The organism is Lysinibacillus sp. OL1, assembly GCF_004332175.1.
Lineage (GTDB): Bacteria > Bacillota > Bacilli > Bacillales_A > Planococcaceae > Lysinibacillus > Lysinibacillus capsici.
The window spans coordinates 1-115,343 of record NZ_SJDS01000013.1; the positions used below are offsets into that span (position 1 = coordinate 1).

General features: G+C 37.4%; 124 protein-coding genes and 1 other annotated feature (1 of these 125 running past the window's edge). Of the genes, 27 read left to right on the top strand and 97 right to left on the bottom strand.

Annotated elements, in window-relative coordinates:
* Nucleotides 1-363 precede the first annotated feature (363 nt).
* The gene (locus EW028_RS19555) at nt 364-819 is read left to right on the top strand and encodes a hypothetical protein (RefSeq protein WP_131522014.1); all 456 of its coding nucleotides are present in this window, start codon (nt 364-366) and stop codon (nt 817-819) included.
* A gap of 38 nt (nt 820-857) precedes the next feature.
* Here the strand turns inward: EW028_RS19555 and EW028_RS19560 are convergent, their stop codons facing one another.
* Nucleotides 858-1,277 carry a hypothetical protein gene (locus EW028_RS19560; RefSeq protein WP_227744983.1) on the bottom strand — a complete coding sequence of 140 codons (420 nt, stop codon included), beginning with the start codon at nt 1,275-1,277 and terminating at the stop codon, nt 858-860.
* Between the two features lie 135 nt (nt 1,278-1,412).
* On the opposite strand from EW028_RS19560, the gene EW028_RS19565 reads away from it, so the two are divergent.
* Nucleotides 1,413-1,649: a hypothetical protein gene (locus EW028_RS19565; protein ID WP_131522015.1), complete on the top strand. Its 237-nt coding sequence runs from the start codon at nt 1,413-1,415 to the stop codon at nt 1,647-1,649.
* 34 nt (nt 1,650-1,683) lie between these two features.
* Here EW028_RS19565 and EW028_RS25365 read toward each other — a convergent pair whose 3' ends face one another.
* The 27 genes from EW028_RS25365 to EW028_RS19690 form a co-directional block, all read right to left on the bottom strand.
* Nucleotides 1,684-2,070, bottom strand: a complete 387-nt coding sequence (locus EW028_RS25365) for a hypothetical protein (protein ID WP_193767410.1) — start codon at nt 2,068-2,070, stop codon at nt 1,684-1,686.
* A gap of 46 nt (nt 2,071-2,116) precedes the next feature.
* A complete protein-coding gene (locus EW028_RS19575) occupies nt 2,117-2,746 on the bottom strand; it encodes a class I SAM-dependent methyltransferase (protein ID WP_131522016.1) in 630 nt (209 codons plus the stop codon).
* 30 nt (nt 2,747-2,776) lie between these two features.
* A complete protein-coding gene (locus EW028_RS19580; protein ID WP_131522017.1) occupies nt 2,777-2,974 on the bottom strand; it encodes a hypothetical protein in 198 nt (65 codons plus the stop codon).
* A 252-nt stretch (nt 2,975-3,226) separates the two neighbouring features.
* Nucleotides 3,227-3,643 (bottom strand): DUF1064 domain-containing protein, encoded by a 417-nt coding sequence (locus tag EW028_RS19585; protein ID WP_131522018.1) that lies wholly within the window; start codon nt 3,641-3,643, stop codon nt 3,227-3,229.
* Between the two features lie 75 nt (nt 3,644-3,718).
* Nucleotides 3,719-3,958, bottom strand: a complete 240-nt coding sequence (locus EW028_RS19590) for a hypothetical protein (RefSeq protein ID WP_131522019.1) — start codon at nt 3,956-3,958, stop codon at nt 3,719-3,721.
* A gap of 9 nt (nt 3,959-3,967) precedes the next feature.
* Complete coding sequence (locus EW028_RS19595; RefSeq protein ID WP_131522020.1) at nt 3,968-4,474, bottom strand: dUTP diphosphatase; 507 nt, start codon at nt 4,472-4,474, stop codon at nt 3,968-3,970.
* Complete coding sequence (locus tag EW028_RS19600; protein ID WP_131522021.1) at nt 4,471-4,650, bottom strand: hypothetical protein; 180 nt, start codon at nt 4,648-4,650, stop codon at nt 4,471-4,473. The genes EW028_RS19595 and EW028_RS19600 overlap by 4 nt, the downstream gene beginning before the upstream one ends.
* Before the next feature lie 18 nt (nt 4,651-4,668).
* Entirely contained in the window at nt 4,669-5,175 is a 507-nt protein-coding gene (gene ssb / locus EW028_RS19605; RefSeq protein ID WP_131522022.1) for a single-stranded DNA-binding protein, read from the bottom strand.
* Nucleotides 5,168-5,467 (bottom strand): hypothetical protein, encoded by a 300-nt coding sequence (locus EW028_RS19610; protein WP_131522023.1) that lies wholly within the window; start codon nt 5,465-5,467, stop codon nt 5,168-5,170. The genes ssb and EW028_RS19610 overlap by 8 nt, the downstream gene beginning before the upstream one ends.
* Entirely contained in the window at nt 5,464-5,715 is a 252-nt protein-coding gene (locus EW028_RS19615) for a YopX family protein (RefSeq protein ID WP_131522024.1), read from the bottom strand. The genes EW028_RS19610 and EW028_RS19615 overlap by 4 nt, the downstream gene beginning before the upstream one ends.
* 117 nt (nt 5,716-5,832) lie before the next feature.
* Complete coding sequence (locus tag EW028_RS19620; protein ID WP_131522025.1) at nt 5,833-6,069, bottom strand: hypothetical protein; 237 nt, start codon at nt 6,067-6,069, stop codon at nt 5,833-5,835.
* The gene (locus tag EW028_RS19625; RefSeq protein WP_131522026.1) at nt 6,066-6,254 is read right to left on the bottom strand and encodes a hypothetical protein; all 189 of its coding nucleotides are present in this window, start codon (nt 6,252-6,254) and stop codon (nt 6,066-6,068) included. Before EW028_RS19625 ends, EW028_RS19620 begins: the two co-directional genes overlap by 4 nt.
* On the bottom strand, nt 6,247-6,708 hold the full coding sequence (locus tag EW028_RS19630; protein WP_131522027.1) for a hypothetical protein: 462 nt from the start codon (nt 6,706-6,708) through the stop codon (nt 6,247-6,249). The genes EW028_RS19625 and EW028_RS19630 overlap by 8 nt, the downstream gene beginning before the upstream one ends.
* Nucleotides 6,701-6,994 carry a hypothetical protein gene (locus EW028_RS19635; RefSeq protein WP_131522028.1) on the bottom strand — a complete coding sequence of 98 codons (294 nt, stop codon included), beginning with the start codon at nt 6,992-6,994 and terminating at the stop codon, nt 6,701-6,703. Before EW028_RS19635 ends, EW028_RS19630 begins: the two co-directional genes overlap by 8 nt.
* Before the next feature lie 36 nt (nt 6,995-7,030).
* A complete protein-coding gene (locus EW028_RS19640; RefSeq protein WP_131522119.1) occupies nt 7,031-7,840 on the bottom strand; it encodes an ATP-binding protein in 810 nt (269 codons plus the stop codon).
* Entirely contained in the window at nt 7,800-8,777 is a 978-nt protein-coding gene (locus EW028_RS19645) for a DnaD domain protein (RefSeq protein WP_131522029.1), read from the bottom strand. Before EW028_RS19645 ends, EW028_RS19640 begins: the two co-directional genes overlap by 41 nt.
* Nucleotides 8,778-8,792: 15 nt before the next feature.
* The gene (locus EW028_RS19650) at nt 8,793-9,188 is read right to left on the bottom strand and encodes a hypothetical protein (protein WP_131522030.1); all 396 of its coding nucleotides are present in this window, start codon (nt 9,186-9,188) and stop codon (nt 8,793-8,795) included.
* A gap of 141 nt (nt 9,189-9,329) precedes the next feature.
* Nucleotides 9,330-9,506, bottom strand: coding sequence for a hypothetical protein (locus EW028_RS25370; RefSeq protein ID WP_193767411.1), 177 nt, complete (start codon nt 9,504-9,506; stop codon nt 9,330-9,332).
* A gap of 51 nt (nt 9,507-9,557) precedes the next feature.
* Nucleotides 9,558-9,731 carry a hypothetical protein gene (locus tag EW028_RS25375; protein WP_193767412.1) on the bottom strand — a complete coding sequence of 58 codons (174 nt, stop codon included), beginning with the start codon at nt 9,729-9,731 and terminating at the stop codon, nt 9,558-9,560.
* Between the two features lie 13 nt (nt 9,732-9,744).
* On the bottom strand, nt 9,745-10,548 hold the full coding sequence (locus EW028_RS19655; protein WP_227744984.1) for a PD-(D/E)XK nuclease-like domain-containing protein: 804 nt from the start codon (nt 10,546-10,548) through the stop codon (nt 9,745-9,747).
* Nucleotides 10,499-11,401, bottom strand: a complete 903-nt coding sequence (locus tag EW028_RS19660) for a hypothetical protein (protein ID WP_131522031.1) — start codon at nt 11,399-11,401, stop codon at nt 10,499-10,501. Before EW028_RS19660 ends, EW028_RS19655 begins: the two co-directional genes overlap by 50 nt.
* A 70-nt stretch (nt 11,402-11,471) precedes the next feature.
* Nucleotides 11,472-11,756, bottom strand: coding sequence for a hypothetical protein (locus tag EW028_RS19665; protein WP_131522032.1), 285 nt, complete (start codon nt 11,754-11,756; stop codon nt 11,472-11,474).
* Nucleotides 11,753-11,962: a hypothetical protein gene (locus EW028_RS19670; RefSeq protein WP_131522033.1), complete on the bottom strand. Its 210-nt coding sequence runs from the start codon at nt 11,960-11,962 to the stop codon at nt 11,753-11,755. The genes EW028_RS19665 and EW028_RS19670 overlap by 4 nt, the downstream gene beginning before the upstream one ends.
* A gap of 281 nt (nt 11,963-12,243) precedes the next feature.
* Entirely contained in the window at nt 12,244-12,498 is a 255-nt protein-coding gene (locus tag EW028_RS19675) for a hypothetical protein (RefSeq protein WP_131522034.1), read from the bottom strand.
* The gene (locus EW028_RS19680; protein ID WP_193767413.1) at nt 12,486-12,779 is read right to left on the bottom strand and encodes a helix-turn-helix domain-containing protein; all 294 of its coding nucleotides are present in this window, start codon (nt 12,777-12,779) and stop codon (nt 12,486-12,488) included. Before EW028_RS19680 ends, EW028_RS19675 begins: the two co-directional genes overlap by 13 nt.
* A 158-nt stretch (nt 12,780-12,937) precedes the next feature.
* Nucleotides 12,938-13,207, bottom strand: coding sequence for a group-specific protein (locus EW028_RS19685; RefSeq protein ID WP_131522036.1), 270 nt, complete (start codon nt 13,205-13,207; stop codon nt 12,938-12,940).
* Between the two features lie 42 nt (nt 13,208-13,249).
* On the bottom strand, nt 13,250-13,957 hold the full coding sequence (locus tag EW028_RS19690) for a Rha family transcriptional regulator (protein WP_131522037.1): 708 nt from the start codon (nt 13,955-13,957) through the stop codon (nt 13,250-13,252).
* 68 nt (nt 13,958-14,025) lie between these two features.
* Between EW028_RS19690 and EW028_RS19695 the strand changes: the two genes are divergently transcribed.
* Nucleotides 14,026-14,601: a hypothetical protein gene (locus tag EW028_RS19695; RefSeq protein ID WP_131522038.1), complete on the top strand. Its 576-nt coding sequence runs from the start codon at nt 14,026-14,028 to the stop codon at nt 14,599-14,601.
* 68 nt (nt 14,602-14,669) lie between these two features.
* Here EW028_RS19695 and EW028_RS19700 read toward each other — a convergent pair whose 3' ends face one another.
* Complete coding sequence (locus EW028_RS19700; protein WP_131522039.1) at nt 14,670-14,894, bottom strand: helix-turn-helix transcriptional regulator; 225 nt, start codon at nt 14,892-14,894, stop codon at nt 14,670-14,672.
* 158 nt (nt 14,895-15,052) lie between these two features.
* Between EW028_RS19700 and EW028_RS19705 the strand changes: the two genes are divergently transcribed.
* From EW028_RS19705 to EW028_RS19715, 3 genes are all read left to right on the top strand, one after another.
* Nucleotides 15,053-15,454, top strand: a complete 402-nt coding sequence (locus tag EW028_RS19705) for a helix-turn-helix domain-containing protein (RefSeq protein ID WP_131522040.1) — start codon at nt 15,053-15,055, stop codon at nt 15,452-15,454.
* A gap of 106 nt (nt 15,455-15,560) precedes the next feature.
* Nucleotides 15,561-16,058: an ImmA/IrrE family metallo-endopeptidase gene (locus EW028_RS19710; protein ID WP_131522041.1), complete on the top strand. Its 498-nt coding sequence runs from the start codon at nt 15,561-15,563 to the stop codon at nt 16,056-16,058.
* A gap of 11 nt (nt 16,059-16,069) precedes the next feature.
* Nucleotides 16,070-17,176 (top strand): site-specific integrase, encoded by a 1,107-nt coding sequence (locus EW028_RS19715; RefSeq protein ID WP_131522042.1) that lies wholly within the window; start codon nt 16,070-16,072, stop codon nt 17,174-17,176.
* 75 nt (nt 17,177-17,251) lie between these two features.
* On the opposite strand, the gene EW028_RS19720 is transcribed toward EW028_RS19715, so the two are convergent.
* From EW028_RS19720 to EW028_RS19750, 7 genes are all read right to left on the bottom strand, one after another.
* On the bottom strand, nt 17,252-18,607 hold the full coding sequence (locus EW028_RS19720; protein WP_036075771.1) for a TrkH family potassium uptake protein: 1,356 nt from the start codon (nt 18,605-18,607) through the stop codon (nt 17,252-17,254).
* A 111-nt stretch (nt 18,608-18,718) separates the two neighbouring features.
* A complete protein-coding gene (locus tag EW028_RS19725) occupies nt 18,719-19,474 on the bottom strand; it encodes a TerC family protein (protein ID WP_048391999.1) in 756 nt (251 codons plus the stop codon).
* A gap of 324 nt (nt 19,475-19,798) precedes the next feature.
* Nucleotides 19,799-20,884 (bottom strand): SDR family oxidoreductase, encoded by a 1,086-nt coding sequence (locus EW028_RS19730; RefSeq protein WP_131522043.1) that lies wholly within the window; start codon nt 20,882-20,884, stop codon nt 19,799-19,801.
* Nucleotides 20,885-20,903: 19 nt separating this feature from the next.
* Nucleotides 20,904-23,957: an efflux RND transporter permease subunit gene (locus EW028_RS19735; RefSeq protein ID WP_131522044.1), complete on the bottom strand. Its 3,054-nt coding sequence runs from the start codon at nt 23,955-23,957 to the stop codon at nt 20,904-20,906.
* A gap of 195 nt (nt 23,958-24,152) precedes the next feature.
* Nucleotides 24,153-25,730, bottom strand: a complete 1,578-nt coding sequence (locus tag EW028_RS19740; RefSeq protein ID WP_048392002.1) for a peptide chain release factor 3 — start codon at nt 25,728-25,730, stop codon at nt 24,153-24,155.
* A 135-nt stretch (nt 25,731-25,865) separates the two neighbouring features.
* The gene (locus EW028_RS19745; RefSeq protein ID WP_131522045.1) at nt 25,866-27,332 is read right to left on the bottom strand and encodes a UDP-N-acetylmuramoyl-L-alanyl-D-glutamate--2,6-diaminopimelate ligase; all 1,467 of its coding nucleotides are present in this window, start codon (nt 27,330-27,332) and stop codon (nt 25,866-25,868) included.
* 318 nt (nt 27,333-27,650) lie between these two features.
* Nucleotides 27,651-29,039: an aldehyde dehydrogenase gene (locus EW028_RS19750; RefSeq protein WP_131522046.1), complete on the bottom strand. Its 1,389-nt coding sequence runs from the start codon at nt 29,037-29,039 to the stop codon at nt 27,651-27,653.
* Between the two features lie 209 nt (nt 29,040-29,248).
* Between EW028_RS19750 and EW028_RS25380 the strand changes: the two genes are divergently transcribed.
* The gene (locus EW028_RS25380) at nt 29,249-29,404 is read left to right on the top strand and encodes a hypothetical protein (RefSeq protein ID WP_193767414.1); all 156 of its coding nucleotides are present in this window, start codon (nt 29,249-29,251) and stop codon (nt 29,402-29,404) included.
* A gap of 46 nt (nt 29,405-29,450) precedes the next feature.
* Here EW028_RS25380 and ssuE read toward each other — a convergent pair whose 3' ends face one another.
* The 8 genes from ssuE to EW028_RS19790 form a co-directional block, all read right to left on the bottom strand.
* Nucleotides 29,451-29,984, bottom strand: coding sequence for an NADPH-dependent FMN reductase (gene ssuE / locus EW028_RS19755; protein ID WP_131522047.1), 534 nt, complete (start codon nt 29,982-29,984; stop codon nt 29,451-29,453).
* A gap of 163 nt (nt 29,985-30,147) precedes the next feature.
* Nucleotides 30,148-31,485 carry a dihydrolipoyl dehydrogenase gene (lpdA, locus tag EW028_RS19760; protein WP_131522048.1) on the bottom strand — a complete coding sequence of 446 codons (1,338 nt, stop codon included), beginning with the start codon at nt 31,483-31,485 and terminating at the stop codon, nt 30,148-30,150.
* Between the two features lie 198 nt (nt 31,486-31,683).
* A complete protein-coding gene (locus tag EW028_RS19765; protein WP_193767415.1) occupies nt 31,684-33,765 on the bottom strand; it encodes a catalase in 2,082 nt (693 codons plus the stop codon).
* Between the two features lie 125 nt (nt 33,766-33,890).
* Nucleotides 33,891-34,466, bottom strand: coding sequence for an RloB family protein (locus EW028_RS19770; RefSeq protein ID WP_131522050.1), 576 nt, complete (start codon nt 34,464-34,466; stop codon nt 33,891-33,893).
* Nucleotides 34,463-35,740, bottom strand: coding sequence for an AAA family ATPase (locus EW028_RS19775; RefSeq protein ID WP_131522051.1), 1,278 nt, complete (start codon nt 35,738-35,740; stop codon nt 34,463-34,465). The genes EW028_RS19770 and EW028_RS19775 overlap by 4 nt, the downstream gene beginning before the upstream one ends.
* A 105-nt stretch (nt 35,741-35,845) precedes the next feature.
* Nucleotides 35,846-36,787 (bottom strand): NAD-dependent epimerase/dehydratase family protein, encoded by a 942-nt coding sequence (locus EW028_RS19780; protein WP_131522052.1) that lies wholly within the window; start codon nt 36,785-36,787, stop codon nt 35,846-35,848.
* Between the two features lie 187 nt (nt 36,788-36,974).
* Nucleotides 36,975-37,502, bottom strand: coding sequence for a YceI family protein (locus tag EW028_RS19785; protein WP_131522053.1), 528 nt, complete (start codon nt 37,500-37,502; stop codon nt 36,975-36,977).
* Nucleotides 37,503-37,817: 315 nt separating this feature from the next.
* Nucleotides 37,818-38,390, bottom strand: coding sequence for a manganese efflux pump (locus tag EW028_RS19790; protein WP_131522054.1), 573 nt, complete (start codon nt 38,388-38,390; stop codon nt 37,818-37,820).
* A 220-nt stretch (nt 38,391-38,610) separates the two neighbouring features.
* On the opposite strand from EW028_RS19790, the gene EW028_RS19795 reads away from it, so the two are divergent.
* A complete protein-coding gene (locus EW028_RS19795; protein WP_131522055.1) occupies nt 38,611-39,486 on the top strand; it encodes a glycine betaine ABC transporter substrate-binding protein in 876 nt (291 codons plus the stop codon).
* A 542-nt stretch (nt 39,487-40,028) separates the two neighbouring features.
* On the opposite strand, the gene EW028_RS19800 is transcribed toward EW028_RS19795, so the two are convergent.
* Complete coding sequence (locus EW028_RS19800) at nt 40,029-40,649, bottom strand: thermonuclease family protein (RefSeq protein WP_131522056.1); 621 nt, start codon at nt 40,647-40,649, stop codon at nt 40,029-40,031.
* A gap of 133 nt (nt 40,650-40,782) precedes the next feature.
* Nucleotides 40,783-42,522 carry an ABC transporter ATP-binding protein gene (locus tag EW028_RS19805; RefSeq protein ID WP_131522057.1) on the bottom strand — a complete coding sequence of 580 codons (1,740 nt, stop codon included), beginning with the start codon at nt 42,520-42,522 and terminating at the stop codon, nt 40,783-40,785.
* Nucleotides 42,523-42,643: 121 nt separating this feature from the next.
* On the opposite strand from EW028_RS19805, the gene EW028_RS19810 reads away from it, so the two are divergent.
* The 3 genes from EW028_RS19810 to EW028_RS19820 are packed head-to-tail and all read left to right on the top strand — an operon-like array spanning nt 42,644 to nt 47,408.
* Entirely contained in the window at nt 42,644-44,074 is a 1,431-nt protein-coding gene (locus tag EW028_RS19810) for an ABC transporter permease (RefSeq protein ID WP_131522058.1), read from the top strand.
* A 13-nt stretch (nt 44,075-44,087) separates the two neighbouring features.
* Nucleotides 44,088-45,584 carry an ABC transporter permease gene (locus tag EW028_RS19815; protein ID WP_131522059.1) on the top strand — a complete coding sequence of 499 codons (1,497 nt, stop codon included), beginning with the start codon at nt 44,088-44,090 and terminating at the stop codon, nt 45,582-45,584.
* 12 nt (nt 45,585-45,596) lie between these two features.
* Nucleotides 45,597-47,408: an ABC transporter substrate-binding protein gene (locus EW028_RS19820; RefSeq protein ID WP_131522060.1), complete on the top strand. Its 1,812-nt coding sequence runs from the start codon at nt 45,597-45,599 to the stop codon at nt 47,406-47,408.
* A gap of 61 nt (nt 47,409-47,469) precedes the next feature.
* Here the strand turns inward: EW028_RS19820 and EW028_RS19825 are convergent, their stop codons facing one another.
* Nucleotides 47,470-48,051: a phosphatidylglycerophosphatase A family protein gene (locus EW028_RS19825; RefSeq protein ID WP_131522061.1), complete on the bottom strand. Its 582-nt coding sequence runs from the start codon at nt 48,049-48,051 to the stop codon at nt 47,470-47,472.
* A gap of 113 nt (nt 48,052-48,164) precedes the next feature.
* On the opposite strand from EW028_RS19825, the gene EW028_RS19830 reads away from it, so the two are divergent.
* The 3 genes from EW028_RS19830 to EW028_RS19840 all read left to right on the top strand — a co-directional run bounded on the left by EW028_RS19830 (nt 48,165) and on the right by EW028_RS19840 (nt 49,915).
* A complete protein-coding gene (locus tag EW028_RS19830; protein ID WP_131522062.1) occupies nt 48,165-48,884 on the top strand; it encodes an alpha/beta hydrolase in 720 nt (239 codons plus the stop codon).
* An 83-nt stretch (nt 48,885-48,967) separates the two neighbouring features.
* A complete protein-coding gene (locus tag EW028_RS19835) occupies nt 48,968-49,483 on the top strand; it encodes a YjcG family protein (protein ID WP_131522063.1) in 516 nt (171 codons plus the stop codon).
* 3 nt (nt 49,484-49,486) lie between these two features.
* Entirely contained in the window at nt 49,487-49,915 is a 429-nt protein-coding gene (locus EW028_RS19840) for a GNAT family N-acetyltransferase (RefSeq protein WP_054549889.1), read from the top strand.
* Between the two features lie 120 nt (nt 49,916-50,035).
* Here EW028_RS19840 and EW028_RS19845 read toward each other — a convergent pair whose 3' ends face one another.
* The 6 genes from EW028_RS19845 to EW028_RS19870 all read right to left on the bottom strand — a co-directional run bounded on the left by EW028_RS19845 (nt 50,036) and on the right by EW028_RS19870 (nt 52,879).
* Complete coding sequence (locus tag EW028_RS19845) at nt 50,036-50,284, bottom strand: stage VI sporulation protein F (protein ID WP_004230969.1); 249 nt, start codon at nt 50,282-50,284, stop codon at nt 50,036-50,038.
* Nucleotides 50,285-50,414: 130 nt separating this feature from the next.
* Nucleotides 50,415-50,588 carry a YjcZ family sporulation protein gene (locus tag EW028_RS19850; protein ID WP_004230967.1) on the bottom strand — a complete coding sequence of 58 codons (174 nt, stop codon included), beginning with the start codon at nt 50,586-50,588 and terminating at the stop codon, nt 50,415-50,417.
* Nucleotides 50,589-50,653: 65 nt separating this feature from the next.
* Complete coding sequence (gene spoVAE / locus EW028_RS19855) at nt 50,654-51,013, bottom strand: stage V sporulation protein AE (RefSeq protein ID WP_369700615.1); 360 nt, start codon at nt 51,011-51,013, stop codon at nt 50,654-50,656.
* A 16-nt stretch (nt 51,014-51,029) separates the two neighbouring features.
* Nucleotides 51,030-52,025: a stage V sporulation protein AD gene (locus tag EW028_RS19860; protein WP_131522064.1), complete on the bottom strand. Its 996-nt coding sequence runs from the start codon at nt 52,023-52,025 to the stop codon at nt 51,030-51,032.
* Entirely contained in the window at nt 52,019-52,474 is a 456-nt protein-coding gene (spoVAC, locus tag EW028_RS19865) for a stage V sporulation protein AC (RefSeq protein ID WP_004230957.1), read from the bottom strand. Before spoVAC ends, EW028_RS19860 begins: the two co-directional genes overlap by 7 nt.
* The gene (locus tag EW028_RS19870) at nt 52,475-52,879 is read right to left on the bottom strand and encodes a YhcN/YlaJ family sporulation lipoprotein (protein WP_227744986.1); all 405 of its coding nucleotides are present in this window, start codon (nt 52,877-52,879) and stop codon (nt 52,475-52,477) included.
* Between the two features lie 133 nt (nt 52,880-53,012).
* On the opposite strand from EW028_RS19870, the gene EW028_RS19875 reads away from it, so the two are divergent.
* On the top strand, nt 53,013-53,537 hold the full coding sequence (locus tag EW028_RS19875; RefSeq protein WP_004230953.1) for a CotY/CotZ family spore coat protein: 525 nt from the start codon (nt 53,013-53,015) through the stop codon (nt 53,535-53,537).
* 63 nt (nt 53,538-53,600) lie between these two features.
* On the opposite strand, the gene EW028_RS19880 is transcribed toward EW028_RS19875, so the two are convergent.
* From EW028_RS19880 to EW028_RS19905, 6 genes are all read right to left on the bottom strand, one after another.
* Nucleotides 53,601-54,002 (bottom strand): hypothetical protein, encoded by a 402-nt coding sequence (locus EW028_RS19880; protein WP_227744987.1) that lies wholly within the window; start codon nt 54,000-54,002, stop codon nt 53,601-53,603.
* A gap of 53 nt (nt 54,003-54,055) precedes the next feature.
* Nucleotides 54,056-55,432: a magnesium transporter gene (gene mgtE / locus EW028_RS19885; protein WP_048392024.1), complete on the bottom strand. Its 1,377-nt coding sequence runs from the start codon at nt 55,430-55,432 to the stop codon at nt 54,056-54,058.
* Nucleotides 55,433-55,855: 423 nt separating this feature from the next.
* Nucleotides 55,856-56,791: an RluA family pseudouridine synthase gene (locus EW028_RS19890; protein WP_131522066.1), complete on the bottom strand. Its 936-nt coding sequence runs from the start codon at nt 56,789-56,791 to the stop codon at nt 55,856-55,858.
* Complete coding sequence (locus EW028_RS19895) at nt 56,766-57,560, bottom strand: NAD kinase (protein WP_004227435.1); 795 nt, start codon at nt 57,558-57,560, stop codon at nt 56,766-56,768. Before EW028_RS19895 ends, EW028_RS19890 begins: the two co-directional genes overlap by 26 nt.
* A complete protein-coding gene (yjbM, locus tag EW028_RS19900; protein ID WP_004227437.1) occupies nt 57,557-58,228 on the bottom strand; it encodes a GTP diphosphokinase in 672 nt (223 codons plus the stop codon). The genes EW028_RS19895 and yjbM overlap by 4 nt, the downstream gene beginning before the upstream one ends.
* 56 nt (nt 58,229-58,284) lie before the next feature.
* A complete protein-coding gene (locus EW028_RS19905) occupies nt 58,285-58,668 on the bottom strand; it encodes a UPF0738 family protein (protein ID WP_004227440.1) in 384 nt (127 codons plus the stop codon).
* Between the two features lie 126 nt (nt 58,669-58,794).
* On the opposite strand from EW028_RS19905, the gene EW028_RS19910 reads away from it, so the two are divergent.
* The 4 genes from EW028_RS19910 (at nt 58,795) to EW028_RS19925 (ending at nt 61,599) form a co-directional block, all read left to right on the top strand.
* On the top strand, nt 58,795-59,382 hold the full coding sequence (locus tag EW028_RS19910) for a CYTH domain-containing protein (protein ID WP_131522067.1): 588 nt from the start codon (nt 58,795-58,797) through the stop codon (nt 59,380-59,382).
* 28 nt (nt 59,383-59,410) lie between these two features.
* Nucleotides 59,411-60,169 carry a lytic transglycosylase domain-containing protein gene (locus EW028_RS19915; protein WP_131522068.1) on the top strand — a complete coding sequence of 253 codons (759 nt, stop codon included), beginning with the start codon at nt 59,411-59,413 and terminating at the stop codon, nt 60,167-60,169.
* A gap of 220 nt (nt 60,170-60,389) precedes the next feature.
* Nucleotides 60,390-60,797: a globin domain-containing protein gene (locus tag EW028_RS19920; protein WP_131522069.1), complete on the top strand. Its 408-nt coding sequence runs from the start codon at nt 60,390-60,392 to the stop codon at nt 60,795-60,797.
* On the top strand, nt 60,790-61,599 hold the full coding sequence (locus tag EW028_RS19925) for a DsbA family protein (protein WP_004227450.1): 810 nt from the start codon (nt 60,790-60,792) through the stop codon (nt 61,597-61,599). Before EW028_RS19920 ends, EW028_RS19925 begins: the two co-directional genes overlap by 8 nt.
* Nucleotides 61,600-61,990: 391 nt before the next feature.
* On the opposite strand, the gene pepF is transcribed toward EW028_RS19925, so the two are convergent.
* The 4 genes from pepF to spxA all read right to left on the bottom strand — a co-directional run bounded on the left by pepF (nt 61,991) and on the right by spxA (nt 66,668).
* Nucleotides 61,991-63,808 carry an oligoendopeptidase F gene (gene pepF, locus EW028_RS19930; protein WP_131522070.1) on the bottom strand — a complete coding sequence of 606 codons (1,818 nt, stop codon included), beginning with the start codon at nt 63,806-63,808 and terminating at the stop codon, nt 61,991-61,993.
* Between the two features lie 51 nt (nt 63,809-63,859).
* Nucleotides 63,860-64,978 (bottom strand): competence protein CoiA, encoded by a 1,119-nt coding sequence (locus EW028_RS19935; RefSeq protein ID WP_131522071.1) that lies wholly within the window; start codon nt 64,976-64,978, stop codon nt 63,860-63,862.
* 193 nt (nt 64,979-65,171) lie between these two features.
* Nucleotides 65,172-65,840, bottom strand: coding sequence for an adaptor protein MecA (mecA, locus tag EW028_RS19940; RefSeq protein WP_004227456.1), 669 nt, complete (start codon nt 65,838-65,840; stop codon nt 65,172-65,174).
* 432 nt (nt 65,841-66,272) lie between these two features.
* Entirely contained in the window at nt 66,273-66,668 is a 396-nt protein-coding gene (gene spxA, locus EW028_RS19945; RefSeq protein WP_025116803.1) for a transcriptional regulator SpxA, read from the bottom strand.
* A 491-nt stretch (nt 66,669-67,159) separates the two neighbouring features.
* Nucleotides 67,160-67,381 (top strand) — a binding site (T-box leader).
* A gap of 116 nt (nt 67,382-67,497) precedes the next feature.
* Between spxA and trpS the strand changes: the two genes are divergently transcribed.
* Nucleotides 67,498-68,487, top strand: a complete 990-nt coding sequence (gene trpS, locus EW028_RS19950) for a tryptophan--tRNA ligase (protein WP_131522072.1) — start codon at nt 67,498-67,500, stop codon at nt 68,485-68,487.
* Between the two features lie 2 nt (nt 68,488-68,489).
* Here the strand turns inward: trpS and EW028_RS19955 are convergent, their stop codons facing one another.
* The 3 genes from EW028_RS19955 to EW028_RS19965 form a co-directional block, all read right to left on the bottom strand.
* Nucleotides 68,490-68,711 (bottom strand): YuzI family membrane protein, encoded by a 222-nt coding sequence (locus EW028_RS19955; protein ID WP_016994330.1) that lies wholly within the window; start codon nt 68,709-68,711, stop codon nt 68,490-68,492.
* 106 nt (nt 68,712-68,817) lie between these two features.
* Nucleotides 68,818-70,059: a beta-ketoacyl-ACP synthase II gene (gene fabF / locus EW028_RS19960; RefSeq protein WP_048392031.1), complete on the bottom strand. Its 1,242-nt coding sequence runs from the start codon at nt 70,057-70,059 to the stop codon at nt 68,818-68,820.
* Between the two features lie 30 nt (nt 70,060-70,089).
* Nucleotides 70,090-71,028: a beta-ketoacyl-ACP synthase III gene (locus EW028_RS19965; RefSeq protein WP_048392032.1), complete on the bottom strand. Its 939-nt coding sequence runs from the start codon at nt 71,026-71,028 to the stop codon at nt 70,090-70,092.
* Between the two features lie 465 nt (nt 71,029-71,493).
* On the opposite strand from EW028_RS19965, the gene EW028_RS19970 reads away from it, so the two are divergent.
* Nucleotides 71,494-71,688 carry a YjzD family protein gene (locus EW028_RS19970; protein WP_004227469.1) on the top strand — a complete coding sequence of 65 codons (195 nt, stop codon included), beginning with the start codon at nt 71,494-71,496 and terminating at the stop codon, nt 71,686-71,688.
* Nucleotides 71,689-71,737: 49 nt separating this feature from the next.
* Here the strand turns inward: EW028_RS19970 and EW028_RS19975 are convergent, their stop codons facing one another.
* Nucleotides 71,738-73,864 carry an ATP-dependent Clp protease ATP-binding subunit gene (locus EW028_RS19975; protein ID WP_131522073.1) on the bottom strand — a complete coding sequence of 709 codons (2,127 nt, stop codon included), beginning with the start codon at nt 73,862-73,864 and terminating at the stop codon, nt 71,738-71,740.
* A 266-nt stretch (nt 73,865-74,130) separates the two neighbouring features.
* Between EW028_RS19975 and EW028_RS19980 the strand changes: the two genes are divergently transcribed.
* Entirely contained in the window at nt 74,131-74,817 is a 687-nt protein-coding gene (locus EW028_RS19980) for a Crp/Fnr family transcriptional regulator (protein WP_048392033.1), read from the top strand.
* 60 nt (nt 74,818-74,877) lie between these two features.
* Here EW028_RS19980 and EW028_RS19985 read toward each other — a convergent pair whose 3' ends face one another.
* Both EW028_RS19985 and EW028_RS19990 read right to left on the bottom strand, forming a co-directional pair.
* Nucleotides 74,878-75,186, bottom strand: coding sequence for a metal-sulfur cluster assembly factor (locus EW028_RS19985; protein ID WP_004227477.1), 309 nt, complete (start codon nt 75,184-75,186; stop codon nt 74,878-74,880).
* A gap of 53 nt (nt 75,187-75,239) precedes the next feature.
* A complete protein-coding gene (locus EW028_RS19990) occupies nt 75,240-76,004 on the bottom strand; it encodes a prolyl oligopeptidase family serine peptidase (protein WP_131522074.1) in 765 nt (254 codons plus the stop codon).
* Between the two features lie 121 nt (nt 76,005-76,125).
* Between EW028_RS19990 and EW028_RS19995 the strand changes: the two genes are divergently transcribed.
* The gene (locus EW028_RS19995) at nt 76,126-76,935 is read left to right on the top strand and encodes a Cof-type HAD-IIB family hydrolase (RefSeq protein WP_131522075.1); all 810 of its coding nucleotides are present in this window, start codon (nt 76,126-76,128) and stop codon (nt 76,933-76,935) included.
* A gap of 139 nt (nt 76,936-77,074) precedes the next feature.
* Entirely contained in the window at nt 77,075-77,932 is an 858-nt protein-coding gene (locus EW028_RS20000) for a DegV family protein (RefSeq protein WP_036076685.1), read from the top strand.
* A gap of 50 nt (nt 77,933-77,982) precedes the next feature.
* On the opposite strand, the gene EW028_RS20005 is transcribed toward EW028_RS20000, so the two are convergent.
* From EW028_RS20005 to EW028_RS20040, 8 genes are all read right to left on the bottom strand, one after another.
* Nucleotides 77,983-79,449 carry an alpha-amylase family glycosyl hydrolase gene (locus EW028_RS20005; RefSeq protein ID WP_131522076.1) on the bottom strand — a complete coding sequence of 489 codons (1,467 nt, stop codon included), beginning with the start codon at nt 79,447-79,449 and terminating at the stop codon, nt 77,983-77,985.
* Nucleotides 79,450-79,632: 183 nt separating this feature from the next.
* On the bottom strand, nt 79,633-80,001 hold the full coding sequence (locus tag EW028_RS20010; protein ID WP_004227486.1) for a YisL family protein: 369 nt from the start codon (nt 79,999-80,001) through the stop codon (nt 79,633-79,635).
* A 201-nt stretch (nt 80,002-80,202) separates the two neighbouring features.
* A complete protein-coding gene (locus EW028_RS20015; RefSeq protein ID WP_048392038.1) occupies nt 80,203-81,105 on the bottom strand; it encodes a fumarylacetoacetate hydrolase family protein in 903 nt (300 codons plus the stop codon).
* Nucleotides 81,106-81,229: 124 nt separating this feature from the next.
* The gene (locus EW028_RS20020; protein WP_131522077.1) at nt 81,230-82,396 is read right to left on the bottom strand and encodes a DUF418 domain-containing protein; all 1,167 of its coding nucleotides are present in this window, start codon (nt 82,394-82,396) and stop codon (nt 81,230-81,232) included.
* Between the two features lie 82 nt (nt 82,397-82,478).
* The gene (addA, locus tag EW028_RS20025) at nt 82,479-86,195 is read right to left on the bottom strand and encodes a helicase-exonuclease AddAB subunit AddA (RefSeq protein ID WP_131522078.1); all 3,717 of its coding nucleotides are present in this window, start codon (nt 86,193-86,195) and stop codon (nt 82,479-82,481) included.
* 1 nt (nt 86,196) lies between these two features.
* Nucleotides 86,197-89,706: a helicase-exonuclease AddAB subunit AddB gene (gene addB, locus EW028_RS20030; RefSeq protein ID WP_131522079.1), complete on the bottom strand. Its 3,510-nt coding sequence runs from the start codon at nt 89,704-89,706 to the stop codon at nt 86,197-86,199.
* Between the two features lie 326 nt (nt 89,707-90,032).
* Nucleotides 90,033-90,671: a TVP38/TMEM64 family protein gene (locus tag EW028_RS20035; RefSeq protein WP_131522080.1), complete on the bottom strand. Its 639-nt coding sequence runs from the start codon at nt 90,669-90,671 to the stop codon at nt 90,033-90,035.
* A gap of 11 nt (nt 90,672-90,682) precedes the next feature.
* The gene (locus EW028_RS20040) at nt 90,683-91,234 is read right to left on the bottom strand and encodes a helix-turn-helix domain-containing protein (RefSeq protein ID WP_048392043.1); all 552 of its coding nucleotides are present in this window, start codon (nt 91,232-91,234) and stop codon (nt 90,683-90,685) included.
* A 124-nt stretch (nt 91,235-91,358) separates the two neighbouring features.
* Here EW028_RS20040 and EW028_RS20045 point away from each other — a divergent pair, with 124 nt between their 5' ends.
* On the top strand, nt 91,359-92,093 hold the full coding sequence (locus EW028_RS20045) for an AzlC family ABC transporter permease (protein ID WP_131522081.1): 735 nt from the start codon (nt 91,359-91,361) through the stop codon (nt 92,091-92,093).
* Complete coding sequence (locus EW028_RS20050) at nt 92,090-92,416, top strand: AzlD domain-containing protein (RefSeq protein WP_048392045.1); 327 nt, start codon at nt 92,090-92,092, stop codon at nt 92,414-92,416. The genes EW028_RS20045 and EW028_RS20050 overlap by 4 nt, the downstream gene beginning before the upstream one ends.
* A 34-nt stretch (nt 92,417-92,450) precedes the next feature.
* On the opposite strand, the gene EW028_RS20055 is transcribed toward EW028_RS20050, so the two are convergent.
* The 12 genes from EW028_RS20055 to EW028_RS20115 all read right to left on the bottom strand — a co-directional run bounded on the left by EW028_RS20055 (nt 92,451) and on the right by EW028_RS20115 (nt 107,438).
* Nucleotides 92,451-92,672 carry a DUF2198 family protein gene (locus EW028_RS20055; RefSeq protein ID WP_004227503.1) on the bottom strand — a complete coding sequence of 74 codons (222 nt, stop codon included), beginning with the start codon at nt 92,670-92,672 and terminating at the stop codon, nt 92,451-92,453.
* Nucleotides 92,672-93,853 (bottom strand): PDZ domain-containing protein, encoded by a 1,182-nt coding sequence (locus EW028_RS20060; RefSeq protein WP_131522082.1) that lies wholly within the window; start codon nt 93,851-93,853, stop codon nt 92,672-92,674. Before EW028_RS20060 ends, EW028_RS20055 begins: the two co-directional genes overlap by 1 nt.
* Before the next feature lie 122 nt (nt 93,854-93,975).
* On the bottom strand, nt 93,976-95,418 hold the full coding sequence (locus EW028_RS20065) for a S41 family peptidase (RefSeq protein ID WP_131522083.1): 1,443 nt from the start codon (nt 95,416-95,418) through the stop codon (nt 93,976-93,978).
* A gap of 198 nt (nt 95,419-95,616) precedes the next feature.
* Nucleotides 95,617-96,204 carry a redoxin domain-containing protein gene (locus EW028_RS20070; protein ID WP_131522084.1) on the bottom strand — a complete coding sequence of 196 codons (588 nt, stop codon included), beginning with the start codon at nt 96,202-96,204 and terminating at the stop codon, nt 95,617-95,619.
* A complete protein-coding gene (locus EW028_RS20075; protein ID WP_131522085.1) occupies nt 96,201-96,833 on the bottom strand; it encodes a hypothetical protein in 633 nt (210 codons plus the stop codon). The genes EW028_RS20070 and EW028_RS20075 overlap by 4 nt, the downstream gene beginning before the upstream one ends.
* Nucleotides 96,834-97,250: 417 nt before the next feature.
* Nucleotides 97,251-98,558 carry a murein hydrolase activator EnvC family protein gene (locus EW028_RS20085; protein WP_131522086.1) on the bottom strand — a complete coding sequence of 436 codons (1,308 nt, stop codon included), beginning with the start codon at nt 98,556-98,558 and terminating at the stop codon, nt 97,251-97,253.
* Nucleotides 98,559-98,611: 53 nt separating this feature from the next.
* Entirely contained in the window at nt 98,612-99,496 is an 885-nt protein-coding gene (gene ftsX / locus EW028_RS20090) for a permease-like cell division protein FtsX (RefSeq protein ID WP_004227513.1), read from the bottom strand.
* Nucleotides 99,486-100,172: a cell division ATP-binding protein FtsE gene (ftsE, locus tag EW028_RS20095; protein WP_016991524.1), complete on the bottom strand. Its 687-nt coding sequence runs from the start codon at nt 100,170-100,172 to the stop codon at nt 99,486-99,488. Before ftsE ends, ftsX begins: the two co-directional genes overlap by 11 nt.
* 241 nt (nt 100,173-100,413) lie before the next feature.
* Nucleotides 100,414-101,601 (bottom strand): DUF4097 family beta strand repeat-containing protein, encoded by a 1,188-nt coding sequence (locus tag EW028_RS20100; RefSeq protein ID WP_131522087.1) that lies wholly within the window; start codon nt 101,599-101,601, stop codon nt 100,414-100,416.
* A 283-nt stretch (nt 101,602-101,884) separates the two neighbouring features.
* Nucleotides 101,885-104,752: an excinuclease ABC subunit UvrA gene (gene uvrA / locus EW028_RS20105; RefSeq protein ID WP_131522088.1), complete on the bottom strand. Its 2,868-nt coding sequence runs from the start codon at nt 104,750-104,752 to the stop codon at nt 101,885-101,887.
* A 7-nt stretch (nt 104,753-104,759) separates the two neighbouring features.
* Nucleotides 104,760-106,739 (bottom strand): excinuclease ABC subunit UvrB, encoded by a 1,980-nt coding sequence (uvrB, locus tag EW028_RS20110; RefSeq protein ID WP_131522089.1) that lies wholly within the window; start codon nt 106,737-106,739, stop codon nt 104,760-104,762.
* Nucleotides 106,740-107,189: 450 nt separating this feature from the next.
* Nucleotides 107,190-107,438, bottom strand: coding sequence for an IDEAL domain-containing protein (locus tag EW028_RS20115; RefSeq protein ID WP_131522090.1), 249 nt, complete (start codon nt 107,436-107,438; stop codon nt 107,190-107,192).
* Nucleotides 107,439-107,665: 227 nt separating this feature from the next.
* On the opposite strand from EW028_RS20115, the gene EW028_RS20120 reads away from it, so the two are divergent.
* Nucleotides 107,666-108,175: a competence protein ComK gene (locus EW028_RS20120; protein ID WP_131522091.1), complete on the top strand. Its 510-nt coding sequence runs from the start codon at nt 107,666-107,668 to the stop codon at nt 108,173-108,175.
* A gap of 43 nt (nt 108,176-108,218) precedes the next feature.
* Here the strand turns inward: EW028_RS20120 and prfB are convergent.
* From prfB to fliD, 8 genes are all read right to left on the bottom strand, one after another.
* A protein-coding gene (prfB, locus tag EW028_RS20125; RefSeq protein ID WP_237497242.1) for a peptide chain release factor 2 occupies nt 108,219-109,323 on the bottom strand; the annotation gives its coding sequence in 2 pieces (ribosomal slippage) (nt 108,219-109,247 and nt 109,249-109,323; 1,104 coding nt in all).
* 122 nt (nt 109,324-109,445) lie between these two features.
* Complete coding sequence (locus EW028_RS20130) at nt 109,446-109,988, bottom strand: competence protein ComK (protein ID WP_131522092.1); 543 nt, start codon at nt 109,986-109,988, stop codon at nt 109,446-109,448.
* A gap of 325 nt (nt 109,989-110,313) precedes the next feature.
* Nucleotides 110,314-112,824 (bottom strand): preprotein translocase subunit SecA, encoded by a 2,511-nt coding sequence (gene secA / locus EW028_RS20135; protein ID WP_066036288.1) that lies wholly within the window; start codon nt 112,822-112,824, stop codon nt 110,314-110,316.
* 144 nt (nt 112,825-112,968) lie between these two features.
* The gene (hpf, locus tag EW028_RS20140; RefSeq protein WP_131522093.1) at nt 112,969-113,520 is read right to left on the bottom strand and encodes a ribosome hibernation-promoting factor, HPF/YfiA family; all 552 of its coding nucleotides are present in this window, start codon (nt 113,518-113,520) and stop codon (nt 112,969-112,971) included.
* Between the two features lie 90 nt (nt 113,521-113,610).
* Entirely contained in the window at nt 113,611-113,994 is a 384-nt protein-coding gene (locus tag EW028_RS20145; protein ID WP_048392058.1) for a PilZ domain-containing protein, read from the bottom strand.
* Nucleotides 113,995-114,174: 180 nt separating this feature from the next.
* A complete protein-coding gene (gene fliS, locus EW028_RS20150) occupies nt 114,175-114,585 on the bottom strand; it encodes a flagellar export chaperone FliS (RefSeq protein ID WP_131522094.1) in 411 nt (136 codons plus the stop codon).
* 276 nt (nt 114,586-114,861) lie between these two features.
* Nucleotides 114,862-115,227, bottom strand: coding sequence for a flagellar protein FliT (gene fliT, locus EW028_RS20155; protein ID WP_131522095.1), 366 nt, complete (start codon nt 115,225-115,227; stop codon nt 114,862-114,864).
* Nucleotides 115,228-115,262: 35 nt separating this feature from the next.
* On the bottom strand, nt 115,263-115,343 hold the 3' portion of the coding sequence (gene fliD, locus EW028_RS20160; RefSeq protein WP_193767417.1) for a flagellar filament capping protein FliD. Its footprint extends 1,473 nt past the window's final position; 81 of the gene's 1,554 nt are visible here — the last part of the coding sequence; the start codon falls outside the window, past its right edge; it ends in the stop codon at nt 115,263-115,265.

Genomic DNA, 115,343 nt, shown 5'->3' on the forward strand with positions numbered 1-115,343 from the left:
TCCTTCAGTTTTTATTAGCCTTTTATATTAATTAAGATACCTAATCTCTTAAAAAATATGGGCCGGCCATGTATGTCTTGCTCCGAACAAATTTATGGAGCGCGGGTCGGTCGTCGGTCTGTCTTTCCCTAATATTTAGGTTTTTATAAATACCAAGTGAAGAAAGATTTACCTGTCCGACCTCCCCTCCATTTTACACTCTATATTGCTTAAAATGATACGTTTGGAACATTTGTAACACTTGGCACATTTGTAACATCTGGAACATTACACTTTATGCACAAATCACTATAACCCCTATCAAAAATTAGAAATATCTGCTAAATTTAATATTATAAAGGATAAAACAGGAGAGATCTAAGTATGAAAAAATCTAATCACATTTTTATATTGATCGGGGTAGTATTATTAGCGTTATTTTTTGTTAACGATAAAAATTTAAACTTACAATCTTCAGGGCAAGTGATTCAACAAGATGACCCGTTCTCTGAATTTAGAAGCGATGGTACACAAACAGACTTAGAAACAATAATAAAAAAAGAAACAGACCAATTCATGTATGAAAACTATGGTAGTGTTTTCAAAACAACGTGGTACGATTCGATTTCTGCCTCATCAACAATGATTAATAAACATGGCAAGTACTTTGTAGTCCAATCTAAAAGTAGTGAACATAACGCTCAAGCAAAACAATATGCACAAGGGTTATTAAGTTATTTTAATATGAAAACACTTGATAAATCATATAAAGTTGATAGTGTCTTATTAATTGATCAAGATTATAATATTTTATTTAAATCAGAAATCGTTAAGTGGTGACCAGACTTAATTTATAAAAAAGTGAAGCAACCCGAAGGTCACTTCATCATCATATCAATAACACGTTCTCGCACTCGCTGTACGCTTGTATGGCTCATATTAAGTTTTGCACCTATCCAACGGAAAGGCATGCCTTCTAGTAACCAATAAAGCACTTCTTGCTCTATGTCGCCAGCTACCTTGCTTGTTAAATTTTGAACCATAAGTAGTTCGTCTTTAATCTTGTTAATTCGTACTTCGCGCGCTGCTCTAATTTGTACATGTGCATGTACTGGATCACTTGTGCTTCCAGCGGCTTTCGGCATTGTTGCCTCAATACCATATTGTGCTGTAGATGCAGCAGCAGTTAATGAATCAAGCTCGTCCTTCATTCTCATGTACTTACACATGTTGTCATGGTACTTCTTAATTGCCTTGTCTAGCTGGTAGCGATTTAGTTGTGTTTTCTCTTTTAACATTGGGTTGCCCTCCCGTGTTATAATAATGTTGTAAGCACCGTCAAAGGGCATAAACCAATTCGAGCTGTAGCGTGTGCAAACGCTGTGGCTTTTTCTATGTTATAATTTACACAAAATACATAATGAGGTAATTCTATGGACATATTTGCAGATATATCAAGTAGTGCAAGTCTGTGGTTTTTTATACCGCCGATGATCTTGCTGCCAGTTGTAATGATAGGATGTGCAATGATTTATAAAATCCTATTGGGTAATATTTTGCCAAAGAAGATTTACAACTTTTTGCTTGGTCCAATTGCCCTCCTTGGATTCTTTATTTGGGCTATCCCAATGAACATGGGATTTTATGAGTTTTTTAGAGCGATATTATAATCGCTCTATTTTCATTTAATCCTCAAAATGTTCATTAACCTACACAAATTAAAACGTGTTCTAAATATCTTTCATAATCGTTGTCATCTTCTTCATCTATATCATTCATTCCGAACACTTTTCCACAATATGGACATTCCGCACTGTCCCTTAACCCAAACTCTTGAACTGACATATCATTCACCTCAAATTGTGCAGCTAGAAATTGTAAACATCCGTCTTTAAAATAACGCTTTAGTTCTCGTTTGCTAACAACGATTTCTCTACTGTCACTTTTTAAAATAACATGTGTACTATTCTTCGTTAGTTTGAAGGTAAACACTTCGTTCTCTACTCCTTTAAAGCCTATCGAATACGTTTTGCAGTACTGTAATTTACTAGGTAACCAAGCGATTTTATGATGAATGATAAATGGTTTCATAAACATATCTCCTTCACTACTTTTTTTCAACTAATCTTCAAAATGTTTAATAAGCTAAACTGAAAATATCCATCTGTTTAACTGGTGATAATGCAGCATTTAAAATGTATTCACCAACCTCTGGCAACACACAGTTTCTCAAAATTTGTCGCTTGTTAGGTAACTTGTAATGTGATAAATCGAATCCTAAAAACCCTTCTAAATCAGGTATCTGTGCAGACCTTAATTTTAAACGGTCAAAATCGCGATGATTTACATCAAAGTTAGACCAAAACTTATGTCTATCTAAATCAAAGGACGGTTGTATCAAAGGTTCGTAATATGGATTAACATTTTCTACAACCCAAAAACCATCATAATTGTGTTGCAGAAAGATAATTTCTTGATACAGTTTCATATCAGGATAAACTGGTGAAACACCTCTAAAACGCACACCTATATTTTGTCTAAAACTACTATGCGTTTGATAAGGAGGACTAGTCCAAATAAAATCATAGTTCTTATAATTTTCTAATAAAAATTGGTGTGCATCAGTTACTATAACCTCATCGTTCGGATAAAGATCTGCATACACTGCAGCAATTTGATCATCAAATTCTATAGCAGTCACTTGATGTTCATCTGACCACAATTTGCGATTTCCACCTATTCCAGAATACAAATTCAATATTTTCATACAGACCTCCTACTGAACAATATCTTTCGATTAAAAATTATCCATCAATTCATCGAATTTCCCTTGTTTATAACCTGCTTGATATGCTTCTGCTCTCTCCTTCTCTAAGCGTTCAATTTCCTCTCCAGCACCCTGAAGAACTTCAAGAATGTCTACAATATCTCTATCATCCATTCTTGAAACCATTTCGCCTCTAAGTCTTTTTTCTAAATCTTCAATAGCTTTCATTTTTCTTCATCCTTTCTGAACAATATCTTTCAAATCTCCACTTAGCCCACCTACGTAAATTACTAATCTGCTCCAGCTCTTTCCTTATGCTTCGTAGTTCCCTATAAACCTTGCATCCTCTACATTTCTTAGTAGGATCATAGGCTCTCTTTTTCGGACACTCTTTGCACTTTAGAAAAGCTATATGGTCCTGCTGATTGATTAACCTCGCTCTACGCTGTTTAACTTCCTTGCGTACTGTATTCATTTTCCTCACCCTACTTTTGCTTGCTTACGTGCTTTCCTAGCCTTTTTAAGTTCATCATGAGTTATCCAACCACCATCAATCTTTGAATACGTTAGAAGCTTTAATTCGTGGGGAAAACGGTAGTCGAATAGCTTCTTCCTTAATTCAAATTGTTGTGTAACCATTCCCTTAATATCGACTACTTCCGAATGCCCATTTGCATAATGAACCGTAAAATCTGCGGTATAACCAATCTCACGATATTTCTTGCCGTTCTTTTCGAACTTTTCCAGCAATACAAACCTTGGCTGTAATTCAAAGGAGGTCACAATACCTTGTGCTTGTAGGTGCTTCAAGTGATCATAATATTTAGCTTCCATTGCTGAATCGAATGTAATTCCGTCATGTACAACTTTCTTGTTGCCGTATTTTGCTTTGCTCATGTTTGCCCTCCTGTCAGCATTCTTAGAAGTCTGCTGATAAATCAACTTAATGTCGTTCTACCAGCAGCGTGTATATTAACTTTCTACAAATTGACTGCAAGCTTTCCAATTCACTCTTTGGTCAGTAGCAGCACCATTTGTGTTTTGTCGTAGACCACATTTGTAATAGGTGCCTGCATATCTCCTAGCAAACAGATGTTTACAATGCTTGCAACGTTTATTTTCTGGCCCATAACCGTATACATTCACCATTGGATTTGGATCCAGTTTACTTTCATCGATTGGAACACCTAAATCCAGTTCGATTTGTTCCATAAACTCACCTCAATAACCAGCGTTTTGACGCTCATGGTTGACTTTATTCTTAGCGTAGTAAGCTTCCTCAATTTGCTCCCATGTGAAGCCTAGCATTTCAGTTAAAATGGCGAAGGTAGTTAGGACATCACGATAACCTTCCTCGATTTCTTCATACTCCCATAACCGAATAAAGTAGGAAGTTAATGAAAGGATTTGAGTTGTAATATCGGAGTACACAAGCCCATTTCGATTACAGTCTCCGTCCGGATAAATAATTAAAGGACCACGATGCTGCAATTGGTTACCAACCACCAAAATAAAACTTAGTACATCTGCAATTTCCTCTAATAACCCCTCTTTTGGTTGTTTATTCACTTTCCAGTCCTTAAAACCTTGCCACTCATTAGACATTTCACCGATTTCAACTATTGTTGCTAGAATCATATTTTTAAGGTTCACCGTTTGTTGCCCTTGTTTTTTCTGTATGCGCTCGTCCAACTTTGCTTGTGTTTCAAAAAGTTTTGTTAAATTCATTTCTTTACCCCTTTTCCGAATTTCATTAGGACTTGATATGGCCTTGCCTCATATTCAAAGAATTTAATTTCACTGATTGGATACCAATGGTTCCTTGCTTCTGCTTTGATTTGTTTTTTGAGCTTTTCTCGCGTCTTAGCACCAATGATTTTCTTCGTAGGTCGTTTTGTTATCATCAGTAATCACTCCTTACTTTAGAAAGGTAAATCGTCAGAATCGACCTCAATCGGCCCCTTACTATTAGCAAACGGATCTTCATCGACCCTTGAATAATTTGGCTGATTATTACCGCCATATTGCCCCTGTGAACTGCCTTGATATTGTCCACTTGAATTTGTACTAGATTCGTAGTTTGATGCGCCCTGCGAGCTCCCTGTGCTGTTTCGCGGCTCTAAGAATTGGATGCTGTCTGCTACAACGTCTGTAGTGTAGACACGCTTGCCATCCTGCCCCTCATAGCTGCCTGTTTGGATTCGCCCTTCCAAACCTATTAGACCGCCTTTTTTAATGTAGTTTGCTAGATTCTCGGCCTGTTTACGCCAAGCGACACAACTAATGAAGTCTGCTTCTTGTTCACCGTTCTGCCCTTTAAATGTACGGTTTACAGCAACTGTGAAGCGACATGATGCAATGCCATTTGGTGTGTATCGTAATTCAGGATCTTTAGTAAGTCGACCAACTATAACGACTCGGTTAATCACTCAAATCACCCCAGCTTACTTGAAGTACATCTTTTTTGATACTTGGAAATAGAGTACTAGTTGAAATCTGTATTACTTCTACTTTCACACCTTCTAGCAATTCATTTACAGCACTTATGAAAAGTGAAGAAGTTAAAATATGTTTGTGTTCATTATTAATCCCTATCAAACATTCTGTTCTACCATTGCGAGCTTCTTCTGCTAGTTTTGGCTCGATGTTACAAGCAAATCTAAGAGCGTAATCTTCAATAGTGTTACGTGATTCTTTCAGCAATTTATCTTTTAATGTCATGCTGTTTCCTCCAGCAATTCAGGGTTTTCGTAAATGTTACCTATTATTTCAGTTTCTTCTGAATCACAGCCGATTAGTAATTCTTCTTCTGGTTTAAAACGCACATTAAAGCTTCCGTCACGGAATATAACCACTCCATCTTCCGACTCACCATCATAATTTTCTCTAACAATATCCCCCTCAAAAATTTCCTTGCCGTTCTTATCTTTTAAACCTGTGTATTCGCGAAGAGTAACACCGTTATTGATAAAACCCTCACGCCCATTAAAATCTTTAAAATAAGTACCACCAACCTCGAAATTGTGATACCACTTGCACCATTTTGTTTAATTCAGGAATCCATGCCTGGTACTTAAACTCTCTACTCATGCCGAAACCTCCCTCTTATCCCACTTCTCAGTGATTCGATAACCTTCTTTTCTTAGTTTTTTAAAATCTGGATGCATCAGCGGAACCATGGTCCATATCTTTATTCCATCTTCGAACTTGAACATAGTCACATACACGTTGTACTGGTTGTACTCCACAGGTTTTTGAGTCTTGACCTTTGGAGCCTTACGAGCACCAGGAACATCGATTGGTATGCCGTTACGTCGTCTCATGCAGCCATCGCCCCTTCCATTTTCATAATGAGATAATCCGTAGCCTCATCAGCATCTTTAAGCCCTACCAAGGCTCTTAATTGATCCAAACGCTTATAAGCCATAATTTCGTTCTGTTTGCCTCCAAAGCGTTGGTACTGTCCTAAATACAAAATGATTTGGCCGATTAGGAACTGTTCATTCATGTACTTCAACCTCCAAGACTTTTTGTAAGTCATAAATAAATGATTCAAATTTACGCTTGTTGAATTTAAATAATCGAATTACTGGATTGTTTGTTTTTGGCTGACAGAATGGTCCATCTAAGTCGATGTAATATTTACCGATACTTAAAGAACCTTCATTGTCAAACTCTTTGTCGTAGTAACTGTCATAATCAGCTCCCATGCTGTCAGCCTCTTTTGGTGTGAAGTTTTTCCAAGCTTCGTTAGCTATTTGCTCCATGTAAGCTAAAAATTCTTTAAAATCATCTTGAGAAAAATGGTATTTACGTTTCAACTCACTTGTTTGAATTACAGGTGTTTGATCACTCCAGCGAGGTGATACATAACCTTCGATATTTAAATCTGTTTCTCTTTCGAAAAACACTGCTGATTTTCTATGACGTACGATTAAGCCGTTGAAATTACGTTCATCCATGAGTTTCACCACCTAGTGCTTGATGAGCTATTTTGTAAGCGGGCGTTTCCCAACCTTCCATGATAGGTGCTTCAACTTCCATGACTTTTTCTAGTGCTTCACGAAGCTTTTCAGTTTCTTTCGCAGCATCAATATTCTGTTTAGCAAGTTTACCGTTGTAATCAATCCGTTCGAATAAATCTCTAGTTAATATTTCGTTAGATTCACGAAGTTTCACATTTTCTTCTTCAGCTCGTTTCAACTCAATGAACCGTTCCATTTCAAGTTGCATATAAACTTCTGCCATCCCTTCACCCTCCATCAAGGGGCTGTTGCCCCTCACTTATTTCAATCGCCAATCAATACCTTCTGTTTCTAAAACCTCACCGTTTTTATCAAGCAATCTACTAGCTCCTGCATATCCAATTCGTTCAGCAATGGTAGCTCTATCCTCATTGCTGTTAAAAATGATTGGTAATTTACGTTTATAACGTTCATCAATAATGTGGTAATACAAACCTTCGCGAGCTTCTGTCCACTTTGCTTTTCCAACATCATCCCAAACGAGAACATCTGCTGATAGAACGTTGTTCAATAGCCCGTAATACGTTTCACTATTATCGTCCATTCGTTTAGCAGCCATCATTTCATCCATGAATGAAACATCTGATACAACCAGCACATTAAAGCCCTTTTTAATCAATTGTTTGGATAAAGCTATTTGCAAATGCGTCTTACCTATACCGAAATTGTTATGTCTGTTTTTTAATTCAAGGCGCTCAGTAGGTGGTAAAGAACGAATTCTTTGCTCACCTATAGTTGCTATAAAACCAACGTTTTGAGCCCCTTCCTTCTTTAGTGCATCACGATCTATAGGGAAAGATTCTAAGTAACCTTTAATAATCGAGAACATTCGCTGTTGCATATCTGTTTCTCGAACATAATTATCAAATTTGGCATGTACAAATTCCTCTGGTATCAAAGCATTCTTAAATCTACGTTTCCAACTATTAACCTCTCGGCAATCACAAGGCTTATGAATCTCGTATTTTTGGTTCCCTTTTTCTTCGTAATGAGAGAAAACGAACTCTGTTCCATTACATTTAGGGCACTTATCCTCCCCAGGCTTGTTTGTCTCGTTCGAGTTGCTCATAGAAGGCATCGATGCCTGTTCCTGCATGAACTTTAGAATTTGTTGAAATCTGTCTGTTTGCAAAGTGTCCTTTAGTGATTCCATCAGGTTTAGCCTCCTTTGCTACCCAATCTTTATAAGAGTTAATACCTTTTTCAAGTGCCCAGTTTCGTAAAATACCCTCTACATATTCGATGCTTGATTTTCCAAGGTCGGCAGTAAGCTTAATTGCCTCAATAATCAATAAGTGATCTGGATAAAATTCAAGCAGCTTGTCCATTTTTTTATGGTCTGTAAAGTTGCTCATACGGATTAATGAATCAAAGGTAGTTTTTATTTCAAGAAAAGGATTATTAGTTGAAGAAGGAGAAGAGACCGACGACTGACTGTCTTCTCTCTTTTCTTTTTCTTTTTTATTTTCTTTTTTATTTTCTTTTTCTTTTTCTTTTTGTCCACGTATCGTTGACGTATCGTAAGAACCCGCATCATTACTGGATTCTTCATTTTTTGACGAATCGTTATACGTATCGTGTGACGTATCGTAGTACGACTCGTAGACGATACGTACAGAATCATTCGAGATTCCTTCGCCTACCCATCGAATTAATGAAGTATCTTTCACTTCTTTTAACTCTGATTTCACACAATCAAGAATCGGTTTGCCCCCACGATTCAGGTTGTATTTCCCCCAATTTTTAATGGCTATCTCACGAGTTTCTTCGTTGTATTTAATAATCTTGTGATGGTCCCTAAAGCGTTGTAGCAAGGCACCAGCACTTTCCATTGAGTAGCCCATATCAAAAGCTATTTGTTTTTTAGTAATTTGATAGATACCAATCTGAGTCGTACTTTCATTTGTCAGCAAATACAGGAAGAAGTACTTGTCCTCTGCTGTCATTTCCTCAACCACACGAGGATCGTTCCAAAAAGTTGTGTAGACGTATCTGTATTTAGCCATTTGCCCTCGCCCCTCCTACTTGCTTTTACGATGTATTAATTGCTTCATTCGTTTAACTCTTCTACGTTCTTTTTGTAGAGCTTGATTGAAGTGATTCTCCGCATGATTCCACATGCTTTTGATGGTCTTATGATTTAAAGACCAGTTATTAGTAACCTTTTGATAGAAACCTTTTGTTTTGAACTCAGTGGATAATCCAAACGTTTTGATTGACCAACAACCATTTGTGCAATGCTTAGTTTCATAGCCTGTTTCACGCCACTCGGAATAATCGACCACTTCTGAACCGCACACTGTACACATTTCTTCTTGATAGCCCCAAGAATACTGATCATAAGCATCTGATTTCCCGAGCTCTCTACAAAGTGCGGAGAATATCGCGCGTTTTCGTTCTCTGTATATCCCTGCCATAGTTATCCCTCCTAGTACGTTTTGACTGGCTCCCAGCCATTTACTTCACATGCTAGATTGAATTTGTCTACTGGCATGTCGATGTTCATTGGTTCGTAAGTTTTTAACCATTCAGTCACGTCATAACTGACCACAGCTTTGTCACCAAACTTTTTTATCATCCATCGTGATATCACCATCTGGATCACTGAAATCTGCTACATCAATATCTGCAGCTAGATAACGCCCTTCTTTTTCTTTGTGCTTTAAAACAATGACAGGAACAGTAGAAATAATTTCATCCTCTCCACCAAAGATGTTTTGTTGAAATACTTGCATGGTTCGCCCTCCATATTTTCAATATTCAAATTTTTAATCACAGATTCTGACCTATAAAAGCCCTTGCTCCCTCTCACAAACTGCGAAATTACCAATCACCTTCATCACCCTATAGTTTGGGTATCTACGCATGTAATCAAGAACCAAGCGCCTGATTTCATCGTTATCCTTTGCCTGCTCAAATATCCAAGCAGGCAGTAACACCTTCGTTGGTACATTGTTCATTCAGCAGCACCACCTAATCTAGTAGATACTCAATTTCAAATGTGCCACTAAGTTTCTTGGTTGCTCTGCAATATTCACACTTGTCACATCGATGTGCATTTTTACGTCCTAGCTTTGCATCTATGATGCTTGGCAACATCGATTGAACATATTCTTTCTCGAAGTCAAACCGCCCTAAATCGAAGTGTAAAACGGCTTTATCAGGTGGTGATTCTTTTGTAACTGCCACAATGTACGGATCATAGTAACGTCCTGTATTTTGAAAGATAATTTCTCGATAAACCCACATCTGCAGCACATAATCAAAGGCTTGTACAAATGAAACCCAAGTATTATATTTCTCGCTCCAGTACCGTTTTCGAAGCTCCTGTGTGCTTTTTAAATCGCTGAAAAATCCACGATCATGATTGATGTTATCGACTTTAATTTTCCACTCTACTCCGAATAGTTCACCTGTATAGATGACTTCTTTTTCGCCTTGTAAAGCGAACATGCAAAACTCGTCATTTTTGATGGTCTCAATCATGTCATCTGCTTTTTCATAATCCTTGTATTTCCCACCGCGGCTGCCGTAAATGCTGTCGTGGTTCAGTTCTAGAAATTCAGTAAATGCCACATCACTTTCAAAGGCTGAATGAAGATAAGAACCAACCATTAGTGCTGTAGAGGGAGGACGAGAAAACTCGCCCCTTACCTCTGCAAACGTCCTAGCTTCACATTCCATAGCACTTTTAAACTGTGAAACTGACATGTAATGTTGATTAGCTTCATTCGAGTGGTAGTTCTGGCTGTTCAATTGGAATGTCGTTTGGTGCATCTGATTTCACCTCTATTTTTGGCTGTTCATGTGATTTTTCAAACTCGGTTGCTAGTCCGCTAGATTTTTGTTTTCCGACATCTTTATCAAACCAATCTTCAACCTTTGACATTTTGTCGCATAATGAATTGTAGATTTTACCTAAATCAATATAATCTCTCTCAGTAAAAGCATTAATGCTATATCCAAATCGTTCTTCAATCATTTCTTGTGTAACTTTGAAATATTCTTTTAACAAATTTAACGCTTTTGCTAGACGATCTTTTAATGGTTCCGAGTTGTTTCCTTCTAGTGTTTGATTACATTCTTTAATAGCCATTTCTACAACGTCACCAGGAATGACTCCCATAATACATGCACGTAATCTACGAGCCCCATCACTAGCTACACGTTCATATATGTCCCTTGGATCAGTTAGTGTCTTTAAACCATTGCGGGTTCCAATGGCATGTTTCACTGTAAATACTTTTTCCTGACGTACATTCGTTTCTAAATCCCAACAATACGCCATTGCTACAGATTCACCGTTTTTTTGCTCCAATTCTTTGATTCCGAATGAAAGATTACCCCAATTTTGAGCCAAAACTTCTGCTAATCTTATAGATGGTCCTGACACCATTGTTTTACCTTTTGGATAGTTATACATTGCAGTCTCAGCTAATGATTTTCGTTTACAAGCATCTAAAATACGACGCTCTGCTTCTATATAATTTCTCGGAAACTGTTTTGCTAGGAAAATAGCTCCTTTCACTTCTTCCATTTCGCGAGAAGCACTAGCATGAGCTAGTGTTCCTCCTGCTTGCGGTTGTTGGTAGGAAGATGGATTATTGAACTGTTCTGCTAAGTTACTCATTGAAATTCCTCCTGTAGTGCGCTATAATGGCGCTAAATATTTATTTGTTTAAGCCACTCTGCCAAGTGGTTTATTTTTTTGTATGAGCAAAACCATAATGCTCCTCCACATAAACAATAACCTCAGAATCACTCATATCGTAAGTCGATTCATCCCTATATCCGGCGGCTAAATAATCACTGATATTGTCGATGTGAACGAATGCATCACCTATCTCAAAATACACATCACCACAAGCTATGAAACTACCAAAATCATCGTGCATTTCAAAGGTTACAACAGGCTCATAAGGTGGCGATGGATACTCAATACGACCAAGCACCATTGGGTTTTCTACTTCTAGCAAAGTACTCACGCTATCGCCTCCTTTTGTTTCTGTAACACTTCTGCATAAGATGCTGTAACAAAACTTGTGTAACGTACATTGTCCTCTACAGCTACTAAAGTAAGAATGATTCCTGTGAACTCACTGATAATGTCATACTCAGCAAATCGTTCCTCAAATACTTCAGTGTCCAGCCTTATTTCACGCATTCTTGGCTTGAACTGAGCAATACTCATGATCTATCACCTTCTTTCTGATGGCATCCCATCAAGCAACCAACAATTTTGGCAAAGCAAATCGTAGGGAGACGGCAAATTGCTGGCTGCTTGACGGAAGCGAGATAACTCTCGCAAACGTCGAAACTTGTGATATAATAGATTTGTATATGTTGTCTGCTGTTTAATCTTCGCTCGATTAAGCAGCTTTTTTGTATTCATTTAGCCTCAATAACACCCTCTTATCACAGAAGAAATGTACATAAATTAATCTCTGCTTTAATGTCATGTGTCGCCACGCTCTAGGCTTGATGCGCAAGTTTCTTCACCACCTTAGCTAATACTCCCTCTCTATTTAAATCTTCAACGATTATCCAAAACCGTTTTCGTTCATGTAGTTGCTCTAGTTGTTTCAACGAATTATGTAGGTCTCGTTCTAGTTGTTTTGCTATGTTGATACGACCTGCTTTTACGTGTAGTTTGATTACATCTGTTAGATCATCTATGCAAGCTAGTTCTCTGTTGATCTGTTGATTCAGTTTTTCTAAAGCATCCAACTTATGAACCCTCCTACAATTGTTGGAACGGTTTGTGATATATGTGTAAGAGCATTTGCTATTTCCATTCCGAACATCATCGCTGTTCCAGCAAACTCTGATTCGGTAATTTTCAACCATTTAGCAAAAGTGAAAATATCTATTGTCTTTCTGCCACTTTCTAATTTGCTGATAGCTGATTGTGTACTATTCAATTGATCCGCCATTTCTTCCTGAGTAATATTTGCATCGATGCGGAATTTCTTTAACATCTTTCCGACTTTCGCGAAATCTGCAACCATTTTATTTGCCCCTTTATTCCAATTTAGAATATATTCCATGATGGAATACTAATTTCTGCCAAGTTAACTTAATATAGTGATAAGAGGTTGTTTGCCCCAACCTCTTATGATTTCTACTAGATTGGTAGTTTGATTGAGGCCATTTGCCCTGGCCTCTCCTATGATCTTGGCTGTTGTTTCAGCCATTTAAGTAAAAATTCACTCGCTTCTTTTGCTGGTATCAACCATTTAGTACCGACTTTATGTCGTGGAAAGTCTGGCAAAAAGAAGAATGTTTCTAATACAAAGCTTCGTGACATGCACGTTTTTTCGCATAGTGTTTTTAAATCCCAAAAAACAAATTCAGATTCAACTTTTTCTAATTTCGCTTTGATTTCATTACGGGCTATATCAAGCACCTGTTTTTCGTCTATTTGGACTTGGATCATGAACGATACCTCCTACGACCTACCACTTTGTTTAGAAGTCTTTTATACCAAGTGGAATTTTTCTTGTTTATTACATGCTTCTATTTCAATTTCTAGGGTTGTGCTTGGTCGCCATTTTGAAATGAAATAAAGTGCATCATCATACTTGGCTTTCGGTAACTCACCGTAGCGAGGCAACTGAAAATAGGTATTAAATTCTTTCCAGATAGAACGGAACACTTTACTACTTAAATCTTTGTATGCTTTGGTTTCATGACCACCTAAAGCTTGCATGGCTTTTGCTTTCGCTGATGATTGGATAGCCTTTTGTTGTATGCCATCAATTCGCATTGAATCTTTAAGATAGTTCACGTCAGTTTCAAGATTTTTCAAGCTACGGTGCGTTTGGAGCGCTGTTTGTAATGCAAGTTCAACCGGATCTTGCAATTGTTGTTCTTGGTTCTTGATATGTTCACGCATTCGCTTAAACTCTTGAATGAATTTAATTTTCGTCTGAACAGCTTCCTTTGTGTTGTAACTGAAAACCACAAGCGTGAAAGCTTCTTCCGATAGATTGAATTTAGGATATTGTTTTCCACGAGATTCGTATTCTGATGGCTCAAAATTGAGCTGCGAAAATTCAGTTCCTGCATACTCGAGTTGAGTATTGATATCTCTTAATACATTTTTGTGTTCTTTGCCGAACATCTCGGCGATTGTTAAACTGTCTGTAACAACATGATTATTTTGAATAAAAACTAATTGATTCATAATTTAACCTCCTGTTTTTTCAAGACCTTCCAATCTGTTAAACTATTGGTAGATTGGAGTTGATACTAATGGAATATTTTTTAACGATCACAAATTTGGAGAATGATGGTGATTTACTAACTAAATTCAAAAAACTTTTTCTCGAATACGAATACTACAGTCTTTTCCTTCAAATGATTGATAAAACTAGAAATCACGAAACTTGTCTTTTAATCTGTGATAACTTTGAAAATATATTGCACACGAACCGTGATGAATTCTCTTCAAAAGAATTTGATTCAATTGATCAAAAAATTATTAAGCTCAGACTTCATTGTCTTGACAAAACAGATCGTTGGAATAAGTACGTTGAATATTTCGATTATATTTTTAAGACAAAAACGTACTTTTCTGAATACTCAATCGACAGTGATATTGAACGCTTTGGTAGGTTTTACATTAAAACAATACGTAAATATCATCATGTTCATTTTTTGTATAACGATTCCTATCGCTATGATGTTATCCAAAGAAAAATTGCTAAATCTCTAAAATCGGACAAACTTGGTAATCTACGCCACCATCCACAATCTGATTTATCTGATGAAGAAATTGAACGCCGATATAACGAAGTAATTAAATGGGCTAACATGTTAAATAAATAAAAATTCTATTTGATTTAAACTGAATACTAACGAACATATAACACAAGAATTTTTAGACGTTTTGTCTTCTAAGAAGCATTAACTTTAGACATTTCGTCCAATTTTACTTTAAAAAAAATGTCATCAACACTACAATTAAATATTGCAGCTATTTTTCCTGCAAGAATAAAATTTGGATTTCTAATACCACTTTCTATTTTGTAATAGTGTGAAGTAGAGATCCCTAACATTTGAGATATTTTTTTCACACTTAATTTTTCCTTCTTTCGAAGTTCTTTTAAATTAGTTCTCATTTTTTCACCTCATTTCATTTGGACTATTTGTCTCTTGAGTTAACTATAATGGACAAAACGTCCAAAGTCAACTATTAATTACACATTTTGTCCAAAATAGATTATTCATTGGACAATAAGTGTAAAATTCAATATATCAAATTAAAAGGAGAGCTCTTATGTTTCATGAAAGATTAAAAAAATTGAGAGAGAGCGAAAATATTTCTCGTGAACATCTAGCTAATTCATTAGATATTACATATTCTGCATTATCTAAGTATGAGACTGGTAAAAGAGAGCCCGGACTAGAATTACTACAAAAAATTGCAAATTACTTTGATGTAACAACTGATTATTTATTAGGAGTTACTGATAATCCTAGACCAGTAGATTATAAATTAGCTGGAATATCTGACGATGATTACAACAACCTAAGTGCATATCAAAAAGAAGTTATTGATTTCTTTTTATCGAGAGAAGATTTGTTCTTTAAAAATCAACCAGAAAACTTATTAGATGCATTAGAACAATTCGAGGTTTTCTACGAGGTATTGAAAAGACAACAAGAAAACAAAAAGTGATTTACATTCTTATGTAGACTTTCCAAACATTTAAAAATTCGCCTTTCCAGTGGTGAATTTTTTTGTTAATATCAAAAGAACATATGTTTGTAAAATGAGGGATGTTATGAATTTCGTTTATTCACATTTAGAAGATTACATTTATAACCTTTATACAAGTATTGGTATTACTAACCCAAAACAATTAGACCCTAGGATTATTGCTCCGTTACTTGGGATTACTTTAATTTATTTACCCTATGATTCTACTAATACAGGTAGTGTAATTTTTTTAGACTCACGATTATCTAAAGAAGAACAATGGCAGGAGTTTGGTCATGAGTCATGTCATGCAAATCTCCATTCAGGTAATCAAGCGAAATCTAATCATCTTTTTAGAGAGTATCAAGAATGGAAAGCAAATAGTTTTGCGTTTCACTTTTGTGTGCCAACTTTTATGTTAAAACAAGTTAAACTGCCTAAAAATAAGGAGCTTGCTATTATAAAAATCTGTTTACTTTTTAATGTAGAGTATGATTTTGCAGAAAAAAGATTAGATCATTATCTTAATAACCATTTCCCAGAAAATTATGAACCTATCACTAATTTTTTAGACTACCGTTAAGGAGTGATATTATGGCTTACTTCCGAAAGCGAGGCAATCATTGGGAGTACCGAATTAAATATAATGATGCTGGTAAACAAAAAGAAATATCAAAAGGCGGCTTTAGAACTAAAACTGAAGCCCGCGCTGCTGCTGTTTTAATAGAAGAAAAATTAGTAAAGGGCGGTGTAGAACAATTAAGGAAAGGCGAAATACTTTTTGAGGATTGGTTGGAAATACACAATAAAATGCATAACCAACATCGAAGAGAATCCAGTAACATTTCAGCAATGAATGGACAAAGAAAGTTACTCAATAAGTTCAAAGGATACAAATTAAATAAAATTAAAAGAGCTGAATATCAGTTGTTTATTAATGATTTATTATTCCACTTTAATTATGCAAAAAATACTGTTGATCGAATTCATGGTGAAATGATGTCTATAATGAACAGTGCAGTAGAACATGATGAATTAGAGAAGAATTTATTGAGAGGTATTCAGATTTCCAAAGATGAAGAAGAAGAAAAAATGGTATTTCTGAACAAAAATGAAGTAAAACAATTATTAGCGGTACTTGAGAATGAAGATATATTTAAGCGCGTTATGGTTATTACCTTACTTCGTACTGGTTTACGTAGTGGAGAATTACTAGGTTTACTTTGGTCAGATATCGACTTTGAGAATAAAACACTTACAGTTGATCGTCAACGCACTAGAACTGGTTTGGGGCCTCCTAAATCAAAATCAAGCTACAGAACAATTGGTATTGACGATATATTGATTAACGAGTTACTTGCATATAAAGCATGGCAAGAAGAAAATGAATTGTCAAAAACAAATTATCAAAAATCAGATTTTGTATTTGTTGATGATAACGGTAAAAAGTTTTATCAAACAAAACCACAAGATATGATGAAAAATTTACTTAGATATGCAAAGTTACCTCCCAGAAAGTCTACACACTTATTAAGACATACTCATGCAGTTATGATGTTGGAATCTGGCGTAGATATAAAAACTGTTAGTACAAGACTAGGTCACAAAAATATAGATATAACTGCAAACACTTATTTGCATGTAACTCCTGAACACGAAAGAAATGCCCTCAAAAAATTCGAAGATTATCTTGAAAATTGAATACAAAGGGGCAAAAAGGGGGCAAATAAATAATCCCCCCTCTACAAACCCTTATAAATCAACGTTTTCTATGTGTTACCCTATTATTACTCGTTCCTTCGGATAGTGGAAGCCTGATTTCTTTCCTCTTCCGCCACCCCCAAGAGTATAAAGGAATGATATTAATCCAACTCGACCAATAAACATTAAAATAATGATAATGATTTTACCAACCACTGATAAATCAGATGTTATGCCTAATGACATACCACATGTACCGAACGCTGAAGTAATTTCAAAAATAATTTGAATAAGAGATGCTTGTGGCTCTGTTATAAGCAAGATAAGGGTTGCAACTAATACCATGAAAAAGGCTAATAAAATTACAACAAATGATCGGAAGACATCAATCAAATGAATTTCTCGTCCAAATACTTGAATATCCTCTCTACCTCTAGCAAAGGTAATTAAGAATAAAATGGCCAAGGCAAAAGTTGTGGTACGAATACCTCCACCAACTGAGCTTGGGGAAGAGCCAATGAACATCAGGAAGCTCATGAATATATCTGTAGCTTCACTAAAAGTCGTGACATCGTAAGTAGTCAGTCCAGCTGATCTCGTTGATACGGAATGGAACATTGCTGAAAATAATGCCTCATGCCAAGACATTTCCTTAAAAGAATGGAATGATTCAAGTAGTAAAATGACAAGCGCACCAACTATGAATAAAATAGCGTATGTTGAAGTAGTGATTTTAGTAAATAAACTAAAACGGAAATTCTCGCGTCGATTAAGCAAAAAAGTTTTCAATTCAATTAACACCGGAAATCCAATAGCACCTAATACAATGAGTACCATGGTAACCATCTGTACAAAATAATCATCATGGAATGGGAGTAAGCTCATTCCCGTTATATCGAATCCACCATTTGTCGTAGCAGAAATAGAGGCAAAAATTCCATGTAAAAAGGCTTCTTCTAAAGTATCAAAATAATTGGTAAAATGTAGCGTTAAAATAATGGTACCCGTTAATTCAATGCCAAATAAAATTTTTAAAATTTCTCGGATTAATTTAACAACACCCGAGACACTGTACTGGTTATGATCAATCATGATTAACTGGCGCTCACGCATGCCTATTTTTTTCCCAACAAGCAACCACACAAAGGTACCAAGTGACATAATACCAATGGCTCCTAACTGTAAAATAACAAGAATCATTACAAGCCCAAAGGTAGTATAGGTTTCCGAAATATTAATCGTTGTTAACCCAGTAACACTTACTGCACTCACTGCCGTAAACAAGCTATCTAAAAAAGAGACTTTTACACCTTCTTGATGAACGCCTGGAAGCCGTAGTAACAGGAAGGAAATCGCTATCGCTATAAAATAATAAGAAACAAGTACCTGAAATGGTGTTACTAGTTTATTTGATGATTTTTTCCAAGGCACTTTAACAACTCCCCCCACATATGATGCCCAACTAGATAAATTATAGTATAGAAAAAATACATAAAAAAAGAAAGAGGAATAGTGGTCACTATTCCTCCAACGTTCATCTACTTATTTTTTCTTTCTTACACCGACTAAATAGCCGACAAAAGCAATACCTATTAGGACAATCCAGAATGTTAACTCCCATGCCGTGGAATGTGGAAATTCTTTAGGCAATATTCCCACCTTCTCATGTGCTAATGTTAAGACAACTAGCTTCACACCTACCCAGCCAACAATTAGAAATGCCGCTGTTTCAAGTGAGGGGTAATCATTTAATATTTTTACAAACCATTGGGCCGCAAACCGCATCATAATGACACCAATAAATCCGCCAAGGAGCATCACAATGAACTGACCGCCATTGATGCCACCAATATCAAATTCACCTAAGTGTGGCAAAGTGACGGCAATTGCAACGGCTGCTAGCATCGAATCAATAGCAAATGCTATATCGGCCGCCTCTACCTTTAGTACTGTTAACCAGAAACCAGAACCCTTTTTTCCACCATTTTCGGTTGCTGCTTCTTCTTCATCTTTATGTTTTCGTAAATCATATATATTTTTCGCAGACATAAATAATAGATAAGCTGCACCGACCGCTTGTATTTGCCAATAATTTACTAAAACTGTAATAACAAATAATGCGGAGAATCGGAATATCAATGCTCCAAATAGTCCATAAAATAATGCCTTTTTTTGCTGCTCTTGTGGTAAATGCTTCACCATAACAGCCATTACTACCGCGTTATCAGCTGCTAGTAATCCCTCTAATACAACAAGGACAATTAACACCCAGCCATATTGTAATAAAATCGCTTCCATTCTAGTGCCTCCTCTAAGCTCTCTATACCCTCAATGACCCTGTCATTCAAGTATAAAAGAAAAAAACCCCTGCCCTAATTCAGGCAAAGGTCTCGCTAAGTAAATTCGTACCCTTTCTATTTATGGTACTTCAATCTACACGTCATACGTATAGAGCCATTCACTATCACACCCGATGGTTGTACCATGTCTTGACGAATGTGAAACCAGGGAAAGTAATTACCTGTTAGCTACTCCCCTTTGACAAATTGTCGAAGGTATCTTCTTTCAAATATTATAGCACTATCATTTACAACTGACAAAAATATCTATATGTTTTTTTCGTTACTTAATCTGAATTTGATAGCTCTTCTCTTCCTTATGTGCTAAATAAAACTCAATCATTTTTGGCATCGTCTGTAAAAAATCAGGGCATGTAATACCACCTTTTTGTAAGATATGATGTGCTTCAGTCGTATCAAATGAGGCATTCCATGTTAAATAATCTAATGTTTCTTGTTCGACACCTAATTTTTTTCGAATAAATGGAATCTGCAATGAAAGCTTAGCCAATGTAAATGGTAAACGTCCTTTTGGATAAGAATTTGTAACTAGTTTCACCATTGTACGGTATACCTCCTGTACAGGGTGAGGATTAGGATCAGTTAAATGAAGTGTCTTCCCTTCTGCACTCTGTTCACTAACCAGAAAAGTAGAAGCATTTATAATATAATCAACTGGCACTACATTAATTGTCGATGAAGTTTGACCAATGTACGGAATAAAAGGTAAACCCTTTAAACGTTCAACTAAGTTTAAGAAGAAATAAGGACCATCAAATTTAATGGTTTCACCAGTTTGGGAATGGCCACGAACAATTCCAGGTCTAATTATTGTCAATGGTATTTCCGATTTTAAATCTTCTACTCGGTGCTCAGCCTCATATTTTGTTTCCTCATAGTGGTTTTTAAATGCTCTTGGTCGAATTAATTCATTTTCACGCAGTACGCCCTCACGTGTACCAGCCACATAGGCAGTGCTGAAATACATATAGCGCTGTAAATTTGGTAAGGTGCGAACAAAATCATTTACCATTGTTGTACCATGAACATTTACCTTCCAGGCAATATCACGTGGTACAGCTAAATCATAGATTGCAGCTAAATGCCAAAACACTTCAATTTGCGGTACAATTTCTTTAAGGATTTGATTTTCTAATCCAAGGTTTGGTAGTGTAATATCGCCTTCCACAATGCGAATCGAACAGTCAGGAAAATCCTCTAATATTTTATTTTTTTCTTTATATGCCTTTATGGTTTCACCTGCCAATACGATTGCAATGACTTGTTGTGCTTGTTTCTTTTGAAGTAATGCTCGTATTAGTTGACTTGAAATGAAACCAGGAAAACCTGTAAAAAAATGAACCTTCATCTCCCATTCCCCCTTGAACCTAGTGCAACTTTCTTGTTTCTTTATCCATTAAACTGTAAATGATCGGTACAATATACAGCGTCAGTAAAGTAGAGGTCACAAGCCCTCCGATAACAGCAATCCCCATTGGCTGATTCATCTCGGTCCCTTCTCCAATGCCCAGTGCGAGTGGTAAAAGCCCTAAAATAGTTGTTAAGGCTGTCATTAAAATTGGACGAAGCCGATCTTGGGTAGCAAGTAAAATTGCCTCATAAGCTGGCATGCCCATTGCCTTTTGCTGATTAATATAATCTACCAGCACAATACCGTTATTTACGACTATTCCTACTAGTACTAGGATACCGATAACTGAGGTTACACCAATTAAAGTATTTGTTAGGAACATAGCTATCGCCACACCAATGATCATTAATGGAACAGTAAACATGATAACAAACGGATATTTAAATGACTCAAATTGAGCTGCCATCACAATATATACAAGCACGATGGCTAGCATCACAGCTAGTAACATATCATCAATTGCACTATCATAGAGCTCTCTGTCCCCACTGAACACAACTTGAGTAGTAGATGGTAAATTAACTTGTTCTAATGCTTTATCTACTTTTGCAGAGATTCCTCCCAACGATTCCTTTGTTTCATAATCTACAAAAAAGGCCAATGCTGCTGCTTGATCAGAACGACGAATGGATACCGGCCCCTCTTGTATAGAAACAGTAGCCACTTCCTCTAATTTTACAAATAATCCTGCTGGCGAACGCAGCTGCATGGCTTTTAAAGCATCTATACTCGTATTAAATGACTGCCCAAAACCTGTATAAACGGGTAATACTGCGCCGTCATCAGTAATCAATTGGGACGTTAATTGACCTTTTGTCATTTGATTTACAGTTTGAGCGATTTGTGCTGGAGCAAAACCATAGTCTTTTGCTTTTTCACGATTAACCTCAATTTGAATCTCTTGAACAGTATTATCTAAATCCGTAGAGACATTTGTCACTTGCTGAATCGCTAGTAGTTCCTGCTGCACTTTCTTAACAGTTTGCTGTAGCCTCTGTTCATCGGAATCTGTTAAACGGAATGTTAAGGTGTGTGGTGACGATCCTGTAGCTGTCGATACATTAAATGTAATTTCAGCTTGCTCTTCAAGCTCTCCCTGTATATCTTGTTCTAGCTCTTCTACAAATTTAAAAATGGAACGTTGCCTTTCTGCTAATGGGACAAGCTTTACATATATCTCAGCTTGGTTGGCGCTAGTTTGTCCACGTGCTTGGGATTGTTGTGTACCGCCAATTAAACTAACATACACATCTACATCCTTTTCCTGCTTTAAACGTTCCTCAATTTGCTTAACAATCTTTTCTGTTTCTGATACAGCGACACCTTTTTCAAGATTGACACTTATAGAGGTGAACCCCTCATCTGTAGGCGGTAAAAATTCAGTACCTATTCTAGTCAGTCCAAACAAAGAAAGACTAAAGCAAACCACTGTAAAAAACAGTATAAGCATTCGATGCTTTAGTACCCATACAATTGACGCCTTGTAATGCCTATAAAAACGTGATTTACTGCGTTGTACATAAAAATTATTGTTTTTCATTTTTAAAAGTCGACTTGCTAGCATCGGAACGACTGTAAGCGCAACTACTAAAGATGCAATTAAGCTGAATGAGATTGTTAAGGCAAACTCTGTAAATATTTGACCAATCAATCCTTCGATGAACATAACAGGAATGAATACTGCTATTGTGGTTAAAGTGGAAGCTGTAATGGCAAGGGCTACTTCCTTTGTTCCTTCCTTTGCTGCAGTTATCGGGTCTTTTTCTAGTCCTAGATGTCTTTCTATATTCTCAATAACGACTATGGCATTATCCACAAGCATACCAATTCCAAGTGCCAGAGCACCTAATGTCATAATATTGAGGGAAAAATCCGCAAAAAACATCAAAACAAATGTGACAATAACGGAGTAAGGAATCGCAATACCAATAATGATCGGACTCTTTACACTACGTAAAAAAACAAATAGGATGAACATCGCAAATAATCCACCTAAAAGTAAGGAAGAGCCAATATTACTAATCGCTAAATCCACATAATTACCTTGATCAATTAAAATATCTGCTGTGATACCTTTATACTGATCTTTCTTTAGTAATGTCTCTAAGGCCTTCTGGAAATCCTTAGAAACCTCTGCCGTATTTGCACCAGATTCCTGTAATACAGACATAAGAACAGCTGGATGCTCATTTGCTCGTGTTGTGGTAATAGATTGTTGTTCTGTCCTCTCAACGGTTGCAAGATCACCAATGGTTAATGATTTGCCCGTTAAAGGGTCCACCGAAACAATTAAATTGGCAATGCTTTCCGGAGAAGATAATGTGCTAACTATACGTGTTGTTAGCATTTTGCCATCATCTGTTGAAACAGGCTCACCAGGAAGAGACACATTATTCGCTTGAACTATTTGCATCACGTCTGTCTGAGTCAAGCCTTTTTCAACTAGCTTTGCTTCATCCAATTCTATTTGGATTTCATCAATCAATTTGCCAGAAACATTCACACTGGCAACACCCTCTGTCCGTAGCAGTTCCTTCTCTAAGTGCTCTGCTAATACACGTACATCTACTTGATTATTTTCCGCACGTAAAGACAGCTGAATAATAGGAAATTGAGACGGATCAAATTTTAGGAAACTAGGCTTGCCAGCATCATTAGGCAATGGGGTCATATCAATTCGCTGTAAAATATCAAGTTGGACAACATCCATATTTGTGGACCAGTTGAACTCAAGCACAATTAAATTGGAGCCTTCCTGGGAGGTTGACTGGATTTTTTTGATACCAGGTAAGGTGGCAAGTGTAGCCTCTAATGGCTTCGTTATCTTTTCATTTACCTCCGTCGGGCTTGCCCCAGGATAAGAGGTGACAACCACTCCAATAGGTGGATTTAACTCTGGAATTAACGTAATCGGTATTTTTAATAAAGATACACCGCCTAGTATGATGACAAAAAGCATAGTAACAATCGTAAAGACAGGTCTTTTAATAGAAAAATGACTAATATTCATATAAACAAACTCCTTTTCTACCTCTTCCTTTCTATGATAGCCGAAAAGGAGATTATTTTATAAATAAGCTCCCGTTATTGAGATACTATCTCTAAGGAAACTTATATTTCCTAATAATGTATATATTCTACAAACAGTGTCATTTTTCCTTGCAAAAAAACACGAATCGCAAAATTGTCGATTCGTGTTTTATAATTATAAAAGGCTATAAAGTTTAATGTTTTCGTTTTTATCTGCAAACCAACGCATAGCGAACTCATTTTCAAATAGGAAAACAAGATTGTCAAAACGGTCTTTTACAAGCATTGATCGACCTGATGACATTGATTCTTTGACATCCTCTTCATTTTCAATCCAGCGTGCGATTTTCGAACCAATTGGCTCCATTTTTACTTCCACATTGTATTCATTTTTCATACGATGTTCAAATACTTCAAATTGTAATTGACCAACTGCTCCAAGTATAACTTCCTCTGTATGCAGCGTTTTATAGTATTGAATAGCACCCTCTTGCACTAATTGTAAAATCCCTTTATGGAATTGCTTTGATTTCATAACGTTCTTCGCCGTGACACGGACGAATAATTCTGGTGTAAACTGTGGTAATTTTTCAAATTGGAATGTTTTCTTGCCACCTACAACAGTGTCTCCAATTTGGTATGTTCCTGTATCGTACAAACCAATAATATCACCAGCAACTGCTTCATCTACTGTCTCACGATCGTCTGCAAGGAACTGTGTAGATTGTGTGACTTTAAATGACTTTCCTGTACGAGATAACGTCATATTCATTCCACGTTCAAATTTACCAGAAACAATACGTACAAAGGCAATACGATCACGGTGTGCTGGATTCATATTGGCCTGAATCTTGAAAATAAAACCTGAAAACTCATCATGCTCCACAGGATCAATAAACTGCTCATCTTCAGTAATTCTTGGCTGTGGCGTCGGTGCGAATTGTAAATAGGTTTCCAGGAAAGTTTGAACACCAAAGTTCGTTAATGCTGAACCAAAGAATACAGGTGTTAATTCCCCACGACGAATTTTTTCCTCAGAATATGCATTTCCCGCTTCATCTAAAAGTAAAATATCGTCCATTGCCTGTGAATAATAAGAAGTCACCTTCATTGGATGCTCTACAGCAAGCTCCCCATTGTCGTCTATTGGTAAGAAACGCTCCGCTTCATCTGTACGGAATTGTTCAATGCGTTTATTGTAACGATCATAAATACCAAGGAATTCTTTACCCATCCCGATTGGCCAGTTCATAGGATATGCATTGATACCTAATACCTCTTCAAGCTCTTCGATCAATTCAAGCGGCTCTTTCCCTTGACGGTCTAACTTATTAATAAATGTAAAAATAGGTATACCACGCATTTTACAAACCTTAAATAGCTTTAAAGTCTGTGCCTCGATCCCTTTCGCAGCATCCACTACCATGACGGCACTATCTACAGCCATCAATGTACGATATGTGTCTTCCGAGAAATCTTGGTGACCAGGGGTATCCAAAATATTCACACGAGAGCCGTTATAATCGAATTGCATGACAGATGAAGTAACCGAAATCCCACGTTGTTTTTCGATCTCCATCCAGTCTGATGTTGCAAATTTACCTGTTTTTTTCCCTTTTACTGTACCTGCATCTCGAATGGCACCACCAAAAAGTAAAAGCTTTTCTGTAATCGTCGTTTTCCCAGCATCAGGGTGACTGATAATGGCAAAAGTACGACGCGATAGTATATCTTGTTCTAAATTTGAATTCATCTCGTCATTCTCCTTTTTTCATACTTAATAATAATAAAAGAAGACTTGCCTTTCGTACAACCTTTTTACATGAAATCTCAAAAAAGAAAACCCTTTAGTTACAACTAAAAGGGTTTCCTAAGAATTTAGCTTTCATCATACGAATTTTAATCGGCCTGCTTCTATCGCAATTTCTGCATCACTATGTGGAAATTTGGTATTTTCGATAATTTGATAATCCTCATGGCCTTTACCAGCAAAAATAATCATGTCACCCGGTTCAGCAATTTCAATCGCATGGCGCACTGCCTCTGCACGATCTCCAATACAAGCATAATTATCATGAAGCATACCTTTAGCAAGATCGCCTGTAATACTATCGTAGTCTTCATAGCGTGGATCATCTGTCGTTAAAATGACATATTCCGCAGCAGACGCTTTTTCAGCCATGGCAGGACGCTTCGATTTATCACGATTGCCACCTGTTCCAACTAAGAAAATCAACTTGCCCTTTTTATAAGGTTGCGCTGCTTCAATTGCCTTTTCAATTGCATCTGGAGTATGGGCATAATCAATAAAAATTTGCACAGGTAGATCTGAACATACTTTCTCCATACGACCCTTGACTGGCGGTAGTTGCTCAATTTGTTCAATAATGGACTCCATTGAATAGCCCCTACCATAAAACGCAATCATGGCTGCCAATACATTATAAATATTAAATTCCCCAAGCAGATTCATTTTTACACGATAAATTCCTTCAGGCATTTCCACATCAAATGATGTCATATAGTCGTGATATTCACAGTTAATGGCGCGGAAATCAGCATTTTCATTTTTTAAACCATATGTCCACACTGGAAATGGTGTCATTGCAGCATATCGCTCTGCCCAAGCATCGTCAGCATTCAATACAACAAATTTATTTTTTTCTAAATCTTGTCCAAGTTGGGAAAATAATAAACCTTTTGCATGCCCATATTCCTCCATCGTACCATGGAAATCAAGATGATCGTGCGTTAGATTCGTAAAAATAGCGATATCATAATCAACACCTGCTAAACGTCCAAGTGCTAACCCGTGTGATGAAACTTCCATTGTCATTAATCGACAGCCTTCCATTTTTGCACGGAAAATCATTTGTTGTGTCGATAACGCATCACTCGTTGTATTAGCTGATTCATATAAAATTCCATTTAAATTAAAGCCAATTGTGCCGGTTAAAGCTGATTTCTCGCCCATACCATGCATGATATTTTGAATAATTCCTGTTACGGATGTTTTACCATTCGTTCCTGTTACACCAATCATTGTTATGTCCTTAGAAGGATAATCAAAGAACTTCGCAGCTAGTAAACCTACTGCACGATCTGTATCTTTCACAATGACTTGTGCAATCGTCTCTCCTAGCGGTAATTCTCGCTCCGTCACAACAATTGTTGCGCCACCATCTACAGCCTTTTGTGCATAATCATGCCCATCTACTGTATAACCTTTGATACAAACAAACATGCTATTTGGTTGCACACTTCTTGAATCTACTACGATATCGCTAACCTGATCAGGCAGCACGCCAATTATTTTTTTCAAAGGTAATGCGCTTAACAATTCCTCTGCATACATTTCATAGTCCTCCAATCAATCTCTACACTCATGTCATCATTTTTAATAATCGACAAAAAACGACAATATGAAATCCCCCACGTTCTATTGAACTTATTTTACTACTTATTTCATAATAAATAAAATGCCTCTCTTGTATTTTTTCAACGAAAACGCTTTCATTTTGAAGAAAAAATCATGTTTTCTTTAAATTTTTAATTATAATCACCAATCGGCATTTTTCGACATAACGAGAAAGGGTTATTTAGAGAACAATTGTCTATGCATCTTAAGCTTATAGTTACAATGGAGGTATCTTCTGATACCTCCATTGCTAAGCTATTTCATAATTGAGCGCACAATTTTCACTTTCTGTTTATATGGCGGGAATAGCACATTTGTCTCCAGCTTGGAAGATTTTTTCAAGATAGATTTCGGATGAGTAAAGTTTTCAAAGCTTGCTTTGCCATGGTATGCTTTCACACCTGATGGACCTACACCACCAAATGGTAAATGTAAATTCCCAACATGTGTGATAGTGTCGTTAATACATCCCCCACCAAATGGTAATTCTTCTAAAAAGTATTGCATGGCTTTTTCATGTTCTGAGAAGAAATATGCCGCTAAAGGCTTCGGTAATTGCCGGATTTGATGAATAGCAAGTGGCAAATCATTATACATCATAACAGGTAAGATAGGACCAAATAGTTCTTCCTGCATGGATGGACTTGTCCATTTTACATATTCAACGATTGTAGGTTCAATATATAAATCATCCCGATCTATTCGTCCACCATATGTAATGGCATCACGTTCTTCCACAATTATTTGCTGTAAACGATCAAATTGTTTTAAATTGACGATACGTCCATAATCAGGGCTTTTTAAAGGATTTTTGCCATAAAATGAACGGATTGTTTCTTTTAATATTTTCATAAAACGATCATAAACATCTTTGTGTACAAGCAGATAATCAGGGGCCACACATGTCTGTCCAGTATTAGTAAATTTACCCCATACAATCCGCTTTGCCGCTACCTCTAGATTTGCTGTTTGATCGACAATTGCTGGACTTTTGCCACCAAGCTCTAAAGCAACTGGTGTCAAACGTTCTGCAGCAGCTTTTGCTACTACTTTACCAACGGCTACACTACCTGTAAAAAAGATATAATCGAAAGAAGCATGAATAAGAGCCGTAACCTCTTCCTTTTCACCTTCCACAACACTTACATATGAAGACGGGAATGTTTCCTCAATGATTTTTTTCACAATGGCTGCTGTGTGTACAGAGGTTTCTGATGGTTTGACGATTGCTGTGTTTCCTCCAACTATAGCACCAATTAGTGGCTCCATTACAAGTTGGAATGGATAATTAAATGGCCCGATAATTAATGTTACGCCATAGGGCTCACGAACAATAAAGCTCTTGCCCATTTGATATTGTATCGGTGTTTTGACTGCTTCTGGTTCCATCCATTCTTCTACATGTTTTACCATATATGAAATACTATCTAATACAATGCCAATTTCTGTTGCATACGCTTCAAATTCACTTTTACGAAGGTCTACGTAAAGCGCATTCAATATTTCCTTCTCATATTTTAAAATTGATGTTTTTAATTTCTTTAATTGCTCTTTTCTAAATTTCACACTTTTTGTAGCACGGGAAAAATAAAATTGACGTTGCTCTGTAATCATATTTTCCACATCTTGTGACGTAAAATTCATCAATAAAGCACCCCTTTTTTAAAATGGCATACATAGTTTTTTCATTTTGAAACAAACTATCTTTGTCTATACGATACAACATCGAGAGGCAAAAATCCTCTTTCTACATCGAGGGGGTGAAATAGCAATATGTGAAATGAAATGTTTTAGTTTTTTCATCTCGGGAAATATACAACTACATATTAAAACCGAAACGGGGGCGTAGATGAATGACAACAACAACAGGAACATGGTGGGAGTCCATTTTTTCTGGACCATTATCGCATGGAATTTGTGAAGAAAAAATATTGCTATTGCAAGATGAGGCTTTCTTATATCTCTCTACAATACCTGTGGAGAATGAAGAAATTCCAGAAGGAAATTAAAAAATAACGCATTATAGGATGCCCCTATAATGCGTTTTCATTTATTCTAATTAACAATGCATACTTGTTGCAACTGATCTAATTGTGCTTTAAGTCTACTGATGGCCTCTTCTTCAATCGCAAAGCCGCCCTCTTCCAAACGTATAATTTGTTTATCTACAATGTAAACAGAATTAGTAATGGATGTGGCTCCTAATATAGCTAACACTGGCTTTAATGCATATTCCAATGCTAACAAATGACTGATCGAACCGCCTACAGCAATGGGGAGTATAGCCTTTTCGAGCAAGGCTTTTTGCGGCAGTAGATCCAAGTAAGTCTTCAAAATCCCTGTATAGGATGCTTTATAAATTGGTGTAAGGATAACTATAAAATCTGCTTCCTTAACATGCTCATTTTCAGACTGTATTTGCTTACTAGAAAAATTCGCTGTTACTAAATCTGTAGCTGGGAGCTCATGTATATAATTTGAGTGAACCTCTACTCCTTGTGCAATGAAATGATTCTCCACCTTTTCATGAATGGCGGTAACTCTAGAATTTTTCGAATTACTTCCATTAATAATGACTGCTTTTGTCATCTTGCCCACTCCTTTTATCAATATTATAAAAAAGGCCCCTACTCTACAAATTGATGAAACATCAATTTGTAAAATAGAAGCCTCTAGATGTCTAGTTAACTTAAAATTCCTAGTATTCTTATAAAATTAATTTATCATGAATTTCTAGAATGTCAACAGCTTTTTATTGGTGTATTGCTTTCCCAAACACAGCTTTAGCTACATCTCCAATATGCTCTGATACAGTAGGATGTGGAAAAATCATATGCGCAAGTGATCGAGCTGTACCACCAGCATTTTTTGTTGCTAATAGGGCATTAAGCATTTCTGTTGCACCATCAGCTACTACGCAAGCCCCTAAAATTTCCCCATTATCCTTCGATGAAATTAGCTTCACAAAGCCTTCCGTATTCCCCTCCATTAATGCCTTTGGGTTTGTTTGTAGTGGCATTTTGGTTACAATGTACGGTGCCTTGACTTGCTCTTCTAGTAAACCAAATGTAGCAATTTCAGGGTTTGTATAAACACAACGTGGAATGCTTGTTTGATCAATTGGTATTGGTTGATTTCCTACAATATAATCGACAACGTAAATTCCTTCAGCACTGGCAGAATGTGCAAGTTGATAACCACCCACTAAGTCACCTATCGCATAAATATTCGGCAGGCTTGTTTCAAAATGCTCATTAACAGCGATTAATCGACCATCAAAAGCTAATCCTAGTTGCTCAGCAATTTCTATATTGGGACGACGTCCAGTAGCAAATAAAAGGTTTTCATATGTATAAGATCCTTTAGATGTATGAATGATATTACCTTCAAATTTTTCAAATTGAAAATCTGTCACAAGTTCAATACCAAGTTTCTTCATCTTTTCTCGAATCAGCGGTCTTGCATCCGCCTCTTCCGTTTGTAAAATATCCTCGCTATGATTAAGCACTGTTACCTTTGTACCAAGTGGTGCTAAACTAAACGCCATTTCAATGGCAATTACGCCCCCGCCAATGATTGTTAGCTGGGCTGGAAGCTTGTCTATCTCAAAAAATGTGTCCGTCGTATAGTAGGTGGATGTCTCTAACCCTTCGAATCGTGGAACAAAGGGTTTACTACCTGTCGCTAAAATTATATCTGATGCCATTATCGTCTCATTCCCGATAGTTATCGTTAAGTCCTTTACGATTGAAGCTTCACCACGATATAAAGTTATATGATTATCGATAATGTATTGCTCAATGTTTGTTAGTAGTTCATGAATAATTGTATCTTTCCGTTGCATTAGTCGAGGAAAATTAATTTTCACTTTAGGCACTTCTATTCCCCAGCTATTCCCTCTTTTTATTTCCTGCACAAGTTTACTATGCTCCAATAAAATCTTTGATGGGATGCAGCCAACATTATAGCAGGCTCCTCCCAATTTATCTCGTTCGATGAGTGCTACTTTTTTGCCATTCTTGGCGGCATGTATGGCAGCCACATAGCCACCTGGTCCCGCCCCAATAATAGCAATATCAAAATTTTCCATAATTTTCACCTCATGTACCACCATATCATTTGCAAATTTTGAATGCAATGACAGACATAGTAAAAGCCTTTCATTACAACGAAAGGCCTTTTGACTTATTTGTTAACGTTTATGAGCATTCGTTTCTCTTTCGCAGGTATGAGGCTTACTCTCCGTGGGTATTCGCTTCTCTTTCGTGAGTATTCGACGCTCATTGATTTAATAAATATTTCGCTGCCAAAATCGTTGTTGAGCAATGGCAGCTACAAACTTTTTCGGAAAATCTTTATTACCTGTAGCCAAAATGATTCCCGGCCCTACATTAGCATTCGACATATTAAAGAAGGTTGTGCCAGATGCAGCAAATCCTATAGGCTTAAAGTGACGATATGCTTCATTTATATAATTGACGATATAAGTATTGAATTTCGCCTGATTACTTGCCTTTACTCCAACAACATATAACGAGTCAAATAATACAGCATCGGTTGTAATAAATGTGTCAGTAGCCGTTAATTGCACACCATTATTCCCTATTACCACACCTAGTCGATCAGAGATTATGCTATAGCGCACACCTTGTCTTGTTAAATATTTCAATACTTCCCCGACTTCATTTGCATCAAAGCCATCACCAATTAAAACGCCTACTTTCAGCGTATAAGGCAATTTAACGGTATTGGCTTGGCTCAGTGCAGGTGAAGAGGCCGTTACCTTAGACTGCTCACCATTAGGTCGATTAACACCAACGTTGTCTGCTACTGTGGTAGCCATTACTTTATCCACATGAACAAACATATCCACTACTTGCTGTCGAACAGATTTACTTTTCACTTTTCCTACTTCGAAGCTAAAGGCATCGATAATGTGTTGTTTTTCAGGTGGAGACATGCTGTTCCAAAATAGCCTTGCTTGTGAAAAGTGATCGTCAAAGGATTTACTCCGCGCTCTCGTAATTCTTCCCTCAACCTTTTCCTCGTAATGAACATATCCGCCTTCTCTTGCAGTAGAGGTGGCTGGTGTATTATTTGCTAATGAATTTTTATGATAGCTTACCCTGCCTAAATTAATGGTCTGTCGACTAAAGCCATTACGTTGATTGTTATGCACGGGGCAAATCGGGCGATTAATAGGAATTTCAGCAAAATTCGGTCCACCTAATCGAATCAATTGTGTATCTAAATAGGAGAACAATCGACCTTGTAGTAGAGGATCATTGGTAAAATCTATGCCAGGCACAACATTACCTGGATGAAAGGCAACTTGCTCTGTTTCAGCAAAGACATTATCCACATTGCGATTTAAGGTCATCTTTCCAATTTTCTTCACAGGTACTAGTTCCTCCGGCCAAAGCTTAGTCGCATCTAAAATATCAAAATCAAATTTAAATTCATCCTCAGGCTCTAGTATCTGTATGCCTAACTCAAACTCTGGATAATCTCCAATTTCGATGGCTTCCCATAAATCTCTTCGTTGAAAATCTGGATCCTTCCCTGCAATTATTTGGGCTTCATCCCAAACAAGAGAATGCACTCCTAGCACAGGCTTCCAATGAAATTTCACAAATCTTGATCTTCCCTTATCATTGACGAAACGGAATGTATGCACACCGAAACCTTCCATCATACGAAAGCTTCGAGGAATGGCACGGTCAGACATTACCCACATTACCATATGTGCAATTTCCTGATTACTGGCTACAAAATCCCAAAAAGTATCGTGTGCGGAGGCTGCTTGTGGCATTTCATTATGAGGCTCAGGCTTTACGGCATGAATTAAATCGGGAAACTTAATGGCATCCTGAATAAAAAATACAGGGATGTTATTACCAACTAAATCATAATTCCCCTCATCCGTATAAAATTTTGTGGCAAACCCACGTACATCACGAGCTGTGTCCATTGAACCTAAGCTCCCTACCACTGTCGAAAATCTGACAAAAACAGGTGTCTTCTTTTTCGGATCCTGCAAAAATTTTGCCTTCGTATATTCCGACATGGATTCATATAATTCAAACTCGCCATGTGCTGCAAAACCTCTGGCATGTACAACACGCTCTGGAATACGCTCATGATCAAAATGGGTAATTTTTTCTCTAAGATGAAAATCCTCCATAATTGTCGGACCACGAACACCTGCCTTTAACGAATCCTCATCATTGGACACCCTTAGTCCCTGATTCGTTGTCATTTTCGTACCCTCATTCTCGACACGAAACTGCTCTAATTGATGATCCTTTGGGTTTCCTTCTACATTTTTGGATTGATTCGACTTTGAGTTATCCACGCAATCCCCTTTCATACATGTACTAATTTCGCTCCATATACACTATATGTTTTGGAAAAAGAAACATGCCTTCCTTTCGACGAAGCATTATGGAAAGATAAAAACAGGCTTCTATTTGTTAATAGAAAACCTGCTCAATCTTAAAATATGTATCGTATCATTTCATGTATGTTACAGTATGGGTTGTCACGGCTCTCTGTCTCTCGGAGTGCCATCATATCTGTGCAATTTTTAATTGCTACCTCATGTCGTAATGCAATAGGGGCTATGATGGATTCATCAGCCTTATGCCGGAAATAACGACTCACACCAAGGTGCTGTTCCATTTTGTCATTGAGGACAGCACGGGGATATTTTTCTGTACTATCAACTTCCTCAAAATGCAAGAGTAACCACAATTCAAATGCTTCATTTGTATACGCAATATGAATACTTTTTTCCTCACAAAATTGATTTACTTCCTCTAGTTGCTTTTCAGTTAGATCATCCTTATCAAATACAATCCAAACTTCATCAAAGTATTGGTAGCTGGAATCTCGATAAGCATGTTGGGCAAGCTTGATCGCTGAACGTTTAACGTTTTTTATTTTGACGCTAACCATCTTAGAGCGCTTTAAAATACGCATTTGTTCAAAATAGATGCGTTCTGTTTCACCTTCACAATAAATTAAAATAGTTTTACGCAGTGTTCGGCTCCCTTGTTGACGTACTCTCACTGCTCAGATACCTCCGCTTCTTCTAAGTATTGTTCAGATAAATACTCATTAATGACAGGCGTTGCACCAAATTCCCCTTTCATATAGCGTTTCGCATAAGAAAGATCTCCACGTTTCTTTTGTAAATCTGCAAAATCAAATAAGGAATATAGTTCCGATTCATTTTTAAAGCTTTTATTAACAAACCAAATTTGATCGGCGCGTAGTGGCTGATCAAGTAATTCTATTTCATGACTTGTCACGACAAATTGATTACTGCTATTGCGTTTGCTATTCATAATGGCCATTAAAAACTCACAAATCGATACATGGAAGGCTGTGTCGAATTCGTCTATAAAAATGGTTTTTCCTTTATTATAAGCATCCACCATCACACAGGCTAAATGTAGCATTCGCACGGTGCCCTTAGAATCCATTGTCCAATTAATTGTTTTTGTCCCTATTGGTGCACCTGCTTCATCAAATGATAAATAATGTAGATCAATATCTACTTCTTGAATCACCTCAGGCGAATCAAATTCATAGCCAATTGTATTTTTCTCTCTGCGTTCCACACGTCTAGCCGTGACATCTTGAATGGAGAGGTCTGCAATTTTTAGCAGTTTGATCACTTCCTTTTTAAAGGGCTCCTCTTCAAGTTTACGAATAAGGGGATGACTTGATAACCGATTTGCTTCATCTAGGAAAAGAATTTTATGTAAAAACCAATCGAATATCTTTAAAGCGTCTGGATCATTAAAAACATGTAATACGGATAGAAAGGCTGTATTATTACGTGTATATTTTGTCAATTCCTGTGAAGCTGTTTGAAATGTCTCATAAGAATATTCTGTACCATCCCATTGTCTGACAAATAGCTCTTCCTTCAGTGACTTGTTCGTTTTCACAAGACGTTCATAGAGAACTTGAGAAGCATTATACTGTATTTCATAATCATAGAAAGCTCCGTCCAAAAAAAGCGATATCATAAACTCTGTTGGTTTGTCTTGCTGACTTCCTAACTTAAACGGTTGATAGGGTAGACGTAACTGCTTTACATTATTTAAGTTTTCAAAATTAAAAAGCAAGGAACGTAATACTTTAATAGCCGTAAACAGATTAGATTTTCCGCTTCCATTTGGACCAAAAATAAATGCGCTTTTTACAAGACGAAGTGTATCAAACTGAATTGTATGGGTATCCTTCCATTTTCGTAGGCGACTTCCAGCTACCATTGAAAACAACGTATCATCTTTATAACTTAAACAATTCTTTACTCTAAAATCTACAAGCATATGTAAGCCTCCGTCCACAACCATTTCTTTAATGAATTATTATACTATAGACATAGAAAAAGACATATTACGCAATGTAATATGTCTTATTACTTTATTGTCCCTTTATCCACTTTTTTGTTGAATTTCTGCTAATGATTCATTTTGTAGCGCATGCAATGTACGTTCAATGCCTTCTGCAAAAGAAATTTTAGGCTTCCAACCAATTGCATTGGCTAACTTATTATTATTTAAAAACGAATGCTCAATATCCCCTTCTCGTGCTGGAGCATATTGAATTTCAAGTGGATGGTTTAAGTGTTGGAGCAGTAAGATGACCTGGTGAATAGACCAAGCCTCATTAGTGGATACATTATACGTGCCTTGTAAACGTGCAGATACACCTGCGTATATAGCATCAGCAATATCGTCTACATAAATAAAATCTCGCGTTTGTTCACCATCACCATAAATTGTAAATGGTTTACCTGCCATACTACTTTTTAACATACTTGGAATCACAGCTGCTTCACCTTGCATTTGCTGTCTTGGCCCGAAAACATTGGCAAATCTATAAATAAGAACGGGCAAACGATAATCTTTTTGCCATTTCTCACAGTAGGTTTCGCCAATGCTCTTGTTTAATCCGTACATAGATATTGGTTCACAGACATCTGATTCCTCTAATGGAGGATAGTGACTATCCCCGTAAACAGCTGCTGAGGAGGCAAAGACAAAGTGCTGTACCTTATACTTCGATGATAAAAAAAGCATTTGGCTAAGTCCAACTATATTTGTCAAAATATCCTTTACTGGCTCCTGGATAGATTGCTGCACGCTCGTTTGCGCTGCACAATGGACGACCACATCAAAGTTTATTTCCTTAAAGAGATGCTCGCAAACCTCATCCTCAACATTTAAAAGATAGGATTTATGCTCAAAGTCAACATTCCGTAGATGCCCTGTACTTAAATTATCAATAATATAAACCGTTGCACCTTCTTCAAAAAAACGCCTACCTACTGCACTGCCAATAAAACCATAGCCGCCTGTCACTAATACATTCATCCTATCGCCCCCAAAAACAATATGATGATTTATATGCAGTAATTACTAAAAATATGCAAGAAACTTATTTACTGGTAATTTTTCTCAAATTCTTTTTGCTAGATTGCTTCATTCCATAAGGATCTATTTTGAGCTACATAAAAAGCATGTTTGAAGGTTACTTCAAACATGCCCTAGCTATCTATTTTTAAGCTGGATTAATTTCTAATTCAACCGTTACTTTAATATCTTTCCCAACAAGGACTCCACCAGTTTCTAATGCCGCATTCCAAGTTAGACCAAAGTCTTCACGATTAATTGTTGTTTCAGCTTCAAAGCCGTATACTTCTTGACCCCATGGATTTGTGCCTTTCCCATTAAATTCTGTATCAAATGTTACTGATTTTGTAACGTCTTTAATTGTTAAATCACCAGTTACTGCATATTCATCGCCTGCTTTTTTAGCAATGTTTGTAGATTTAAACGTAATCGTTGGATATTTTTCGGCATCAAAGAAATCTGCTGCTTTTAAATGATTATCGCGATCTTCACTACGTGTATTTATGCTCGCTGGATCAATTGTAAAACTAATAGTAGCAGTTGTTAAATCTGCAAGATCTGCTGCTTCGATATCTGCTGAGTAATTGTCAAATACACCCTTAACTTTTGATACCATCATGTGTTTTACTTGAAAGTTAATTGCTGAGTGTCCTAAATCAATGTTCCATTTTGCCATTATAAATTCCTCCAATTGGTTGATTTTATCTCGATTTCGAGATATATTTTAAAATATGAAGCAACTACATCTTTTATGTTACCCAAAATTGGATAGGATAAACATTTGTAGTTACTTATTTGTTTACATCTTAGCTTATGAAAAGTTTTTAATTACTTTCTGTAACCTACTATATATTAATAATTTAGTTACGTCAAGTAATTAAAAATAAATTTTTAAAACATAAAAAAAGATGTCCGAGTCATCGGTACATCCCTCTCTATGTAATAAAAAGAATATCACCAATATTTGGTAATATTTAAGCGTAGCAATAAATTATTTTGCAAAAACCTCAAAAATACCAATCATGATAAGTAGCCACCCTGATATTGCTGTAGAATGCTTGCCAATAAACGTTTTTGCTAGTAAAGAGCCACATCTACTTCCCACTCCAACTGTGATAAAGGAAAATACGCCGATGGAAATGACTGTCCAAAGGGCTGAGATGCCATTTGCGCCTATTGCAATACCTCCTGCTAAACAGTTCGCTGACAAGACAAAGCCAAGTGCCATTGCTTCTCTTGTTGAGATCACTAGATTTTTATCTTCATCAAATAATTCGGGATTTCCTGCTATCCGCTGATTAGAAAAATTATTGGACATCAAAGTCCATAGACCAATCACACACAGTAGTAAACTCCCTAGTAAATTGGCAGTATGCGGTGAAATATACTCAACAACTGTGCTACCAGCTGTTACTGCGACATATGTGACAATCATCGACATAATAGCAATCACAGCATTTGATAAAATTGGAATTTTAACTTGTTTAACTCCATAGGCTAGACCAATCCCCAAGTTATCTAAATTCGCAGCAATTCCTATTAAGATAATTGTAATCCAATGCATACTATGCCTCCTCAAATTTCCGACTCCATTTTCACCTATCGTATGTCAATAATAAAAAAATTAATGGGCACAACGAAGTTTAGTTGATTATGTTCCATCTTTTTAACACGGTATGACTAAACCATCAATTTGACAAAAGTGACAACTTGTTTATAGAATTAAGTTGTTACTTGTTAATATTTATACGTTTATGTAAGAAATAATAGAAAGGAGATGTACTATGAAACTCATCAAGTTATTGAAAATAGGCATAGCATTTATATGCCTTATTGTGTTAACTGCATGTGGTTCGGAAAATGAGGACACAAAGAATACGGATAAAGGTGAAATCAATTTAGCATATGTTGAATGGGATACTGAGGTTGCATCTACACATGTAGTAGGACAAGTACTAGAAGATTTAGGATATAAGGTAACACTGACACCTTTAGACAATGGGATTATGTGGGAAGCACTTGCAAACGGAGAGGTCGATGGTATGGTATCTGCTTGGTTGCCACAAACACATGCCCCACAAGTAGAAAAATACAACAATAAGATAGAGAACTTAGGAGAAAACCTAACTGGTGCTAAGATTGGTTTGGTTGTACCAAGTTATATGGATGTCGATTCTATTGAAGATTTAACAACCCAAGCTAATCAAACCATTACAGGCATTGAACCAGGAGCTAATATGATGGCTACGACAGAAAATGCCTATAAGGAATATAAGAATCTGGAAGGTTGGAATGTATTGACCTCGTCTGCTGGTGCAATGACCGCAGCCCTCAGTCAAGCTATCTCTAATAATGAAGAAATCATCATCACGGGCTGGTCACCACACTGGATCTTTAATGCCTATGATTTAAAATACTTAGATGACCCCAAAGGTTTGTATGGAACAGAAGAATATATTGGCACTTTTACGCGGAATGGTTTCAAAGAGGATGCCCCTGAAGCCTATAGTGTCCTTGACCGTTTCAACTGGAGTGCTGAAGATATAGAAAGTGTAATGTTTGATATAATGGAAGGCATGAGTGCCACAGATGCTGCGAAAAAATGGATTGCTAACAATCAAGATAAAGTAGCCGAATGGACGAAAGATGTACAAGCATAAAAAGAGAACCCATTTACTACTCATTAGTAAATAGATTCAGATTGTAGACGGCTCATTCTATAATAGAATGAGCCGTCTACATTTTTTAACGTTCCCAAAAATGAGGGGGGTTTCAGGAGCGTAATCATGAACTAGCAAACTTCTGGAGAAAAGTAGCTAAAGTTCATCCTCTCTACACTGTATTGTAGAACAAGGAATATTCTTTATATGATAATGATAATCATTATCATATTGATTGTCAACATTCATAAAAATGATTTTTTCATTTATCAGTAGCTATCTTCCGTTTTTTGGAAAATAAAACATTCCTGGTTGGCTGCTTGCTTTCCTTTGTGAGATCGCCTTCTCCGCAACCGTGTACTGAACCTCTACAGTAGATTTTTACGACCAATATCATGCATTACATACAGAGAGACGACCTTGACCTCTCACCATGCCAAAAGCTTTTGAATAGGAAATTTAAAATAGGAAGCTGCTACCTATAAGATACTGGCAGCAGCTTCCTAGCTAAAATTAAAAGCATATAGTAAAGAATTTATAAATTATTGAACTATTTCAGGGTGAAAACCATCTTTTTGGAAGTAATCCTTATGTGACCAAATATTTAATTTTGCATTCTGAGCTTTTTGTTGAATAGCTCCAAATGCATCTTCAAATGTATTGTTTGGCTTATGAATATAACGTACAACTGCAAGCCCTTCGTTTAATAAAGATTCCTGTAATAAGACATCATCTACAAACACGTAGGCTAGAAGGCGATCATAATTGTCTGTTTCTGGTCCAACATCATAGACAGCTTCAATTTTATTAGCCCTTTCCAATAAATTGATCGTATACTCTTTTGCTTCTTCCGCATATGGCTGAGCGCCACCTTTGTTGTAATTCATTTCAGGAGTATCCACCATTAATAGACGAATTTTTCGTTTCTCACCATTAATTGTCGCCTGAATCGTATCCCCATCATATGCTTTAATATAGTCTATCTCAAAGCGTTTATTACCTGTTTTTTCTTCCACTTGTTCAATGGTAATAGTACCTTGCTGATCTGTAACTGATTTAGTATCTTGATCTTCCGCAGGTGATCTGCCAAATATCATGTACAATGCTACAGCCAAAATAATCGTACCACTTGTTATTAATGTTTTTATGTCTTGCATTTTCATGTAGTAGGCCCCTCACAACTAATCATCATTTCTTATACTTACGATTCGTATAAGTTGTGCACCTCATCATCAAGAAGATGACAAGTTACACGATGTTTCTATTGTAAAATATCAAGCTACTACATTCAAGCTATCATCTATTCACAGCTACCCAATGATTAGGAGTAACCTCTACTAGTTGACTATTTTCTACCTCATAACGTATTTTCACATCTTCTGCATGTTCAGCTTCATTATATTTCTGCTTCTCTATTGCAGGATCTGGAATAGGAATAGAACGTAATAATGCACGTGTATATGGATGTTGTGGGTTAGCGTATAGCTCTTCACTTTCTGCCAGTTCTACAATCTTTCCACCATACATGACGGCTACACGATCGCTGATATGCTTTACCATGGATAAATCATGGGCAATAAATAAATACGTCAATCCAAGCTTTTGTTGTAATTCTTTTAATAAATCAACAATCTGCCTTTGAATGGAAACATCCAGTGCCGATAAGGGTTCATCACAAACAATAAAGTTTGGCTCAACCGCCAATGCTCTCGCAATACCAATTCGTTGACGCTGACCTCCTGAAAATTCATGAGGATAACGCATGGCATGCTCTTTTTTCAAACCAACAAGTTCAAGCAATTCCTCTACCCGTTGTCGCCTCTCCTCATGTGTCTTCACCAGACCATGAATATCTAGAGCCTCGCCAATAATGTCTAAGATTTTTTTGCGAGGATTTAACGATGAATAGGGGTCTTGGAAAATAATTTGCATATGGCGACGCATTGCCTTTAGCTGTTTTTTCGATAGCCTTGTTACAGGTATCCCTTGATAGAGAACCTCTCCATTTGTAGGTTGATGAAGTTGAAGAATCGTCCTACCTGTAGTCGATTTACCTGAACCAGATTCACCAACCAAGCCCAATGTTTCACCAGGATATATATAGAACGATAAATCATTCACTGCTTTCAACGTTTGACCACGACCTAATGGAAATTCTTTGGATAGATGGGTCACTTCTATTAACGGCTTATGTCGATCGATACCTGGTTGAATAGTAGCAATCTCTTTTGGCTGCTTTTTCTCATGCAGTTTTGGTAAGGCATTCAATAATTTCTGGGTATACGGATGTTGGGCATTTGCAAAAATTTCTTCTGTTGTGCCCTGTTCAACTATTTCTCCTTCTTTCATCACTATGATGCGATCACACATACCTGCAACAACGCCTAAATCGTGTGTAATTAAAATAATAGACGTTCCCATTTTCTTTTGCATATCGCGCATCAATTTTAGGATTTGAGCTTGAATAGTAACGTCCAGTGCTGTTGTTGGCTCATCTGCAATAAGCAGTGAGGGATTACAAGCAAGCGCCATAGCAATCATTACGCGTTGACGCATACCACCTGAAAATTCATGAGGGTATTGTCGATACCGTTCTTCTGCATCTCTAATACCAACCAGTTTTAATAATTCTATTGTTTGTTGATAGGCTTCGGTTTTTGACATTGACTGATGCTTGATTAAACTTTCAGCCACTTGATCACCTATTCGAATAGTAGGGTTTGTGGATGTCATCGGATCTTGGAAAATCATACTAATATCTTGTCCACGTATCCCTTCCATTTGTTTTTCATTAAATTCAGTGAGTTCTTGCCCCTTAAACACAATTGAGCCAGATTTCAAAAATGAAGGTGGCGATGGTAATAAACGCATAATGGAGCGAGCCGTTACACTTTTCCCGCTTCCAGACTCTCCCACAATTCCTAGTGTTTCACCTTTATTTAAATGGAAGCTAACGTCCTTAACTGCTTCAAATTCTGTCTCCCCTGTGATAAAGGATACGCGAAGATTATTGATTTCTAAAAGCTTTTCACTCATTCGACCCATCCTTTTTAAAATTTGTGATTGACTTACTTTCAAGTATAATCCATACTTTACAATACTGATAGGAATTATACAATATAATGCTGAATATTTTATTTACGTTTGGAGGAAATGCATGGTTACTTCAAAAAATCATTTAAAACCCGAGAAATTTATTTTCTTTTCTACGGTTTATCAAAAACTAATGCATCAAAAGCCTTATCATCTACTTCTTTTTCTTTTTAGTATTTTAGTTCACCCTTTTACATACTTTATCTATCGGAAAAGGAAACTTTCAAACACTTATGATCAGGCTTTTGCATTGCGTAGTCAGTACTATATAGAGCATGGATTGGTTGCCCAGTGGCAAAAGGAATTTGAGCAACAAGAAATAGCAAAAGCTACATTTTTTAAAGAGGCTGTATTGGAATCACAAATTCAGCTCACAGCCAAGCACTTAGCTCAAAGGAAGCTTCAGCAGCAAGTGGATCAGGATTTACAAAAAGAGGACATACAACAACTATCCTATGCCCAATTTTTTAATCAGCAACTAACTAACAAACGTTTTGTGGCTCTTACCTTTCTACCAGCTGTTTTATTTTATGTAGTACTTATCTTATTTGCGAATCCATTTCTGCAATTTATCATTGAACGTATTTTACAAAGCTTCATTGTGATTGTTGGTGTGGCTACATTAGTGTTTACCATTTTATATTTATCACCTTTTGATCCAGCAAGAAACATACTCGGAGTTGAAGCAACACCTGTGCAAATAGAAAACTTTAATCGCATTCATGGTTTGGATCAACCTTATTTATCACAGCTATGGAACGCATTATCCGGTCTATTTACATTTGATTTAGGTACATCCTTTGCAGGTAAAGAAGATATCACACATAGCATTGCTACAAAATTTCCTGTCACTCTTGAAATTGCCGTATTGTCGTTGCTAATGGCTATTGCTATTGCCATTCCAGTCGGGATTATTTCAGCTGTTCGTCCAAACTCATATTTGGATTACACATTTATGTTCATTGCTTTAATTGGCTTATCCATCCCAAGCTTTTGGCAAGGTTTAATTTTTATTTTGACATTTGCTCTAAAGCTACAATGGTTTCCAGCTACCTATAATCCTCATAATTGGCTATCGCTCATCATGCCAATTGTCGTCTTAGGAACATCCATTACGGCATCTATTGCTAGGATGACAAGGTCAAGTATGCTTGAGGTGATTCATGAGGATTACATTATTACAGCAAAAGCTAAGGGCTTAAATGAATTCAAAGTGATTTCAAAACATGCCATTCGTAATGCTATGATTCCGATTATTACGGTGATTGGACTTCTTTTTGGAGGTATGTTGGGAGGCGCATCTGTAACAGAAAAGGTATTCAACATTAGTGGGATTGGTAGCTATATCGTCGATAAACAATTTATCCCTGATATTCCGGCCATTCTTGGCGGCGTTGTTTATATCGCCATCACCATTTCGATTGTCAATTTATTCATTGATATCATGTATGCCTTTTTTGATCCACGCATTCGCTCGAAAATGAAGAAGTCTTAAAGGAGGATCACCTGTGAAAAACATCTTACATGTCAAACTACTCTTGAAGATTACACAGGAATATGTCAATTCTCATTTTACTTTTGTCTTTTCCTTACTGTTTTCTTTACTATTTCTAGCCTATAGCTATAATTTTTCCAGCAATAGCTGGCGACCAGTGGTTCTGCTTCTTTTTGTTATTTATGCCATTATTACGGCATATGTTGCCTTCGTCAATTTACGAATTAAAAGGGATTTAGCAACGCATGGTGCCATTCAAAATAATACTCGAATGTTTGGCTATCCCCTTTTAATAACGATACTGTCAGGCAATATTTTTTCGACATCCTTTGCATTTATGCTTGTGTCAAAAAGAAAGACTGCAGAATATACTTTTGCTGCCTATGCCTTTATAACACAGCTATTTATCTTAGGTATTGCAGCATTGAATTTATTTAAGCCATATGTAACAGATACGTTTTTACTAGCAATGAGCGTTTTCCTAGTACTCTCGCTTCTTTATATCGTGATGGCCATTTTATGTACAAAGTATGTTACAGCAACTGAGGCACCTAAATGGATGCTTATTCCAGGTATTGTCCTCCTATTGGCGACTTTCACTGGTAATCTATTTGCGACTTTACTAGGATATAGCCTCATCCAAAAGGCTCGAAAAGCAAATCCATCTTCTATTGAGAAATGGCAAAAAATATGGGAGAAGATTTTACGCAATACAATGGCTGTTTTCGGCTTATTCTTCATTATTTTCATGTTCTCGTTATCCGTTACAAGTTCTTGGACTTTCGACTATGATTTCGCTACTGAAAATAATTATGGAGCATTGCTACAAATACCGACATTAGAATATCCACTAGGCACAGATAATTATGGTCGAGATTTATTTTCTCGTATTGTGTTTGGGGCACAAATATCATTAATCGTCGGATTTTTCTCCACGATTATCCCCGCAGTTATTGGGGGCGCATTAGGAGCATTTTCAGGCTATTATGGTAAATCCACTGATAATATCATCATGCGAAGTCTCGATATTTTATATGCCATTCCTGGGATATTGTTAGCCATTGCTATTATTGCTGCATTTGGTGCTAATACGGTAAATCTAATTATTGCACTTAGTGTTGGAGCCATTCCAACCTATGCCCGTACAATGCGGGCAAATGTTATGCAGCTTGCTAATTATGAGTTTGTAGAATCGGCTAGAGCTTTAGGTGCATCTGATGCAGCTATTATTTTCAAGCACATTGTCCCCAATTCTTTAGCACCAATGATTGTGAAAGCAACATTAACGATTGGCGGAGCTGTTATTTCAACAAGTAGCTTGAGTTTTTTAGGGCTTGGTATTGAGCCACATATTCCCGAATGGGGCAATATTTTAAAAGTTGGTAGTACGTACCTGGAAACACATTCATATGTCGCTATTTTCCCAGGTCTTTGTATTATGCTTCTTGTCCTCTCCTTTAATTTCTTAGGAGATGGTTTACGAGATGCTTTAGATCCAAAAACAAATTAATCGGAGGTAACTATGAAGAAATTACTTGTATTTTTATTCGTTGCAGTACTAGCTTTGGCTGGCTGTGTACAAACAAAAACTGACGTAGAAGGCGGTAAAGATTCAAAAGATAGTGACAAGAGCAATGACAAAATTGCCATTGAAGTATTAGGAATGGCAGCTTCTGAAGAAGACATGAACATTGTACGTGACCAATTAGTAAAAAATGGTTTTGATGTAAAGCTAAATATTCAACCAGATTACGGTTCTTTCTCTGCTCAAAAAGAAGCAGGTAACTATGACCTTGCTCTTTCAAGCTGGACGACAGTTACAGGGAACCCTGATTATGCTGTTCGTGGTTTATTTAAAACTGGCGGTGACTACAGTGTGGTGGCAGATTCAAAACTAGATGCGCTGATTGATGAAGCGAGCACATTGACTGGTGAAGAAGCAGCAGCTAAATATAAAGATTTAGAACAATTATTAGTATTCGATCAAGCTTATATTGCACCTTTATATATTTCCAATAAGTACCAAGGTATCTACTCTGAACTTGTAAACCCTAAAACAGTACTTTTACCAAAATCTCGTGCACAGGTCTGGGAAAAAATAGAATTTAATGATACATCTAAAAATGCAACAGAACCTTTAATTTTACACCAAACAATCAATTCTCTTACTTCACTAGACCCGATCAAAGGGAATGATGGTTCAATCAACACATTAAACACAAATATGTATGTTCGTCTTGTTAACTTAACAGACACTGATGAAGTTGTGTCAGATGGTTCATTATCTTATAACCATGTAATGGCTGAAGGTAATCAAGAATATTACTTCCTTTTACGCGATGATATTAATTTTGCAGCAGTGAAAGATGGTGCAGCTGTTGATACAGGTGAATTAGTGTCAGCTGAAGATGTAGTCTTCTCATTAAACCGTGCGAAAGACGCTAATTCAGTACCAGATCATCGTACTTACAGCATTCATGAAAACATTGAAACAGTCGAAATCGTTTCTGATTTAACTGAATTACAAAATAAAAAAGTAGCAGGCTCTGAGCAATCCGTTTTAGAAGCATTATCACAAAATCTACCTGCTTCTGTAGCGCAATTAGCAAAAGATAAAGGTGCTGTTAATAATGCAGCAGGTGCATACCAAGTTATTAAAATTACAACACCTACACCTTTCCCACAAGTATTAAACTATTTAGCCCACCAATCTGGTGGTATCGTATCTGAAAAACAAGTAACAAGTATTAATACGTATGATGTGGCTAACTACAACCCTGACAAGGACATTGTCTATGGTGATCAAGCTACTGTAACGGAAGGTTCAGCTACATTCAATAACCAATTATATGCAAGTGGTCCTTACATTTTAGTGAATAAAAATGATTATGAAGCACAGTTTGTGAAAAATCCTGCTTATCGAGCTGGCAGCGAATATGAGCCAAAAATTGCTAAAATCAATGTCCGTTTTATCTCTGATGTCGATAGCGCCCTATCTGCATTACGTAATGGTGAAATTCATGTTCTACAAACAGTACCAGAAACAAAACTGGATATTGTTAAATCAGATGCTAAACTAACATTAAACACGGCAGATAGTAATGCTGTGTCGTACCTACAAATGAATACATCTGGCCGTGCGGTGTCTGATTCAGCAGATTTACGTAAAGCAATTCTATACTCTATTAACCAAGATGAATTCATTAGCTATTATCAAGGCAATAAAAAACCAGCTGTATCCACAGTTTCTCCATTAATTGATACAGGTTTAAAACTTGAAGCAGACAGCGAAAAAGTAAAAGAATTTGTAAAAGCATATAATGATCATAAGTAATACAAAAAAGAGCCTTCTCAAAAAATTTGAGAAGGCTCTTTTTTAATGGAAGAAACTCATTTTATATTTCATTATGTGATTTTGGCTTTGGCCCTAGCTCTTCAGGTTCGATATCAGCAAATGTTTCGCCTTCCTCTTCTAAATCACGCATACGATGTGCAATACGTGAAGCCGCTGAAGCTGCTATACTAGCAACCAAATCATCTAAGAACGTGTTGACATGATGTCCAGGTTCTGTATCTAGTTTTTTGATAATCCCTATTTTTTGCTTGTCTAAGTGACCAAAAGTGGTAACGGCAATGCTGCCATATGTAAATACAGATCCTAGTGCAATTGTTTCGTCTACACCAAATAAACCTTCATCTGATTCGATAATTTGTTGTAGTGGTGAAGATAATAACTTCTTCTCTGCTAATTCATCTAATTCAATTCCTACTAATAAAGCATGTTGCACTTCTCGCTTACGTAATACACGTTCAACAGAATGAACACAATGCTCTAGTGTTAAACCTTCATTATAGGTTTTTTGCATTTCGTAAACAATTTCAGCGATATCCTCTATCGCTACACCTCTACGAATTAACGCGGCTTGAGCTGCCTTTGCTACTTCGTCAGAGTGCACACGAATACTTTTATTATGCATAATTAACCCTCATTTCGATTTTTATTGCTAGTATAATGCTAGCCCAACCTATTATACCTTTACTTACGTAATATGGTACAATTTTGTTACAAACACAAGAAGGAGTGTCATCATTGGATAAGGGAACAGTACAGGATTTAACATTTTACAGTGAGTCATTACAGGAAGAATTACAGCTCTATATTTATGTTCCTGCAAATTATTCTCCACTATATAAATACAATATTTTAATCGCATCAGACGGTAAAGATTATTTCCAGCTTGGTGGTATTACCAAGCTAGCTGATGAACTGATTGATGACTATGAAATCGAAAATTTAATTATTGCATTTGTTCCTTACAAAGACATAAAAGATCGACGTCATAAATATATCCCGAGCGGTGAGCAACATGAAGCCTATCTTCGCTTTTTAGCACATGAGCTAGTGCCGTATTTAGATCAGGAGTATGCCACTTACCAAATGGGTATGAGTCGTGGAGTGATTGGTGACTCTATGGCTGCTACTGCTTCCTTAATGGCTGCTTTAAAATATCCAAGTATCTTTGGCAAAGTCATACTACAATCCCCTTATGTAGATGAGGATGTATTAAAGGCTGTGGAAAATTTTAAAGATCCAGGATCTATTTCTATCTACCATATCGTCGGTAAAGGCGAAGATCAGGTTGTGACAATGGATAAAACCATCAAAGATTTTTTAACACCTAATCGTCAATTGCATGATCTCATGATAAATAAAGGGTTTACTACATTTTATGACGAGTTTGATGGCAATCATACATGGAAATATTGGAAACCAGACCTTCGTCGTGCATTAATTGAAAATTTCAATTAATATTAGGCGATTCAAATTACGAAAACTGAAATTTCTGTTATACTTAATGAGAAAAATTGTTTATTTTCGGGAGGTAATGGACTATGAAGTACGGTATTGTGGCATTTCCATCAAAAAAATTGCAAGATTTAGCGAATACTTATCGCAAACGATACGATCCTCATTATGCAAAGATTACACCGCATATGACATTAAAAGACAGCTTCGATGCGTCTGAAGAAGAGATTCAAACCATCGTCAAGCAATTAGATGAATTTGCTGCTAAATATGCACCTTTAAACATTCATGCATCTCGCATTAGTTCGTTTTTCCCTACAACAAATGCGATTTACTTCCGCATTGAACCAACAGAACAATTAGCAGCATTTCAACATGAACTTCAAGAAAAAATCCCTTATGGGGAAATGAAGCATGTATTTGTTCCACACATTACAATCGCTCAAAAAATGTCAGATTCAGAGCATGATGATATTTTTGGTCAATTACGCATGACAGGCGTTGATGAAAAAGATACAATTGATCGCATTCATCTTTTATATCAATTAGAAGATGGTTCATGGACAACTTACGAAACATTCCGTTTGTCTGGAGCTGAGTGATTGTTGTATAACGTTAAAATTGTTGAAACAAAGCAAGAACACGATGATGCCTTTGCTATTCGCAAAAAAGTATTTGTTGAAGAGCAAGGTGTTCCGCTTCATCTAGAATGTGATGCTGAGGATGCAACTGCAACACATTTCATTATGTATGATAACGATGAGCCTGTAGGTGCAGCACGTTTACGCAGTATTGACAACAATACAGCTAAAATTGAGCGTGTTTGTATTTTACAATCTCAACGCGGCAAAAAATTAGGCGCGTTAATCATGAAGGAAATGGAGAAGCATGCCATTTCCATCAATAAAAAAACCTTAAAACTTCATGCACAAAGCTATGCAATTCCCTTTTACGAAAAGCTAGGCTTTACAGTTACCTCACCTGAGTTTATGGATGCAGGTATTCCCCACCGTGCTATGGAGAAAAATATTTAATGAAAGGGTGTTACGATATTTATAATGTCGTAACACCCCTTTTTTATGAGACGAATTCGCTTGCCACCATTCATCTACTCTATCGTAACAAGCTGCATTGCCAAGTAGATATGCCATGCGCTACTTCATCATTCTAGTGATTTTATCGAAATCTAGTGATGCTCCATCTTGAATAATAGATTGTACTAATTTATCTTCTAACTCTTGCGTAATCGATCTGTTAGATATTTTAGCAACACGTCGTACAATTTTTCTTACTTGTTTTTCACTGGTAAAATCCGCATGTTGAATGGCATTGGCTAATGCGAAGATTTCATCCATCGATACACCTGTTTTTTGCTCAATCGAATTAAAAAACGAGCGATGCATGTTTTCCCTCCTATCATTAAAACTCAAAATGACCTTGCGTCTTGCACGAAACATTTCGCAAATGGTGGAGGCCTTAACTTTATTTAGAATTTCCTAAATAAAAGCTAAAGCCTTTATTATGTTCATCAAATTAGATGTAAGTAGCGCCAACAATAATTAATAGAATGAATAGTACAACAATTAGAACAAATGTAGAACCATAACCATAGTTGTTGTTGCCTCCAGAGTATCCTCCGCAGTAGCTATTGTTCCACCCACCAACGTTATTTCCGTACGGTTGTGAGCCCCAGCCTTGGTATCCCATAAAAGCACCCCTCCCTTCTACAACCTATAATATGTTTCGGTCGTAAAAATGGGAGGGGTATTCGTCTAGTCAATATTCCCTTTTGGTCTAAATATTAAGGCACCAATAAAGCCGAACACAATAGCAGCACTGATTCCTGAGCTTGTTACTTCGAACATGCCTGTTAATACGCCAACAAGTCCATGTTTTTCCGCCTCTGCCAAAGCACCATGTGTTAATGAATTCCCGAAGGATGTAATGGGCACTGTCGCCCCTGCTCCAGCAAAATTAATTAATGGCTCGTATAAGCCCATACCATCCAAAATCGCACCTACAACCACTAACGTACTTAGTGTATGGCCCGGTGTTAAATTACCAACATCCATTAATAATTGGCCTATGACACAAATAATGCCTCCAACAATAAATGCAAATACAAAAGTCATAACCATGTTTTTTGCCTCATTTCATCGTAATTTCTATCGCATGTGCTGTACATGGAATCGTCTCGCCTTGCTGATAGGATAGCGGAGATAATAACGCCCCCGTTGCTACTAGTAAAACTCGCTTATAGCTTCCTGCACGCATTTGTTGAATAACATAACTAAAAAAAACAGCTGCCGAACAGCCTGCTCCACTTGCACCAGATTGGAATGCTTCATCCTGTCCATAAAATTCAGCACCTGCATCACGTAATAATGAGAGCTCTTCATTTTTTACGCCATTTTCCACAAGCATACCTTTCAATAGCTTTAAGCCAAGCTGTCCCAAATCGCCTGTTAAAATTAAATCGTAATGATAAATTTTTTGATTTCTCTGTTGTAAATGAGATTGAATCGTCTGGAAAGCAGCAGGTGCCATTGCAGCACCCATATGGAAAGGATCATCCATACCATAGTCAACAGACTTGCCAATTGTTGCCGCTTCTATAGAAGGATATTCCTCGCGATGCTTCCCAATTAACGCATAACCAGCAGCAGTTACAGTCCACTGGGCTGTTTGCGGTTTTTGAGCGCCATAATTGATGGGGTAACGAAATTGGCGTTCAATTGCATTATGTTGACTAGAGGCACCTGCTAATGAAAAATTAGCAGCACCTAACTCAGTTAACAGACATGCAATAATGACTGAAGATACGGAAGTGGCACATGCAGAGAATAGTCCAATAAAAGGGATTTCTAAATCCCTAGCGGCAAAATTAGTTGGTGTCATTTGATTGACTAAATCTCCGCCCATTAAATAATTGATATCACCTTTTTGCACGCCCATTTTTTTCATAGCGTATTCACAAGCTTCTTCAATCATTTTGCGATGACCCTGTTCATTTGTTTTCATTTGCCAACGTTCATCATCATAAACGGAGTCAAAATACTGACTAAAAACACTCCGATTTTCTAAAGGACCCGCTACCACTCCACCAGCTAAAAGAGAGGGTTTCGATTGAAATACAATTACCATGAAACCACTCCTATCGTTACGAGGATATATTTAATGAGCGCTACAAAAAATGCTGACACTACGCCAAATAAAACAACTGATCCTGCTAATTTAAATAAATTTCCGCCAACTCCCAAGACTAGCCCTTCAGAACGATGCTCGATAGCTGCCGAAATAACAGCATTCCCAAAGCCTGTTACTGGAACTGCCGATCCAGCCCCAGCAAATTGACCAATTCTTTTATAAAGGCCAAGACCTGTTAATATCATGGCGAAAAATACCATCGTTGCAACAGTTGGATTTCCTGCTGTTGCCTCTGTAAAATTGAAGAAAATAATATAAAAAAGAGACACAGCTTGACCAATTGCACAAATAAAACCGCCAACGAAAAAGGCTTTTGCTACATTCTTTAAATAAGGGGGCTTTGGTGTAACATTTTGCTCTAACTGTTGATATTGCTCTTTTTCCATTTATGTCTCCTCCTTTGCAAGCTCTTTTAGTTCTGTAATTTTATCGCTTAATTTATTATCTTCCATCTGATCCTTTTTTATTTTATTGGCTTCATAAAAAATTTTGTAATCAGCGGAGACAAACACATCTTTGTTTGGATATTTCTCTTCAAATTTCTTTTGCAATTTTTTCTCTAACTTAGTTTTTTTCCACTTTTCCCATGGTTTAATTTGTACTGCAATAAGCATACTATCGTCATATTGGATAACCGTTGAGCGATCAACATAGTCTTCTTCTTTTATAAGGGTTTCGACTTCACTTTCATTTTGTGGAGACCCATAGACGATAAATTTTTCCTTTTCAGCACAACCATTTAACAGCGATAAAACAACTAAGAGAGGTAACGTCATTCCTAGTAGCCTCAAGTTTTACCCTCCTTTTCTTTACAGTTTCTCCACACATAAAAAAACTATTCATTCAAAGAAATACACAAAAGCCCGAGTCCAGTTTTCAAAAGTACATATTGTAGAAGTAGTAACAAGGAAAGGGGGTGACAATATGGGTTGTGGTAAGCCAACAAATCCTATTGGACCAATCCATTCAGCAGGCTGCGTTTGTGACGTAGTTCGCGCTATTTTAGATATTCAAAATCAAGCGGTGCGAGATGAGTGTTCTCCATGTACAGCAAACTGTTTCTTAGAGCCACTAGGCGGGATTGTTAGTCCTGCTCGCTCACAAGCAGATACACGTGTTTTCATGTTAATTACAAAAGATGGTACTCCTTTCAAAGCATTCTTTAACTCTCCAACAGCAGATCCTTGTATTTGTACATCCGTATTCTTCCGCGTAGAAGATATGTTTGATGAATGCTGTGCTACTTTACGTGTTTTAGAGCCTTTATGTACATTTGACTCTAGTGAAAGTACAGTAGACTTACTAAGCAAAGATGGTTGTTGTATCAACATGAAGAAAATCTGTAAAGTAGATGACTGGAGCTCAACAGATAGCTGTATTACTGTGGATTTATCTTGCTTCTGCGCTGTACAATGTATCGCTGATGTTGACTTAGGGATTTGTGACTAATTCTTTCACCTTTGACACACACACATAAAAAAAGTGTACAGCATCCTCTGCTGTACACTTTTTTTATAAAGTTGGCAATTTTCTTCCGCGCCAAAGTATTTGCTGTATATCTTCAAAATGAATGATTTCCTGTATTTTTAATTCTAATGATGTGAGCATTAAAGAATCATTCTGTACATCTGAAGCTGTCCCAGTTAATTTTCTACCATCCTTTAAACAAACTAATAATGGCTGATAGGCTCTCTGACGAAATGGTTTTTCTAAAAACTGGAGCTGTTTCAGTAAATAAGGATCTATTTGTACTTCATCCACTGCCTCATTTTTTTCTTCAGCTATTTGCTCATCGAACATAGTGTCCTTTACATAGACAGATGTACTTTCATCCAAATCAAGTTCATGTAACACCTTAGAAATATTTAAAAAATATGATGGTGATTTTATAAACAAGCGTGGTTCTTGATCCACTTTACTCACTTCCCTTTTTTCCATACAATATGCGAAAGTAAGCAAATTGGTTCTTAGCCTATTTGGCTTAAGAAAACTGTCGCTAAGCCCAAGTAAATTAAAATACTTGTAATATCATTTAATGTAGTAATAAAGGGTCCTGATGCAACAGCAGGGTCAATTTTTAGTCGATGCATTAACAATGGAATAAATGAACCAGCTAATGTTGCCACTAAAATAGAACCACAAAGCGCTGCCCCTACTAACATACCTAGGACAAGTTCATGTTTCCAAAAATAAACGATCCCAATAACAATTAATCCACAAACAATGCCTGACATTAAGCCAGTACCTGCTTCACGTAATAGTAACTTCAATTTACTATGTTCTTCTACATCACCTGTTGCAATCCCTCTAATGGCCACGGCCAATGCCTGTGTTCCACTATTACCTGAAGTTCCTGAGATTAATGGAATAAAGACAGCTAGTAAGGCAACCTTATCTAAAGTATCCTCAAATTGCCCCATTAGGTTAGCTGTTAACATACCTAGAAACAGTAGAACTACTAGCCAAGGCAAACGTTTTTTAGCCGCTTGGAATGGTGTTACATCAAATTTATCCATATCCGAAATACCGGCTAATTTAGAGTAATCCTCAGAAGCCTCTTCATCAATAACATCAATAATATCATCAACTGTGATAATACCAAGTAATTCTCCTTTATCATCAATAACAGGTGTCGCTAAGAAATTATAATCCTTCATAATTTGCGCGACTTCTTCTTGGTCATCGCCTACATGTACCATCACGACACGTTCATTCATAATGGAACGAATAAGTGTATCCTCATCAGCAATGATTAAATCTCGTAACGATATCACACCCGTCAGACGATGTTCTTCATCCACTACAAAAATATAATAAACAGTTTCAGCATCTGGTGCCTCTTTACGCAAAATGGCCATAGCTGAACGAACTGTTGAATTTTCTGGTATAGCGACATATTCAGTGGTCATGATAGAGCCAGCAGTATATTCATCGTAGCTTAGTAGCTCATTAATATCTTCTGCCGCTTCTTCATCCATCATTTCTAAATAGCTTTCGCGCTGTGCTGTATCCAGTTCATTTAAGACATCTGCCGCATCATCCGCGTACATATGAGATAGCATTTCTGCACCGTATGATGGATCCATTTCAGCAAGATATGCTTTATACTCATCATCTTCAATATCGATTGCCTCAAAAATATCAGCCATTTCTGTTGGAGACAAGAACGAATAGATGATTTTCCTTATATCAGGTTCCACCTTTTCATAAAACGTTGCCTGATCATATGGATGAAGTTCTAAAAACTCATCACGGAATGCGTCAATATTATGTGCTTCTAGCATTTCTCGTAGATGTGCCTCATCAAATTGCACATCATCCTTTTCATTTCTTTCCTCTATCATGCTTGTCCCCTCCTTCCGAGCTTTCAATCATTTTACGGGCAATACCTGCCGTAAATCTACCTTCTATATAATAGAGTGTAATGTACCTTTTCTGCAAACTCTTTTTTAAGTTATATTTATGAGCAATTGGGCAGATTTTTATAAAATTCAATATTACGCCTAAAATCATGACGATTCTATTTTACTATACCTTACCTTTGTCACGTTGTTATGAAAAAGGTGTAAATAATCTACTTCTCTAGCAAACCCCAGGATAATTTTCGTTGACACGCAGATAAACGATACGTCCTATTTTCCCCAATGTGTCGACCATACGACCTGTGATGTTAAGAATTTCCCTCGTGAAGAAATACGCAGTTTAACCTAAATCAAAAAATGATAAGGAGATGCTCGATTGCGCGAACACCTCCTTTTATCAAAAATTTATGCTGAAGATTCCTTCAGTAATCTTTGCATGTCTTCATTTAGCATACTTGTAAAGTGTAATGGCACACTTGTTAAAGGATGTTCCATACTTAAAGATACACAATGTAATGCTTGTCGATCAATTTGAAGACGACTACCACCATAAAGGTCATCCCCCACAAGTGGATGTCCAAGATGCGACATGTGCACGCGAATTTGATGTGTACGCCCTGTATGCAGTTGAAGTCGTACATATGTCATTGGTTCAGCACCCAGTGAAAAACGCTTCAGAACCTTTACATCCGTATGTGCATATTGCCCATCTTCTCGTACTTCTCTTTCAATAATACTAGCTTCTTTACGACCAATCGGAGCTATAATCGATTGAAAGTTTTGTTCGATATGTCCATGTACAATGGCTTCATATTGTCTTGAAATCTCTCTCTTACGCTGAGCAAGCCCTGTTAAATGATGAATATGAGCATGCTTAGCTATGCATAGTAAACCTGATGTATCTCGGTCTAGCCTTGTAACAATATGAGCCGTAGAGGCCAATCCTTGTTGCTGAAAATAGCCACAAACTAAATTTGCAATGCTGTTGGTTGGATGCTCTCGTGAGGGTATCGTACTTTGATGAGCTGGTTTGTTGATCACTATGATGGCATCATCCTCGTATACAATGGACAAATCTCCATGCTCGATAGCAAGCCCTTCACTTTTTTCTTCAGGAGGAAACGTTACTCTCACACAATCTCCAACTTGCAGGATATGTCTTACATTACGTTCGACATCATTTACAGTCAACATGCCACCATCAAACTTAATAGCTGTTAGAGCTCGCTTAGAAATACGCCACTCTTGAAGAGCCTCTCGTAATAATTGGCCATTTTTCTTCGCCTCAAATTGTAATGTAAATCTTGTATCCACGTTATTCATTTGCAACAAATGATTCATGCACTCGCTCCCAAAATGGGAATGGTCGGAAACGGGCAAAACGTACTCTTTCATTTGCTACATTAAACGCAATGGCTTTGACATCACCTTGCGTAATTTGCAAGTGATCAACAGTCATATTAAAATTTTGTTCATTTACAGGACGCAATACACAATGATGGTGTGCTGGTAAGATTAATGGCGATCCTACTGTCCTGAAAACGCGGTTATTAATTGAGGCAATTTCAGTGACTTGGAGTGCCGCTAGTGTAGGATGTATGATGGCTCCACCTAGAGCTTTATTATAAGCCGTACTACCCGAGGGAGTGGATACACAAAGACCATCACCACGGAAACGCTCAAATTGATTGCCATTTAACTCTACATCCATCACAAGTGTAACATCTGGCGATTTGACGGTTGCTTCGTTTAAAGCCAGATACGTATTTGATTCGGCATTATGATGCTCTACCCTTACTTCCAGCAGTGGATATTCCACAACATTAAAATCCTTCTTAGCAATGGACAAAACTAATTTTTCTAATTCAGATGGTTTCCAATCCGCATAAAATCCTAAATGCCCTGTATGGATACCAACGAAGGCTACCTGATCTAATAAATGGGAGTATCGATGAAAGGCATGCAATAGTGTGCCATCTCCTCCAATCGAAACAACAATTTCTGGCGTCTCTTCATCATAGGTCAAGCCAAAATCCTGTAAATAGGTTTTAGCAAGTTCCATCAGCTCGTTGGATTGTGCATCTCTACGTGATTGAATCGAAAATTTCATTGTGCGTCACGCTCCTTCTCCGTTAGTAAATTAGGATTCGATGCTTCTTTATATTCGCTAAAGTAGGCCTGTGCCTCTTGAATTTCACTACGAATGGATGACATTTCTTCATCCAACCGAAATGCTGCCTCGGCAGCACTTTGCAAGCGATTCTTAATTTCTTCTGGGAACATGCCCTTATATTTATAATTTAAAGAATGCTCTATTGAAGCCCAGAAATTCATGGCTAGTGTACGAATTTGTATTTCCGCTAATACTACTTTTTTTCCTTGAATTGTTTCAACAGGATACTCCACTATCATATGGTAGGAGCGATAACCACTAGGCTTATTATGTGTAATATAATCGCGTTCTTCCACTACACGCATATCTTTTCGCTGACGAATTAGCTCAGTTACCGTTGAAATATCATCAACAAATTGACACATAATCCGAAGGCCAGCAATATCACCAAGTTCATCACCAAGTTGTTTAGAAGGCTCAAAAGCTAGTCCTTTTTCTAACGTTTTGTCATATATACTTGCTAAAGGCTTGACACGTCCTGTGACAAATTCAATTGGCGAATTGGCATTAACAATACCAAATTGCGAACGCATGCCCTTTAATTTTACTTTTAATTCGTCTACTGCTTGTTTATAAGGACTTAAAAAAATTTCCCATTGTCCCATTGTAAAAACCTCCCGACAATCGGTATCGAACACCACCGTCTGTTCGTTTTGTCTTTCTATTCAGCGAGAATAGCCTTGAAGTGTTGTTCCACTGCTTGGACAAATTCTGCCCCATAATTGTAATTTCCTTCAATATTATACACGAGCATTTCTAATTCCTCGTAGAAATTTGTCAGTTCGATCACTTCTTCACCTATTCGTAGCAATGGATTTTTCCCTTTTTGTAAAATATGTACAAGATTCTCCCAACTACTCGGTGGAAAACGCAAGTAATGATAGTCTTCACCTGCATCAAGTAAATAAATGAATGCAAAATCATCTGAATCTGCAATGAGTTGTCCAGCAGGTTTTAACTGTAAATTTACTTCATTGTCGTTTAAACTAAAATGAAGTTGATCTTGTTCAAAATTCGATGTATCTATTGTATAAATTTTACGCACATGCGGTTCCCCTTTTCGTTGTACTCTTCCTCTTATTTTAGCACACAGGGTAAATAGTTGCAGTGTGTAAATATTAATTCGAGCGAAACAACGGATGAAAAATAAAAAATAAATAGGTGACTATAAATGACACAAGAAATTGAAATTGAATTTAAAAATCTATTAACAAAACAACAATACGAGCAATTATTACAAGAGTTCCACATTAGTCAAAATGCTATTCATCGTCAAACAAATCATTATTTTGACACACCTAATCAAGCAATTCGCAACCTACAAAGTGGTCTTCGTATTAGACAAATTGGTGATTATTTCGAATGCACGCTCAAAGAAAAAAACGCCGAGCATGCTCACCTTGAAACGACGGATGAAATAACAGCAAGAGAGGCGCAACAAATGTTAGATGGCAATGGATTTTATGCTCAAGAGGTAACTAAAAGATTAGCTCTTTATAACATTCCTTTAGAACAATTGCATGTATTTGGTTCTCTCACTACAGATCGTGTCGAAATCCCCTACAAAGAGGGACTTCTCGTTTTTGATCATTCTTTCTATTTGCAGTGCGACGATTATGAGGTAGAATATGAAGCAAAAGATGCAATAAAAGGAAATATAATTTTCGACGAATTTTTACAACAATATGGTATTGATAAGCAACCAACTGATAAAAAAATTGCCCGTTTTATGAAGGCACTAAAAGCACAAAATTTATAAAAGTAGAAAAAGGAAGGTGTCTGACTCCTTGGATATTCAATCATTCAAATCTTTATTAGAAATTCGGGCATTGCAAACACTTGGATCTAGCGAAAGTTCACCCACAGACAATGAGTCTATTTTTTCTGACATGATTAACGAATTATTAGGAGAAACTTCGACAGCAAGTAATGCTAAATTATCAAGCTTGCTTGCTACAGGAACAGCAAATAATTCAAATTTCGTCAACAAATTGGCTACTTTGGAGCAAAATCCAGTAGAATCATTACTTTACAAAGGCTCTAATGCTGTGTTTATACCTGAATCAGTCAAACAAGCTTTAGCAAACACATATGCTAATAACAAACTTGATTCCTATGTTTCAGACGATGTAATAGGCTCTACAGCATATGCCAATTCACTAGCAGGATCAAATGAGTATACTGCCATTATTGAAAAAGCAGCAGCTACTTATCAGATACCCGCGAAGCTTATTGCGGCGGTTATTAAACAAGAATCTAATTTTAATCCAACTGTAGTAAGCCATGCGGGGGCGCAAGGTTTAATGCAACTCATGCCCAAAACAGCACAATATTTGGGTGTGACTGACGCTTTTGATCCAGAGCAGAATATTATGGCTGGTGCAAAATATTTGCGGCAAATGCTAGATAAGTTTAATAATGACCCTTCACTAGCATTAGCAGCTTATAATGCTGGCGCATCTCGTGTTACGAAATATGGAGGAATCCCTCCTTTCAAAGAAACACAGAATTATGTCAAAAAAGTGATGAATTACTTTACAGTGTAATCGCATCTTTCCCGTTATCTATGTCATTTCCAACAAATTTCACCCATAGTGGTGAAATTTGTGCTTTTGTAGCGAACAGCAATTCGAAAGAGCTCTTTGTTTGTGTTAACGAAAAGACGTTGATAGAATGAAGGTAGTCACAAGAATTTCACAATTTGATGAGGATGAAGTATACAAAATGGTACTTTACGATATAAAGAATTAAAGGAGCATATAACTTATGAGTCGAAAATACACTGTTCCTTATGAGGAGCTGGGAGCTGAGAAACTGTCAGAAATCATTCATGCGTTCTATAAAAGAGTTGCTCAGCATCCTGATCTTATTCCAATCTTTCCAAAGGATTTAACAGAAACAGCCCGTAAACAAATTCAATTTCAAACACAGTATTTAGGGGGACCAAATCTTTTTACTGAGGAGCATGGTCATCCGATGATGCGTGCACGTCACATGAATTTTCCTATTACACCTGACCGCGCTCAAGCTTGGCTAGAGTGTATGTCAGAAGCAATGGATGAGGTAGGTTTGGAAGGGAAGTTCCGTGAAACTTATTATCAACGTTTAGTATTAACAGCTCATCACATGGTTAATACGCCAAATGACGATGAGGGGGAATTGTTACGTGAATAATATTCAAATGTTGCAAGAGCCAACGCCAACGATTTCTACTGCAAACAAGCCAATTGAATTGTATATTTTCGTAGATCCACTCTGCCCTGAAGCTTTCAGTATGCAAGCAACTCTTCGTAAATTACAGCTTGAATACAACCATTACTTCACATGGCGCTTTGTTTTAAGTACAGAACTTACTTCTTTAAATTGCTTAAGTAAACGTGTCAAAGGCTGTATTTCAGGAATCGAACTTGATATTAATCACCCTGTTTTACCTTCTATCGCTATTAAAGCAGCTGAATTGCAGGGGAAACGTGCAGGTGCACGTTATTTATCGAAACTACAAGAATACGTATTATTAAGTCATCAAGATGTAAACTCCTATGCAACGCTTTTAAAAATAGCTGAGGATGTTCAACTCGATATGAATGAGTTTACTGTTGACTTTGGTTCAAAAGAGGCAGCACGTGCTTTCCAATGCGATTTATATATTAAACGCGAAATGGAAGTAGATGAAGTACCAAGTATCGTATTTTTCAATGAATGTATTGAAGATGAGGGACTAAAAGTTAGTGGTAGCTATTCCTATGAAGTTTATGAACATATTTTACAAGAAATGCTGAACGAACAGCTTGTCCGTCAGCCTTTACCATCAATAGAGGACTTATTTTCTAAATTCCATACTCTTTCTACAAATGAAATAGCTTTTATCTATTCATTAACAGAGCAAGCAGCAGAGCGTGAATTAAAGAAACGCATGCTGCAACAAAAGATCGAACGAATCCAGACTACTCACGCTACGTTATGGCGTCTTAAATAATAAAATAAACAAAAGGGACTCCAATCATCATGATGGAGTCCCTTTTTCAAGCTAACGCAAAATACAAAGAAGCGCCTCTATCCTCGACCGATAGAGACGCTTCTTTTTCACAAAGGGGATGGGAGAAATGTTCACGTTCAAACAAAGGGGTGTATGTTTGTTTTGTGATTTATTTCACAAGAATTACTCTATCATGGAATAATATATTTAGCAATGAAACCAATACTAGATTCACAAATTTGTCAAATAGAAAGCGATTACAAACAGTATTTTTCCAAGATGCACACTTTTAAACTATTTAGAAATCAAAAAAAAACATTATTCTTTCCTTTTAATTTATGCTGTTAATAAAAATAATTGGGCTATAGGAACATTCCTATAGCCCAATTAATTAGTTATTTAACAATAATTTTTCTAATTCATTTAAACGTTCTTCAAATACTTTACATGCATCTTCAATTGGCTTAGCTACGTTCATATCAACGCCTGCTGCCTTTAATACCTCAATAGGGAAATCAGAGCATCCCGCTTTTAAGAAGTTATTAATATAACGTTCTACAGCTGGTGCACCCTCCTCTAAAATTTGTTTACTCAACGCTGTAGCGGCTGATTTACCAGTCGCATACTGATAAACATAGTAATTATAGTAGAAGTGTGGAATACGAGCCCATTCTAAGCCTATTTCCTCATCTACCACCATATCATCACCGAAGTACTTTTTGTTTAATTCATAGTAAACTTCTGTTAAACGATCTGCTGTCAAGGATTCACCGTTCTTATCCATCTGATGAATAAGGTGTTCGAACTCTGCAAACATTGTTTGTCTGAATACCGTACTTCTGAAGCCATCTAGCCAATGGTTTAATAAGTATATTTTTTGTTGTGGATCATCAATTGTTTTCAGTAAATAGTCATTTAATAACTCTTCATTGCAAGTAGAAGCGACCTCTGCCACAAAAATAGAGTAGTCTCCATAAACAAAAGGCTGGTTGTTACGTGAATAATAACTATGAACACTATGGCCAAATTCATGTGCTAATGTAAATAGATTGTTCACATTATCCTGCCAGTTCATTAAAATATACGGATTCGTACCATAGGCGCCTGAAGAATAGGCTCCACTACGCTTCCCTTTATTCTCTAAAACATCGACCCAGCGGTTATCCAGTCCATTTTGAACGATGCTTTGATATTCCTCCCCTAATGGAGCTAAAGCCTTTACTAAAATATCTTTCGCTTCATCATAAGAGACCTTCATTTCCACCTCTTTAACTAGTGGCGCAAATAAATCCCACATATGCAATTCGTCTACACCCAATAATTTCTTACGCAACGAAATATAACGTTGCATAGCTGGTAAATGCTTATGAATTGTTTCCACCAGCTGATCATAGACATTTTCAGGAATGAAGTTATTAGACATGGCAGCGTGGCGTGCAGATTCATAATGACGAATTCGAGCACTTACATTATGCTTCTTTACATTACCAGTTAGCGTAGCCGAGAACGTATTTTTAAACTTGCCGTATGTTTCGTACATAGCCTTAAATGCGCCTTCACGTACAGAGCGATCCTTGCTCTCTAAAAACTTAATATAATTACCATGCGTAAGTTGTACTTCTTCTCCCTCTTCATTTTTCACATGAGGGAATACCATATCGGCATTGTTTAACATGCTGAATGTATTCGAAGCTGTACCTGTCACCTCAGACATTTGCGCTAGCAATGCCTCCTGTTCGGCTGGTAATACATGTGGACGTGCCATTGTAATTTCTTTTAAAGATTGCTTATATAGTTGTAGGTCTTGATTTTCTGTTAAGTAGCGTTCAATCGTTTCTTCACTTAATGACAGAATTTCTGGCGTTAAATAGGAAAGGCCAGCTGAGATATTCGTTGCCAATGTTTGAATACGGCTGTTCATATCTTGATAAAAGCTATTTGTAGTATCTTGATCATAGCGCATATGAGCATATGTGTAGAGCTTCATTGCACGTTCATATATATGATCATGATACTGTAAAGCTGCTAATAATGCCTCTGCCCCATTATTTAAAGTACCTGCATAGCTAGGTGCTTGTTTAGCAAGCTCTGCAACCTCCTTCAATTCCTCTTCCCAAGCTGCATCTGTTGCAAAGATGTCTTCTAAGCGCCATGTTAATTCTTCTGGTACTTCTTTTCGAACCAAAACCTGATTACTGTTACTAGCCATATATGCCAGCCCCCTTTATATGTGCTTTTTTCCTTTTACTCTCATATTTTCTCAGTATATTGTGGCAATTGCAAATAAATGTACATAGACTTGCTCACAATTATCTAGTAAACCATCCTCATGATGCATACGCTTAAGAAGATACCCATAATTTTGAATAGCCCTGAGTGCTTGTTCGGTTACTTCCAGTTGATGCTTACATAAAAAGTTTTCCATCTGCCCCTTTGTTAATTCAAATGGAAGACGTCCTAATTGTTTACTAAAATAAAACAGCATTATTTGCCACTCGCTCGTAAACAAAGGGATAGCTGCTCCTTCTTTCACTGGAATACCAATGTATGGTGGCAGAGCAGTAAGAGAAAGATTTAATTCATAGCAATTACGTAAAAATGGATCTTGTGCCCCCTTCTTGCTATGTAAAAGACGACTATGCGCAAATTGCCTACAAGTCTGTTTATAAAGCTGCCAATAGCGTTGAAATTCTTCTTGGGTAATACGTTGAGGTCTATAAAAAGGGAAATGTTGTTGATCGACCGAAATTTTCTGTACTTTACCTATGAAAGTATGCCCATGAACATGAAGAAGATTCGTCCAATAAACAAACTGTTCTGTCACCGGGTTGTACGTCAATAAATAGGGTAAATCCGTTGTCGTTATAAACGCTTTTTGCAGCAGTGGAGAGATTCTAATTTTTCTGATGCCGTTGACGGCTTCTTTGCCTTGCGGAGTTTGAAAAAGCCAAATTGCTTGTATATCGTTTCTTTCATAGCCCATTGTTCGTTGGTGCCATTTTTCATGAGAGATAGTACTACATTGAAATTCAACTGCGAACTGCTCCTTATCGAGTGTAACAAGCAAATCTGGGCGCTGAGAAAGCTCCTTTAAATATGGTTCTAGTTTCACCTGATGTCCATGTTTTTGGAGCCACTCATATAATTGCACTTTACCTTGTAAATGTATTTTAGATTCATTTTCTGCGAACAGCTGTGAACATTGATTTTTTGTGAAGTGAGCAAAGTGGGGAATATTATAGTTACCTATTTTCAATTGAACTTGTTCTAAACATTGAGGGCAATAAAATTTCATTTGCCGCCTATATCGCTGTAAAGCTTTCCTCGTATATTGATATGGGAGAAATAGTTGCTGTTGATTGTTATAGGCAATCAGCATAGTATCAGCTCCTTTTTAGCCAACTATAATAGAATGGATTTTCACTAACAAAAATAAAGCACCTTTTTCTTGAAATTTTAAAAATGCGCTCTTATTCAAGCTCTTTGATGCTGAAAACATAAAAAAGGACTGTAGCGAAACTCGATTCATTTACGAGTTTCACTACAGTCTAAAATAATTAGTGTTTCATTGCCTATGCAAAGTATTTTCGAACTGTTTCAAAGCAATTGAATTCCATAATCTTTTCACCGTACTCCTCTAGACGATGAATTGTAAAATTGGATGGTGTTAAAAATTCCTTGATAACTGCATTTCTATCATGACGATTTAAATCCTCATCTGCGTTTCCGAAATCAACAACTAGATAGTACCAATTTTCATATTTGAATAATGAGGAATCCACTAATTCGTCTGTCATTCGTTTTGCGACAGGGATTAACTCATCAATATCTTTAAATTTATAAACATAAATGTCTGTATCCATAAATAATTCTGACTCATCCATGTCACCAAATTGAGTTAGTTGGCTAAGAAGATCCTCTCCAACTTCATCGAATGGTGCAAACATATCTTTGTGTTCATCAAAATTCGAATGACCATCTAATGTTTCACCGTCTTTTAAAATATGTGCACGTGTGACAATGATTTCTAAGCCTACTTCAGATGCATTGATATGAATCCAAATCGGACCCTCTACATCAAAATAATCCTCCGTGTTTACTTCATCAATCATATCCCAAAAAAGTTGTTCACCCTTTGCTCGATTGTACCAAATTTCTTCACGACTATAGCCGCGATCCTCTATATCATTGTACGTAATAAAGAGCTTGAGTGTATTTTCATTTACACGTTCGATGTCCACTAGACCTCATCTCCCTTCACTGTCATATGTCGAAAAACAGTTTGTTTCATTAGTATGCTTTTATTCTTTGTTTTTAACCTTCATACTGCATTTGTTTTTCAACCTTTGACCACACTACAGTAAAACCATCGAGTAACCGTAAACATGAATTTTTGTGTTCACAGTTGTCTCTAACTCTATTGTATGCTGTTCTGTCATAAAATGAAAAGGATATACACCGTTTCACAGAAGATATTTGAATTATTGAAATTGTAGTAAACTATTTAACTTAAATCAAGTTTAACATACTTTTACGGAAATATATGACTTTTCCCTATTAATTATTATACTTCATATAGAAGGTTTTACAGAAGTAAAACATAAAAAAAGATGTCACAACATGTATTCCACATCTGTAACATCTATTACATATATTATTCAGAATAGAAAGGTTTAATTCACCATTCGTTGCGCTTCTTGTAATTGATATGCTCGAACTTTTCGAGGTAAGAAACGACGAATTTCATCTTCATTGTAGCCAACCTGCAGACGTTTTTCATCTAAAATGATTGGTCTACGTAGTAAGCCAGGATATTCCTGAATTAATTCATATAAACGTTGTAATGGTAAGCTTTCAACGTCCACATTTAATTTTTGGAATATTTTAGAACGAGTGGAAATGATTTCATCAGTCCCATCTTCTGTCATACGTAAAATTTTTTTTATTTCACTTATGCTAAGCGGTTCAGAAAATATATTACGTTCTGTATATGGAATTTCGTGCTCCTCTAACCAAGCTTTTGCTTTACGACAAGAGGTACAACTTGGTGATGTAAATAGGGTTACGATCATTCTGACACATCCTTTCATTTAAAAATCATTATCTATAAACCAGAACCAATGTGTTAAATTAGAATTAATGTAATGTAAAATACACAGTACCATTATACAGTACTCAGCTGTATTTGAATATAGTTCCAATAAAAAAAATCTGAACCTATCCATAAATATTCTGTCTATTCATACAGCTTTCAAATATGATGTATTTTCTTCAAACTTATGTGCTACTACTACCATTCCCATTTTTAAAGCATTTTAAACATCTAAACAGATATCTCAGTTGTTCTCATTTAAGAAAAATAATCGAGAAAATTGTCAATCCCACGTGTACATCTAAACAATTTTTTAATAAAAAATTATAAATTTATAACAAAATTACATAACAAAAAAAGCATATAATTTTTTCTAGAAAAAAAACACCGTCAAAAGTCTGACTTTACACAAAGGAATCTTTATAATATAATTCTTTGCAATCAAATCAATTTGAACAATTTAAATTGAGAAAAACGCTGACGAAGAGTAGTACATATGCTAATTCACGTATAGAGAGTCTGTGGTTGCTGTAAACAGATCGTGGATGCATGTGGAATGGACTTCCGAGTTAGCTTTGTGAACGCTACTTGAAGCTATTAGCAAAGCTCGTCCCTTCACGTTACGAAGCTGAGTGGCCTTTTTAGGCAAGCTGGGTGGTACCGCGGATTCAAACATCATTCGTCCCTTCATTAGAAAAGATCTAATGAGGACGCATGATGTTTTTTTGTCTTCATCACCAAGCTGAAAGGTGAAGACAACACTGTGACACAAGTTACAGCAATTGAATTCGAGGAGGAATTTTTTAATGACAACTATTTTTTCTGGCGTACAGCCTACAGGTATCGTAACATTAGGGAACTATTTAGGAGCATTCAAGCAGTTCCCGGCACTACAAGATGAAGGAAATGCTATTTATTGTATCGTTGATCAACATGCCATCACTGTTGCACAAGATCCTAAAGAATTACGAGAAAGTATTCGTAAGCTTGCTGCTACCTACATTGCTACTGGCATTGACCCTAAAAAATCGACATTATTTATTCAATCAGAGGTGCCAGCGCATGCTCAGGCAGGATGGATGTTACAATGTGTTGCGTCTATCGGTGAGCTAGAACGTATGACACAATTCAAAGATAAATCACATGGTAAGGAAAGCGTATCTGCTGCTCTTTTAACATATCCACCGCTAATGGCTGCAGACATTCTACTTTATAACACAAATATTGTACCTGTCGGCGATGATCAGAAGCAGCATATTGAGCTAACTCGTGACCTTGCAGAACGCTTTAACAAACGCTTTGGCGAGGTTTTAACAATTCCAGAAATTCAATTACCTAAAGCTGGCGCACGCATTAAATCCTTACAAGAGCCAACAAAGAAAATGAGTAAATCAGATCCAAATACGAAAGCGACAATTCGCTTATTAGATACTGCGAAAGACATTGAGAAAAAAATTAAATCAGCTGTAACTGACTCTGACGGCATCGTTGCATTTGATGTGGAAAATAAACCAGGTGTTTCAAATTTATTGACAATCGAATCAGCTATTTCAGGGGTAGCCGTTGAAGATTTAGTCAAAAAATATGAGGGAATTGGTTATGGTGGATTCAAGCAGGGTGTAGCAACAGCAGTAATTGAACACCTAACACCTATTCAAGAGAAATTCTATCATCTAGTAGAATCATCAGAATTAGATGTCATTCTAGATGAAGGTGCTGAAAAGGCGAATGCGATTGCTAGTGCTACATTAAAACGTATGGAAGATGCTATGGGTCTTGGTCGCGCACGTCGCTAAACTTACGGCTTGTCTGAGGATCGATCAAAGCCCAAATCAAGCACAACTGCGCAGATGATGATACAGGCTCCTACCGCCATATAAAATTCTGTTGTTTGAAAAATAAATTTGAAAACAACCTTCCATGAATAACCTAGTGTGCGGTAATTTAAATACAATATGAGATTCCCTACAGAGAGGATCATTAAGCCATAACTTACTAAAAATAAAAAGAGACGAAACATAGTAAGGGCATCCTTTCTATTTCTTCTTACTTATCATTTATTCACAAAACTATAAAAAAAGACGTCAGCCATTTAAATTTGGCTGACGTTTTTTTATGTTTATCTATTATGCTTCATATTTTTTGAATAGGAGACTTGCATTATGACCACCAAAACCAAGAGAATTACTCATTGCATATTGAATATTTGCTTCTCTTGCTTCGTTTGGAACATAATCTAAATCACATTCAGGATCAGGATCTTTTAAATTGATTGTAGGTGGTAAAATCCCTTCTTTAAGGGCTAATGCTGTGAAAATAGCTTCTACACCACCTGCTGCTCCTAATAAGTGACCCGTCATAGATTTTGTTGAGCTCATTGCAAGGTTATACGCATGATCACCAAAAGCAGTTTTCACAGCTTGTGTTTCGAATAAATCGTTATATGGCGTACTTGTACCATGGGCATTAATATAATCAACTTGTGATGGCTCTACGCCACCATCTGTTAATGCTTGCGTCATCGCACGTGCTGCACCTTCACCCTCTGGAGCTGGAGCCGTAATGTGATGCGCATCCCCAGTTGCACCATAACCTAAAACTTCAGCATAGATTTTGGCACCACGAGCTTTTGCATGTTCATATTCTTCTAAAATGACAATACCCGCTCCTTCTCCGATAATAAAGCCATCTCGGTTTTTATCGAATGGGCGACATGCTGCTTGTGGATCTTGATTTAATGATAGTGCTGTATTGGCACAAAAACCTGCAACCGCCATTGTTACGATTGGTGATTCAGCACCACCAGAAATCATAACATCAGCATCTCCACGCTCAATTACTTTAAAGGCATCACCAATAGAGTTTGTGCCTGAAGCACATGCCGTTACAGAACAAGAATTTATCCCCTTTGCACCAAAGTGAATAGAGACTTGGCCCGATGCCATATCAGGAATCATCATTGGGATAAAGAAAGGACTAACACGTCTTGCGCCACGCTCTTGGAATGTTAAAAATTGTTGTTCATATGTTTCCATCCCACCGATACCAGAACCAATCCATACACCTGCACGTGGAGCTAGCTCTTCATCAATTGTTAGCTGTGCATCTTCCATTGCCATAATAGAAGCCGCTAATGCGTATTGTGTGAAGCGATCCATTTTACGTGCTTCTTTACGATCAATGTATTTTTCAATATCAAAGTCCTTTACTTCTGCTGCGATTTTTGCGGCAAAAAGATCTTTATTTAAACGTGTCAGCTCACCAATGCCAGATTTACCAGCTTTAATGTTTGCCCATGTTTCTTCGATGCTATTTCCTAGTGGTGTAACTGCGCCAATTCCTGTAATTACTACTCGTCTTTTACTCATTGTCTTACTCCCCTCAAGCATTTTTCCTACTTATTTTCCCCATCTCATGGCTACGGCACCCCATGTTAAGCCGCCACCAAAACCTACAAGGACTAATAAATCATCCTCTTTAATCTTACCTGCTTCGAGCTCATCTACCAAGGAAATACCAATAGATGCTGCTGAAGTATTTCCGTATTTATGAATCGTTTTTGACATTTTTTCTGGTGGTAGCTCTAAACGCTCACGTGCAGATTCCATAATACGTATATTTGCCTGATGTGGCACTAGGAAATCAACGTCTTCTTTTGTTAATCCCGCTTTCTCTAATACATTAACAGCCGATTCACCCATTTGTCGAACAGCAAATTTAAACACTTCACGACCATTCATCGCAATTGTATCTTGCTTCGTTAAATAAAGATTCTTTCCGCCTGTACCATCTGCACCAAGTTCAAAGGATAGAATACCTCTACCTTCAGAGACTTGCCCAATGATAGCTGCACTGGCACCATCGCCAAATAATACAGCTGTATTGCGATCTTCCCAATCAACGACTTTCGACAGCTTTTCAACACCTACTACTAAGACATATTTATAAGCATTTGCCTCAACAAAGTGCTTTGCTGTCACTAAACTATATATAAATCCTGCACATGCTGCTGCTTGATCCATTGCTGCAGCATTAACTGCTCCGATTTGTTCCTGAATCATACAAGCTACACTTGGAAAAGTTTGATCCTGCGTGACAGTTGCTACAAGAATTAAACCAATTTCCTCAGGCGTAATCCCCGCATTTGCAATAGCTTCTTTTGCAGCAGCTACTGCCAAATCTGAAGTTTCCTGATCATCTGCCGCAAAATGACGTTCTTCAATGCCTGTTCGAGTACGAATCCATTCATCAGAAGTATCCATGATTTTTTCCAAATCAAAATTTGTAACGACCTTCTCAGGAACATATTTGCCTATTCCTATAATACCAGCGTTCATATAGCAACCCCTCAGCTTTCTTACTATCAATTATTAGTAACTGGTCATAATTATAACGCATATAAAAGGAATGACGCAAGATGATTTAAAATTTATGCGGCTGAGGGTAGTGTTCTTTGCATATAGAAGTGAAGAATTTTATGGAATGAGGTTATTCTGTTTAGAGCTTTATCTATCGTACTTTGTTGAGCTTGTTCATTATTTTTCAAAGCACCTTGCATCATATATGAGCGGTGTTCTTCCCTTTTGGAGCGCTTTTCACCAGCGTAGGAGCGCATTCCCCTATTTCTCAGCTGTTCCTAAATACTTTACATTACTAAACATAAAATACTAAATCTCATATTTGTTGTGACAAAATCGCCATGTTTCACATAAATGGTTCATTTTTTTTTGATTTATGTTATGATATGATAATGAATATGAGTAAAACCTTATGATGAAAAAAGTTCGGTTGAGGTGAAATTAATGCAATATATCGTAACGTTCATATGGTCATTCCTACTAGTTTCTATGTTAAACTACGTAGTCAGCTCTGTACTTGGTGTACCATTTGATTTCAAAACTGGGGCAATCGTTTCTGTTGTATTCTCCATCCTTATCTTTATTATTGGAGCAATCATTCCAAACGACCCTACACCAGAAGCTGCAGACCATCATTAATTCAGCTAGAAAAAACCTGTTCAGCTTCATGCCGAACAGGTTTTTTCTGTTATTTTTCCACAACACATTGACCCTCATGCATTTTCACATGCAACGTCTCCCCTGGTAAAACTTCTCCGCGTAATAGTTCTTTAGCAACGGCTGTTTCGATATGTCGCTGTACAAAGCGTTTTAGTGGTCTTGCTCCAAATTGGGCATCTGCACCTTGCTCTACTACCCAATCAATGACTTCTTGCTCGACAGATAAAGTAATTTCTTGCTCTGCGACACGTTTAATCAATTGCTCCACATACTTCCAGGCAATCGCAGTAAAATGTTTAGTAGATAATGCATGGAAGAAGATGATATCATCCATTCTGTTTAATAGCTCAGGTTTAAAATGTTGTCGTAGGGCTGACATGACTAAGTCCTCCACAGCCGCATCATTTTCCTTTGCCTCCATTAAATAACTTGATCCGATATTCGAAGTTAAAATGACTACTGTATTTGTAAAATTCACCATTCGTCCCTGACTATCTGTAATGCGCCCATCATCTAAAATTTGCAATAAAATGTTCGCCACATCAGGATGAGCTTTTTCAATCTCGTCTAGTAGCACCACAGAATAAGGATTTCGGCGAACTGCTTCCGTTAGTTGTCCACCTTCCTCATAGCCCACATAGCCTGGAGGAGCCCCAACAAGTCGAGACACACTATGTTTCTCCATGTATTCACTCATATCAATCCGAATAAAGTGATCTTCTGAATCAAATAACTGTGCAGCAAGTGCCTTGGTAAGTTCTGTTTTACCTACACCAGTTGGACCTAAAAATAAAAAGCTACCAATAGGTCGGTGTGGATCTTTGATACCTGCACGTGCACGCCATACCGCTTCTGTCACTAATTGAACTGCTGTATCTTGTCCAACCACACGTTCATGTAATGTATCCTTTAAACGTAATAGTTTTTCACGCTCACCCTCTACTAATTTTGTTACAGGGATTCCTGTCCAACGTGAAACAATTGCAGCGATTTCATCTGCTGTTACCTCTTCACGTAAAATACGAGATTCTGCACCGTTCTCTAATTCCTTTTCAAGTACCTGAATGTCTTTTTCAAGTGTTGGAATTTTACCATGACGTAATTCAGCAGCTTTATTTAGATCATATTTACTTTCTGCCTCATCTAGATCACGACGATATTTATCCAATGTTTCACGTTTTTTCTGAATATCGTGTAGTTTTTCTTTTTCTGCTTCCCATTGTTGTCGCATGCCCTTAGATGATTCTTTTAACTTAGTTAATTCTTCGCGTAATTGCTCCAGACGTTTTTTACTTGCCTCGTCCTTTTCCTTACGCAATGCCTGTTCCTCAATTTCAAGCTGCATAATACGACGTGTGACTGCGTCTAATTCCTGTGGCATTGAATCAATTTCTGTACGAATCATTGCACAAGCCTCATCAATTAAATCAATGGCCTTATCAGGTAAAAATCGTTCTGTAATATAGCGATTGGATAGTTCTGCTGCCGCAACAATTGCTCTGTCATGAATACGTACTGCGTGATGTAATTCAAAGCGTTCCTTTAAACCACGTAAAATGGATACCGTATCCTCTATAGATGGCTCACGTACTAGTACTTGCTGGAATCGACGTTCTAAGGCAGGATCCTTTTCAATGTACATACGATATTCGTCTAAGGTAGTAGCACCAATACAGTGTAATTCACCACGTGCTAGCATAGGTTTTAGCATATTTCCTGCATCCATAGCGCCATCTGTTTTTCCTGCACCTACGATCGTATGAATTTCATCAATAAATAGAATGATTTGTCCTTCTGATTCTTTTACTTCTTTTAGCACACCTTTTAAGCGTTCTTCAAATTGTCCACGATAACTTGCACCAGCGATTAACGCACTCATATCTAATTCATATAATACACATTCTTTCAAGCCTTCTGGTACATCACCTTTAACAATACGCTGTGCTAAACCTTCCACAATTGCCGTTTTACCAACTCCTGGTTCACCGATTAATACAGGATTATTTTTCGTTTTACGTGTTAGAATACGAATTACATTTCGAATTTCTTCATCACGCCCGATAACAGGATCCATCTTGCCGTTTTTTACTTCTTCAATTAAATTGCGCCCAAATTGTTCTAATGGTTTTTTATTGTCTGTTTGTTGAAATTGCATAGCTAGCACTCCTTTTTTTCATATTTCTCATTATTTATATACCCATTCTTATTCATTAAAAAAGTTTGACCTTTTTTGACTAACTTTATTTTACATCACTCGACAATGCTTAGCAAAGAAATCGTCCTAAAATTTTTTCACTTATTATGGAAGTTTACGTTATAATAATGGTATGTTTCTATGTTTTAGTATCGAAATCCACTATCCTTTTGTAATAATCGCCATTTATTACAAAAAGAAAGCGATGTGTTGGAGATATGGTTTTAATGGATAATATGTTTGAAAAAATTAAAGAACTTTTTCAAAACCACGGTGTTTTTATCAAAGTGAATAAAGGAAATAAAATTTTTCTAGAGGGTGAACGGGCAAAAGAAATTTATTACATCCAATCAGGTGTTATTTCGATTAGCCAAGAATCCGAGACGGGTAAGGAATTAACCATTCGTATTTGTGGCCCTGACAGCATAATAGGAGAAGGTTCGTTATTTTGTAATCTCGTCTATAATTCAATGACTGCCAAAGTTTTAGAACCCTCTACGTTGTATGTTTTGAGTCGTAAATCTTTGGAGCATTTACTAGAAGAGCAGCCGACAGTTATGGTGGAATACATGAAGTGGCTACAAACAGAAAACTTAAAGCATCAGAGTCGTTTGCGCGATTTAGTGTTAAACGGTAAAAAAGGTGCTCTATTTTCAACGCTCATTCGGCTGTCCAATACGTATGGTAAACCTGTAGAAAATGACTCGATTTTTATTGATTTTCAGCTAACAAATACAGAAATTGCAAATCTGTGTGCGACAAGTCGGGAAATGATTAATCGTATGCTGAATGATTTAAAAAAACATGAGATTATCACTTTTGATAAAGGATTTATTACCATTCATGATTTACAATTTTTAAAAAATGAAATTGCCTGTGAAAATTGTCCATTACAAATATGCCGTATCGATTAGTTTCGTTACAAGCAAAAACCCTGCTTATTGAAAAATAAGCAGGGTTTTAAATAAGCCATTTTAACGTACGCCCAATGCCATTTTGGCATAGCGTGACATTTTATCTTTCGACCAAGGCGGATTCCATACAATATTAACATTTGTACTTTTCACTTCTGGAAGTTCACCTAACGCCGTATTCACTTGATCCACAATGACTGGACCAAGTGGACAGCCCATAGATGTTAGTGTCATCGTAACAGTTGCAACACCTTCATCATCTAATTCCACATCATATACTAAACCTAAGTTGACAATATCAATGCCAAGCTCAGGATCAATTACGTTTTCTAAAGCACCTAACATGCTATCTTTCATATCCTGATCCATTCGTATTTCTCCTTCCATCATAGTGTTAACCTTATCATAGCAGATGCACCCTGTTATGCCAAATGCTGTGCAAGCCATGTTGTAGCTGCTAGCATACCGTCACGTGGTACAGCATGTCCAGCCCTTTTGTTAACCATGAACTTTAAATATTCAGGGTTTGCTTCATAGTATTCCCGTAATGTTTCATAAAATTTATACGTTTCGTGAAAAGGAACTGTTTTATCTAATTCTCCATGCCAAAAGAATACAGGGCGACCCGCGAATTTTTCTGGTGTTAAACTGACATCATATTTAGCAAGGGCTTCATTAATTTTTTCTACGTCTTCCTCTGACATCGGCCAGTTAACTCCGCTTTTAGCAAATTGTTGCAATTGGTATTCACCCAATTTTATAAAACCAGGTGCACCCATGCATATTGCAGCTGTTTGTATCCAATCATAAAGTTTCAGACAGCCTGATGTCACGATGCCACCCATTGAAGTGCCTCCTATGCCAATTTTATGACTAGCTAATAAATTTTTATTCTTTAATTCATCATATAATTGTTGAACTTCATGAATAGAATTTAAAACAATGTCCCAAAAATTTAAATTCATTTGCATTTCTGTTAGGCCTTCGCTACGCTCACCATGAAATTTTGCATCTGGCAATAGGACACGCACCCCTTTATGCACCAATTGGTATGCATAGTGTAAGTTATGTTCTTTTGCACTCATAAAACCATGCAAAAAAATGACTACCGGGGTTTCTTCATTCATATTGTCTGTATGTATATGTAATAAAGGAATATTTCCCCACACTTCTTTTTCTACAAACATTATTGTCACTCCCAACTATTCTCTCATCTTTATGTTAGCAAACTTTTTTCACTGTGACAAAATTTTGACGAATGTAAGACAAAGAGATACTATTCAAACTATAGGAAAGGGGCAACGAGCTATGAAACCGCATTTAATCGTATTAGACTTAGATGGAACTTTATTAACAGATCAACAGCAAATTTCTGCAAAAACGAAAAAAACATTATTGCAGGCTAAGGAACAAGGGCATCAAGTGATGATTGCGACGGGACGTCCATACCGTGCAAGCGATCTTTATTATCATGAACTTGGGCTCACTACACCCATTGTTAATTTTAATGGCGCATATGTGCATCATCCTAAAAATGTCTCTTGGCAACATATGCACACACCAATTGATTTAAGTGTCGTACATGATGTCGTTGATTCTATTAACAGTTATGAATACGAAAATATTATCGCTGAGGTAAAAGATGATATTTATGTCCACACAGAAGACGATCGTATTTTAAATATTTTTAATATGGGAAATCCAAGAATTACACTTGGCGATTTATACACACATCTCTTGGAAAATCCCACAAGTTTGCTGATTCAGGCAAATGAAGCAAATTCGGTAATTATACGTGATCATTTACAGGCAGTGCATGCTGAGGTCATTGAGCATCGTCGATGGGGCGCGCCACTTCATATTATTGAAATTGTGCGTCGCGGCTTAAATAAAGCTGTGGGTATTGCACATGTGGCAAAAGATTTAGGTATTCCTCGTGAGCGCATCATCGCATTTGGTGATGAAGACAATGATTTAGAAATGATCGAATATGCTGGACTTGGTGTAGCGATGGGGAACGGTATTTCAAGTCTTAAAAACATTGCCAATGAAATTACGACAACGAATAATGATGATGGAATTGCAAAAATACTCATTGAACGCTTGAAATTATCATAGTTAAGTAGTAAGTTCAAGTTAACATTCCATTTTTACCAGTTTAACTTTATTCAGTGGTACCCCTTCCATTTATCTAAAGTGAGTATCTACTGAATAAAGTTAAAAAGCAAAAGTAAGTTGAAATTAGGGGGACAAGAGAATGAAGATTTTTACGGATAGTGGATGTGATCTACCAAAATCTTACTATGAAGAAAATGATGTCGTGCTACTCCCTTTACGAGTGCAATTGAACAACAAAGAATATGAAGATGTGATTTCAATTGATTCCAAAGAGATCTATGATGCAATACGCCAAGGTGCTCAGCCAAAAACATCACAAGTGTCACCTGAGCTCTTTTTGAAGCATTTTGAGGAGCTAGCTAAAAATGATGAAGAAGGTATTTATATCGCGTTTTCATCAGAATTATCAGGCACATATAGCACTGCTCAAATGATTCGCAATCAGGTACTTGAGCAGTATCCTTCCTTAAAACTAGTCATTATCGACTCTAAATGCGCATCACTAGGACATGGCCTTGTCGTTGAAGAAGCTGTACGACTGCGAAATATAGGAGTATCCTTAGAAGACATGGCCTCTAAAATAAACACCCTTGCACCTCAGGTCGAGCATTTATTTACTGTAGAAGACTTAGATTACCTTGCAAAAGGTGGTCGTGTATCAAAAGCTAGTGCATTTTTAGGTGGCCTTCTTAGTATTAAGCCTATTTTAAATGTAGAAGATGGCAAACTTGTACCGATTGAAAAGTCACGCGGTCGAAAAAAAGCACTTAATCGTATGTTAGATTTAATGCAGGAGCGTGGTGGCAGCTTTACAAATAAAATCGTAGGTATTAGCCATAGTGACGACGCTGCCTTTGCGAATGAAGCAAAAGCCTCTATCCAGGAGCGTTTTTCACCTCAAGCTGTGCAAATTACCATGATAGGTTCCGCGATCGGCTCACATGTCGGACCTGGGACTATTGCAATTTTCTTCACAAACAAAAGCTTTGAAGGCTAATAAAAAGCATGCTAGGATGGCTCCTGGCATGCTTTTTTGTCGTGTTATTATTATTGGACGTCTTGCTCCTGACGACGAACTTTCCCTCGTTTAATGATGATGACAACAAAGCCAATAAAGATCACCCATACTAAGCCAAGAGCCACCATATAAGGCGTGTTTAAGCCTTCATCATTGCGAACTTGATAAATTTCAACCATTTCTCGGTCTAAAATAACAGGATAGACTTCTTTTTCATTTATGCGAACTTTTTCCTCATGTAAAATACCGTTCAGCATCTTCCCTTCACCAAGTTGTTCAGGTGTTAAGTCGACGCGTTGTGTTTTACCAGTATTATTAACCATGATTACCCACTTTTCTTCGTCAGAAGAACGTGTAAAGACAAGAAGGCCATTTTCATTTGTAATGACTTCAAAATCACCATTACGTAAAGTAGCTGATTGATTACGTAAAGATTGAACATTTTTAATATAATCAATCAGTTCTTCGTCTGTTTTAAAGTTATAAAGCTGGTGTGTATCTGGTTTTGCTTCCCCATTCATAGCAATTTCTGTCCCGTATTGTACGACAGGAATTCCTGGTAGCATAAATAAAGCACCCATCGCCATTTTTAAGCGGGTAGGTGGGAACATATTTTCATTAGCAGAGTCAAATGTAAAACGATGGGTTTCAAGTGAATCCACCATAATTTGTGTCGGTTTTTCTCCTGTGAAAGGTTCCATTAATTTTGAAGAATCCATATCCACGTTTTTAAATATATTACGATAGATATCTGCCGTTACAGGTGAGAAAGTTGCATCAAAATCAGCATCGCTTTCTTCATTTGCTATCACATAAAGTGATGTTTTTGTCTCTTTTAATGCAGCTATTACTGCATTGATAAACGCTGTATCAGCCCCTGCGATATTTGTTAAACGAATACCACCGATGTCATATGTAGAAACAAATTCAGTTACTGCTTGAATAAGTGCTTCTTGCACATCCTTATTCGATAAATCCCACTGTACTTGTCCATCATTGGTAGATGCAATCCAATCCGCTTTCGATGCATCCTTTGCCCACTCATGATTTGGACTCACATTTGTAAGTGGAAAATCCACCATAATGGACATATTTTTAGCTTTGTAGGCCTCTACAATACTTTGGAATTCTTCCGTTGTTCCAAAATGACGTTCAATTGTAGTATAACTTGTGGGCATTGATCCATCATACTTCTCTGTAGAAAAAATAGGCCCAATGGAAACAATTGTATAGCCCATCTCACCGATAAATTTCAGTTTATCCTGTAAACCTGTAAAATCGCCCCCCGCAAATTTCGAAGGATCCTGCGTATTTGTATCAAAATCGTTTGTGCCCGAGCCATTAAAGAAACGGTCAACGAGTAAATCATAGATGCTTTCTTCTGCTATTGTTCTAGTCGCTGATTCATCCGCATGTGCTACTGGTATAGTACTTACGAATGAAGTTGCTAATAAAAGTGATGCAGCCGTCGCACTTATCCACTTCTTAAATTTCACTGTTATTCCCTCTCTTTCAAACCAATCAACGTCATTTTACCAAATAACTCTGTCACGTCGCTATCTTTTCCAAAGATTTTGCGTAAAAGCGAATAAATTACGACAAAAAGGTGTCAATTCCGTCTTCCGTTTTCGTTTACAAAATAAAAGCCGTGAAGCAACTACTTCACGACTTTTAAATCATTATGCTAAGAAATCTTGACCCATTGGCAGTTTGAATCCTAGGAACAAAGTGATTAATAGGAATACTGCAAATAAAATCCAAAACATAGCTGTTGGTTTATTTTTCTTTTGACGCACTAAGACCATTTCCATCATGCCAATTACAAGTATGCCACCTAAGAACTTAAATCCGTAAAGCATACCTTTACCATAGTCCATTGCCTCGATAAATAATGCCCCACCTGTGATGATTATTAGTACATAAAACAGACGTAATGTCATATGTAAGCCTTTTGATTGCTTGCCCATTAGTGCCGCAATTAAAAAGATGACAATACCTACTACCCACGTAGTAATATGCAAATGCGTTTGGCTAGTTAAAAAACTCATGTTTGTCCCCCTCATTCTTTTTCTATCAAACTCTATCCTACCATGCGATGGAAAGGGTTTCAAATATTACAATAGTGTTCACACAATTTACATCATTTAAAACTTGGAATCCTTGCATCTCATAGTTTTTACTTCTGTTACTATGCCTTAAAGCAGTAAAAAAACCCGCGGAGTATAGACTCTCGCGGATTGATATCATCATTATTCAAAATGGTTGACTAAAGTACCAATTCCTTGAATAGATACTTTTACTGTATCTCCAGCTTTTAAGAATTGCGGCGGGTTCATCCCTTTGCCAACACCAGCTGGCGTACCTGTTAAAATCACATCTCCTGGCTCTAATGTTACATGCTGAGATAGGATGGATACTAACGTTTCAACAGAGAACATCATATCTTTCGTAGAGCCATTTTGACGTACTTCATCATTGACCTTTGTCACTACTGTTAAGTCTTGTGGATTTGGGATCTCATCCTTTGTCACAAGGTATGGTCCAAGAGGGCAAGTACCATCCAAGCTTTTACCCAAGAAGAATTGTTTATGTTTCTCTTGTAAATCACGAGCTGTTACATCATTGGCAATTGTATAACCAAATACGTAATCAAACGCTAAGTTTTTAGGAATGTTTTTGCCACGTTTACCAATAACGATAGCTAGCTCACCTTCATAATCCATTTTTGAAGAAAGATCTGCATGAATGGAAATTGTTTGTCCATCTGCAGCAATTGCAGTTGGTGATTTTGTGAATACCATTAAATCCGTTGGTGCTGCCTCTGCGCCCATTTCCTTTGCATGTTCATCATAGTTTTTACCAATACACATAATATTTTTAGGGGTACGTGGAATTGGTGAAAGCCATTCGATCTCTGTAAATTCACGTTTAAAACTATTAGCATTATCTGATTTTTCTGCTGCTTCTACTAATTTACGAATCTGTTCCACAAAATCAAAGCCTAAAGCAATGCCATCCACGATTGAACTTGAAAAAGAAGGGAGAACTTGAAGTTCACTTTGAATAGCGAGTACATCCCATACCGCTTCTTCTTTTTTTACTTTTGGTCCAAAGCTTACATGTCCACCTAATTTGAATGATAAAATTTTCATGATTGAAAGAGCTCCTTCTTTTTTCTACATAATACAACAATATGATAGAAATTACCTCATTTTTGCGACAACATTTTTATAAGTTGTTATATCTTCATAAAATATGCATGTAAAGAGGAATATATTAACGCACTTCTATTTTTTGCTTATATGTTAATTTACGCCATATTGTCTCTAACGGCCCTTGTTTCCACTTAGATAACCAAATTTCTGCTATGATCATTTGCACAACAATAATGCCGACAGCAATTAATACCCCTGTTTCTACACTTACTTTACCATACCAGCCAAAGCCAAATTGGTAGAATAAACAAGTACCTATAATAGATTGAAGAATATACATCGTTAATGACATGCGTCCGATTTTAGCAAAAGGACTAAGTAGTTTTGGCATTATTGGCACTAAGCAAAGTAACACAATGACCCCAATATAGCCCACCGATAGAACTGGGCCCCCTATGTATACCTTTAAATAATCTAGTAAATATGTTCTTGTAAACATAATAGATAAGCTTTTTATACCAATACCGATGACCAATCCAGCAATTGCAAACGTCAGCCAGAGCCACTTCAATTCTTTAGCCCGTTCTACTAAATGCCATTTAGAGGCAGCGGCCCCTATTAACATATACGGTAAAATCGTGAACAGTGCGACAAACCACATCTCGATGCCTGCCTGCGTTGATAAATCTGTTAAGCGTTGCAAAAAGGCATCTACCCAGTTTCCTGTCCCATAAGCCGTGATGGCCTTCTCTACTGAAACGATATCTAAGTAATCATCTACTTTTGTATTAAAATTTACAATCCCTACTACAAAGAGCATAAAAGCTTGCATCAAGCCATTAATAATCAAAGCACTCGCTAATAACCAGATGGGACTCAATCGTAGTAAAAGCACTAAGAAAACGCCACAAAATGCATACATCATTAATATGTCGCCCCACCAAATTAGCACAGCATGGATAAAACCAAAAGCAAACAGGATGGACAGTCTACGAAGCCCCAGCGTATAAAAGTTTTGTTGACGACTTTGAGCCTTTTGCCACTGCATGGCTAGCCCATAACCAAATAGCATGGCAAAAAGCGGGTAAAAGCTGCCTTGCACATAAATATCTATATTTTTCTGCCAAACAATATCTGATGGGGTTGTAAACCATGATGCCAAATCAATATGCGGCATTGGCAAATAAAAGGTATACATATTTACTAATAAGATACCTACTAAACTAATACCTCGTAAAATATCTAATGTTGCTATTCGTTCTTGCAACATTGTTGGTTTTAACTCCACAAAATAGCCTCCTCTTGACTAACAGCTATGGTGAAAGCAGGGCAAGAAAAAACTTTGCCCCACTTTGCCCGTAACAAGTTCTTTATGCGTGTATGATCTGTTCATTATCGAATAAAAATAATACTTTATCGTTCACCTTGATGTGTAAGATGGATTCAATGGCTTCGCTATAAACACGAAGCTGTACGGCATAACGACCTAGTATTTCCTTTGACAAGGCTGGCTCCTGCGCAAAATGAGATTGTATACGATCCGTTTTATAATCCAACAAGACCCAATTACCGTATTCATCCTCAAATAGGCAGTCAATGATCCCTTGCACAATTTGAGCATCACCATCTTCATCGATTCTACTAATTGTAAACGGCATTTCTCTACGTATCTGCCTCGCGCGTTGAAAGCGTTGCCCTATTTCTGTCTCAAAAAAACGATAAATTTTCGCTTGCGGAACTACTTTGCCCTCCGCCTCTGTTAAAAGCTGTCTTGCCACTAAATCCTCCACAAAGTCCCTTACAGCATCGATATGACTAAAGCCATATTGAGGAACATGCTGCATCACTGTGTGCACAGCTGTACCAATTTCAGCACCAGTTAGCTGTTGCTCCTGTAAAAAAGCGGGTCGAGGTGCAATGGACGAAGCCTTTTGCGTGATAGGAGAGGCAAAATAAAATTCAGGTTCCTCCTGGCGCTGTAAATTTTCTAATCGCTTTATTTCACTAACAGATGTTTTGGAGCGCTTTCTTGTAGATTTTTGATAGACATACTGCGCTTGAAAGCGGGTAGTGATTTCAGCCAGTAAGTCCTCATCCTCTTGCATCGCAAGCACTTGCTGTACTTCATCGCCCATCGCCTCTATCTCATATGAATAATGCTTTGTATCGATGGCTTGAACCCACCAATGTGATTGATCCTCCACTTCTTTATAAGATGTGCTTGCTACTACTGCAAAATCTGCATGTCTTGCTACTGCTGGGCCAACCCAGTCCAAATAGCTGTTAGCTCTTGCACGTAAATATTCTTGAAGCGGTGCATCCATTGGTAAACTTTGTGCGTCCTGCCAGTTGTCGCGTGTTTTCTCCCAGTTCTTCACTGAGCCTACTAAAATCAAACGCTCCTTCGCACGAGTCATCGCAACATATAAGACACGCATTTCTTCTGCACGCATCTCCAGTTCTTTTTTCTCCTTCAATGCTAAAAACGGTAACGATGTATAGGTGATACGATTTTCGGGATCAATGGCCTTAACAGCTAGTCCAAAATCTTGATCAAACAAATAGGGTTGATGAAAATCCATTTTATTAAACGGACGTCCCATTCCTGCCACAAAGACGACTGGATATTCTAAACCCTTGGAAGAGTGTATTGTCACCAGACGTACTACATCATCCTTTTCGCCAATTGATTTGGCCGTACCTAAATCATCGCCACGCATACGCATACGATCAATAAAGCGTAAAAAACGGAATAGCCCACGAAATGCCGTTTTTTCATACATTAATGCACGATCATGTAATACGCGTAGATTTGCTTGACGCTGTTTGCCATTCGGCATTGCCCCAACCATTTCATAATAATGTGTATCTAAATAAATTTTCCAAATTAAATCTGATAATGATCCACGACGTGCTAAATCACGCCAATTTTCAAAGGCTAGCATAAAGCGTTGCAACTTCTCAAATGTAGTGGTTTGCACACCATGTCCTTCACTACGAATAAATTGTCGTAAAGCATCATAAAAAGGTACCTTTTGATCGGCTAAACGAATTTTCGCCAGCTCATTTTCCGTTAAACCAACAAACGGTGCGCGCAGTACAGAGGCTAAGGGGATATCCTGATAGGGATTATCGACTACCTTCAGGACATTTAACATAATCATTACTTCGAGTGCGTCAAAATAGCCTTTAGATGATTCTGCATAGAGTGGAATCCCTGCCAGCTTAAATTCCTCTACTAAGTCTGTTGACCATGTCATCGAGCGCATTAAAATCACAATATCACTATACTTTAATGGTCGCTCTGTTTTTGTTTTCGTATCGTATACGGTTGTTCCATCTTCCATCATTTGACGTATACGATCGATAATAAATCGTGCCTCGTATTGTGATTTTTTTAATTCCTCTAGCTCCGTTGCCTCATTGCTTAGTTCTTCCAGTTCTTCTAGTGTTTCCTCTTCCTGTGGTGGATGCAATACGACCAGCTCAACAGGTATTTCTTTATCATCATAGGGCGCAGCAGGCTTAAGTGACGCATTGTCATCATACGAAATCTCACCGACACGCTCACTCATAATTTGTGCAAAAACATAGTTTGTAGCATTTAATACTTCTTTTCGACTTCGGAAGTTAGCGTTTAAATCAATTCGCATCCCCGTTACATCAGGCGACTCCAAATATTCACTATATTTTTTCATAAAAAGCTTTGGCTCAGCTAATCGGAAACGGTATATACTTTGTTTAACATCCCCAACCATAAAAAGGTTGCCGTCTTGTTCTTCACCCGTTTTGACAAGCTGTAAGATGGTTTCCTGTAGCATATTGGTATCTTGATATTCATCCACAAGTACTTCTTTAAAACGCTTTTTCATATCTAGTGCAACCGGTGATGGATGAAGTGCACCATCTATCTCTACCGTTAAAATTTGAAGTGCATAATGCTCTAAATCTGAAAAGTCAATGATTCCCCGTTCTAACTTGGCTAGTCGAAATTGTTCACTAAATGTAGTGGTCAATTCAACTAGCGTAGTAATGGTCGGTGCCATTAACCTTATTTCCTCAAGTAGCCGTGCAGGCGTACGAACAAAATATGTCTCCTTGATTTTATTCATCATTTTTTTGGCTGCTTCTCGTTTTTTCTTCGCGAGCTCCTGTAGCTCTACATTAACTAGTGCATCCTTCGATACCCGCTTTAAGGTAGACCATTTAACCGTTGCAAAATAATCAAATAGCTCCTGCCATGTCCCACTTTGACTAATGCGTATCCCTTCCTGAATCATAGCAAAATCTACCTCTGCCGTTTCTGCATAGGGTGCAGGTCCATCTGGCTGTAATGTAATTGTGCGCATTTCAGAAATTAGCATAAACGCCTCTTCCAGGCTATGACGTACGGTTAATTTGACGTATTGAGATAGCTCTAAATCATCGATTGTCACTTCCTCAGCTAATTCATAAGCTTTCGGCAGGCTCCAAAGCCATTTTTGAGGCTCAGCATGGACACGAGACGTATCATAAAGTTTACTAATCAGCGTTTCGATGGCTTGATCATCACGATCTGAGGTAAAGCTATCGACAAGACGATAGATGGCTTGTACGTGAGCCTCATCCTCCGCATCGTAGGCATCTTCTAAAACTTCTGCTAAAACATCATCTCGCAATAATGCTATTTCTGCTTCATTGGCAATACGGAAGCCTGGGTCTATATCAAGTAAGTACGCATATTGCTTCACAATTGCTAAACAGAATGAATGTAGCGTAGAAATTTGTGCTTTATTCACAAGACTTAGCTGCCGTCTTAAATGATTAGATGTTGGATTTTCTGCTATCGCCTTTTCTAATGCCTCAGACATACGATGGCGCATTTCAGCGGCTGAGGCATTTGTAAAGGTCACTACCAATAGTTCATCTACATTGATCGGGTTTTCAGTAGCAATGACTTTTTCAATCATACGATTGATCAGAACCGCTGTTTTCCCAGACCCTGCTGCAGCCGAAACAAGCGTATCTTGACCGCTAGCATAAATGGCCTTCCACTGATCGTCTGTCCATGTGACATCTACTGGCTTAACAGGAATTGTTTGTACCATGCTATTCTATCTCCTTCCGAATTTTATCGACAATATCATTCGGCTTTGCTTGCATTAATTGACGATAGCTTTGTTTACCATCTGATGGATCAAATTGGCAAACCGCAGCAAATTGACAATAATCACATGCCGTTTTAGCTTTTAATTTATAGGGGCTAATGGCCGTATCACCAGATAAGATACCATTCCCTGCCTCCTGATGTTTACGACGAACAAAATGCTGCAACTTTTTCATATCATTGACAGGAACTATACGCGATTGTGACTCAGACGGTGTCCCATCTTTTTTCATATAGACAGGAATGATTTTTGAATGTCCGCTACTTTCTTCCAATTGCTCGTCCATCGATAAAATCGCTTCAGCATTTTCAGATAGCAAACCTTTCATTTTATACTGCTTTAAACGATCCTCTTCTATTTCACTGTCCGTCAAATCTTTATCCAGCTTCAGCATCGGATTATGGACATGGACATACAGTACCCCTGCTGGCTCTGCTTCACCTGAGAGCCAGTAAGAACTATTTTCCATTGCCACATCTAAATATGTTAGGACCTGTAAGGATAATCCGTAATAAACCTCATTTAAATCAAGGTCACGAGCTGAGGATTTATAGTCGACAATCCGCAAATAAGAGCGGTCATCTATCGTTGCACTATCCACTCTATCAATACGTCCACGCATAAACATTTTCTTACCACCAGTCAAATCAATCTCTAATGGTGGTAGCTGTTCATGTTGTCCAGGACCAAACGACGCCTCAATTGCAATTGGTTTGAAGTGTGATACATTTGCATGCTGTGTCAGTGCTGTCATTGTACGCTCAACAATTCGAATTAGCTTACGCTGAATATAGCGATAGCGGGCACTGGATAATAGGATTTGATGGGAAAAAACTGGAACAATTTGTTCTACTGCTTGACGTGCTAATTGTTTAATTTGCTTTGTTGTTAAACGAATCCAAGATAATTGCTGACGATGTGTTTCCTCTGTAATCCACTTTAATGCCTCATGGAATAAGTCACCCATTGCAAACGTTTCTAGCCGATACTCAGCTCGTTCTTCAAGACGTAGGCCATACGTAGTGAAATGAGAAAAAGGACATCTGAAGTATTTCTCAATTCGCGACACACTGGATGTTAGCTTCTGACCATATAATTCCTGTGTAATATAGGTTTCAAGTGGCTCAGCCTCATTTTTATGGGTAATTGGATAAAGTACGCGGTCGAAAATGAGTGCCCAATACGGATCTTGTTTATAAAATCTTTGTAAAGCTAGCCATTCTGGAGCTAGTTCACGGCTATGTTCAGCTTGACGTAGCTGTACCATTAGATGTGCCAATGCAGTCCTTGGATGGCGTAAATATGATAAAACATCCCCATCTAGTAATTCAATCGGATCGACTACCACTCGTTCTATCGAAACACCACTTAATAAGCCAGCCTTTTTGTCATTTCCTATTATTTTCTTAATATAAAGTGAGGCTAGAAGTGCCTTGCCTTCCTCATCCGCCGTAGGATAGGTCATATACAATTTGTTAGATGGCGTTGTAATAGCGCGATAGAACAAGAAATTTTCCTGTAATAAACGATTAGTAGAGGTAGGAGCAAGCTCATAGCCAATTTGACTAAACCATTCACGTTCGATATCTGACAACAAGCCCTCATACTCCATCCGAGTTGGATAAACACCATCATTCATTCCTATTACAAAAGCGACTTTGATATTGGATAAACGAGCTAAATCAACAGTAGCCACCATTACTTCATCAAGGGTTGGCGGAATTCTTGAAAATTCTAATGTATCAAAGCCTTCATCAAGAATTTTGGCTGCTTGCTCTACAGACATCTCCTGCTCTCCAAACATATAAACGAATTGGTCAAGAACAGCAATCCATTCATTCCAAGCTTGTTCATGTTCACTTGCAGCTAATGCGTCACCTCGCTCTAGCTCACGATCTTTCATGGCTTGCAGTTTATCATATACCTGTAATGACTCTATAAATTCAAATAAAGCAGTCGCAATATCTCTGCCATTTTTGGCGCTATCAAGCTTGTCTTGTAAAAGTTTTAGAGGTTGGCGAATTTCATCTCGAATGGCCTCGATTTCTGCCTGCATTGCACGCTCCTCATCTGTTTGTACACGCGAATGGAATTCTAGACCTCGATATTTTTTATAAAACCAACGTGCCTCCTCAAACCATCGTTCACCATAGATGCCTTGTGCCAAGCAATAATTTTCTAATCGATCTGCTCGCTCACGCCAAATTGTTAGCTCCGCTTGTAATGGGAAAAACAAATCGGTTTTGACACTACGAAAAACTGGCTCATATTTCCAATTCGAGGTCATAACCTCCAAGGCTGAACGACTTAGCTCTATTAATGGATGATGTAGCATTGTCTTTTTTGTATTTGTAAAAATAGGAATTTCATATTGTTGGAAAATACTTGTAATAAGTGGATCGTAGAGATCTGCTTGTCTATACAAAAGTACGATATCCTGATAGCGAAAACCGTCTTCTCTTGTCAGTTTTGTTATTTCCCGGGCAATCGCATGTATCTCTGCTCGACGATTTGATGCTTCAAGCACGGTTACATCTCCTGAAGTTTTTATCGTTTGGGGCTCCAAAACAGCAAACTTTGCCTCCACATGCTGTAAATCTTTAGAATGAAATCTTTGAGTCTTATAAAAATGTAATGGTAATTCAACATCAATGCCCTCTTCTTTTGCTATATCATGAAGACGTTGATTCGTTAACGCTGCTTCATGGAATAAAGCTTGTTCATCAAAGGCTTCATCCATATGATCAAATGGAAGGACGACAGTTACTTGCTTCGTTACCTTTAACAATTCACGAACCAGTTCTAACTCTCGCACAGTGAAAGCGGTGAAACCATCAATATAGATGGTCGCTTGCTTCATCGTTTCTGCATACTTCAGTTGCTCCGTTAAAATCGGATAATAGCCCTCGCTGTCAACATAGGTCGTACCAAGTCGTTCCTCCAATGCCTGCAAAACGACATGTAAATCATTCGCTTTCGCCTGCAATGTATTAGGTGCATCTATTGCCTTTAACGATTCCGTTACCTCTGCCAAGACTGAGCTATTGACGCTATAGCGACTAAATTCTCTTAAAAGGGTTTCAATTTCCTCCGTAAAGCCACGTTTTCCTGCTGCTTGTCGAAATAAGGAAAACTCGCTTTTTTGTTCCTCCAAAAGTTTACGTATAAGCATTCGATAGCCATAGCCATTCACTTCTTTACGAGCAATACCTCCTGTTTCCTGTAAAACCAACCATGCTAAACGTTTAAACGTCATCACCTGTGCTCGAATCAAGCCTTGTAAACCATGCTTATTTGTCAGCTCATATTCCGTAGAATAAGACATTTGGTCAGGCACTATAATGAAAATTGGATGTCCCAATGGATCTGTCTTTAATTGCTCAACAATTTCCTGATGAATAAATGCGGATTTTCCTGTTCCCGAACGTCCTGAAACAATACGCAATGTCATTTACTTTCCCCCTCCTCATTAACTTGCTGTTGCGGGTGTCTCTCTTTTAATGAAATAAAAATTTGTACTTTTATTTGAGCGATTCTTTCACTGAATTGATTACTTCTCATCTATTTTGGAGCGGCTTCTCCAGACTATTGATCGCTTCTCATCTATGGTGGAGCAGTTTTCCCAGCCTACTAAAAACAACATAAATCATCTATCTTAAATTCTATCGAAAAAAACTAGTAAATACTATCTATCAACCTTCACCTACCTATAAAAAGGATAATTTATTACACAAAAAAGCAGCCTCTTCACATAATGAAAGAGGCTACAAATTTTTACTAACTGGCATGGTGATCCTGCTTTTTCGTCAAATTTCGCGCTTGCTTTAAATCTCTTTCTACACGGGCATTCAAACGCTTCTCTATCAACTTCCCAACCCACCATAAAATAACAATGGCCACAGCTGCAATTATCAATCTCACTGGGCTTGTCAAAAGCGATTTTAAATCATAGCCCAATACACTCATACCTAAAATCATGACAAACTTTCCTGCAAGCAAAACGATTAAGTAAAATTTTTTATGGATATGTGACAATCCCGCTACAATATTGACAATCACAGATGGTGTAAAAGGGAAGCAGAGGAGGACAAAAAGAGGGCTGATGCCATTCATATCCACCCATTTAATAAGCTTCTGTACTTTTTTACTACCTGTTAAAAATTTTAATCTTGGATGTTTGCCAAAATGACGCACAAGTAAGAAAACTGCATAGGAGCCAGCTACAGAGCCTAGCCAAGATAATAGAAATCCTAGCCATAAGCCGAATGCACTGGCATTCGCCACAACGAATACGACTAATGGTAGGAATGGTAAAAACGCCTCTAAAAACGGGAGCAGTAAACCAATGATTGGGCCGAACGTTCGATACTGCGCCGCAACCTGTTCAATATTTTCTACAGTAAACCATTCATTCAATATCGACACCTCTATTTATACTGTAAAATTAAATGAAAAATTGTTAACCCTTCTGAAGTATTGCGATATTCATGGGGTTGATGCCCTGAGAATACTAGTGTATCCCCTTCATCTAGTAATTCATGCATGTCTCCAGCAGAAATAACTGCTTGTCCTTTAATAACCATTACAGTTTCCTCTACCCCTTCTGTATGGGCTTCACTCCTACTAACTGCCCCTGGCTCCATTTCAACCTTATAAAACTCCCAGCCTCGCTCTGGATTATACGGAATTATAGAGTAAACACGATAGCGTCCCTCATCCTCATCGACATGTGGTACATCTTTACTGCTATAACGCATGTAATGGGCAGTTGGCGGCTGTAATAATGAAGAGAATGACATACGCATACCCGCTGCAATTTTCCAAATTGTTGAAACAGTCGGATTGGCCTCCCCTTTTTCGATTTGTGCAAGCTGTGCTTTACTGACACCTGTCGCTTTGGCCACATCATCGAGACTTAAATGACGTTGCTGTCTAATTTTCTTTAATTGAAATGCTAAATTTCGACTCATTTGTTCCATCTTTACTCACCAATTTCTATTGTTTATTTTATCAGACATATGTATACTTTAATAAACATCAAGAACTATCAAACAATTCCATCAATAGTATACATGGAAATTATCAAGAAAGGATGACCTATTTATGACAAGTACAACAGAGCTTCAACATGATGACACAACAAGCTCTTCCAATGACAGTTTTTTACAAGGCGTGAAAGATTGCGTGCCTACATTACTCGGTTATATTAGTATAGGACTTGCATTTGGGGTTGTAGGTTCCGCTTCAGGGTTATCTGTCCTTGAAATCGCGCTATTAACGATACTGATTTACGCAGGTTCTGCACAATTTATTTTTTGTGCACTACTTTTAACAAGTAGCCCTGCCTCTGCTATCATTGTAACCATTTTCGTAGTGAATCTACGCCATTTATTAATGAGTTTAACATTAGCACCTCACTTTACGCGCTACTCCATGCTTAGAAATGTTGGCTTTGGTACATTATTAACGGATGAAACCTTTGGTGTAGCCGTAACAAAGCAAATGCAAACAGGTAAATTATATGGTAAATGGATGGATGGGTTAAATATAACAGCCTATATCTTTTGGATTCTTTCCTGTGTTACGGGTGCCTTTTTAGGACAGTGGGTAGCAAATCCTGAAAAATGGGGTTTAGATTTTGCCTTGGTTGCCATGTTTGTTGCACTTTTAGTTTTGCAATTGAGCAGTGTTGGTAAAAGTAGAATCATGCATTATATCAAGTTAATTGGCTATATGGCGGTTATTATGTACGGTCTTTCTTATGTAGTCCCTTCACATGTGGCTGTACTACTGGCAACTGTGATTGTCGCAACAATTGGGGTGGTGACAGATAAATGACAACAACTTCTTATATGGTCTGGCTTATTATCGGCTGCGCACTTGTAACATGGCTACCGCGTGTCATTCCATTTATTTTTGTGCGTAGTGTAACACTACCTGATGTTGTGCTAAAATGGCTTAGTTTTATTCCTGTTTGTATATTAAGTGCTCTTGTCATTGAAAATTTAATAGATACTGAAAGCGGCAAAGTAGTGACACTTGATTGGCCAGTCTTTATTACATTTGTTCCTACGCTTATTATTGCCCTTGTCACAAAAAGCTTATCGATAACAGTAGTTGCAGGAGTAATCATTATGGCAGCCGTGCGATTTTTCATGTAAAAAGGTCAGTCCTATTGCCTGGACTGACCTTTCCTTATTTATTCATTTTACTTGCTAGCCAAAAGCCTACTGTTAATGAAAATGCATCGATAACGAAAATAATAGGTGGGGATGTATAGCCTGCATATACAGAGGCAGCAATAAGTGCAATGGCTAATAATAATGCAACATAGCGGTTATAGGTAATTCTAGTGAATAGTAATACCAATAAAGCTGGTATGAATAATGCTAGCATCATTTTCCCAAAAACGTCCATTATACTTCCCTCGGCTCAGCTAATAATAAGCCAATACGGTAATGATCATTGCTATAAATCACATGTTGCGTTAAACGTAATTCATTGTTTCTGTCTAAAACCTCTAGACGACAATGAGCTGCATTTAATTGCAGTGCTTCGTATAACTCATTTTCTGTAAAAATTGACACACCATTTACTTTGCGGATACATTCTCCTGCAAGTAAGCCCATCTTCTCAGCAGGTGAATCAGGAAGAACGGCTGCAATAATAGCACCCTTCGTACTTGGCGCAACTGCATAATGATCTGTTTTTTCCTGTTGTGCAAAGTAGATAGCAATTATAATGCGGATAATTACACCAACAGCAAGTGTAATGAAGCCAATCACTGGCTCAAAATATGCAGCCAATCCTCCTATTAAAATAAGCTGTCCAAGTAAAAAGACAGGTCGGCCAATTTTTGGATACATGTAAGCTGGTAATTCCTTTCTTGTCAGTTTAGTAAAGCCAATGACAAGTGGAAATAACACAAGTGCAAAGCTATTATGACCTATCGTAAACTGTGGCCAATATGGGAATATAGCCGAAATCGCATCACCAGGAATAACAAAGAAAATAGGTAATACCCATACATTTTTTGACCGATAGACAATTGCCTGCATACCCCGCTTCGTTTTCTCAATACAAGGTGTTGTAACCTTCATCGCCATACGTCGAATTAATAGCCCTTCTGCAATAACACAAAGGCCCGCAAGAATGGTAATTGTCACAATTGCGCCACTCTCTAAATGGACAGCCTCTACCGAAATTTTCCACCAGGAAAATGACCAATTGTAATAGGACATACCCCATATGGCAAGTGTGGCAATCCCCATTGTCAAAATAGGCGACATTGCATTCATGACAAACAAGATAAGTGCTACTATAGAAACTGCCGTTAAAATGATTAAAAATTCCTTTGGGACAGTTAGACCTGCTCCAATACTAATGATAGAAATAATTAGTGCATAGAGCCACCCATCTTTCCATTGTCCGATTAGCTCCGTCCAGCCCCAAATAATACGTCTATTAAAATATTTACGCTCCTGTTTTACTCGACGATAACCTAAAATAATAGCAAATATTATGACTATATATAGTAATGGGTTGAGTAAAAAGCGGCCAATCGCTGTTACAATTTCTATTAATATCTCACTAACCATACGAACACCCGCCATTTCTATCTTGAATACTATGAATTTATTGTATCAAAGGACTACACGCTTGCGTAGTACAAACTCATAGAAAGCTTTGTATTATAGTATTTTTGTTCTGTCAGCAAGTTTTATTGGTCAATCGTATGCAGTAAAAAACTAGTGGCCATTTGGAATTGTTGATCATTTTGACGATCGGCTTTAAAATCCTTTAACGTTTCGTTTAAACTATTAAAGAAAGTCGTGTCCATATAAAATTCGTCCTCTGCTAGCTTTAATTTTTTCTGTTTACGATAAAGATTAACGGCTTCTGCGGTTGTTTCATCCAGATAGCCATCTAAACGATCGATTTGATAGCCTAGTTTCTGCAAGGCGTTTTGTGAATAGGAAATCTCTTCACTCATATCGCCCACTTTAAACTTACCTGTTAGTGGATGAAGTTGAAAAGCAAATAATTCATTTTGCTCGATCATTAAACTGGCTTCAATGCCCTGCCCATGAATCCATTCACGTTTTGGTGTTAGCCATTTGTTGGTTGATAATTTAAGCTCCCCGCCATTGGAAAGCTCCCAAGATTCTTGTACAGTCCCTTTTCCAAAGCTCTTAACTCCAACAAGTGAAGCGCGTCCCCAGCCTTTTAAAGCACCGCTCAATACTTCACTAGCAGATGCACTCCCTTGATTTTGCAAAACAACAATTGGAATTTTATTCATCGTTTCTATATATTTTTCATCAAAGCCTTTTGTTTGCGTTTTTAATGGTTCCATAGCACCTTCCGCATTTTGCATATATGCAAATACTTTGCCATTGTCCAATACTGTGCTCAGTAGCGCTGCGACGCTATGTAAATAACCACCTGGATTATCCCGTACATCGATGACAATTCCTTCCACATCTTTACGAAGTAATTTACTCGTTTCTGCCACCCATTCATTGGCGGTTTTTTCACCGAATAATGAGATCACTACATAGCCAATGGCTGTATCTTCTACCTTCACTACCTCACTAGTTACCGTTTTATTAGATATTGCTGCGCGCTCCATCGTCATCTTAATATGCTTATCTTCACTTGGACGATAGACAACAATGGTTACTTTCGTTCCCTTTTCACCTTGAATTAAATGCATTAATTCACTCATTGTTTTCCCATCTATCCGTACCCCATCAACTTGTACAATTTCATCGAGTGAACGCATGCCCGCTTTCTCTGCTGGTGACGAACGAACAGGTGACACAACGATAAACTTCCCTTTATTTTCTGTTAGTTCAATACCGATGCCTACCCGTTCCTCCGCTAGCATTTGCCGATGTTGCTCAGCCTCTTCCTTGGAGTAATACGTGCTATAAGGATCTTTAATGGCATCAGCCATCCCACGAAGAGCCCCCTCCACCAATGCATCCTTTTTTGTACTGTATACTGATTTTTCTTCAATGATTGTCATAGCCTCACCAATAGTATCAACCTCCGTAACAGGCTCCTTTTTATCGCCAATATTAAACCAATCAAAGTAAATACCACTGCCCACCACCAAACTACTAAGTAGGACTCCGACACCGGCTGTTAATTTGCGCAAATCTTCCCTCCTCCGTCTCTTTTACTGTATGACTCTATTTTTTCAAACATACAAAATTACCTTTCAAATTTGTTAAGAGAGAATATTTCACTTTACACATGCACGTTGGTTGTTGATTCGCATGGATATACCTTGTTCATGAAAAATAAAAAAAATCTGCTCGTTTCCACTATAGAAAACGAACAGATTTTTTATCAATCAATCTAGTGCATCTACATAATCATTTAACATATCCACGTCCATTGGACCTCTGATGGCGCGTTGAATGAGACCCTTGGAATCAATAAAATAAGTGGTTGGAATCGTGATGACTTGATAATTCAAGCCAGCTTCATTGTCTGGGTCCAATAAAATAGGGAACGTTAGCTCGAAGCTATCTCTAAATGTCATCACTGTGTCCACTTTGGCATCAGCAGTCACATCACGTTCAGCTTCTGTTAAATTGACCGCTATAATTTCAACGTTTTTCTCTTTTGCATACTCATCATAGAAGCTTTGCATATGCGGCATTTCCGCCTTACAAGGTGGGCACCATGTCGCCCAGAAATTTAAAACGACTTTTTTTCCACGAAGATCACTTAACGTGATATCTTCCCCATCTAAGCTTGTTAAGGTGAAATCAGGCGGTATATCGCCTTTGCTTAAGCCGGTTTCTAGCTCCTCCATATCCTTACCTAGAGCCGATTTATCTATGGCACGTTCTTCGTCAATTTGTTGTTTTACATATGTACCAATCATCGCAACCACTAATAGCACAACGACCAGCAGTCCAATATTTTTTTTCATTTCTTACCTCCCACATTGATTCGTTCATGCTGTATAGTTAAGCCCAAACAAAGTAGTATGACACTGACACCTACAGCTGTTTGCCCTATACCAAGCGGCTGTAAGATAGCCACGATCAAATAGCTAATTGTATAGAGTATGAGAGCTTGTTTCACCGCTACTAATCTCCATAATATGACGAGCGTGACTACACTTAGCACAGCTAATGTTATAACTTCACTCGATGTGTTGTTGTCATTAAGTAGCACAGCAAGCATTTGATAAATGGATTGTGTTAGAATAATAGCCCAGCTACCAGCTATCATCTCTTGTTCCTCAAGCTGTATACTCTGTCGCTTTCTCAATATTTGCAAAGATGCTACGATGACACCGAGAAGAACACCCATTGTTCCGCCATTAAAATAAAGCAATGTAATTGGATTGTTTACTACTGTTTTGAAATCTGTCACAAGCAAACTTAACTTCCAAACAATAATAAAGGTGAAAATGGCATCACTATATAGCTCAGACCACTTTTTAGAAAATTGTAAGCGCAAGATAAGCCACACAATGAAAAAAGTAATTAGTAAAGCGACTGCAGTAGCTGGTAAAGTTAATGTTCGGATTGAGTACCACTCTGTATTTATCAATTCAACGAATCCTCCTCCGAAAGCATAGCATAGAACCTTTTTAAAAAAAGACTATTTCACACTGTTTTAAGAAAATCTTCAGAAATAACAATAATAAAAATACCCCACTAAGTATATATTCATCATAACATTATTTAGAATCTTATAATAGCGATGAAACTTTCAATCGAATATTTCGCAAAATGAGAAAAGGGAGGAGTTATACTTTCAAAGCGACTTAATTACTTGGGGAGTAAAAAGAACCTTATTAAATAACAAATAAGCTGATGTTGCCTATTAATTGGCTATTACATATTCAAAAAGGGCAAAAAGGGTTTATTGCTTATTAATGGGTAGACCTATAAGTGTGAATGGTGAAACATTCGATGAAATATTAAAAGCTATACACTAGAAAATGCTAGTGTATAGCTTTTATGCTTACAACGGAATATATTTCAGTGGATTTACACTGCCGACTGCTTGTCCTTTCCAAGGACCGATATGCACTTCAAAGTGTAAGTGTGGGCCAGTAGAGCGACCTGTACTACCCATGGCTGCAATTTGCTGACCTTGTGTTACTTCTTGTCCTACACTAACATTAAATGCACTTAAATGTGCATAAACAGTTGTGTAAATTTGTCCGTCGATAGAGTGCGTCAGAATGACAACATTACCATACGAACTAAGTGGTGCTGCGTAAGAAACTACGCCATCTGCTGCTGCCCATATTGGTGTTCCTGTTGCATTTGCAAGGTCGACACCATAATGGAATTCAGGACCTGCTCCAAGATTTCGCCAACCATATGGTGATGTTAAGCGACCATTTGTTGGTTTAATCCAAGTTCCGTTTGATTGAGGCGCATGGACTGTACCACCAGATGATCCGCCACCATTGTTAGCAGCAGCTGCTGCCGCGGCCGCTGCAGCTGCTTTACGTTTCGCCTCTTGCTGACGCGCAATTTCAGCCAAACGATTTTGTTCAGCAATAATTTGATCTTGCAATTCCTGACTTACTTCCAAAGCCTCTGAGTATTCTTTTTCAAGTAATACCTTTTCTGATTTCAGCTTTTCTTGCTCTTTTTCTAATTGGTCGACTAGTTTATTTTTCTCAGTTTTTTGACTATCTAATGATGCTTTTAATCGTTCAAGCTCAGCTTTTTTACCCTCTAAGTTTTTACGTTTCTCTTCTACAATTTGCTTTTGCTCTTCTAATTTTTGTTTATCATCTTTTTGATCTTGAATAATTTGACGATCCGCTTCCAATAATGCATTAACTGCAGAGAAACGATCAATAAAGTCTACAAAACTATTAGAGCCTAGCAATACATCTAAATAACTAACAGAGCCCCCAGCTTGAATGGCACGTGCACGTTCTTGTAACAATAAATCGCGCTCTTCAATTTTATGCAAAAGCTCTTCAATAGAAGCTTCTAACTTTTTAATTTCCTCATTTGTTGCCCGAATATCTGCTTGTACTTTTTTAATATTACTATTAGTTTTGTCGATTTCAGCGTTCAATGCCTGAATTTGATCTAAGATTTGTTGTTGCTTTTCTTGATTAGCTGTAATTGCATTTGATTTATTGCTGATAGATGAATTTAACTGATTCTTCTTTGTCTCAACTTGTTTCTTTTCTTCTTTTAAATCCGATAGACTTGTTGCATATGCTGATGGAGTTTGGATAAAAAGAATTAGAGCAGATGCTACTGCAAGTGTTTTTAATGTGTTTTTCGCCTTACTTTTCACCGATTGAACTCCCCTTCGACTATTCTTTTCTTTTTCACAAATATCCGTTGTCCCTAAATTTTTAAAAACTTACGTACTGACATGAAACTTCCCCAAATACCGATCAGTACACCAATGAGTAACAGAAGACCGCTTACCTGATACACAAGTGGAGAAAAATCTAGTAATTGAACAAGCTCTCCTTGTAAACGTGGTGCAATAATTTTATATATATTGTGGTAAAGGGTTGTGACAACTGCAATCGGAATAATTGAACCTAAAATTCCAAGCCACATACCTTCTAATAAGAATGGGATACGCACGAATGAATTTGTAGCCCCTACAAGTTTCATAATTTCTATTTCATCACGACGAGCTATAATCGTTATACGAATTGTATTCGAAATTAAGAAAATTGCTGTAAATAATAACCCTAAAATAAGTACGATTCCTACATTACGACTAATATTTAAGAAGTTAAATAGTTTTTCAACTTTTCCTTCGCCATACATTACATCATATGTATACTCATATTTATCAATGGTTTTCGCAACTTTTGCTGTTTGCTGTGGATCAGCGGCTTTTACATAAATAACGTTACGTAAAGGGTTACTCTGTTCAAATAGTTTAAAATCATCACCGAAGTCTTTTACTAGCTTGGTTAACTCATCTTCCTTAGTGGAATACGTCATCTCGGAGACACCAGGCAATTTTTTGACTTTTTCGATGAGTGCTTTTTCCGCAGCTTCATCTGCTGTTTCATCAATTAACACTTTAATTTCGACATCGTTTTCTAAATCCGTTGCTACTTTATTTAAATTCATCATAATAAGCGCAAAAACACCTACTAGAATGAGCGTAACGGTAACGGCACTGACAGAGGCAATGGTCATCCAGCTATTTCGACCAAGTGATTTGATACTTTCCCGGAAGTGGCGCTTTACTGTACTAAATTTCATAGCCGTATTCACCTCCGTGTTCATCACGGACAATTAAGCCGCCTTCAATTGCAATAACACGACGACGAATCGTATTTACAATTTCACGGTTGTGGGTTGCCATTACAATCGTTGTCCCACGTGCATTAATTTCCTCAAATAAATTCATAATTTCCCATGATGTTTCAGGGTCAAGGTTCCCTGTAGGTTCATCTGCAATCACAACTTTTGGAACATTGACGATTGAACGAGCAATCGATACACGTTGCTGCTCTCCACCTGAAAGTTCATTTGGAAACATTCTCGCTTTATGCTTCAATCCAACTAGTTCTAGAACTTCCATAACCCGACGTCGGATTTCATCAGGCTTTTCCTCTATTACTTCAAGCGCAAACGCTACATTCTCATAAACATTTAAACGAGGTAGCAATTTGAAATCTTGGAAAACTACACCAAGTTGACGGCGCAAAAAAGGGACCTTCTTATTCTTTAAAGTTGCTAAATCAATACCATTTACAATTATTTGTCCTGATGTTGCTTTTTCTTCACGGTACATCAATTTAATAAATGTGGATTTCCCTGCCCCACTTGGGCCAACTACATACACAAATTCGCCTTGCTTTATATTAACGGAAATACCATTTGTCGCAACAACACCGTTTGGGTATTTCTTTGTCACATTTTTCATTTCTATCATGATTAAACCACCTAAAACTCTCATCTATGTAAGAGGTATTTCTTTTACTATTATAGCACTCTATTTCTGTTTTTTTATTACAGTTTCATTTCAATCCGTGGCAGTTCCTTCTATTTCATTCTTTCCTTGCCATTATCCTTAAGAATATGACAAAAATAAAACAAGATTCGCCTCTATATGCTAGGCCGAATCCTGTTTGAAAAGAAAAAGCATTCAAGCTTTAACTTGAATGCTCCTACTGTTAAATTTGTTGTTCATCTGTTGTTGTGTAGCGCACTAAAACAGCACCAGTTTTCGATTCACCTTCGATAAATAGGCGATTCGCATTTTCAACTTCTTTGTCGAAACGGACTACTTTGGATAAGAATTGATCTTGCGACTCTATTTTAGAAACATCCTGGATCCCCACATCCACTTTACCGAAATTCGTTACGACTTTACCGCTCAATGAAATTGTTCGTGGGACATACAATTCTACTGCCCCAGCAACTGTTTGCGCTTTAATTTTTGAAGAATTTGTCGAGCATGTTGTGACGACTACATGTCCATTGACAGACTTAGCTTCAACTTCATCCAATGCACCATCCAAATAAACACGTCCATTCAATGTTTCAGCCTCTAAATCCTTACCTCGAACATTCGTTAATTCAATGGAACCATTAGAAGAATCCACTTCAGCTTTTCCAAAATTAAACTTCGTTCCTTTAATGGCACCGTTTAACGTTTTCACTTTTAATTCTTCAAATTCTGTATCCTGTAATGAAACACTACCATTCATTAGACGAACAGATAATTTTTCAAGTTTATCCTTTGGTACTAGCACCTTCACATTCACTTGAACAAGCTTTAATTGGCTCAAAATACGAAGTGATTGCTCTTCCTCTTTCACAACAAATTGCTCTAAGAAGTGATTACGAGTTTCTTCTTCACTTTCGTTCATCAAAGGTGCCTTTACCTTGCAAATCACCTGAATCGTTTCTCCTTCACTGGATTCCAATGAGAAGTTACCATTAGGTAGTTCAGCGATAATATTGTCCACTTTGGCAGCAGCCACTTCTTCTGTATGGGTAAATTCAATTTTATCTCCAAATGGAGAAGCTACATCAAATTCCTTTACCTTTTTAACAGCCGTATTCATCATATCCATAAAAAGAGAACCGATTTGTGTTAAATCCTTACGAAAATCTTGCATTTCATCTTGGAAGTATTTCATAAAATCATCTTTTTTCTTGTCACCATCTTTTGATTTTTCTTCAAATAATGGCTCTTTTTCACTTGAAAAGGATTGCGTCTCTTTCGACACATCATTCATAACATGTTGAGTAGACTTGCCAGGTTGCTCTAATGCTTCTAATAATGTAATCGCCTCTTGTGCCGAAATTGTTCCTTTTTCTACAAGTTCTAAAATTCGTTGACGTTCATTTTGCATAAATAAATAGCCTCCCTCAGTTCGTTATACTATTTATACGATTCATCATGTGAAAAGTTTCACTGCAAAATTGAATAAATGGGGTCTTTTCATTCCAACATCGTCAGGCTTTTACCTCTGAAGATTTTATTGCTCGTTTTTTAGATTAGTTGGATCACTTCTGACCTTTATTTGAGCGGGTTCTTCCCATTTCGGATTATTTTCAATCTGGATTGAGCGACTTTCACCAATTTCCGATCACCTTTCAATCCAGATTAATCATTTCAGTTCGAATGTAAAATCCTTAAGATTTAGAAGCTTCTGCTAGCAATGCATCCATTCTCATACGATCACGTTCCAGAATTGGTTTTAAGTATTTGCCTGTATAGGAGCCAGCTACTTCTACTACCTCTTCAGGTGTACCAGTTGCAACAATCGTACCACCTTTGTCTCCACCTTCTGGACCTAAGTCAATGATATAATCAGCTGTTTTAATCACATCTAAGTTATGCTCAATAACTAATACCGAATCACCGTTTTCAACAAGTCGCTGCAACACGACAAGTAAACGAGCAATATCATCGGCATGTAATCCTGTTGTTGGTTCATCTAAAATATAAAAGGATTTCCCTGTTGAGCGTCGGTGTAATTCAGAGGCTAGTTTTACACGCTGTGCCTCACCACCCGATAAGGTTGTGGCTGGTTGCCCTAATTTCATATAGCCCAACCCAACATCAACAATCGTTTGTAGCTTACGCTGGATTTTTGGAATATTTTCAAAAAACACTACTGCATTCTCAATCGTCATATCGAGAATATCTGCAATACTCTTATCTTTATACTTCACTTCAAGTGTTTCACGGTTATAACGTTTGCCGTGACATACTTCACATGGTACATAAACATCAGGAAGGAAATGCATCTCAATTTTAATAATGCCGTCACCACGACATGCTTCACAGCGACCGCCCTTGACATTAAAGCTAAAGCGTCCTTTTTTATAGCCTCGTACCTTTGCTTCATTTGTTGCTGCAAAAACATCGCGAATATCGTCAAAAACACCTGTATAAGTTGCTGGATTTGAACGAGGTGTACGCCCAATTGGCGATTGGTCAATATCGATTACTTTTTCAAGCTCATCGATACCTGTCACTTCTTTATGCTCGCCAGGCTTAACCTTTGAACGATTGAGCTTCTGTGCCAAAGATTTATATAAAATTTCATTTATCAGTGTAGATTTCCCTGAACCAGACACGCCTGTCACTGCTACAAATAAGCCTAGTGGAACGTCTACTTTAACATTGCGTAAGTTATTTTCCTTGGCACCTTTAATAGACAGCTTTCGACCATTTGGTTGGCGTCTTTCTATTGGTAAAGGAATAAACTTTCTACCGCTTAAATATTGTCCAGTTAAGGATTTTGCATTATTCATAACTTCCTGCGGTGTTCCTGCTGCCACAATTTGACCGCCATGGACGCCTGCTCCAGGTCCTACATCGATGAGATAATCTGCTGCAAGCATCGTATCTTCATCATGCTCTACCACAATCAGCGTATTCCCAATGTCACGCATATTTTGTAACGTGCTAATCAGCCGATCATTATCTCGCTGATGCAAACCAATCGAAGGCTCATCTAAAATATAGAGGACTCCTGTTAATCGTGAACCAATTTGCGTAGCAAGGCGAATACGTTGTGCCTCTCCACCAGATAATGTACCTGCTGCACGACTCAATGTTAAATAGTCTAAACCAACATTCACAAGGAAGCCCAATCGTTCTTCGATTTCTCGTAAAACTAATCGAGCAATTTGCATATCCTTTTCAGTGAGGTCAAGCTCTTTGAAGAATGTGTCTGCTTCCTGAATCGAATATTGTGTAACCTCACCGATATGTTTATCTGCTACTTTCACTGCTAGCGTTTCAGGCTTTAAACGATACCCTTTACATGAAGGACAAGCCTGCTGTGCCATATATTTTTCCATCTGCTCACGAACATAATCGGATGTCGTCTCTTTAAAACGACGCTCAACATTGCGCACTACACCTTCAAATTCAATCATTTGATCTCGCACATTGCCAAACTCATTTTCATAATGGAAGTGTATCTTGTCTTTTCCAGAGCCATATAAAACCTTATCCATCTTTTCCTTTGGCAAATCCTTCACAGGCACGTCCATTGGAATATCGTAATGATCACATACAGCTTTTAGTAATTGTGGGTAGTACTGCGAACTAGTTGGCTCCCATGGTGCAATGGCATGCTCTAACAAGGAACGATCCCAATCAGGCACTACTAAATCTAAATCCACCTCTTGTGTTGAACCTAAGCCATCACAACTTGGACAAGCACCAAACGGACTATTAAATGAAAACATACGAGGCTCTAACTCACCAATAGAAAAACCACATAATGGGCAGGCATGATGCTCACTAAATAGTAACTCTTCATGTTCCATCACATCGACAAGCACACGTCCATCTGCTAGACGTAAAGCCGTTTCTAAAGAATCACTCAGACGAGCAGCAATCCCTTCCTTCATAACAACACGGTCCACTACTACTTCGATGGAATGCTTTTTATTTTTATCAAGTTCGATAGCATCATCTAAATCACGCAATTCTCCATCAATTCGTACACGAACAAACCCCTGCTTTTTTAAATCTTCTAGCAGTTTAACATGGGTACCCTTACGTCCAGAAACCATTGGTGCAAGGAGCTGCATCTTAGTTCTCTCAGGATAGGTTAATAAACGATCCACCATTTGCTCAATTGTTTGGGAAGTGATTTCTATACCATGATTTGGACAGATAGGTTTACCAATGCGGGCATAAAGTAAACGTAGGTAATCATAGATTTCCGTTACCGTACCGACAGTAGATCGTGGGTTACGACTTGTCGTTTTTTGATCAATGGAAATAGCAGGCGATAAACCTTCTATCGCATCGACATCTGGCTTATCCATTTGTCCAAGAAATTGACGGGCATAGGCGGAAAGGGACTCAACGTAACGACGCTGGCCCTCCGCATAAATTGTGTCAAATGCTAAAGAAGACTTTCCGGAGCCCGATAATCCTGTTAAAACGACTAATTGGTCACGCGGAATTGTGACATTAATATTTTTTAAATTATGAGCACGTGCACCTTGCACGACGATTTCAGTATTTTTCACAAGTCATTCACCCTTCTACCTTCAATTCAAATATTGTATCTCGTAACTCAGCCGCACGTTCAAAGTCAAGCGCTTTTGCTGCTTCCTTCATTTCGACTTCTAGAGAAGCCAAGAGCTGTTCTCTTTCCGCCTTTGTCAGCTTTTTGCCTTTCGTGGCCTTTGTTACATAGGATTCCTCTTCTTCTGCTACTTGTGTTGCGCGAATCACATCTGGGATTTTCTTAATGATCGTTTGAGGTGTTATGCCATGCTCCTCGTTATAAGCCATTTGTAACGCACGACGACGTTTCGTTTCATCAATTGCCTTTTTCATCGAGTCTGTTACATGGTCTGCATACATAATGACATGACCATTCGCGTTACGAGCAGCACGACCAATGGTTTGAATCAATGAACGCTCTGAACGTAAAAATCCTTCTTTATCAGCATCTAAAATGGCCACAAGGGACACTTCAGGAATATCAAGACCTTCACGCAATAAATTAATACCAATTAGCACATCATACGTTCCTTTGCGTAGCTCACGGATAATTTCAATACGCTCTAGTGTCTTAATTTCTGAATGTAGGTATTCTACTTTTAAGCCCATTTCCTTCAAGTAGGCCGATAAATCCTCAGACATTTTCTTCGTTAGCGTTGTCACTAAAACTCGCTCATCTCGCGCAATTCGATCTTGTATCTCATCAATTAAATTATCGATTTGCCCTTCGATAGGACGTACATCAATTAATGGATCTAATAATCCAGTTGGTCGGATAATTTGCTCTACCATTTCTGGTGTATGCTCCAGCTCATATGGACCAGGTGTGGCTGATACATAAATTGCTTGATGTACACGATTTTCATACTCTTCAAAACGCAAAGGACGGTTATCAAGTGCTGATGGCAAGCGAAAGCCGTGTTCTACGAGCACACCTTTACGCGCTTGGTCACCATTGTACATTCCTCGAACCTGTGGGAGTGTTACATGACTTTCATCAACCACAAGTAAAAAGTTTTCGGGGAAATAATCTAGCAACGTATATGGAGTGGCACCTGCTTCACGCAATGTTAAATGACGTGAATAGTTTTCAATCCCAGAGCAAAAGCCCATTTCACGCATCATCTCTAAATCATACCGTGTACGTTGTTCTAAACGTTGTGCCTCTAGTAATTTATCTTCTGCACGTAATAAAGCAAGTCGTTCCTCTAATTCTTTTTCAATGTTTTCAATCGCTTTACGCATTTTCTCTTCTCGTGTAACGAAGTGGGATGCAGGGAAAATAGCAACATGCTCTCGATCCGATAAAATCTCTCCCGTTAGTGCATCTACCTCACGGATACGATCGATTTCATCCCCAAAAAATTCCACACGAATACAATGCTCATCACGAGAGGCTGGGAAGATTTCCACTACATCTCCACGTACCCGAAATGTTCCGCGTGTAAAACTAACATCATTTCGCTCATACTGAACGTCTACAAGCTTGCGTAATAGCTGATTACGTTCAATTTCCATACCTGTACGAATGGAAACAACCATTTCTCGATATTCTTCGGGAGAACCTAAACCATAAATGCAGGACACAGATGCAATAATAATGACATCCTCACGCTCAAACAATGCAGAGGTAGCAGAGTGACGCAGCTTATCAATTTCATCGTTAATACTAGAGTCTTTTTCTATATAGGTATCTGTTTGCGGTACATAAGCTTCTGGTTGGTAGTAATCATAGTAGCTGACAAAATATTCTACGGCGTTATTCGGGAAGAACTCTTTAAATTCACTATATAACTGGCCAGCTAGTGTTTTATTGTGTGCCATGATTAGTGTTGGTTTTTTAACTTGCTGGATGACATTCGAGATGGTAAATGTCTTACCTGTTCCAGTAGCACCAAGCAATGTTTGATGACGTTTGCCTGCTTTCACACCCTCCACTAATTCCGCAATGGCCTGTGGCTGATCCCCGTTAGGCTGATATGGCGCTTGTAAATCAAATGATTGCACTCATGTCCACGTCCTTTCCTTCCAATTTGTACATATATTTTAGCATAGCAATATTAAAATTTCGAACATTTAACGAACGAATGTTTGTAAAATTTTTTTTCATCTCTAAAATTTTTATTACATAATAATAAGGTCCATTTAACTTGTTACTCTTATAATAGCCGTTTTATTAGATTTTCAAGCTTCATCGATGGATGGGATTTCCTTTTTGCTTCATGTGTAGCTCATACTCTCTCAGGAGCCTGGCTCTCCTCCTTTTATGAGCGGATTCTACTTTATCGGAGCGCTCTCACTTTTTTATAAACAGAGGCTCAAACTTTTTGAATGACTTTCCTCATTCTATAAGCAAAACCACTTCTTCTAGCCAACACATACACTCTTTACTTCCACTGCAACTATTTTCAAAAGCAAAAAAACCCCACTCTCCAATAGATATGGAGAGCGGGTTCGTCAATATGATTCTTCTTCTGTTTGGAGTAAGGAAGTTAGTTCGGATGCGTATTGATAAAATGCGTTTTCATCTTTTTCATCGAGTGCTCTATCTATCAGAACCATGAGCTGCTCTTGCCGATGCATACGCTGGATACGATTTAAAAATAAATCTAAATAAATCTCGTTTAATAATTTCTCTGCCTCATCAACTTTTTTCGACTGACCAACGGCTTTCAGAAAATCGGTATACGAATAATATTTATCCAACGATCTCACCTCGATCCTTTTCTAAATTATATGAAAATTGAAATTAAAAAGCAATGCTTACGATTCGAAAATATCTTAGATTAGCTATTAATCAATTGATATTTAGAGCAAATTCTCTAGGCATTTCGTGCTTTTATGAACGATTTTCAACTATTTCATCCAATTTAAGAAAGTCATATTTTGTTTTACACTACCGTTATCACTAGAAAAAAGGAGGCACTCCCTATATGACAACTAACTTTGTAAACGGCTACTTAATGTCATTCAATACTTATTTGCTACAACCTATTCAGCATGACTCCAAAGTCTTCACGCATGTGATTGATAAGCATAATGAGCTGATTGTTACACGCAAACCGATGCATGTCCTTCGAAAATCCTGTCTCTCATTAGGATCTACCTATGAAGCCGCAAAACAATCGGCTAAACGTTTTTTCGGCAATCAACACAAGCTACCAATCGTCGTGGCCTTTGATTATGGTTATCCCTGTATTTTTCTGCCAACTTATTCTCCCAGCTCCATTCATAATATATGGATAGGGCTTCATGCAATTATTAATATTACACCTAGTGAAATGGGGTGTATTGTAACGTTAAAAAATAATAAACAAATCGAACTACCTATTCGATATGCTTCTATTAGTAAACAATTTCTTAACGCTTCTATGCTGTATAAATATTACATGAATGAACGAAAACAGCTTAGCCAAGATGCACCCTATCACCCACCCTTTTAACAAAAATTCCCCAAGAGCACCTCACTCTTGGGGAATTTGGGTATTAATTTATTTTTGAACGTAAATAGGCATTAATAAATGGATCTAAATCGCCATCCATCACTGCACCCACATTACCTGTTTCTTCATTTGTACGATGATCTTTCACCATTGAGTATGGGTGGAAGACATACGAACGAATTTGGGAGCCCCAGCCTATTTCTTTTTGTTCACCACGTATTTCATCTAATTGTGCCTGCTGTTTATCAAGTTCTAATTGATATAGCTTCCCTTTTAACATCGTCATCGCTTTTTCACGGTTTTTAATCTGGGAGCGCTCAGCTTGACATTGTACGATCGTACCAGTAGGAATATGCGTAATACGAACGGCAGAATCTGTCGTATTAATATGCTGACCACCTGCACCTGTAGCACGATACGTATCAATTTTTAAATCCTCTGTACGAATATCGATTTCAATATTGTCGTCAAACTCTGGCATAACATCACAGGAAACAAAAGACGTATGACGGCGACCAGACGAATCGAATGGAGAAATACGTACTAGACGATGCACACCCTTTTCCGCTTGTAAATAACCGAAAGCATTGTGACCTTTAATCGACAATGTTACAGATTTAATTCCGGCTTCATCTCCTGGTAGATAGTCCACTGTTTCCACTTTAAATCCACGCTTCTCAGCCCATCGTGTATACATACGCAATAGCATTGAACCCCAGTCCTGTGATTCCGTACCACCAGCACCAGGATGCAACTCTAAAATGGCATTGTTTTGATCGTATGGGCCACTTAGCAGTAATTGAAGCTCAAAATCAGCCATCTTTTGTTGGAATTCTGCTAGTTCTTTGCCTAGTTCTTCTTGTAATTCTTCGTCTGGTTCTTCACGTAAAAGTTCCAGTGTCATATCTAAATTTTCATGTGTTTCCACTAAATCTTTATATTCATTGACAATAGCTTTCAAGCCATTTCCTTCATTGATAATCACCTGAGCACCCTGCTGATCATCCCAAAAGCCTGGCTCTAGCATCATTTCATCTAGCTCCTGAATACGTGCCTCTTTGTTCTCTAAGTCAAAGAGACCCCCTAAAGTCCGCCAATTTTTTGGCTGTAGTGTCTAACACATTGCGTACATCTGCTAATTCAATCATCGTTAAATCCTCCGAACGTTAGTCATGGAGCTAACAGTTTATTCATAAAGCCCCGTATCTTTTTATTATAACGTTTTTAGAAACGAAAACATACTATATAGCAGATGTTTTGTGCAATTAAGTCAACTATCCTGCGTCTCGTCCTCAAACATATTTTTGGCAAGACGTTGAAATACTTTCACACGGTCATACTGAACAAGTAAATATTTTGTTCGTTTCTCTAGTCTATATTTTAATAAAAAAGCTCTTTGAATCCGAGACTCTAACGCATTCACACTGACATCCACAATAAATTCCTTGCCATTCATAAAAGTAACCTTTGTCATCTTTTTATCCACAGCGACATAGTCATCTATATGATGGACAGCGAACCAGATACAGTCAGGATGTAGAGGAGACCTACTAGGGAACCATAAAATATTACAACGTTCGTGCACGACAATAGGATTTTTATTAAGTTTGCCTAGGATCATTTTTGAACCATCGAACGCTCCTCTTAAACTAGAACCAAAATAACGCAGATTAAAGTCCAATAATTTCGTTGGTGGTAGCGTAGATATATACTCATTATTTTTCTCAAACACCTGCGTACATAAATTTCCAAAGGAATCATACACAGGCATATACATCATTGTTTCACTATTCATAATATCTTTTTTATGCATCTATAGTCCCCCTTCATACATTTTATGTTGCTTCCAGTCAAAATAAAAAGGAATATACTACTCTACATTCCCGCTATTTTCAATGAGTAAGATTGCTTAAAAATCCCAATCTCTCTTAAGACTTAGTCTTACAATCAATAATTCAGGATAATAATAGGATAAATAACTTGTACTAAATACCTATTATTACAGCTATTGTATACCCATATTTTTCAATTGTCTATAAATTCTGACTTTTTTTACTAAAATTTCTTCATTTTTGAGTTATTTTAAAAAAGAAAAAATCATTTCAACACGTAGTTAAAATGATTTTTTCACCTAGATATTATTGAGCTGTGCCATGACAGTTTTTAAATTTCTTGCCGCTACCACATGGACATAAATCATTACGGCCAATGTTTTCAGCTTTACGTACTGGTTGCTTTTTCGGCGCAGAGCCACCTTCTTCTTTTGGATTAACAGCCTGCCCCTTCGCCACCTCTTCACGCTCCAGATTATTGCGGATTTCTGCTTTCATCGCATATTTCGCAACATCCTCACGAATAGAGGCTACCATATCCTCAAACATTGCAAAGCCCTCTTGTTGATATTCGCGAAGAGGATCGTTTTGACCATAAGCACGCAGATGGATACCTTGACGTAGTTGATCCATTGCATCAATATGATCAATCCATTTTGTATCGATTGATCGTAATAAAATAACCTTTTCAAACTCACGCATACGTTCTGGTGTCAGTTCTGCCTCTTTTTCATCATAACGAACATGAACAGCATCAGAGATTAACTGATTAATATCTTCAGCAGACTTGCCTTGGAAATCAGATACTTTAAGTTGACCTTCCTCTAAAAGATTAGCCGCTACAAAGTCTTCAATAGCCTTTAGGTTCCAATCCTTCTGTTCACCTTGAGTATACAGGCTAACAACATTATCGATTGTTTCTTGAATCATAGACTCAACAAGCACACGCATATTTTCTGTTTCAAGCACATCATAACGCTCTTTATATATAATCTCACGTTGCTGACGTAATACATCGTCATATTGTAATAATCGTTTACGCGCATCAAAGTTATTACCTTCGACACGTTTCTGCGCTGATTCTACAGCTCTCGACACAACTTTAGATTGCAATGGCTGGGAATCATCCATACCTAACCGCATCATCATCGACTTCATATTATCAGAGCCAAAACGACGCATTAAATCATCCTCTAGGGATAGGTAGAATTGTGTAACCCCTGGATTCCCTTGACGACCAGAACGTCCACGAAGCTGATTATCAATACGACGTGATTCATGTCGCTCTGTACCAATTACCGCTAAACCGCCAATTTCAAGTACTCCTTCGCCAGGTTTAATATCTGTACCACGTCCAGCCATGTTTGTTGCAATTGTCACTGCACCCTTTGTACCAGCGTTCGCAATGATTTCAGCTTCACGTTCATGATTTTTCGCATTTAATACATTATGAGGAATTTTATGTTTATCCAATAGTTTAGAAATAATCTCAGACGTTTCAATAGCAACTGTACCAACAAGAACAGGTTGACCAGCTCTATGACGCTCTGCGATATCAGCAGCAACTGCTTTATATTTCCCTTCCATCGTTGCAAAAATCAAGTCAGCACGATCATCACGAGCAATCGGTTTATTCGTCGGAATAGCGACAACATTCATATTGTAAATATTACGGAATTCCTCTTCCTCTGTTTTCGCTGTACCTGTCATCCCTGCAAGCTTTTGATACATACGGAAGTAGTTTTGGAAGGTAATTGTCGCCATAGTCATCGATTCATTTTGAATCTCAACGCCTTCTTTAGCTTCAATTGCTTGGTGTAAGCCATCAGAATAACGACGACCCTTCATTAAACGACCAGTAAAGCCATCAACAATCACAATTTCGCCATCCTGCACAACATAATCGACATCATTATGCATACTAACATGCGCCTTTAATGATTGATTGATCGCATGATTTAAACGAACATGTGTCAAATCAAATAGATTATCAATGCCGAATGCTTTTTCTGCTTTTTCCACACCTGCATCTGTTAACGTAACACCTTTTGTTGACTCTTCATACGTATAGTCTGTCTCTGCATTTAACATACGTACAAACGCATTCGACTGTTTATAAAGCTGTGCTGATTTCCCAGCTTGACCCGAAATAATTAATGGCGTACGCGCTTCATCAATTAAGATCGAGTCCACCTCATCAATGACAGCATAGTGCAATGGACGTTGGACACGTTCCTCTTTGTAAAGCACCATGTTATCACGTAAGTAGTCAAATCCTAGCTCATTGTTTGTACTATACGTAATATCAGCCTCATAAGCAGTTCGTTTTTCATCTTTTGAAAGGCTATTCAGATTAAGCCCAACAGATAAGCCTAAGAAATTATAAAGTTGTCCCATTTCAGCAGCATCACGACTCGCTAGGTATTCGTTGACTGTTACAACATGTACACCTTTACCAGTGATGGCATTTAAATAAACAGCCATTGTCGCTGTTAAAGTTTTACCTTCCCCGGTTTTCATCTCTGCGATATTCCCCTCATCAAGAGCAGCAGCCCCCATGATTTGAACGCGGAATGGGTACATCTCTAATACACGTTTTGCCGCTTCTCGACAAACAGCAAAAGCTTCAGCACGAATCGACTCTAAATGCTCACCCTCAGCATAACGCTTTTTAAATTCATCTGTTTTCGCTTGTAATTGATCATCTGAAAGCTGTTCCATTTGAGAAGCGAAACGCTCAACTTGGTCAGCGATTTTTTCTAATTTTTTTAGCTCACGTTTATTGAAATCAAATAATTTATTTAATAGGTTTGCCATGAATGTTTTTCACTTCCTATATAGATTCAACTTTCATTTTACCATTGTGTAACAGTTTCATGCAAACTGTCACCCCAGCTACATATGATTGTCATACCAAAAAAAGGCCCTCGCCATCGCGAGAGCCTTCGTCATCATGAAGTTTTAAGTTGTTTCAATTAAGCCATATTTTCCATCTTTACGTTTATATACAATATTTGTTCCGTTCGATTCAGCATCGGTAAAGACATAGAAATCATGTCCAAGCATATTCATTTGTAGAACTGCCTCTTCTTGATCCATCGGTTTTAAATCAAATTGCTTTGTACGAACAATTGAGTATTCTTCTTCCTCTGTCACAGCATCAGCGGCTGCTTGAGTAGTAGCAAAATAAAGGCCTGCACCTTCACGCTCGCGGAATTTACGGTTTACTTTTGTTTTATGCTTGCGGATCTGACGCTCTAATTTATCAACAATTAGATCAACAGCAGCATACATATCATTATGACGCTCTTCAGCACGAAGAGTTAGGTTCTTCATTGGAATAGTGACTTCCACTTTCGTTTGTTTGTCATTGTAAACCTTTAAATTGACATTAGCGTTGGCATTAACATCTTCGTTAAAATAGCGTTCAACTTTATCGATTTTGTTCTCAACATACTCTCGAATAGCTGGAGTTACCTCAATATTTTCACCACGAATGTTAAAGTTTAACATGTAAACTCCTCCTTTATAACTGCTATACTATCTATTTCTACACAAGTGTGTGAAATTCCTCTAAAATCATTCTTTTTTTTACAAAAATTTTTATAAATTATTATTTTGTTTTTTCGCTTCTGCTGCTTCCTTTTTTCGTCGAAGCTTTAGTTCTTCAACAATCAAATCTTCCACGGGTCCTTGATTATTGAAATAGATGCCATATTGCTTGCCACTCCCAAATGGACGACTCCAAATCACTTCTCCATACGCTCGTACTTCTTGTGTATCAAGCACAAAATGGATATCTAGTGGAGGAGGATTTATACCTAAATCCACTTCCGTAAACATCTTTAATCCACGTGGACTTATATCCAACAAGTCAGCCATAGCCGTTTGTCCATGATTGACCTTTCCATTCTCATAAATAGCAAAAGTTATTTGAATAGGCTCCTTAAATTTAAATCGGAAACCTTCTTGACGCTTAAAGATCATATTCCCACCCCAGTACTCTTTTAAACATGTTTATTGCTTTGATTATGCCATGATACCCAACTAACAGCCACAGGGAATAAGTAACATATTTTACCTTTGAATAGCCTAATTTATGACTATTTCATGATAATAGCGATTAACAAAAAAGAGACCATCACTTTCGATGGTCTCTAATTGTGTCTAAATTTGTCCGCTGTTTCCCTGACCAAATTGCTGTTGTCGATTAATGCGAATAACTTCCTTCCACGTATCGCGAAATTCTGTCACAAATCCTTCCACTTCTTCAATAATGGCTACATCATCTAGCATATTAGCTTCCATTAAACGTTGGTTCATATATTCATATAATGCTAACATATTTTTTGAAATAGCATAATCCATGTTTAATGTCACTATTAACTCTTGAATAATAGCTTGCGCTTTTTGAATATTGGTATTTTTAGCTTGAATCTTTTTTTCCTGAGTAGCTATCTTAGCCAGATGTAAAAACTTCAAGCAACCATTATAAAGCATCAGTGTTAGTTCTCCTGGAGAAGCAGTAGAAACCGTATTTTGTTTATAGGCATTTTGCGCCGATAAATTAGCTGACATACAAGGTCAACCCCTTTTTTAGAATATATTCACATTTATTTTTACGAATATTATCATAATATATCACAAAACTCTCCCATTAAGTCTTTACTTTTTTGAGAATAATGAAATGACTGTAAGATATAAATTCATTAAACATTGATTTGTACAACTTGCACTTATCCCTATCTATACTTCATCAATTTCCTTATCTAAATTCAGTGATTATATGATTTTGGTTATCTAAATGTTATGTGTGATTATTCAAAAGTAAGTCACATCACATCTTTAAATTTACTAATTTTTTTTATCATAATACATCCCATCCATTACTCGCACACTTGCAAAAGGATTATAATATTGTGATTCATTTTTTTTAGCTTTTTGTAGATTTGTTAAATCCTTCTTAATAGAATTTATTACAATCTCCAATCTTTCTTTAATTCCATTATCTAATTCTAGTAATTTACAATGAATACGATTTTGCTTGTCAAAGCGAAAACCACCTTCTTGTTGTACTAACATTTCTATAATAATTTTACGTTGATCCAGAAGCTCATGTATCTGGGCAATATATTCATCACGTTCTTCACTAATTAGTGTATCGTCTAAAACTTTATATAAGTTCGTCGATACTTGTAATAGTTGTTCTACTAGTTGCATAGTACACCTCTATTTCACTTAATGACGACTCTTATTTACCTTTGCATAAAAATACTTGATTGTTCACTGGCTTTGTTCATTGCTTGCTCCATAGCTGTGAATTGTTTCCAATACAT

Coding starts and splice junctions, on each gene's coding strand:
- EW028_RS20000 (WP_036076685.1), top strand. CDS start 77,075: ATGAAGATTTTTACGGATAGTGGATGTGATCTACCAAAATCTTACTAT.
- EW028_RS19620 (WP_131522025.1), bottom strand. CDS start 6,069: ATGAGACGACGTAACGGCATACCAATCGATGTTCCTGGTGCTCGTAAG.
- EW028_RS19630 (WP_131522027.1), bottom strand. CDS start 6,708: ATGGATGAACGTAATTTCAACGGCTTAATCGTACGTCATAGAAAATCA.
- addA (WP_131522078.1), bottom strand. CDS start 86,195: ATGGTACAAACAATTCCTGTTAAGCCAGTAGATGTCACATGGACAGAC.
- EW028_RS19910 (WP_131522067.1), top strand. CDS start 58,795: ATGACACAAGAAATTGAAATTGAATTTAAAAATCTATTAACAAAACAA.
- EW028_RS19765 (WP_193767415.1), bottom strand. CDS start 33,765: ATGAAAGGGGATTGCGTGGATAACTCAAAGTCGAATCAATCCAAAAAT.
- EW028_RS20040 (WP_048392043.1), bottom strand. CDS start 91,234: ATGGAACAAATGAGTCGAAATTTAGCATTTCAATTAAAGAAAATTAGA.
- EW028_RS19890 (WP_131522066.1), bottom strand. CDS start 56,791: ATGAATCATTTGTTGCAAATGAATAACGTGGATACAAGATTTACATTA.
- EW028_RS19625 (WP_131522026.1), bottom strand. CDS start 6,254: ATGAATGAACAGTTCCTAATCGGCCAAATCATTTTGTATTTAGGACAG.
- EW028_RS20070 (WP_131522084.1), bottom strand. CDS start 96,204: ATGAAAAAAAATATTGGACTGCTGGTCGTTGTGCTATTAGTGGTTGCG.
- EW028_RS20015 (WP_048392038.1), bottom strand. CDS start 81,105: ATGAAAATTTTATCATTCAAATTAGGTGGACATGTAAGCTTTGGACCA.
- spoVAE (WP_369700615.1), bottom strand. CDS start 51,013: ATGACTTTTGTATTTGCATTTATTGTTGGAGGCATTATTTGTGTCATA.
- EW028_RS19580 (WP_131522017.1), bottom strand. CDS start 2,974: ATGAAAGCTATTGAAGATTTAGAAAAAAGACTTAGAGGCGAAATGGTT.
- EW028_RS19590 (WP_131522019.1), bottom strand. CDS start 3,958: ATGGAACAAATCGAACTGGATTTAGGTGTTCCAATCGATGAAAGTAAA.
- EW028_RS19965 (WP_048392032.1), bottom strand. CDS start 71,028: ATGAACGCTGGTATTATAGGAATAGGCAAATATGTTCCTGAGAAGGTC.
- EW028_RS19860 (WP_131522064.1), bottom strand. CDS start 52,025: ATGGTAATTGTATTTCAATCGAAACCCTCTCTTTTAGCTGGTGGAGTG.
- EW028_RS20100 (WP_131522087.1), bottom strand. CDS start 101,601: ATGCAAAATGAACGTCAACGAATTTTAGAACTTGTAGAAAAAGGAACA.
- EW028_RS19850 (WP_004230967.1), bottom strand. CDS start 50,588: ATGGGATACCAAGGCTGGGGCTCACAACCGTACGGAAATAACGTTGGT.
- EW028_RS19775 (WP_131522051.1), bottom strand. CDS start 35,740: ATGCTTGTAGATTTTAGAGTAAAGAATTGTTTAAGTTATAAAGATGAT.
- EW028_RS19800 (WP_131522056.1), bottom strand. CDS start 40,649: ATGAAAATGCAAGACATAAAAACATTAATAACAAGTGGTACGATTATT.
- EW028_RS19730 (WP_131522043.1), bottom strand. CDS start 20,884: ATGAAGGTTCATTTTTTTACAGGTTTTCCTGGTTTCATTTCAAGTCAA.
- EW028_RS19990 (WP_131522074.1), bottom strand. CDS start 76,004: ATGTTTGTAGAAAAAGAAGTGTGGGGAAATATTCCTTTATTACATATA.
- EW028_RS19955 (WP_016994330.1), bottom strand. CDS start 68,711: ATGTTTCGTCTCTTTTTATTTTTAGTAAGTTATGGCTTAATGATCCTC.
- EW028_RS19575 (WP_131522016.1), bottom strand. CDS start 2,746: ATGAAAATATTGAATTTGTATTCTGGAATAGGTGGAAATCGCAAATTG.
- EW028_RS19825 (WP_131522061.1), bottom strand. CDS start 48,051: ATGCATAATAAAAGTATTCGTGTGCACTCTGACGAAGTAGCAAAGGCA.
- EW028_RS19985 (WP_004227477.1), bottom strand. CDS start 75,186: ATGGATCAGGATATGAAAGATAGCATGTTAGGTGCTTTAGAAAACGTA.
- fliT (WP_131522095.1), bottom strand. CDS start 115,227: ATGCAACTAGTAGAACAACTATTACAAGTATCGACGAACTTATATAAA.
- EW028_RS19695 (WP_131522038.1), top strand. CDS start 14,026: ATGGAATATTTTTTAACGATCACAAATTTGGAGAATGATGGTGATTTA.
- EW028_RS19685 (WP_131522036.1), bottom strand. CDS start 13,207: ATGATCCAAGTCCAAATAGACGAAAAACAGGTGCTTGATATAGCCCGT.
- EW028_RS19595 (WP_131522020.1), bottom strand. CDS start 4,474: ATGAATTTAACAAAACTTTTTGAAACACAAGCAAAGTTGGACGAGCGC.
- EW028_RS19835 (WP_131522063.1), top strand. CDS start 48,968: ATGAAGTACGGTATTGTGGCATTTCCATCAAAAAAATTGCAAGATTTA.
- EW028_RS19975 (WP_131522073.1), bottom strand. CDS start 73,864: ATGCAATTTCAACAAACAGACAATAAAAAACCATTAGAACAATTTGGG.
- EW028_RS19610 (WP_131522023.1), bottom strand. CDS start 5,467: ATGACATTAAAAGATAAATTGCTGAAAGAATCACGTAACACTATTGAA.
- EW028_RS19805 (WP_131522057.1), bottom strand. CDS start 42,522: ATGAGTGAAAAGCTTTTAGAAATCAATAATCTTCGCGTATCCTTTATC.
- EW028_RS19750 (WP_131522046.1), bottom strand. CDS start 29,039: ATGAATTTTACGTCACAAGATGTGGAAAATATGATTACAGAGCAACGT.
- EW028_RS19935 (WP_131522071.1), bottom strand. CDS start 64,978: ATGCTGATTGCCTATAACAATCAACAGCAACTATTTCTCCCATATCAA.
- EW028_RS25365 (WP_193767410.1), bottom strand. CDS start 2,070: ATGAAACCATTTATCATTCATCATAAAATCGCTTGGTTACCTAGTAAA.
- EW028_RS19680 (WP_193767413.1), bottom strand. CDS start 12,779: ATGGTTGCAGATTTCGCGAAAGTCGGAAAGATGTTAAAGAAATTCCGC.
- EW028_RS19670 (WP_131522033.1), bottom strand. CDS start 11,962: ATGAGTATTGCTCAGTTCAAGCCAAGAATGCGTGAAATAAGGCTGGAC.
- EW028_RS25375 (WP_193767412.1), bottom strand. CDS start 9,731: ATGAACAATGTACCAACGAAGGTGTTACTGCCTGCTTGGATATTTGAG.
- EW028_RS19710 (WP_131522041.1), top strand. CDS start 15,561: ATGAATTTCGTTTATTCACATTTAGAAGATTACATTTATAACCTTTAT.
- EW028_RS20145 (WP_048392058.1), bottom strand. CDS start 113,994: ATGATCTTTAAGCGTCAAGAAGGTTTCCGATTTAAATTTAAGGAGCCT.
- EW028_RS19640 (WP_131522119.1), bottom strand. CDS start 7,840: ATGAGCAACTCGAACGAGACAAACAAGCCTGGGGAGGATAAGTGCCCT.
- EW028_RS19745 (WP_131522045.1), bottom strand. CDS start 27,332: ATGTATGCAGAGGAATTGTTAAGCGCATTACCTTTGAAAAAAATAATT.
- EW028_RS19560 (WP_227744983.1), bottom strand. CDS start 1,277: ATGTTAAAAGAGAAAACACAACTAAATCGCTACCAGCTAGACAAGGCA.
- EW028_RS19565 (WP_131522015.1), top strand. CDS start 1,413: ATGGACATATTTGCAGATATATCAAGTAGTGCAAGTCTGTGGTTTTTT.
- EW028_RS19740 (WP_048392002.1), bottom strand. CDS start 25,730: ATGAATTCAAATTTAGAACAAGATATACTATCGCGTCGTACTTTTGCC.
- EW028_RS19585 (WP_131522018.1), bottom strand. CDS start 3,643: ATGAGCAAAGCAAAATACGGCAACAAGAAAGTTGTACATGACGGAATT.
- fliS (WP_131522094.1), bottom strand. CDS start 114,585: ATGTCAGCTAATTTATCGGCGCAAAATGCCTATAAACAAAATACGGTT.
- EW028_RS20050 (WP_048392045.1), top strand. CDS start 92,090: ATGACAACAACTTCTTATATGGTCTGGCTTATTATCGGCTGCGCACTT.
- EW028_RS19780 (WP_131522052.1), bottom strand. CDS start 36,787: ATGAATGTATTAGTGACAGGCGGCTATGGTTTTATTGGCAGTGCAGTA.
- yjbM (WP_004227437.1), bottom strand. CDS start 58,228: ATGGGACAATGGGAAATTTTTTTAAGTCCTTATAAACAAGCAGTAGAC.
- EW028_RS20045 (WP_131522081.1), top strand. CDS start 91,359: ATGACAAGTACAACAGAGCTTCAACATGATGACACAACAAGCTCTTCC.
- EW028_RS19660 (WP_131522031.1), bottom strand. CDS start 11,401: ATGAGTAACTTAGCAGAACAGTTCAATAATCCATCTTCCTACCAACAA.
- EW028_RS20010 (WP_004227486.1), bottom strand. CDS start 80,001: ATGAGTTTTTTAACTAGCCAAACGCATTTGCATATTACTACGTGGGTA.
- EW028_RS19820 (WP_131522060.1), top strand. CDS start 45,597: ATGAAGAAATTACTTGTATTTTTATTCGTTGCAGTACTAGCTTTGGCT.
- EW028_RS19875 (WP_004230953.1), top strand. CDS start 53,013: ATGGGTTGTGGTAAGCCAACAAATCCTATTGGACCAATCCATTCAGCA.
- EW028_RS20130 (WP_131522092.1), bottom strand. CDS start 109,988: ATGCATAAAAAAGATATTATGAATAGTGAAACAATGATGTATATGCCT.
- EW028_RS19635 (WP_131522028.1), bottom strand. CDS start 6,994: ATGGCAGAAGTTTATATGCAACTTGAAATGGAACGGTTCATTGAGTTG.
- secA (WP_066036288.1), bottom strand. CDS start 112,824: ATGGCAAACCTATTAAATAAATTATTTGATTTCAATAAACGTGAGCTA.
- EW028_RS19650 (WP_131522030.1), bottom strand. CDS start 9,188: ATGGCAGGGATATACAGAGAACGAAAACGCGCGATATTCTCCGCACTT.
- EW028_RS19785 (WP_131522053.1), bottom strand. CDS start 37,502: ATGGCAAAATGGAACATTGATTTAGGACACTCAGCAATTAACTTTCAA.
- EW028_RS19980 (WP_048392033.1), top strand. CDS start 74,131: ATGGATAATATGTTTGAAAAAATTAAAGAACTTTTTCAAAACCACGGT.
- EW028_RS19845 (WP_004230969.1), bottom strand. CDS start 50,284: ATGCATCGCTCGTTTTTTAATTCGATTGAGCAAAAAACAGGTGTATCG.
- EW028_RS19895 (WP_004227435.1), bottom strand. CDS start 57,560: ATGAAATTTTCGATTCAATCACGTAGAGATGCACAATCCAACGAGCTG.
- ftsX (WP_004227513.1), bottom strand. CDS start 99,496: ATGAAATTTAGTACAGTAAAGCGCCACTTCCGGGAAAGTATCAAATCA.
- EW028_RS19795 (WP_131522055.1), top strand. CDS start 38,611: ATGAAACTCATCAAGTTATTGAAAATAGGCATAGCATTTATATGCCTT.
- EW028_RS20055 (WP_004227503.1), bottom strand. CDS start 92,672: ATGGACGTTTTTGGGAAAATGATGCTAGCATTATTCATACCAGCTTTA.
- EW028_RS19555 (WP_131522014.1), top strand. CDS start 364: ATGAAAAAATCTAATCACATTTTTATATTGATCGGGGTAGTATTATTA.
- EW028_RS19655 (WP_227744984.1), bottom strand. CDS start 10,548: ATGCACCAAACGACATTCCAATTGAACAGCCAGAACTACCACTCGAAT.
- EW028_RS19790 (WP_131522054.1), bottom strand. CDS start 38,390: ATGCATTGGATTACAATTATCTTAATAGGAATTGCTGCGAATTTAGAT.
- addB (WP_131522079.1), bottom strand. CDS start 89,706: ATGACATTGCGTATTGTTTCAGGACGTTCGGGAACAGGAAAATCCGCA.
- EW028_RS20120 (WP_131522091.1), top strand. CDS start 107,666: ATGACAACTAACTTTGTAAACGGCTACTTAATGTCATTCAATACTTAT.
- trpS (WP_131522072.1), top strand. CDS start 67,498: ATGACAACTATTTTTTCTGGCGTACAGCCTACAGGTATCGTAACATTA.
- hpf (WP_131522093.1), bottom strand. CDS start 113,520: ATGTTAAACTTTAACATTCGTGGTGAAAATATTGAGGTAACTCCAGCT.
- EW028_RS19690 (WP_131522037.1), bottom strand. CDS start 13,957: ATGAATCAATTAGTTTTTATTCAAAATAATCATGTTGTTACAGACAGT.
- EW028_RS19725 (WP_048391999.1), bottom strand. CDS start 19,474: ATGGAAGCGATTTTATTACAATATGGCTGGGTGTTAATTGTCCTTGTT.
- lpdA (WP_131522048.1), bottom strand. CDS start 31,485: ATGGAAAATTTTGATATTGCTATTATTGGGGCGGGACCAGGTGGCTAT.
- EW028_RS19995 (WP_131522075.1), top strand. CDS start 76,126: ATGAAACCGCATTTAATCGTATTAGACTTAGATGGAACTTTATTAACA.
- EW028_RS19735 (WP_131522044.1), bottom strand. CDS start 23,957: ATGAATATTAGTCATTTTTCTATTAAAAGACCTGTCTTTACGATTGTT.
- spoVAC (WP_004230957.1), bottom strand. CDS start 52,474: ATGGAAAAAGAGCAATATCAACAGTTAGAGCAAAATGTTACACCAAAG.
- EW028_RS19810 (WP_131522058.1), top strand. CDS start 42,644: ATGGTTACTTCAAAAAATCATTTAAAACCCGAGAAATTTATTTTCTTT.
- mgtE (WP_048392024.1), bottom strand. CDS start 55,432: ATGATAGAGGAAAGAAATGAAAAGGATGATGTGCAATTTGATGAGGCA.
- ssuE (WP_131522047.1), bottom strand. CDS start 29,984: ATGACAAAAGCAGTCATTATTAATGGAAGTAATTCGAAAAATTCTAGA.
- EW028_RS19705 (WP_131522040.1), top strand. CDS start 15,053: ATGTTTCATGAAAGATTAAAAAAATTGAGAGAGAGCGAAAATATTTCT.
- EW028_RS20060 (WP_131522082.1), bottom strand. CDS start 93,853: ATGGTTAGTGAGATATTAATAGAAATTGTAACAGCGATTGGCCGCTTT.
- ftsE (WP_016991524.1), bottom strand. CDS start 100,172: ATGATAGAAATGAAAAATGTGACAAAGAAATACCCAAACGGTGTTGTT.
- pepF (WP_131522070.1), bottom strand. CDS start 63,808: ATGGCTAGTAACAGTAATCAGGTTTTGGTTCGAAAAGAAGTACCAGAA.
- EW028_RS19920 (WP_131522069.1), top strand. CDS start 60,390: ATGAGTCGAAAATACACTGTTCCTTATGAGGAGCTGGGAGCTGAGAAA.
- EW028_RS19600 (WP_131522021.1), bottom strand. CDS start 4,650: ATGATAACAAAACGACCTACGAAGAAAATCATTGGTGCTAAGACGCGA.
- EW028_RS19700 (WP_131522039.1), bottom strand. CDS start 14,894: ATGAGAACTAATTTAAAAGAACTTCGAAAGAAGGAAAAATTAAGTGTG.
- EW028_RS25380 (WP_193767414.1), top strand. CDS start 29,249: ATGACAACAACAACAGGAACATGGTGGGAGTCCATTTTTTCTGGACCA.
- EW028_RS19715 (WP_131522042.1), top strand. CDS start 16,070: ATGGCTTACTTCCGAAAGCGAGGCAATCATTGGGAGTACCGAATTAAA.
- fabF (WP_048392031.1), bottom strand. CDS start 70,059: ATGAGTAAAAGACGAGTAGTAATTACAGGAATTGGCGCAGTTACACCA.
- EW028_RS25370 (WP_193767411.1), bottom strand. CDS start 9,506: ATGCAAGTATTTCAACAAAACATCTTTGGTGGAGAGGATGAAATTATT.
- EW028_RS19645 (WP_131522029.1), bottom strand. CDS start 8,777: ATGGCTAAATACAGATACGTCTACACAACTTTTTGGAACGATCCTCGT.
- EW028_RS19970 (WP_004227469.1), top strand. CDS start 71,494: ATGCAATATATCGTAACGTTCATATGGTCATTCCTACTAGTTTCTATG.